This is a genomic window from Pseudomonas sp. RC3H12 (genome assembly GCF_018596375.1).
In the GTDB taxonomy this organism is placed as follows: domain Bacteria; phylum Pseudomonadota; class Gammaproteobacteria; order Pseudomonadales; family Pseudomonadaceae; genus Aquipseudomonas.
Genome location: NZ_CP075595.1, coordinates 2,950,001 through 3,063,985, shown reverse-complemented (window position 1 = coordinate 3,063,985; position 113,985 = coordinate 2,950,001). Strand labels below are relative to the sequence as shown.

The following is a 113,985-nucleotide window of genomic DNA, read 5'->3' as shown; positions in this document are numbered from 1 at the left end:
ATCGACGAGTACCGCAACGCCCTGGACAACGGCCTGCACGTCGTCAAGAGCCTGGTCAAGGAGCCGAACCGCGAGCTGTTCGTCGACTGGCGCCCCTACCTGGGCCATGCCTGGACCGCGCGTCACGACACCCGCTTCGACCTCAAGACCCTGCAGGAACTGTCGGCCAAGCTGCTGGAGCTGCCAGAGGGCTTCGTCGTCCAGCGTCAGGTCGCGAAGATCTACGAAGACCGCCAGAAGATGCAAGCCGGCGGCTTGCCGATCAACTGGGGTTACGCCGAGACCATGGCCTACGCCACCCTGCAGTTCGAGGGTCACCCGATCCGCATGACCGGCCAGGACATCGGCCGTGGCACCTTCTCGCACCGTCACGCGGTGCTGCACAACCAGAAGGACGCCAGCACCTACGTTCCGCTGAAGAACCTGTTCCCGGGCCAGCCGCGCTTCGACCTGTACGACTCCTTCCTTTCGGAAGAAGCGGTACTGGCTTTCGAATACGGCTACTCGACCACCACGCCGAACGCGCTGGTGATCTGGGAAGCCCAGTTCGGCGACTTCGCCAACGGCGCGCAAGTGGTGATCGACCAGTTCATCACCAGCGGCGAGCACAAGTGGGGCCGTCTGTGCGGTCTGACCATGCTGCTGCCACACGGTTATGAAGGGCAGGGCCCGGAGCACTCCTCCGCGCGTCTGGAGCGTTACCTGCAGCTGTGCGCCGAGCACAACATCCAGGTGTGCGTGCCGACCACTCCAGCACAGATCTACCACCTGCTGCGTCGCCAGGTCATCCGCCCGCTGCGCAAGCCGTTGGTCGTGCTGACGCCGAAGTCGCTGCTGCGCCACAAGCTGGCCATCTCGACCCTGGAAGACCTGGCCGAAGGCTCGTTCCAGACCGTGATCCCGGAAATCGATACCCTCGATCCGGCCAAGGTCGAACGCCTGGTCCTGTGCGGCGGCAAGGTCTACTACGACCTGCTGGAAAAACGCCGTGCCGAAGGCCGTGAAGACATCGCCATCGTGCGTATCGAACAGCTGTATCCGTTCCCTGAGGACGACCTGGTCGAAATCCTGGCGCCTTACACCAACCTCAAGCATGCAGTGTGGTGTCAGGAAGAGCCGATGAACCAGGGCGCCTGGTACAGCAGCCAGCACCACATGCGCCGTATCCTGGGCCGCCACAACAAGGCACTGGTCCTGGAATACGCCGGCCGCGACGCGTCCGCCGCGCCAGCCTGTGGTTACGCATCGAAGCACGCCGAACAGCAGGAAAAACTGCTGCAAGACGCGTTCACTGTCTAACGCCTTCGCGCACCTGAAACCGAATTTAAGGAAACACAGATAATGGCTATCGAGATCAAAGCCCCAACCTTCCCGGAATCGGTTGCCGATGGCACCGTTGCCACCTGGCACAAGCAGCCGGGCGACGCCGTCAAGCGTGACGAGCTGATCGTCGACATCGAAACCGACAAAGTCGTGCTGGAAGTCCTGGCCACCGCCGACGGCGTGCTGGGTGCCATCGTCAAGGGCGAGGGCGATACCGTCCTGTCCGACGAAGTGCTGGGCTCGATCGTGGAAGGCGGCGCTGCCGCCGCTGCTCCAGCTGCCGCCCCGGCCGCTGCCGCTCCAGCCGCTGCTGTCGCCGCCGACGCTGGCGAAGACGACCCGGTTGCCGCACCTGCCGCGCGCAAGCTGGCTGAAGAGAACGGTATCGACCTGGCTACCGTTGCCGGCACCGGCAAGGGCGGTCGCATCACCAAGGAAGACGTCGTCGCCGCCGTCGCCAACAAAAAGTCGGCCCCGGCTCCAGCTGCCAAGCCGGCCGCTGCCGCCGCCGCTGCTCCGGTCGTCGTCGCCGCTGGCGACCGTACCGAGAAGCGTGTGCCGATGACCCGCCTGCGCGCCAAGATCGCCGAGCGTCTGGTCGAAGCCCAGTCGAACATGGCGATGCTGACCACCTTCAACGAAGTCGACATGACCGAAGTCATGGCCCTGCGTTCGAAGTACAAGGACCTGTTCGAGAAGACCCACAACGGCGTGCGCCTGGGCTTCATGTCGTTCTTCGTCAAGGCCGCCACCGAGGCGCTGAAGCGCTTCCCGGCGGTCAACGCCTCGATCGACGGCAACGACATCGTCTACCACGGTTATGCAGACGTTGGCGTCGCTGTTTCCAGCGACCGTGGCCTGGTGGTACCGGTACTGCGCAATGCCGAGTCGATGAGCCTGGCGGAAATCGAGAACGGCATCGCTACCTTCGGCAAGAAGGCCCGTGACGGCAAGCTGGCCATCGAAGAAATGACTGGCGGTACCTTCACCATCACCAACGGTGGTACCTTCGGCTCGATGATGTCGACCCCGATCGTCAACCCGCCGCAGGCCGCGATCCTGGGCATGCACAACATCATCCAGCGCCCGATGGCCATCAATGGCCAAGTGGTGATCCGCCCAATGATGTACCTGGCGCTGTCCTACGACCACCGCCTGATCGACGGCAAGGAAGCGGTAACCTTCCTGGTGACCATCAAGAACCTGCTGGAAGATCCGTCTCGCCTGCTGCTGGACATCTAATCAACTAGCTGCGCGCCGCCGGCCCCGTTCTTCAAGAGACGGGGCCGTGCGGTACGCGGCTTGTAGCTTGTAGCTGATAAGGAATCTTTTATGACCCAGAAATTCGACGTAGTGGTGATTGGTGCAGGTCCTGGCGGCTATGTTGCCGCCATCAAGGCTGCCCAACTCGGTCTGAAGACTGCCTGTATCGAGAAGTACACCGACGCCGAGGGCAAGCTGGCCCTGGGCGGCACCTGCCTGAACGTAGGTTGCATTCCTTCCAAGGCGCTGCTGGACAGCTCCTGGAAGTACAAGGAAGCCAAAGAGAGCTTCAACGTCCACGGTATCTCCACGGGTGAAGTGAAGATGGACGTCGCCGCGATGGTTGGCCGCAAGGCCGGCATCGTCAAGAACCTGACCGGCGGTGTTGCCACCCTGTTCAAGGCCAACGGCGTCACTTCGATCCAGGGCCATGGCAAGCTGCTGGCTGGCAAGAAAGTCGAAGTCACCAAGGCTGACGGCACCACCGAAGTCATCGAAGCCGATAACGTGATCCTGGCTTCCGGCTCGCGTCCGATCGACATTCCACCGGCTCCGGTCGACCAGAACGTCATCGTCGATTCCACCGGCGCCCTGGAATTCCAGGCTGTACCGAAGCGCCTGGGCGTCATCGGTGCCGGCGTGATCGGCCTGGAACTGGGCTCGGTCTGGGCTCGCCTGGGTGCCGAAGTCACCGTCCTGGAAGCCCTGGACACCTTCCTGATGGCTGCCGACACTGCCGTGTCGAAAGAAGCCCAGAAGACTCTGACCAAGCAAGGCCTGGACATCAAGCTGGGCGCTCGCGTCACCGGCTCGAAAGTCAACGGCAACGAAGTCGAAGTCACCTACACCAACGCCGAAGGCGAGCAGAAGATCACCTTCGACAAGCTGATCGTCGCGGTCGGCCGTCGTCCGGTGACCACTGACCTGCTGGCTGCCGACAGCGGTGTGACCATCGACGAGCGTGGCTACATCTTCGTCGATGACCACTGCGCTACCAGCGTTCCGGGCGTATTCGCCATCGGTGACGTGGTGCGTGGCATGATGCTGGCGCACAAGGCCTCGGAAGAGGGCATCATGGTCGTCGAGCGCATCAAGGGCCACAAAGCCCAGATGAACTACGACCTGATCCCGTCGGTCATCTACACCCACCCGGAAATCGCGTGGGTCGGCAAGACCGAACAAGCCTTGAAGGCCGAGGGTGTTGAGGTTAACGTAGGCACCTTCCCGTTCGCGGCCAGCGGCCGTGCGATGGCAGCCAACGATACCGGTGGTTTCGTCAAGGTCATCGCCGACGCCAAGACCGACCGCGTCCTGGGTGTTCACGTGATTGGCCCATCGGCTGCCGAACTGGTACAGCAGGGCGCGATCGCAATGGAATTCGGCACCAGTGCCGAGGATCTGGGCATGATGGTCTTCAGCCATCCGACCCTGTCCGAAGCGTTGCATGAAGCAGCGCTGGCGGTGAATGGCGGTGCCATTCACGTCGCCAACCGTAAGAAGCGTTAATTATAAGAAACCACGGCGGTCTGCCCGTCGTGGGTCTTGCGTGCAAGACTCACCGCGGAACGTCCGCCGGACCGGATCACATGGGAAAACCCGGGGTCAACGGTCACAGGTGGTGCGGCGCCAGTAATGGCGCAGCGCCGAAGCGCAGTACCTAACGAAGACGGTAAAAAGCATGAATCTTCACGAGTATCAGGGTAAGCAGCTGTTCGCTGAATACGGCCTGCCAGTTTCCAAGGGTTTCGCAGTCGACACCCCTGAAGCTGCAGCAGAAGCCTGCGACAAGATCGGCGGTTCCGAGTGGGTTGTAAAAGCCCAGGTCCACGCTGGTGGTCGCGGTAAAGCGGGCGGCGTCAAGCTGGTTCGCAGCAAGGAAGACGCCAAGGCGTTCGCTGCCCAGTGGCTTGGCAAGAACCTGGTTACCTACCAGACCGACGCCAATGGTCAGCCAGTTTCCAAGATCCTGGTCGAATCCTGCACTGACATCGCCAAAGAGCTGTACCTGGGCGCTGTAGTCGATCGTTCGAGCCGCCGCATCGTGTTCATGGCTTCCACCGAAGGTGGCGTGGACATCGAGAAAGTCGCTCACGACACTCCTGAGAAGATCCTCAAGGCCACCATCGATCCGCTGGTCGGCGCTCAGCCGTTCCAGGGTCGCGAGCTGGCGTTCCAGCTGGGCCTGGAAGGCAAGCAAGTTCAGCAGTTCGCCAAGATCTTCGTAGGCCTGGCCAAGCTGTTCAAGGATCACGATCTGGCCCTGCTGGAAGTGAACCCGCTGGTGATCAAGGCCGATGGCGACCTGCACTGCCTCGATGCCAAGATCAACATCGACGCCAACGCCATGTACCGTCAGCCTAAGCTGAAGACCTTCCACGACCCGTCGCAGGACGACGCCCGTGAAGCCCACGCCGCCAAGTTCGAACTGAACTACGTTGCCCTCGAAGGCAACATCGGCTGCATGGTCAACGGTGCCGGCCTGGCCATGGGTACCATGGACATCGTCAACCTGCACGGCGGCAAGCCTGCCAACTTCCTCGACGTTGGCGGCGGTGCTACCAAAGAGCGCGTTACCGAAGCGTTCAAGATCATCCTGTCCGACAGCAATGTCGCGGCCGTACTGGTCAACATCTTCGGCGGCATCGTTCGCTGCGACATGATTGCCGAAGGCATCATCGGTGCAGTGAAAGAAGTCGGCGTCAAGGTTCCGGTCGTCGTTCGCCTCGAAGGCAACAACGCCGAACTGGGCGCTAAAGTACTGGCAGAAAGCGGTTTGAACATCATTGCGGCAACCAGCCTGACCGACGCTGCTCAACAAGTTGTCAAAGCTGCGGAGGGCAAGTAATGAGCGTCCTGATCAATAAAGACACCAAAGTCATCTGCCAGGGCTTCACCGGCTCGCAGGGTACTTTCCACTCCGAACAAGCCATCGCCTACGGCACCAAGATGGTCGGCGGCGTCACCCCGGGCAAGGGTGGCACCACCCACCTGGGCCTGCCGGTGTTCAACACCGTGAAAGAAGCCGTAGAAGCTACCGGCGCTGACGCGTCGGTGATCTACGTACCGGCTCCTTTCTGCAAGGACTCGATCCTGGAAGCCGCCTTCGGTGGCATCAAGCTGATCGTCTGCATCACCGAGGGTATCCCTACCCTCGACATGCTGGACGCCAAGGTCAAGTGTGACGAGCTGGGCGTGACCCTGATCGGCCCGAACTGCCCAGGCGTGATCACTCCGGGCGAGTGCAAGATCGGCATCATGCCGGGTCACATCCACCTGCCAGGCAAGGTCGGTATCGTTTCGCGTTCCGGCACCCTGACCTACGAAGCTGTCAAGCAGACCACCGACGCCGGTTTCGGCCAGTCGACCTGCGTCGGCATCGGCGGTGACCCGATCCCGGGCTCCAACTTCATCGACATCCTGAAGCTGTTCCAGGAAGATCCGAAGACCGAAGCGATCGTCATGATCGGTGAGATCGGCGGTTCCGCTGAAGAAGAAGCCGCGGCCTACATCAAGGCCAACGTGACCAAGCCTGTCGTTTCCTACATCGCCGGTGTTACCGCACCTGCGGGCAAGCGCATGGGCCACGCTGGCGCCATCATTTCCGGTGGCAAGGGTACTGCGGACGAGAAGTTCGCCGCCCTGCAGGACGCTGGTGTGAAAACCGTGCGTTCCCTGGCTGACATCGGCAAGGCCCTGGCCGAGCTGACTGGCTGGGAAGTCAAGAAGTAAGTAACACGCAATACCCCCCACGCGCACAAAGGCCACCTTCGGGTGGCCTTTGTCGTTGATGGGGATCGCTTGGAAGCTGGGCTGTACACCTGAGGAAATTTCGGTGGTCGCTATCAGGGTTTTCACCCAGACATTCGTTTGAATACGCAATAAATTGTCGCCGAACACGTTCAACCAGACGACAAACACATACGCACATCGGACAAGCAGCACTGTGCCAGTGCGTTTGCCTGGCAAAACAGGTAGGCTACGCGTTCACTCTGTGCCCGTACCCCAAAAGGGAACGACACGCTAAACGGGTCTGGCTCACCAAGCCGGGCAGCATTTCCCTTCATCCTATGGGAAATCCCCTCCGACTCCCGATTTCAGCAGTGTGGTATTTCCTTAAATGAAAGTGTTAAAAGGCCAGGATATCCTGGCGCTTGGCTTTATGACGTTTGCGCTTTTCGTAGGCGCCGGCAACATCATCTTCCCGCCTATCGTCGGCCTGCAGTCTGGCCCGAACGTATGGATGGCCGCACTCGGCTTCCTGGTCACCGCCGTGGGCCTGCCGGTCATCACCGTGATCGCCCTGGCCAAGGTCGGTGGCGGCATGGACGCCCTGAGCAGCCCGATCGGCAAGTTCTTCGGCGGCCTGCTGGCGGCGGTGTGCTACCTCTCGGTCGGCCCGCTGTTCGCAACCCCACGCACCGCGACCGTGTCGTTCGAAGTAGGCGTGGCGCCGCTGACCGGTGAAAGCCCGCTGGCACTGCTCATCTACAGCGTGGTGTACTTCGCCGTGGTCCTGGCCGTGTCGATGTACCCGGGCAAGTTGCTCGACACCGTGGGGCGTTTCCTCGCGCCCTTGAAGATCATCGCCCTGGCTGTGCTGGGCATCGCGGCGTTCGCATTGCCGGCCGGCACGATCGGTGAGGCCCAGCCTGCCTACGCCGCCGCCGCGTTCTCCAAAGGTTTCTCCGATGGTTACCTGACCATGGACACGCTGGGGGCACTGGTCTTCGGTATCGTCATCGTCAATGCCATCCGTTCGCGTGGCGTCGAGTCGCCGAAGCTGATCACTCGCTATGCCATCATTGCGGGCCTGATTGCCGGCCTGGGTCTGGTCCTGGTGTATGTCAGCCTGTTCCGCCTCGGTGCGGGCAGCCATGACATCGCAGCCGATGCCACCAACGGTGCGATGGTATTGCATGCCTATGTGCAGCACACCTTCGGGTCGCTGGGCAGTGGTTTCCTGGCCGTACTGATCGCACTGGCCTGCCTGGTCACCGCCGTGGGGCTGACCTGCGCCTGTGCCGAATACTTCAGCCAGATCCTGCCGCTGTCGTACCGTGCCCTGGTGGTGATCCTGGCTGGTTTCTCGCTGGTGATCTCCAACCTGGGCCTGACCAAGCTGATCATGTTCTCGATCCCGGTGCTGACGGCGATCTACCCGCCATGCATCGTGGTCGTGGGCCTGAGCTTCGTGAAGGACCTGTGGAACTCCCCAACCCGCATCCTGGCCCCGGTCATGCTGGTGTCGCTGGTGTTCGGCGTTGTCGACGCCATCAAGGGCAGCAGCTTCGCCCACGTACTGCCTGACGCCCTGGCTCACCTGCCGTTCAGCAACGAAGGTATGGCCTGGCTGGTGCCATCGGTGGTCACCCTGGCTGTCGCCGTGGTCTGCGACCGCATGCTGGGCAAGCCGCGCGAGGCGCTGGCCTGATGGATTGAAGCCTGATGGACGGGGCGCTGGCCAAAAGCCGAAGGGCCCCCGTCAAAGGTGGATATCGAAACCCCGCTGCCGAAAGGCGCGGGGTTTTTTGTGGCCTGGACCGACGCTATCGCCGATGCGACTTGCCCCACGATTTTTACTGGATGGCGTGTCTTTTAACGAATCCGGGCGTCGAAAGCCGGTCTGTTTCTCTTTAAAGGGATTCCTGCATGACCTTCATCCAAAGCAACCTGGGCAACCTCCTGGCCGTCTGCTGGTTCGCCATCTGCTGGGGCGGCTACACCCGCTATGCCACCTGGAAGGGGCGCGATACTGCGTGCCTGGCCAGCGTGTTGCACCTTTACCGCGAGGATTGGATGCGCCGCATGCTGCTGCGCGACAACCGCATCGCTGATGCCAGCGTGATAGGCAACCTGGAGCGCAACGCATCGTTCTTCGCCTCCAGCACCCTGATCATTCTTGCCGGTATCCTCACCGTGCTCGGTGCGTCCGACCGCGCATTGTCGCTGTTGGCCGACCTGCCGCTGGTGCAGCAGGCGTCCCAAGGCATGTCGGAAATCAAGCTGCTGTGCCTGGCGACGGTGTTCGTCTATGCGTTCTTCACTTTCAGCTGGTGCATGCGTCAATACAACTTCGCCGCAGTGTTGGTGGGCTCGGCGCCGATGATAGGCGAACGTCAGGTCAACGAACTCGAGCGCAAGGCTTTCGCCTCCCGGGCGGCGCGGGTACTGTCGCTGGCCGCCAACCAGTTCAACCTGGGGTTGCGCTCGTATTACTTCGGCATGGCCATGTTGAGCTGGTTCATCAGCCCCTGGCTGTTCATGGCCATGAGCGTGGGCGTGGTGTTCATCCTGTATCGCCGTGAGTTCCACTCCCATGTACTGGAAGTGATGGTGTTCACGCCCACCGAAAGTGCACCGGTAGAGGCGAGTAGAGACTCTTCCGATAGTGCAGGCTGAAGCCTTTCAGCTTTAAATGACAGACATAAAAAAACCCGACAGTGTCGGGTTTTTTTATGTAGCGAGATTACTGCTTGGCAGGCTCGGCAGGTGCAGTGGCCGGCGCTGGAGTGGAAGGCGCGGCTTCCTCGGCGGCCTTCTGCTGCGCTTCGGCCTGATCTTTGGCGGCTTCGGCGTTTTCCTTGGCGGCGTCGTTCATCTTATCCTGAGCTTCGCCCATCTTCTCTTGGGCTTGCTCGGCATGTTGCTGTGCGTCCTGGGCTTTGTCTTCGCTCGCTTTATCGCAAGCAGCCAGGCCCATGGCAGCGGCCAGCATCAGAGCAAAAGCAAAAGGTTTACGCATGGGGTGTTTCTCCTGGGTGGAATAACTTTGTATGTTCCTTCGAGTACGCCCCTGGCGAATAAGTTCAACGCAGGTTACAGATATATAACTGCCCAGCCTATATAGACTTTTTACCCATTTTATGCGGCGGCGGACAATGAACGAGACTCCATTGATGGCGATGGCCGAGCGCTTTCTGTCGGCATTGAAACATTGCCAGGTATTACAGATGCGGGTGCAGCATGCCGACGCCGATGGCATGACCCTGGTGCTGCCCTGGTCGCCGGCCATTGTCGGCAATCCGCAGAATGGCGCGGTGCATGGGGGTGTGCTGACCACGCTGATGGACACCACCTGCGGCATGGCCACGCTCTGCGCGCTGCCCAGCTTCGAAGTGTGCCCGACTCTGGACCTGCGCATCGACTACATGCACCCGGCCGAGGCGGGCAAGGACATCTATGGCCATGCCCAGTGCTACCGGGTGACCCGCGATGTCATCTTCACCCGGGGGACGGCCTACCAGGATGACCCTTCGCAACCGATCTGCCAGGTGGTCGGCACCTTCATGCGCCTGGGGCAGGACGTCAAGGGCGGCATCCGCTTCGGTAACAGCCTCATGGAGCGGCGCACGTGATCCCCACCGATATCCGCCAACAGCTGAACCAGGCCCACGCCCGGGGTGATTACCAGCCCTTGCTGGCGTTGATCCCCTATGCCGGATTGATCGGTATCGAATGCGAGCGCCAGGGCGAAGACCTGCTGTTCCGTCTGCCGGCCAATCCGGACAATATCGGCAACCCGTTGCTGCCGGCGATCCATGGCGGCGTGATCGCCGGGTTCATGGAGCTGTCTGCGGCGCTCTACCTGCTGATCTACAGCGAAAGCGCGAGCATTCCGAAGATCATCGATTTCTCCATCGATTATCTGCGTGCCGGCCTTTACCGCGATACCTACGCCCAGTGCCAGCTGTGGCGCCAGGGGCGGCGGGTGACCAACGTCGCCATTACCGCCTGGCAGGGCGATCGCGACACCCCGATCGCCACGGCGCGCGCGCATTTCAAGATTGAACCCGAAAAGCCCTTGAAATAGTCAGGGCTGCCCCCATCTGCTGGACATCCGCCATCAAAAAACGGCCCGCTGGCCGCCAGGCGTCACCAACCAACAGATTGGAGTTTTGAAGACCATGAGTGTGGAGACTCAAAAAGAAACCCTGGGCTTTCAGACCGAGGTAAAGCAACTGCTGCACCTCATGATCCATTCCCTGTATTCGAACAAGGAGATCTTCCTGCGCGAGCTGATCTCCAACGCCTCCGACGCCGCCGACAAGCTGCGCTTCGAGGCCCTGGCCAAGCCTGAGCTGCTCGAAGGCGACGCCGACCTGAAGATTCGCGTCAGCTTCGACAAGGCCGCCAACACCGTGACCCTCGAGGACAACGGCATCGGCATGAGCCGCGAAGACGTGATCGCGCACCTGGGTACCATCGCCAAGTCCGGCACCGCCGACTTCATGAAGAACCTCACTGGCGACCAGAAAAAGGACTCGCACCTGATCGGTCAGTTCGGCGTGGGCTTCTACTCCGCGTTCATCGTCGCCGACAAGGTCGACGTGTTCAGCCGTCGCGCCGGCCTGCCGGCCGCCGAGGGCGTGCACTGGTCGTCGAAAGGCGAGGGCGAGTTCGAAGTCGCCACCGTCGACAAGCCGCAGCGCGGTACCCGCATCGTCCTGCACCTGAAGAAGGGTGAGGATGAATTCGCCGATGGCTGGCGCCTGCGCAACGTGGTCAAGAAGTACTCCGACCACATCGCCCTGCCGATCGAGCTGCCCAAGGAGCAGGGCGAGGCTGCCGAAGGCGAGGAAAAACCGGCGCAGGAATGGGAAACCGTCAACCGCGCCAGCGCCCTGTGGACCCGTTCGCGCACCGAGGTGAAGGACGAGGAGTACCAGGAGTTCTACAAGCACATCGGCCATGACTTCGAGAACCCGCTGGCCTGGAGCCACAACAAGGTCGAAGGCAAGCTGGAGTACAACTCGCTGCTGTACGTGCCGGCCCGCGCGCCGTTCGACCTGTACCAGCGCGAAGCGCCACGCGGCCTGAAGCTGTACGTGCAGCGCGTGTTCATCATGGACCAGGCAGAGTCGTTCCTGCCGCTGTACCTGCGCTTCATCAAGGGCGTGGTCGACTCCAACGACCTGTCGCTGAACGTTTCCCGCGAGATCCTGCAGAAAGACCCGATCATCGACTCGATGAAGACCGCGCTGACCAAGCGCGTGCTGGACATGCTGGAGAAACTGGCGAAGAACGAGCCCGAGCAGTACAAGGGCTTCTGGAAGAACTTCGGCCAGGTGTTGAAGGAAGGCCCGGCAGAAGACTTCGCCAACAAGGAGAAGATCGCCAGCCTGCTGCGCTTCGCCTCCACCCATGACGACAGCGGCGAGCAGAGCGTCGCCCTGGCCGACTACCTGGCCCGCGCCAAGGAAGGCCAGGACAAGATCTACTTCCTGACCGGCGAATCCTACGCTCAGGTCAAGAACAGCCCGCACCTGGAAGTCTTCCGCAAGAAAGGCATCGAAGTGCTGCTGCTGACCGACCGCATCGACGAGTGGCTGATGAGCTACCTCAACGAGTTCGACGGAAAGGCCTTCGTCGACGTCGCCCGCGGCGACCTGGACCTGGGCAAGCTGGACTCCGAAGAGGACAAGAAGGCCCAGGAAGAAGTCGCCAAGGACAAGGAAGGCCTGGTCGAGCGTCTCAAGGGCGCGCTGGGTGACAGCGTTGCCGAGGTGCGTGTCTCGCACCGCCTGACCGACTCGCCGGCGATCCTCGCCATCGGCGAACAGGACCTGGGCCTGCAGATGCGCCAGATCCTCGAGGCCAGCGGGCAGAAGGTGCCGGAGTCCAAGCCGATCTTCGAGTTCAACCCGAGCCACCCGCTGATCGAGAAGCTCGATGGCGAGCAGAGCGAAGACCGCTTCGCCGAGCTTTCGCACATCCTGTTCGACCAGGCGGCCCTGGCGGCCGGTGACAGCTTGAAGGATCCGGCGGCCTACGTGCGTCGCCTGAACAAGCTGCTGGTCGAGCTGTCGGCTTGACCTGAGGCAAGAAAAGCCCGCTTCGGCGGGCTTTTTCATGTCTGCCGTTCCCACGAATACATCTATCCTGTCCTGACCCGTGAACGCCCAAGGAGAGCTGAATGAGCAAGGTCATCGTCGAGTCGTTGGTCTATCACCTGTCAGGCAAGGCTTACGAAAGCCGCCTGGTCTACGCCCCGGGCGCGCTGCCGCAGCCGGGCCTGGTGATGGCGCCGAACTGGATGGGTATCGGCGAGGGCGCCGAACGTATCGCCAAGGAAGTGGCCGAGCAAGGCTATGTGGTGCTGATTGCCGACTTGTATGGCCAGTCGGTGCGGCCGTCCAATGCTGACGAAGCCGGTACGGCGATGATGCCGCTGAAGAACGACCGCGCCGAACTGCGCAAGCGCATGCAGGAAGCGCTGGCGCAGTTGGTGGGGCAATCGAAGGCTTTGTTGGAGCCTGGCAAGGTGGCCACCTTCGGCTTCTGCTTCGGCGGCTGCTGTGCCCTGGAGCTTGCCCGCACCGGCGCCGATCTGAAGGCAGCGGTGTCGTTCCACGGCACGCTGGATACTCCGAACCCCGAGGATGCCAAGCGCATCAAGGGTTCGGTGCTGGTGCTGCATGGTGCCTCCGATCCACTGGTGCCACGGGAGCAGTTGCCAGCCTTCGAAGAAGAGATGAATGCTGCCAAGGTTGACTGGCAGTTGCTCAGCTATGGCGGAGCAGTGCACTCGTTCACCGACTCGAACGCCAATGTGCCGGGCAAGATGCAGTATGACCGACGCACCTCGGAGCGGGCCTTCCGCTCGATGCATAACTTGCTCAAGGAAGTGTTCGCAGGCTGAAAGTTCAGGGGGCTGCCGCAAAGCGGCCCCCGTCAGCGCGGCAGTTCGATCCGCCCGTTTTCTCCCGCCACTGCCGGCCAATCCCCTGCTGCCCAGCGCGCCCGTGCCGCCTCTATCAATTCCGGGTCACTGGCCACGAAGTTCCAGTTCATCCGCCGCGGCCCATCCAGCGGCGCGCCGCCGATCAGCACCAGCTGGCTCGCTTCCTCGGCATACAGCACCACCTCTTCGCCCTCGGGCAGCACGATCAGGCTGCATGGCTCGACTTCCTCGTCATCCAGCATCAACTCGCCTTCGAGCAGATACAGTGCGCGCTGTGCGTGTTCCGTCGGCACGATCAGGGTGGTGGCCGCCTGCATGTGCACATGAGCGTAGAGCGTGGGGGAGAGCACCGGTACCGGTGAGGCCAGGCAGAAACCTGTGCCGGCGATCATGCGGATCCGCACGCCGAGGCTGTCACTGGCCGGCAGGCTGTCGGCCGGATGATGGCTGTAGCTTGCCGGGCCCTGCTCATCGGACTTCGGCGAGGCCAGCCAGACCTGCAGCCCATGCAGGCGCGAGCCGCGCTCGAACACCTCGGCCGGCGTGCGCTCGACATGCGCCACGCCCGCTCCGGCGGTCATCCAGCTGACGTCTCCCGGGCGCACGCGCTGGTCCGAGCCGAGGCTGTCCTTGTGCTGGATTTCACCCTCGATCAGGTAGGTGAGGGTGGAAAGGCCAATATGCGGGTGCTGGCGAATGTCCATGCCATGACCCGGTGCATAGTCGGTTTCCAACATATGGTCGAAGAACACGAAAGGCCCTACGCTGCGGCACTGCGCCGAGGGCAGCGGACGCAGGATCGGCTGGCCCTCGACCGATTCGGCGCGTGGGCGGATGACCAGGGGGCTGCTCATGGCGACACTCCTTGAGGGATGCCTGCAAGCATAGCGTTTTGCCGTCCGTGGCTGAACCGTCGCGCGCGCTGCCCGGTCTACTCTTGCGGTACTGGCAAAGGAGCCTGAGATGATTGCCCGCACATTGGCCTGCCTGCTGTTGAGCGCAAGCCTGCTCGACACTGCGCAAGCCCGCGACTACCGCTACAGCGACGCCCATCTGCACTACGTGGATTTCTTCCAGGAAACCGAGGGCATGCCGGCTTTGCTCAAGGCCATGGACGAGGCCGGGGTGGAACAGTCGATGATCTCCGGCATTCCGGTGGCGAAGAAATGGCACGAGGACGAGCCCAAGCGTCCGCGCTACTACGCAGGCGATGATGCCGATGCCTACTGGTACAGCGCCACCGACCTGTACGTCGCCGCCGCGCTGGAGAAACTGCCTGCCGAGCAGCGCAGGCGCTTTCATCCGTTCCTTACCGGCTTCAACCCGGTGGACAAGAATGCGGTCAACCATATCGAGCGCATGCTCGAGCTTTATCCGGGGCTGTGGCAGGGCATCGGCGAGGTGTTCACCCGTCATGACGATCTCACCGCCCTGACCAGCGGCGATACGCCGCGGGCCAACAACGAGGCCATGACCCGTGTCTACCACCTCGCGGCCGAGCGCGACCTCCCTGTGCTGCTGCATTCGAACATCACCTCCAAGCGCGAGCGCAACCCGCTGTACCTGGCGGAAATCGAAGAACCGTTGCGCAACCATCCGCATACCCGCTTCATCTGGGCTCATGCTGGCAGCAGCATGGAGATTCACCGGCATCAGGAACGCATGGACTTTCTCCTGCCGGTGCTCACACGATTGCTAGAGGATTATCCCAACCTATACGTGGACCTGTCCTGGAGCGTGCTCGAGCCCTACCTGCTGGATGAGCAGGGCGTGCCACGCAAGGCCTGGGTCGAGTTGGTCCAACGCTTTCCCGAGCGCTTCATGCTCGGTTCCGATGTGGTGGGGCGCTTCGGCAGCATCGGCGAACAGATGCACGCTTTCGATCCCTTCCTCGATGCGTTGCCAGAAGCGGTGGCAGAGCGGGTGAGCCGCAGGAATTTTGTCGATTTGCTGCCAAAAAGCGCGAAATAACGAGTTTCATGCGCAGATAGCGATTTGATATCGCCTTTTCGTCTTACGCAATTTCCAGGCGGCCCGATACCTTTTTTAAGCAACGGAATATCACGCTTGGGAGGGATCCTGGAAATGAGCCTGAGACGCTTGAATATCGCGCCGCGCGCCGGCCTTGGCTTTGGCATCATGGCGCTGCTGGTAGTGGCGCTGGGCGGCTTCGCGCTGCAACAGATGACCAACATGCGCCAGCAGTCCGAGCAGGTCGACAACAACTGGTTGCCGAGCGTGATCTCGGTGGGCCGTATGACCCAGGACATGCTGCGCATCCGCGCCCTGACGCTGCGCCTGCTGGTCAACACCGACCCGGCCGCCCAGCAGCAGAACCGTGCCCGCATCGACGAGGTCAAGGGTGGCCTGAGCAAGGCTCAGAGTCACTACGATGCCTTGATCGTGCTTCCTGAGGAGCGAACGTTGTTCGACCGCTACCAGGGCCTCGAGCGTCAATACATGACCTTGCAGGGGCAGGTGGTGCAACTGGCAACCGATGGGCATGTCCAGGCAGCGGCGGCGCTGGTCAACGGTGAGATGAACCAGTTGGCCGACCAGATGACGGCGACCCTCAACGAGCTGATCGAACTGAACAATCATCAGGCCAACTCAGCCACCGACCTGGCCGAGGCCGTGTACAACGGCGCGAAGGTATGGGTCGGCGTGTTGCTGGTGATCGCCCTGAGCCTCACCGTGGTGCTCGCCCTGGCCTTGACCCGTAGCATCGTGCGGCCGCTCGGCCAGTCGCTGAAGGTCGCCGAGACGGTTGCCACCGGCGACCTGACCCCGCAGATCACCGTGCAGGGGGATGACGAGCCGGCGCGCCTGCTGGCGGCGCTCAAGAGTATGCAACTGAGCTTGCGCGAGACCATCGGGCGGATCTCCGACTCGGCCAGCCAGCTGGCTTCGGCCTCCGAAGAGCTGAGTGCGGTCACTGAGGATGCCACCCGTGGCCTGCAGCAACAGAGCATGGAAATCGAGCAGGCCGCTACGGCGGTCAATCAGATGACGGCGGCGGTGGAGGAGGTGGCGAGCAACGCGGTGGCCACCTCCGAGGCCTCGCGCGAGTCCGACCAGATCGCTCGGCGCGGGCGCGAACAGGTGCGAGCCACGGTTACCGCCATCGAGGCGTTGGCCACTGGCGTGGCAGGCAATGCCGAGGAGGTCGGACAATTGGCCCAGCAGGTACACGACATCAGCAAGGTGCTGGATGTGATCGGCTCGATCGCCGAGCAGACCAACCTGCTGGCGCTCAACGCGGCCATCGAGGCGGCGCGGGCCGGCGAGGCCGGGCGCGGGTTCGCCGTGGTCGCCGACGAGGTGCGGGCGCTTGCCCACCGTACGCAGAGTTCGACCCAGGAGATCGAGCAGATGATCGTGGCCATCCGCAGCGGTGCCGAGCGGGCCGTGCAGGGCATGCAGCATAGCGATGCCCAGGCCCGTTCGACCCTCGACGGTGCCCATGCCGCAGGCCAGGCGCTGGAGGCGATCGCCGCGGCCATCGGCCAGATCAACGAGCGCAACCTGGTGATCGCCAGTGCCTCGGAGCAGCAGGCCCAGGTGGCGCGCGAGGTGGACCGCAACCTGACCACCATCCGCGACCTGGCGCATCAGTCGTCGGCGGGGGCCGAGGAGACGTCTGCAGCGAGCCAGGCCCTGTCGCGGCTGGCGGTGGACCTCAATACCCTGGTGCAGCGCTTCTCGGTGTAAGCCCCCCCCGCGGGGCACAAACAAAAACGCCCCGACCTAAGTCGGGGCGTTCTCGTTCAGCGTGTCAGCCGATCACTTGCCTTCCCAGCGCTTGAGCACCAGGGTGGCGTTGGTGCCGCCGAAGCCGAAGCTGTTGCTCATCACGGTGGTGAGCTTGGCGTCTTCGGTCTTGCGCACGATCGGCAGGTCCGCGACTTCCGGATCCAGCTCGTCGATGTTGGCCGAGCCGGCGATGAAGTTGTTTTCCATCATCAGCAGGCAGTAGATCGCCTCGTGCACGCCTGCGGCGCCCAGCGAGTGACCGGACAGGCTCTTGGTCGAGCTGATCTTCGGTGCCTTGTCGCCGAACACTTCACGCACACCCTTCATCTCGGCGACGTCGCCGACCGGGGTAGAGGTGCCGTGGGTGTTCAGGTAGTCGATCGGGGTGTCGACGGTGGACAGTGCCTGCTGCATGCAGCGGATTGCGCCTTCGCCGCTTGGGGCGACCATGTCGTAGCCGTCCGAAGTTGCGCCGTAGCCGACGATCTCGGCGTAGATCTTGGCGCCACGGGCCAGGGCGTGCTCAAGTTCTTCGACCACGACCATGCCGCCGCCGCCGGCGATGACGAAACCGTCACGGTCGGCGTCGTAGGCGCGCGAGGCCAGCTCGGGGGTTTCGTTGCGCTTGGTCGACAAGGCACCCATGGCATCGAACAGGAACGACTGGCTCCAGTGCTCCTCTTCACCGCCGCCGGCGAAGACGATGTCCTGCTTGCCCCACTGGATCTGCTCCATGGCGGTGCCGATGCAGTGTGCGGAGGTGGCGCAGGCCGACGAGATCGAGTAGTTGATGCCCTTGATCTTGAACGGGGTGGCCAGGCACGCCGACACGGTGCTGCCCATGGTGCGGGTGACGCGGTAGGGGCCGACGCGCTTGACGCCTTTTTCGCGCAGGGTGTCCAGGGCTTCCATCTGGTTCAGGGTGGAAGCGCCGCCGGAGCCGGCAACCAGGCCGGTGCGCGGGCTGGAGATCTGCTCTTCGCTCAGGCCGGAATCCTTGATCGCGTCCTGCATCGCCAGGTAGGCGTAGGCCGCGGCATGGCCGACGAAGCGGTAGACCTTGCGGTCGATCAGCTCTTCGAGGTTCAGGTCGATGGAACCGGAAACCTGGCTACGCAGCCCCATTTCCTTATATTCCGGGTTGTAACGGATACCCGGACGGCTGTTGCGCAGGTTTTCGGTGACGGTCTCTTTGTCATTGCCCAGGCACGAAACGATGCCCAGACCAGTGATAACGACGCGGCGCATGCGAATAACCCTTAGAAATTGTCAGTGGAGGTGAACACGCCGACCCGCAGGCCTTCGGCGGTGTAGATCTCGCGCCCGTCGACGCTGACCGAGCCATCGGCGATGGCCATGTTCAGCTTGCCCTTGAGGACGCGCTTGATGTGAATGTTGTAGGTGACTTTCTTGGCGGTGGGTAGTACCTGGCCGAAGAATTTCACTTCGCCCGAACCCAGCGCACGGCCACGGCCAGGCAGGCCCTGCCAACCGAGGAAGAAGCCGACCAGTTGCCACATGGCATCGAGGCCCAGGCAGCCTGGCATCACCGGGTCGCCTTCGAAGTGGCAGGCGAAGAACCACAGGTCCGGATTGATATCCAGCTCGGCGACCAATTCACCTTTGCCGAACTTGCCGCCTTCCTCGCTGATATGAGTGATGCGATCGACCATCAGCATGTTCGGGGCGGGCAGTTGCGCATTACCGGGGCCGAACAGCTCACCGCGACTGCAGCGCAGCAGGTCTTCCCGAGTAAAGGCGTGTTGTTTGGTCATGCGAGCTCCTCAATAACCCCCTGCGGCAGGGGACGAATCTTCCCGGCCGGCCCGAAGCGCGTTGCATTCGAGGCGGCAGCCTACAGGTAGACTATTGCGTTGTGGTGAAAGTCACAGCGCACCTGGCAAAAGAAGTACAGGTGTGCACTGAAATGTTATTTTCCGGCCCTGGGGCGGTCCTGTCCAGTCTTTAAGACTGCCGCACTTTAGCATTTATCGCCAGTCGCAACTGCCTGACCGGGCAACCAGCGGCGCAGGATGCGCTGCAGGTCGGTACGTTTGAACGGCTTGCTCAGGTAATCGTTCATTCCGGCGGCCAGGCAGCGTTCGCGGTCGCCCTGCAGCGCGCTGGCGGTCAGGGCGATGATTGGCAGTCCTTCGCCGTGGGGCAGCAGGCGGATGCGACGGGTAGCCTCGTATCCGTCCACCTGGGGCAGGCGGCAATCCATCAGCACCGCGGCGAACCGTTGCTGGTCGACCAGATCGATCGCCTGGGCGCCGTCCATGGCCAGGCTGACCTCAAAGCCCAGGCTGCGCAGCATGGCCTCGATGACGCTCTGGTTGACCGGGTTGTCCTCCACCAGCAGGATCCGCCCGCCGCCTGCAGCCGCAGGGCTCTGCGCTGGCGCGGCCCCGGTCAGGGCGTTGGCGGCGCCAGCCAGTGCCAGCGGCATTTCCAGGGTGAAGGTCGAGCCCAGCCCTTCACGGCTTTCGCCGCGCAGCTGGCCACCCATGCGTTCGGCCAGGGTGCGGGCGATCGACAGACCCAGGCCGGTGCCGCCGTAGCGGCGGGAGATGGTGTTGTCGGCCTGCTGGAAGGCCACGAACATCATCTCCAGGCGGTTGCTGTCGATGCCGATGCCGGTGTCGCGCACGGTGCAGGTCAGCCAGATCAACTGGCGGTCGAGCACTTGCCAGCGCGCCTCGATCGCCACTTCGCCACGCTCGGTGAATTTCAGCGCGTTGCCCACCAGGTTGAGCAGGATCTGGCGGATCCGCGTCGGGTCGCCCACCACCAGCAGTTGGTTCATGCCGGGGGCCAGTTGCAGGCGAAGGTCGAGGTTGCGCTGCTGGGCGGTGTGCAGGAATGACTGCACGCTGCTGGTGATCAGGTCGCCGAGGTTGAAATCGATGTGCTCAAGCTCGAGGGTGGTGCGTTCGATCCGCGAGAAATCGAGGATGTCGTTGATCACCTTGAGCAGGTGCCCTGTGGATTCGCTGGCCACCGCGGTGTATTCGGCCTGCTCGCCGGTCAGTTCGGTGGTTTCCAGCAACTGCAGCATGCCCAGCACACCGTTCATGGGGGTGCGCAGCTCGTGGCTCATCATCGCCAGGAAGTCCGACTTGGCGCGGTTGGCCTGCTCGGCCTCTTCGCGAGCCTGGATCAGTTGGCCCATGGCCTGTTGTTGTTCATGAGCGGCCTGGTCGAGAGCGCTGGCCAGGTTGTTGATGTGCTGGGCCAGGTGGCCCAGCTCGCTGTCGTCGACCACCGGCAGGGGCGCGTTGAAGTCGCCCTGCTGGATGGCGCGGACCGCATGGCCCATTTCGCTGATCGGCCTGGAGAGGCTGGTGGCCAGGCGCCGGGCGAGCAGGAAAGTGAAGAGCAGGGCGAACAATGCGAGGATTGCGGCCTTGATCACGATCTCCTGTTGGCGCTGGCTGAAGGCATCGTCGGACATGCCGACGATCACCCGCCCCAGGTAGTCGTCGCCGATGTTTGGCGGCGGGGTCTTGCCTTGCAGGAAGTCGTTGTCCAGGCGGATCTGCTGCAGGCGGATCGGTGCCTGGAACACCTCGACCCGCTGGGCGCGGCTGAGGCTTTCATCGGGCTGCTCGACGTACACCAGGATATGGTTGCGGCTGTCCTGCACCTCGAGAAAGCGCACGTGGGGAATGCTCAAGGTGGCGCGCATCAGGCTCTCGAGCACCTCGTTGTTGCCCGAGATCACCCCGTACTCGGACGCCGGTGCCAGCTGGTTGGCGATCAGTTGCCCGGTGTGGTTAAGCTCCTGGCGCAAGTCCTGGATGCGTACGAAGGTAAAGAAGCTGATCAGCAGCAGGGTCAGCAACAGGGCGGGGCCCAGGCTGATGATCTGGGTGCGGGTGTGGATGTCCCAGCTCAGGCGCTTGCTCATGGGGTGGGGGCTCCTTCGGCAAGGGCCAGGGCGGCGGCGTCCGGGTCGATCGCTTCCAGGCCCAGGGCGCGGGCCACTTGCTGGTTGCCGCTGACACCAAAGTGCGTGGGGTAGAGGCTGCGCGGCCAGCGCGCCGGTGGCTGGTCGAGCAACTGCTCGAGCACCGCCAGCCAATCGTCCTGGTCGCTGTAGGTGCTGGCCAGGGCGCCGGCGCGGACGAAGCCGACGTTCGGGCCGATCAGCGCCATCTGCCGGCCATAGCTGCTGAGCAGCACGTTCTTGGCCGACTTGGAGTTGTACAGCTCGGGGTCGTCCAGCCCCAGCAGCACATCACTGTTGTTCAGCAACTGCTGCAAGGGGCGGCTGTCGCGCACGTCGGGCCAGTCCTGGGCGACGATCTCCAGGCCCAGCGGGCGGGCTGCCTGGCGCAGCTCGTCGAGCAGGAAGCGGCTGTGTTCGCCATACAGCACGCCGATGCGCCGCGCCTGCGGTAGCAGGTAGCGGGCCAGGCGCAGTTGCCGGGCCAGGGGCGGGTCGCTCCACAGCAAGGTGAGGTAGGCGGGGCGCGACACGCCCAGGCGTTGTTCGGCCTGGACCCGGCTGATGCGCAGCGCCAGTGCCGATGGCCCGGTTGCCTCCGTCAGGCGCCATTCCAGGGCCGGGATGTCGAGCAGCACCAGGCGGGTGTCGGCCTTGAGCTTGCCCGGACCAGGTAACTGTTCGACGGTCTGGAACCGTACCTGGTCGTGGGGCCTGCGCTTTTCCAGGGCTGCGACGAAGCTGCGGATGCCGGGCTGGTCTTCGCCGCCGACCAGCAGGATCTCGCTGGCCGACAGCGATCCCAAGGGCCACAGGCACAACAGCAGCAGGCGCAGCAGGCGCACCATCAGAACTCCAGCTCCGCGCTGACGCTCAGGCGGTGGCGGCTGTCATAGCGGTTCTGCTCGAGGGTGACCGGTTCGTCATCCAGGCGCTGCTGCCACAGCGCGGCCAGTTCCAGGTTGCTGCCGTGGATCTTGAAGCGCTTGGCCACGCGCAGGTCGACCCGCTCGTAGCGGTACTGGTTGAGGGCATCGTCGCCGTAATAGAAGAGGGCGCTGGACCAGCCCTCGCCCCAGTCGCGCAACCAGCCGGCCGAGCCGCTGTTGCGCGCACTCAGGCGGCGATCGGCCGGGTTGCTGGCCCAGGCGTCGACATAGGCATAGGTTAGACGCAGGCGGTCGCGCTGGGTGGCGCGCCAGTCGAACTGCGCCTCGCTGCCGCTGAAACGGGCCTTGTTGGCGTTGCTGGCGATGAACTGGTTGTTCTTCAACGGCTCGCTGATCATGCCGGTGATTTCGTCGTAGAACAGTTTCACGTCGACGTTCAGGTCGATGTCGCTGAAGGCGCCGTTGTAGCCGAGTTCTCGCGAACGCATGCGTTCCTGGTCGAGGTTGCCGGGGCCGCGGGTCTTGACGAAATATTCGCCGTTCTGCAGCCCGTACAGATTGGGCGAGAGGTTCTTGACCGTGTAGCTCCAGTTGACATTGTTCTCGAACATGTCCGGCGAGCGAATGGCCTCGGAATACACCGCGCGCAAACCATGGCGAGGGGTGATCAGGTAGTTCACCGCCACACGCGGGGTCAGCGAGTTGCCCGACAGCTGCGAGTGTTCGTACATGGCGCCGCCCTGGAGGATCCAGTGCTCGTCGGCGCGCCATTCGAGCTGGCCGAACAGGCGCCAGGTCTGGTCGTCGATGCTGCCGTTGAAATAGGTCTGCGAATCGGCGCGGTCGTAGCGGTAGTTCATGCCGCTGACCAGGCGCAGGCTGTCGGTGAGGCTCAGGGTGTCCTGGATTTCCAGGTCATAGCGGGTTTCGCGGGTGCTCTGGTCGACGTCGCCGCAGATCGTGTTGCGGCCACCGCTGGCCCACTGGTTCTGCACCTGGCCCATCAGCGAGCCGAGCACGGGATCGCTGGTGCTGGGCAGGTTGCCGGTGTACAGGTTGCGCGCGACCTTCTCGGCGAAGTTCGGGTCGAGCTGCCACAGGCGTGTCAGTTCGGGGCTGAAAGCAATTGCCGCATCGCAGGCGCGCCACACCTGCTGGCGGTCGAAATGCTGCGCCGAGCCCTGCACATACAGGCTGTGCTCGGGGTTGAGGTCGAGGTTCCAGCGCACGGAGCCGGCGTAGTCCTTGGCGTTGACATCGGCGTTGTCGCCAGCGCGGTAGTTGCCGAACACCGGCTGGTAGGTGTAGGGGCGCTGGTTGCTGCCTTCCTTGGCCGCCAGTTGCCATTCCAGGGTCTGGTCAGGCGCCAGGGTATGCACGGCATTGATGTTGATGCGATTGGCGCGGCGGCTGTCGCGGTAGTCGCGGCCGAACTGGTCCTGGTCGAAGCCGTCGTCCTGCTGGCCGGAGAGCGACAGGCGCAGGTCGCCGCTGTCCCAGCCGAAGCCCTGGCTTGCGTAGTAATCGTTGATGCCGTCCTGGCCGCGGGTCAGCTTGACCCGCGTGCCGTGGCTGTCGGCCGGGTTGCGGGTGAGGATGTTGACCACCGCCATCAGCGCGTTGGCGCCGTAGCTGACGGTGTTCGGGCCGCGGAACACCTCGATGCGCTCGATATCCTCGATGGCCACGGGGATGTCGCTCCAGTCCACCGTGGCCAGGCCGGCGCGGTACACCGAGCGGCCATCGATCAGCACCTGCATGCGCCGGGCGTCGCTGACGTTGCTGCCGTGGTAGTTGACCGTCGGCTGGTTGCCGGCGCCGTAGCCGATCATCATGCCCGGTACCAGGCGCAGCAGCTCGGGGATGTCGCGGGCACCGCTGGCACGGATCAGCTCGTTGTCGAGCACGGTCATGCTGCCCGGAACCGCCGCCGGGGATTGTTTCAGGCGCGTGGCGGTCAGAACCTGCGGCAGATCCTGATTGTCGATGAACAGGTCATCGGCCACGGCCGGGCCGCCGAGCAGGGCAGTCAGCAACAGCAGGCGGGGGTACGGGGGCGTGCCAGGGAACACGAAACGGCCTTGTTTCAGAAATGAATCAGGCATGTTAACCGACCGTGCGGCTTTTGCCAGTGACCGCGACACCATGACAGGCCCGCCCTGCGAATGGGCGGGTACTGCCACTGGCTCTGGCGCATGCGCGCCGTATAATGCGCACGTCGCCACTTACTTTATTGGTTAACGGATTGGATATGACTGAACAGCAACCTGTTGCAGTTCTTGGAGGCGGCAGCTTCGGCACCGCCGTGGCGAACCTCTTGGCACAGAACGGCCATCCGGTGCGGCAGTGGATGCGCGACCCGGCGCAAGCCGAGGCAATGCGCGTCGACCGCGAGAATCCGCGTTACCTCAAGGGCATCCGCCTGCATGACGGCGTCGAACCGGTCAACGACTTGCTCGCCACCCTGCAGGGCAGCGCGTTGATCTTCGTCGCCTTGCCCTCCAGCGCCTTGCGCAGCGTGCTGGCGCCCCACGCCGAATTGTTGCGTGGCAAGGGCCTGGTCAGCCTGACCAAGGGCATCGAGGCGAACACCTTCAAGCTGATGAGCCAGATCCTCGAAGAGATCGCCCCCCAGGCACGCATCGGCGTGCTGTCAGGCCCCAACCTGGCCCGCGAGATTGCCGAGCATGCGTTGACCGCCACCGTGGTCGCCAGCGAGGACGAAGCGCTGTGCCAGCAGGTGCAGGCCGTGCTGCATGGCCGCACGTTCCGTGTCTACGCCAGCAGCGATCGCTTCGGCGTCGAACTGGGCGGCGCGTTGAAGAACGTCTACGCCATCATCGCCGGCATGGCCGTGGCCCTGGGGATGGGCGAGAACACCAAGAGCATGCTGATTACCCGGGCCCTGGCCGAGATGACCCGCTTCGCCGTGAGCCAGGGCGCCAACCCCATGACCTTCCTCGGCCTGGCCGGGGTTGGCGACCTGATCGTCACCTGTTCCTCGCCCAAGAGCCGCAACTACCAGGTCGGCCATGCGCTAGGCCAGGGCCTGAGCCTCGAGCAGGCGGTCAGCCGCCTGGGCGAGGTGGCCGAAGGCGTCAACACCCTCAAGGTGCTCAAGGCCAAGGCCCAGGAAGTGGGCGTATACATGCCGCTGGTGGCGGGGCTGCACGCGATCCTGTTCGAAGGCCGCACGCTCAACCAGGTGATCGAGCACCTGATGCGCGCCGAGCCGAAGACCGATGTCGATTTCATTTCCACCAGCGGTTTCAACTGAGGGAGAAACGTATGAACGATACCCCGGAGCGCGCCCAGCGCGAGTCGATCATCCTGCGCGTGCTGTGGATGCTGGTGTTCCTGGTGGCCTGGCAACTGGCCGAGCTGCTGCTTGGCGGCCTGGTGCTGGTGCAACTGATCTACCGCCTGATCTACGGCGCGCCCAGCGCCAGCCTGATGAACTTCGGTGACAGCCTGAGCCAGTACCTGGCACAGATCGGCCGTTTCGGCACTTTCCATAGCGACCAGAAACCCTGGCCGTTCGCCGACTGGCCGACCCCGCGCACCCCGGAAGGCGAAGCGCCCCACGCCGTCGCCCCGGCGCCACACCCGGTGCGTGACGAGGAGCCCAAGCTGTGAAGCTCTGGGTGCTGCGTCACGGCGAGGCCGAGCCAAGGGCCAACAGCGACGCCGAGCGGCGCCTGACAGCGCACGGTCGCGAGCAGGTGCTGCGCAGTGCCGCGCACCTGTTGGGCCAGCCGTTGCAGGCAATCATCGCCAGCCCCTATGTGCGTGCCCAGCAGACCGCCGCCCTGGTGCACGGCGCCCTCGGTTTTTCTGAGCCGGTGTGTACCGTGCCGTGGCTGACGCCAGAGAGCGACGTGCAGCAGGTGATCGGCGAGATCGAGCGCCTGGGGCTCGAGCATGTCCTGCTGGTCAGCCACCAACCCCTGGTGGGCAACCTGGTTGGTCAGCTTGAGCACGGCCATGGCCAGCAACCTGCACCGTTGAGCACGGCCAGCTTGGCCGAGCTGGAGGGCGACTGGCCACTGGCCGGCCTGATGACCCTGCGCAGCCTCAACCACGCTGGCTGACACCTGGCAACTGGCATTTATGCCAGTTGCCGTTCGGGTGGTGCGGGCCTTAGCGTGGCGGCGTGCATGATCGCAACGCCGCGCAAGGAATCATGGATGAGCAGGCAACGCCTGGAGCTGGTGCGCTCCGTCAATCCCCAGAGCGTGATCGACAAGCTGGACAGCCCCGCTGCGCTGGACTTCGCCGAGTACTGCCTGTTGCGCGACTGTGCCGATGCCAAGCTTGACCAGCTGCTGCGCCGCTTCGAAGGCCAGTACGAGCTCGAGCAACTGCGCCAGTCCGGCATCCGCATGGCGCACCTGCTGCAATCCAGTTGCCTGGCGCTGCGCCGGCTGGTGGAAACCCAGCAGGACTGCCAGCTGGCCCGCGAAGCCCTCGAGTGGCAACTGGCCTACATGCGTGCCTGCCTGCACCGTTCGATGGCCAGCTTCTAGTCGCGATGACCTGATCGTCACTGGCGATGACCGTTCAGGACGTTGCCGCCAGCCGATCGCTTGCCGACAATGGGCCATCCATCCCCGTGCAGAGCAGGCGGCCATGTCGCAGCAGATCTTCTTCGCCCACGCCAACGGCTTCCCTTCGGCCACCTACGGCAAGCTGTTTGCCGCGCTGGCGCCGGATTACCAGGTGCATCACCTGGAACAGCACGCCCACGATCCGCGCTTTCCGGTCAACGACAACTGGCAGAACCTGGTGGACGAGCTGCTGCATCACCTTGAGCAGCAGGATGCGCCGGTCTGGGGCGTCGGCCACTCCCTCGGCGGCGTGCTGCACCTGCATGCGGCGCTGCGTTGCCCGGAGTTCTACCGCGGGGTGGTGATGCTCGATTCTCCGGTGCTGACCCGCGCCGACGAATGGCTGATCCAGGCCGCCAAGCGCCTGGGCTTCATCGACCGCATCACTCCGGCCGGGCGTACCCTGGGCCGGCGCGAGGCCTTTCCCGACCGCGACAGTGCCCGCCGTTACTTTACCGGCAAGACCCTGTTCCGCCACTTCGACCCGGAGTGCCTGGAAGCCTACCTGGAGCATGGCCTGGCGCAGGACGAGGACGGTCTGCGCCTGCGCTTCGACCCGGCCACCGAAATCAGCATCTACCGCAGCATTCCGCATGTAAGCCCAGCCAGGCCTCGCCAGTTGCAGGTGCCCTTGGCGATGGTGCGTGGCGCCCAGAGCCGGGTGATCCGCAAACACCACGCCCTGGCCGTGCGCGGCATGGCCATGGGCGAGTATCACAGCCTGCCGGGCGGGCACATGTTCCCGCTGGAGCGGCCCACCGACACCGCCAGCCTGATCAAGGGCCTGTTCGAGCGCTGGAGCCAGGCATGAGCGCCCAGGTCGAGGAGATCCGCCTGACACTTGGCCATATCGAGCTGGCCGCGCACCTGTTCGGCCCGGCCGACGGCCTGCCGGTGATCGCCCTGCATGGCTGGCTGGACAACGCCAACAGCTTCGCCCGTCTGGCGCCGCAACTGAAGGGGCTGCGCATCGTCGCCCTGGACCTGGCCGGGCATGGCTACTCCGAGCATCGCCCGGTCGGTGCCGGCTATGCCCTGGCCGACTACGCCCACGACGTGTTGCGGGTTGCCGAGCAACTGGGCTGGGAGCGCTTCGGCCTGCTCGGCCATTCGCTCGGCGCGATCATCTCGGTGCAGTTGGCCGGTGCCTTGCCCGAGCGGGTCAGTCAGCTGGCGTTGATCGACGGGGTGATCCCACCGACGCTCAGCGAACAGGACGCTGCCGAGCGCCTGGGGCTGGCCTTGCAGGCGCAGCTGCGCCTGGAGGGCAAGCGCAAGTCGGTGTACCCGACCCTGGAGGAGGGCGTCGAGGCGCGTATGAAGGGCATGGTCGCGGTCAGTCGCGAAGCCGCCGAGCTGCTGGCCCAGCGCGGCCTGATGCCGGTGCCCGGCGGTTACAGCTGGCGCAGCGACAGCCGCCTTACCTTGCCTTCACCAACCCGACTGAACCAGGACCAGGCCATGGCCTTCGTCAAGCGTATCGCCTGCCCGGCCTGCCTGGTGGTGGCCGCCGACGGCATGCTGGCGCGCCACACGGATTTGCTGGAGCAGCTACCCTTCGAGCAGGTGATCCTGCCGGGCGGGCACCATCTGCACCTGAACGACGCCGAGGGCGCGGCCCTTGTCGCAGACTGTTTCAATCGCTTCTTTGGCATTCCTTGACTTGCACCGGACAAGTGTCGAGGCTTGGCGGGTTGAAAGGGAGACAACCATGTACATGCCAGACATCCACGCACCTTGCCCCGCCACCTGCGAGGGCGGTCGATGAGCGCACCTGTTTTCGTTCGCGGCGCCGTCGCCGCCTGCCTCGCCATCGCCAGCCCCTTGCTCTGGGCCGGCAGCCTGCCGGTACCACCCGACGCCAAGGTGGTTGACCAACGCCCGGCAGTGGAGCAGGAGCGTGTCTACCCCATGGGTCCGCTGCGCAAGATCAGCGGCCGGCTACGGGTCGAGGACAAAGTCGAAAGTCGCGGCCAGGTGAGTTCCGTGACCTACGAGCTACCGGTCGAGCGCAGCGCCCGCGAAGCCTTCACCAGCGCCCGCGAGGCGTTGCAGCAGGACGGTGGCTACCCGTTGTTCTGGTGCCAGGGCCGCGATTGCGGCGAGGCCAGCCTGTGGGCCAACGACGTGTTCGCCAACGCCCGCCTCAATGGTGGTGACGAACAGCAGGCATTCATCCTGTTGCGCCGCTCCGCCGAAGAAGCCGACACCCTGGTGGCGCTGTACAGCGTGACGCGCGGCAACCGCCGCGCCTACCTGCATGTCGAGGAGTTCGTCGCCGGCAACCCGCTGGGCGAGCTGCTGCCCACCGCCGCCACGGTGCTGCGCGAACTGCGCGACACCGGCAAGCTCGACTACCCTGACCTGGCCGAGCCCCAGGTCGCCTGGGCGACGCTGCTGGCCCGCAGCCTGAACCTCGACAGCACCCTGCGCGCCAGCCTCAGTGGCAAGGGCGCCGAAGCCTGGCGCGAGCAACTGGTCAAGGCCGGCGTGCGCAGCGCCCGGCTGGAGGTGGGCGATGCTCTGACCGAAGGCCTGCACCTGGAACTGATCCGTTGAGTGAGGGCCACCATGGCCAACAATGACCGCCTGTTGATCCAGATCCTGCTGCTCACCTTGCTGGGCGCCGCGCTGTGGGTGATGGCGCCGTTCATCTCGGCGCTGCTGTGGGGCGCCATCCTGGCCTTCGCCAGCTGGCCGCTGATGCGCCTGTTGACCCGCGTGCTGGGCGGCCGGGAAACCCTTGCCGCAAGTCTGCTGACCACGGTGTGGATCCTGCTGGTGGCCATGCCGCTGGTGTGGCTGGGTTTCAACCTGGCCGACCATGTGCGTGATGCCACCGCGTTCATTCGCGATGTGCAGGTCGATGGCCTGCCGGACGCGCCCGCCTGGGTGGCTGGTATCCCATTCGTGGGCGAGCGCCTGATTGGCTGGTGGGAGTCCTTCGACCAGCAGGGCGCGGCCTTGCTCGCCTCGGCAAAGCCATACCTGGGGCAGGTCGGCAACTGGTTGCTGGCCCGCAGCGCGCAGATCGGCGGCGGGGTGCTCGAGCTGACCCTGAGCCTGGTGTTCGTGTTCTTCTTCTACCGCGACGGGCCACGCCTGGCGGCGTTCGTGCACCGCCTGCTGCAACGGCTGGTGGGCGAGCGCGCCGAGTACTACGTCGACCTGGTCGCCGGCACCGTGCAGCGGGTGGTCAATGGTGTGATCGGTACTGCGGCGGCTCAGGCCCTGCTGGCGCTGATCGGCTTCCTGATCGCCGGCGTGCCGGGGGCCATTGTGCTGGGCCTGGTGACTTTCATGCTCAGCCTGATTCCCATGGGCCCACCACTGGCATGGATACCGGCCACCGCCTGGCTGGTCTGGAAGGGCGACTACGGCATGGCGGTGTTCCTGGGCATCTGGGGCACCTTCATCATCAGCGGCGTGGATAACGTGCTCAAGCCATACCTGATCAGCCGCGGCGGTAACCTGCCGCTGGTCATCGTGCTGCTCGGGGTGTTCGGCGGCCTGATCGCGTTCGGCTTCATCGGGCTGTTCATCGGGCCGACCTTGCTGGCGGTGGGGTACAGCCTGCTGCTGGACTGGAGTCGCAATACCGCGCAGCACACGCCGCAGCGCTGATCTCCATCGCGGGCTTGCCCCGCGATACATCAGCGATCTTTACGCTTTCTTTATGTCCTGACCCGACCCCCCATCTCGCCCCTTTACGCCCCTCCCTCGGACAATTTCCCCAAAGCGGCCTTCACGCCGCAACTAGGGGAGATTGCACATGTACATGCTCGACGGGCTGTCACTGCTTCTGGCGGTGGCGTTGGCGGTTTACCTGCTGGTGGCGCTGCTGCGCGCCGATCGCGGCTAAGGGGCGACCATGCACAGTTACGATTACCTGTTGCTGCTGGCGTTCTTCGCCATCGTGCTGCTGCCGGCGCCCTGGCTTGGGCGCTTCTACTTCAAGGTCATGGAGGGCCAGCGTACCTGGCTATCGCCGCTCCTGGGCCCGGTGGAGCGGGGCTGTTACCGTGTGGCCGGCGTGCGCGCCGACCAGGAGCAGAGCTGGAAGCAGTACACCCTGGCCCTGCTGGCCTTCAACCTGGCCGGTTTTTTGATGGTGTTCGGCGTCCTGCAACTGCAGGGCAGCCTGCCGCTCAACCCGCAGCACTTGCCGGGCCAGGAATGGTCGCTGGCGTTCAACACCGCGGTCAGCTTCATGACCAACACCAACTGGCAGGCCTACAGCGGTGAAGCCTCGGTCAGCTACCTGAGCCAGATGATCGGCCTTACCGTGCAGAACTTCGTCAGCGCCGCCACGGGCCTTGCCGTGCTGGTCGCCCTGTGCCGGGGCATCGCCCGCCGTTCGGCCAGCACCCTGGGCAACTTCTGGGTCGACCTGACCCGCGCCACCCTCTACGGCCTGCTGCCGCTTTGCCTGGTGCTGGCGCTGCTGCTGGTCTGGCAAGGCGTGCCGCAGACCTTTGCCGACTACGTCCACGCCCTGACCCTGCAAGGCACCGACCAGACCATCCCGCTGGGCCCAGCCGCCAGCCAGATCGCCATCAAGCAGTTGGGCACCAACGGTGGTGGTTTCTTCGGCGTCAACTCGGCGCACCCGTTCGAGAACCCCACGGCCTGGAGCAACCTGTTCGAAGTGGCTTCGATCATCCTGATCCCGGTGGCTCTGGTATTCACCTTTGGCCACTACGTGAAGGACCTGCGCCAGAGCCGCGCGATCATCGCCTGCATGCTCGCGCTGTTCCTGATCGGCGGCAGCACCGCGCTGTGGTCGGAACACCAGCCCAACCCGGCCCTGGAAAGCGCCCAGGTGCAGCAGAGCGCGCCACTCGAAGGCAAGGAGAGCCGTTTCGGCACTACCGGCTCCGTACTGTGGACGGTGACCACCACCTCGGCCTCCAACGGTTCGGTCAACGCCATGCACGACAGCCTCAACCCGCTGACCGGCATGGTGGCGATGGTCAACATGATGCTTGGCGAAGTGATTTTTGGCGGTGTCGGCGCGGGCCTCTACGGCATGCTGCTGTTCGTGCTGATCGCCGTGTTCCTGGCCGGCCTGATGATCGGCCGCACCCCGGAATACCTGGGCAAGAAGCTGCAGGCCCGTGAAGTACAGCTGTTGGTGGCGACCCTGCTGGTGATGCCGGTGGGCGTGCTGGTGCTCGGCGCCATCGCCGCCAGCCTGCCAGGGCCTGCCGGCGCGGTGACCAACCCCGGTGCCCACGGCTTCAGCCAACTGTTGTACGCCTACACCTCGGGTACCGCCAACAATGGCTCGGCCTTCGCCGGCTTCGGCGCCAACACGCCGTTCCACAACGTGATGATCGGCCTGGCCATGCTAATCGGCCGCTTCGGCTACATCCTGCCGGTGCTGGCCCTGGCCGGCAGCCTGGCCGCCAAGAAGAGCGCGCCGCAAGGCCTGAACAGCTTCCCCACCCACGGCCCGTTGTTCACCACGCTGCTGCTGGTGACCATCCTGCTGGTCGGTGGCCTGACCTTCCTGCCGACCCTGGCCCTGGGGCCGATTGCCGAACACCTGAGCCTGGGTTTCTGAGGAACACACCATGAACATGCCCATTCCCGAAGTGAAGGCGCGTCATAGCGCCAAGGACCAGACCCGTTTCGCCGCCCTGTGGCGCCCGGCGCTGGTGCAGGCCTTCGTCAAGCTCGACCCGCGCCAGCTCAAACGCGCCCCGGTGATGCTGGTGGTGGCCCTCACTGCCATGCTGACCACCGTGCTTTGCTTCGCCCCTGAAAGTGGCGTGAGCACTTCAGTGGCCGTGCAGATCACCGTATGGCTATGGTTCACCGTGCTGTTCGCCAACTTCGCCGAAGCCCTTGCCGAAGGCCGTGGCAAGGCCCGCGCCGACAGCCTCAAGGCTGGCAGCCAGGGGCTGGCCGCCAAGCGCCGCAAGAGTGACGGTACGTTCGAGACCGTCGCCGCCACCCAGTTGCGCAAGGACGACGTAGTGCGCGTTGTGGCCGGTGAGCTGATCCCCGGCGACGGCGAGGTGCTCGAAGGCATCGCCGCGGTCAACGAGGCGGCCATCACCGGCGAGTCCGCGCCGGTGATCCGCGAGTCCGGCGGCGACCGTTCGGCCGTTACCGGCAACACCCGCCTGGTCTCAGACTGGCTGCTGATCCGCATCACCAGCAACCCCGGCGAGTCGACCCTGGACCGCATGATCGCCCTGGTCGAAGGCGCCAAGCGGCAGAAGACCCCCAACGAGATCGCCCTCGACATCCTGCTGATCGGCCTGACGCTGATTTTCCTGATCGTGGTGGTGACCCTGCAGCCGTTCGCCCGTTTCGCCGGTGGCGAGTTGCCGCTGATCTTCCTCGCCGCGCTGCTGGTGACGTTGATCCCCACCACCATCGGCGGCCTGTTGTCGGCCATCGGCATTGCCGGCATGGATCGCCTGGTGCGTCTGAACGTGATCGCCCGCTCCGGCCGCGCCGTTGAAGCGGCAGGCGACGTGCACACGCTGATGCTCGACAAGACCGGTACCATCACCTTCGGCAACCGTCGCTGCAGCGCACTGCACGCAGCCTCCGGCGTGACCGCCAAGGAGCTGGGGGAGGGCGCCTTGCTCGCCTCGCTGGCCGATGACACTGCCGAAGGCAAGTCGATCGTCGAGTACCTGCGCCAGTTGCACGACTTCGCGGAACCGGCGAGCAACCAGTACGAAGCCATCGCCTTCAGCGCCGAGACGCGCCTGTCGGGTATCGACTTCCAGCAGCGCCGCTACCGCAAGGGCGCCGTCGACGCGGTACTGGCCTTCTGCGGCCTGCAACGCCTGGAGCTGCCCACCGCGCTGGCCCGTGAAGTGGAGCGCATCGCCCAGAGCGGCGGCACCCCGCTGCTGGTGTGCGTCGACAAGCACCTGCTCGGCGTGATCCACCTCAAGGACGTGGTCAAGCCCGGTATCCGCGAGCGCTTCGCCGAACTGCGCAAGCTCGGCATCCGCACCGTGATGGTCACCGGCGACAACCCGCTGACCGCCGCCGCCATTGCTGCCGAGGCGGGTGTCGATGACGTGCTCGCCGAGGCCACTCCGGAGAAGAAGCTGGCGCGGATCCGCCAGGAGCAGAACGACGGCCGCCTGGTGGCCATGTGCGGTGACGGTGCCAACGACGCCCCAGCCCTGGCCCAGGCCGACGTGGGCATGGCCATGAACGATGGCACCCAGGCGGCCCGCGAGGCCGCCAACATGGTCGACCTGGACAGCGACCCGACCAAGCTGCTGGACGTGGTACAGGTGGGCAAGGAGCTGCTGGTCACCCGTGGCGCGCTGACCACCTTCTCCATTGCCAACGACGTGGCCAAGTACTTCGCCATCCTGCCGGCGCTGTTCGCCGCCATCTACCCACAGTTGGGCGTGCTCAACCTGATGCACCTGGCCAGCCCGCAAAGCGCGATCCTCTCGGCCATTGTGTTCAACGCGCTGATCATCATCGTGCTGATCCCCCTGGCGCTGCGCGGGGTGCGGGTGCAGGCCGCCAGCGCCGCCCATTTGCTGCGGCGCAACCTGCTGATCTACGGCCTGGGCGGCATTGTCGTGCCGTTCGCCGGGATCAAGCTGATCGACATGCTGCTCACTGCGTTGCACCTGGTCTGAGGAGACTGACATGACCGCTTATGTACGCCCGGCCCTGAGCCTGATCCTGCTGATGACCCTGGTCACCGGCGCGCTGTATCCCCTGGCGGTGACCGGCATTGCCCAGGTCGCTTTCCCTGAACAGGCCAACGGTAGCCTGGTGCGTGATGACCGCGGCCAGGTGCGTGGTTCGGCGCTGATCGCCCAGGAATTCAAGGGCGACGGTTGGTTCCAGTCGCGCCCTTCGGCGGGCGTCTATGCCACAGTAGCCAGTGGCGCGAGCAACCTGGCGCCGAGCAACCCGGCGCTGGCCGAACGGGTCAAGACTGACGCCTCCCAGCAGTACCAGGCGCAGCAGGGGCCGGTGCCCCAGGCGCTGCTGACCACCTCCGGCAGCGGGCTGGACCCGCACCTGCCGCCCGAGGCGGTCGCCTACCAGCTGCCGCGTGTGGCGGCGGCGCGGCAGGTCTCTGAGGAGCGCTTGCAAGTGCTGGTGAATGACGCCACCCTGCGCCCATTGGTCGGGCCGCCGGTGGTGAATGTGCTGGCGTTGAACCAGGCGCTTGAACGCCTTGCTCCGAGCCACTGAAACCGGGGCCGCTTTGCGGCGATGGCCTGCGCAGCAGGCCCTCATTCGTTACATTTTGAAGGATGAAGCATGAGCAACCCCACCCGCGCCGACGCGCTGTTGGCCGGCCTGCCCCGGGAAGGCCGCGGCAGGCTCAAGGTGTTTCTCGGCGCCGCGCCCGGGGTCGGCAAGACCTTTTCCATGCTCCAGGCCGCCCACGCCCAGCAACGCCAGGGCGTACGCGTGGTGGCCGGAGTGGTCGAGACCCACGGTCGCGCCGAGACCGAGGCCTTGCTCGGCGGGCTGACCCAACACCCCCTGCTGCGCAGCGAATACCGCGGCGTGATCCTCGAGGAAATGGACCTCGACGGCCTGCTCAAGGCCGCGCCACCGCTGGTGCTGGTCGACGAACTGGCGCACACCAACGCCCCCGGCAGCCGCCACGCCAAGCGCTGGCAGGACGTGCAGGAACTGCTCGCCGCCGGCATCGACGTATACACCACGGTCAACGTCCAGCACCTGGAAAGCCTCAACGACAAGGTCCGCGACATCACCGGCGTGCAGGTGCGCGAGACGCTGCCCGACTGGGTGTTGCAGGAAGCCTTCGAACTGGTGCTGATCGACCTGCCGCCGCGTGAACTGCTCGAGCGCCTGCGCGAGGGCAAGGTTTACGTACCCGAACAGGCACGGGCGGCCATCGAGGCCTATTTCTCCCAGACCAACCTCACCGCCCTGCGCGAACTGGCCATGCAGACCGCCGCCGCCCAGGTGGACGCGGACCTGGCCAGCGGCTATCGCCAGCGCGGTCAGGAAGCCCCGGCCCTGCGCGGCCGGCTGCTGGTGGGCATCGATGGCGACGAGCAGGCCGAACGCTTGGTGCGCCATGCCTGTCGCGTCGCCCAGCGTCGCCATCTGCCATGGAGCGTGGTCCATGTCGACAACGGCCGCCTGCGTGACGAGACGGCCCGCCATCGCTTGCAGGCCGCTCAGCAACTGGCCGAGCGCCTCGGCGGCGAAGTGGTGCTGCTGCGCGCCGGCGAAGTGGCGCGCACGCTGATCCAGCACGCCGCCGAGCGCCGCGCCAGCCTGGTGCTGGTGGGCCAGTCCCGTGACCTGTTGCGTCGGCGCCTGTTCGGCGCCGGCGTGGCGGCGCGCCTGCTGCGTGAGAGCCACGGCCTGGAGATCAACGTGCTCGACCGCGACGCCCAGCCGCCAGCGGCGCGTACGGCGGTAAAGCGTGTATGGGTGTGGCGCCACTACCTGCTCGCGCTACTCGCCACCGCGCTGGCGGCGGGCTTGTCCTGGGCGGTGTCGAGCGTGCTGGCGCTGCCCAACATCTCCCTGGTGTTCCTCGCCGCCGTGCTGCTGGTGGCAGTGCGCAGCAGCCTGGGGCCGGCCCTGGCGTGCGCGGCGCTGTCGTTCCTCACCTACGATTTCCTGTTCATCCCGCCGAATTTCTCCTTCGCCATCCAGCGCGAAGAGGACGTGCTGACCCTGGTGTTCTTCCTGCTGATGGCCGCGCTCACCGGCAACCTCGCCGCTCGCCAGCGTCGCCAACTGCAGGCCTTGCGCGAAACCCAGGCGCAGACCAACCAGTTGCTCGACCTGTCGCGCCGCCTGACCGTTGCCACCGACCGCCAAGCGGTGTTCAGTGCTGCCGGCCAGCATATGGATGGCTGGCAGGGCGTGCAGGTGTGTCTGCTCGAACGCAGTGCCGAGGGCCTGCTGCAGGTGGCCAGCGGTGGCGCTCCCGCCTTCACCGACAATGAACGCGCCGCCGCCGAATGGGCCTGGCAACATGGCCAGGCCGCGGGCTTCGGCAGTGACACATTGCCCCACGGCCGCTGGTGGTGGTGGCCGCTGGCCGTGGAGGAACAGCCCCTGGCACTGCTCGGCATACGCCCACGCGACGGCGAGCCCTTGAGCGACCAGCGCCGTCGGCTGTTGATGGCCCTGGCGCAACCCCTGGCCCAGGCCCTGGCCCGTGCCCGCCTGGGCGAGCAACTGGAAGCCGCCCGTCTGCACGGCGAAACCGAGCAACTGCGCAGCGCCTTGCTCGCCTCGGTGTCCCACGACCTGCGCACGCCGCTGACGTCGATGCGCGGCAGTATCGACAGCCTGCTGGCGCTGGGCGACGCCATCCCCCCGGATGACCGCCGCGAACTGCTCGAAGGCACCCGAAACGAAGCCGAGCGTCTGGACCGCTACATCCAGAACCTGCTGGACATGACCCGCCTGGGCCATGGCACGCTCAAGCTGGCCCGCGACTGGGTTGCCCCGGCCGATATCGTCGGCAGCGCCCTCAATCGCCTGCGCGTGGTGCTGGCCCCCCTGCGCGTGCACACCGACGTCCCGCCCGAACTGCCGCTGCTGTTCGTGCACGCGGCGTTGATCGAGCAGGCGCTGATCAACGTGCTGGAAAACGCCGCGCGTTTCTCTCCAACGCAAGGCCGCCTGGAACTTCAGGTCTCGGTGCGCGATGAGCAACTGTGCTTCGCCGTGGCCGATGAAGGCCCCGGCATCCCCCAGGATGAACGCGAGAAGATCTTCGACATGTTCTACACCGCCGCCCGCGGCGATCGGGGCGGGCAGGGCACCGGCCTGGGCCTGGCGATCTGCCAGGGCATGATCGGTGCCCATGGCGGGCGGATCCTGGTCGACGACGGCATCGATGGTCACGGCACCCGCATCACTCTATGCTTGCCGCTGCCGACCCAACCCGATACTGAAAGTGAAGCCCCATGAGCCAAGCCGCCACCCTGCTGGTGATCGACGACGAGCCGCAAATCCGTAAGTTCCTGCGCATCAGCCTGGCGTCCCAGGGCTACAAGGTGATCGAGGCCGGCACCGGCAGCGATGGCCTGGCCCAGGCCGCCTTGAACAAGCCCGACCTGGTGGTACTCGACCTCGGCCTGCCGGACATGGACGGCCAGCAGGTGCTGCGCGAGCTGCGTGAATGGAGCACGGTGCCGGTGATGGTGCTGTCGGTGCGTGCCAGCGAAGTGCAGAAGGTCGATGCCCTCGACGGCGGGGCCAACGACTACGTGACCAAGCCGTTCGGTATTCAGGAATTCCTCGCCCGGGTGCGGGCATTGCTGCGCCAGGCGCCCCAGGTGGGCAACCTCGCCTCGGCGGCGAGTTTCGGGCCGCTGGTGGTGGACTTCGCCTTTCGCAAGGTTACCCTGGATGGCATAGAGATAGCCTTGACGCGCAAGGAGTACGCGCTGCTGGCGCAGTTGGCCGGGCACCCCGGGCGGGTGATCACCCAGCAGCAATTGCTCAAGGACATCTGGGGGCCGACCCATGTCGACGACACCCACTACCTGCGCATAGTGGTGGGGCACCTGCGCCAGAAACTGGGCGACGACCCCACCGCGCCGCGGTTCATCGTCACCGAGGCGGGCGTGGGATACCGGCTGGTGGCGCCGTCCGACCCGTGAACAGGCCGGGCGATGGGATCATGATTGGGCAACTGCCGATAGTTCTTTTTCCGTTACTACCCGATTGCGCCCCTGCGCCTTGGCTTGATAGAGCAACCGGTCCGATCTTTCCAGCGTGTCCGACATCGATTCGCCGGCTCTCCACAGGGCAACCCCCAGCGATATCGTGATATGCCCGACGGTATCGAGTTCCGCGGCTTCGATCACGGTTCGAAGCCGCTCGGCAACCTCCGCGCCAGTAGCAATTGAACCGTTGGGCAGCAGCAGCAGGAATCCCTCGCCGCCCACCCTGCAGACCAAATCGTCTGGGCGCGAGGCCTGCCTCATCAACTGGGCCACGGTGCGCAGGGCTTCATCGCCGACGGCATGGCCGTAGGTATCGTTGACCCGTTTGAAATGGTCGATGTCCACTGCGATCGCAGCGAAGGTTTTCAGTGTTTGCTGCCACAACACCAAGGTTTCTTCCATCGCCCGGCGATTCGCCAGTCCGGTCAACGGGTCACTGTGTGCCTGTTGATTGAGCCGCCCGATCTTTTCTTGCAGAAGGTTGGCCCCCAGCAGCAGAGCGCGGCGGATCTGCCAGCTTTCAAAATAATCCGCAGGTACCGCGAGGATGCGCTCGTAGCTTTCAGGTGCATCCAGACGCTTGGCGCTCTCCGCCAGACGAGAGAGCGGGACGGAAATTTTCACGCCCAGCCACCAGATCAACAGCAGGCCGAACACACCGAGTGGGACGATGCCTTTGGCAACTTTGATCGTCGTCGCCTCCAGCGTTGCCTCAATGTTCGACAGCGGCCGCTGTGAAATCACGCTCCAACGGCTGCTGGGGATACTGGCGAACCCGGCGAGCATCTCGTTGCCACTGCTGTTTATCGCTCGCATCGAGCCGTGACTGTGCTGGAGCGCCGCCTCGACGATAGGGTCGGTTGCCAGGATCGTACCGATGCGCTCCGGGTCAGGGTGGTACAGCACTTGCCGATGGCTGTCGACCAAATAGACATGCGCGCCATCTTCGCGGATGTTCAGGTCCATGAGCGCCTGCAACGTGTTTTTCTGCTCCAGGCGGATGCTCCCGCCCACAAGCCCAAGGTATTCACCATTGCGGCTGAAAATGGGATGGGAAACGAACACGACCAGGTTGCCGGCAAGGGACTTGAATGCGTCGCTGATCATCGGCTCTCGCCTCGTCAGCGGCGAGCGACGTTGCAGCACCTGGCCGTCCAGTTGCAGGCTGCTGGGGGCCGAAGCAATGATTTTTCCTTCGGCGTTGGCTATCAGTACCGAGTTGAAGCTGTGGTCCTGGCTCAGGAGGCGGTGCGCCTCATCGTGCAGGGCAGATGGGTCTGTGAAGGTGCGACCGATGACGGTGGATGCAAAACCCAGGCGATCGAGCTCGGAGCTCAATACCCCCTCCACACTGGTAGCGATTCGGGCAGCATAGGCTTCGTTGGTCTGGAGGGCGTTCTCCACCAGCTCGGCTTTCTGGGTGGTGAACATCACCACGAACGTATTGGCCAGGGTTGCGATGGCACAGATCAGCGCGAATGCCAGCAGCAGCGTGCGCAGGGTGAGTTTGGGGCGTGGCCGTGTGGGCATGTGGCGCATCCGGATGCTGAAGGCATGCGATTTGGTGAAGTAGCGTCGCCGTGGGGTTGGAAACGCGCTCCTTGCGCCTTGTGGCGTATCCTTTGTGGCCTTCTGCATCAAAACGCGATAGTTCGGGCTGAGTATCTCACATCTGTTTTTGAGCCACCATTTTGACATTTATTCGACGGCGCATCGCCTTTCGGCGACCCGCCGCGAACAATCGCTTGCCCTTGCCGGCTAGTCCATTCGCTCGAGCTGCAACAATTCCTCTACCGTCTGCCTGCGGCGAATCATGCGCAATTCACCCTGATCGAGCAGGAACTCAGGCAACAATGGCCGGCTGTTGTAGTTCGACGACATGGACGCGCCATACGCCCCCGCATCGTGAATCACCAGCAGGTCACCGACCTTGGCCTGGGGCAGGTCCTGGGGGGTCAGCTCTTCGTCGTTCTGGGTGAACACATCTCCCGACTCGCACAGCGGCCCCGCCACCACGGTCGGTTGCAGCGGGCGGCTCACTGGTCGGCCCACGGCATCGAACAGGCTCATGCGGTGGTAGGCGCCGTACATGGCTGGGCGCATCAGGTCGTTGAAACCGGCGTCGACCAGGATGTAGTGGCGCTCGCCCATCTGCTTGACTGCGCGCACCTCGGCCACCAGGTAGCCGGACTCGGCCACCAGGAAGCGCCCCGGCTCGATCTCCATGCGCACGGAGTGGCCGAGCATCGCCTCGATTTCCGAGCGGGCCACCGCCCAGGTGTGGGCGTAGCGCTGCAGGTCCACCGGTTGGTCGCCGTCGCGGTAGGGGGTGGACAGGCCGCCACCGATGGAGAAGGCCTCGATATCCATGCCCAGGCGGCCGATCAGCCCGACCATGGCTCCGGCCACCTGTTCCAGATGTGCGTAGTCCACCCCCGAGCCGATGTGCATGTGCACGCCCACCAGGTGCAGGCCGTGCTGCTTCACGCAGGCCAGCGCCTCGGGCAATTGCTCATGCCAGATGCCGTGCTTGCTGTTCTCGCCGCCGGTGTTGGTCTTGCGGCTGTGGCCATGACCGAAGCCGGGGTTGATGCGCAGCCACACCCGGTGGCCGGGGGAGCGCTCGCCGAGCTGGCGGAGCATGTCGATGGAGCCGGCGTTGACCTCGATACCGGTCTCCACCACCCGCGCCAGGGTCGGCTGGTCCAGCACGTCGCAAGTCAGCACCACGCCAGCCGGCTCGCCGCCCACCGATGCGCCAGCGGCGAAGGCGCGTTCCATTTCCCCCAGGGACACCGCGTCGAGCACCAGGCCGCGTTCGCGGATCAGGCGCAGCACGTGCAGGTTGGGGTTGGCCTTCTGCGCGAAGCGCACGGTGTCGAAGTGCTGCTTGAGCTGGTCGATGCGCTGATGGATGGTCTGGGCGTCGTAGGCCCACAGCGGCGAGCCGTGCTGGCGGACGGCATCGGCCAGGAGGGTGGTGGTCATGGTGGCGTTCCTTGTTTTGGATACGCCGATGGTGAGGCAGTTTTGGTGATTCAGAAAAATAGCTATTGTTCTGAAGGCAATTCATATCTGATATGTAGCAACCCCTCCAGATTTCTGGTTACGCACAGGTCTTGTTGCAGCCATGCGACTTTCCATTCGTCATATCGAAGTTTTCCGCGCCATCATGGCCGCCGGCAGTGTCACTGGCGCCGCGCGCCTGCTGTTCACCTCACAGCCCACGGTCAGCCGCGAGCTGGCGCGCATGGAGCAGGTCACCGGCCTGAGTTTGTTCGAGCGCGAAGGCGGGCGCCTGGTGCCCAGTGCCCAGGCCTTGTTGCTGATCGAGGAAGTCGAGCGTGCCTTCGTCGGCCTCGAGCGCATCGACCGCTTCGCCCAGGCCATCCGCAATTTCGAGCAGGGCCGGCTGGCCGTCACCTGCCTGCCGTTGTTCTCGCAAACCCTGCTGCCGAAGGCCTGCAAGGCGTTTCACCAGCATCATCCTGGGGTCAGCCTGAGCATCACCGCCCAGGAGTCGCCGTTGTTGGAGGAGTCGCTGGTCGCCCAGCAGCACGACCTCGGCCTGACCGAGACCGCGCAAGTGCCGCGGGGTGCGGTCGGCGAGCTGTTGTTCAACGCCGACATGGTCTGCGTGCTGCCCGCGCAGCACCCCTTGCTGGCCAAGCCGGTACTCCAGTTGCAGGACTTCCATGAGGTCGATTTCATCAACCTTGCCAGCTTGGACAGCTACCGCCAGCAACTCGACCGGCATTTCCGCGAGGCCGGCGTGAACCGGCGCACGATCATCGAGACCACCAGCGCCGCCTCGGTGTGCGCCATGGTCCGCCAGGGGCTGGGGGTGGCGATCATCAACCCGCTGAGCGGGCTGGAAGCGGGGCAGGCTGGGCTGGCGATCCGCCGCCTGAGCCTGTCGGTGCCGTACCAGGTGATGCTGATCCGGCCAGAGCTGCGGCCGGCGTCAGTGGTGCTGGAGCCGTTCTGCCAGGCGCTGCGGGTGCAGGCCAGGGCAATGGAGGCGGCCTTGGCGCAAGGCGCCTGAGCGGTCGGGCGACCGATTGGAACGTTCTCAGCCACGCCAGGGTCAACCCCATCAGCAGTGATCGAAAATGCTCCACAGCATGAGGAATCGCCATGAGTACGCTGACGATCGAAGGCTGGTTCAAAGCTGAGGGTGATCGCAGGTCCACCCCGGTGGGCGATATCCACTTCGACATCCAGGGTGTGAACCACCGCAAGTTGGAGCAGGCCGAGGAGCGCCTGCAACAGAGCCACGAGCCCGAGGCGATGGTGGATGTCGATATGGAGAGCCTGAACCTGGTGTTGCCCGAGGGCTACGGCCCGTTGTCGGACTGCCGCCTGCGCGTCTATCTGAGCGACGACGAGCGTGGCCAGTTTCACCTGGTCGGGCATCGGGCCAGCGATGGCAGCCTGATCTACACCAATGCGGTGTTGATCGCTCAGCTGAGCTGAGTATCGGCTGCGCGGTCGCCGGTTACCAGGCGTGCCGCCACTGACGTTGCCACTTCGATGAAAGCCCGCGCCGCCGCGCTCTGGTAGGCGCCCCTGCGCTGCATCAACACCGCAGTGCGCTGCAGGCGCAGTGGGTCCAGGGCAATGGCGGCCAGGTCGTCATGGGCCAGGGCGATGGTGGCGGGCAGCAGGGTCGACAGTGTCGTACGGCGCACCACTTCGATCACTGCGCCAATGGCGTTGGCCTCCATCCGCACCCGTGGGCGTATACCGTGCTGGCGGAAATAGCGCTCGATCTGCTCGCGCGTGGCGAACTCGGCGCTGAGCAGTATCAGCGACTCGTCGTTGAGCGCCTGCGGGCCAATGCTGCGGGCAGTGGCCAGCGGATGTGCGCGACCGACCACCAACGCCAGGGTTTCCACCAGCAGCGGGCGGCTGTCGATGTCCTGGCTGTGGACCTCATCGAAAGCGATGCCGACATCCAGCTCATCGGCCTGTAACAGCTCCTCCATGCGCTCTTGGGCGATTTCGCGCAGGTTCAGGGTGATGTTGGGGTAACGCGCATGGAAGGCCTCGACCAGCGGGCCGATCAGGTAGCTGGTGAAGGTCGGCGTTACCGCCACCCGCAGCGATCCTCGGCTCAGGTCGCCCACGTCATGGATGGCGCGCCTGGCCTCCAGCAGTTCCTGTTCCGCCCGCTTGGCATAGCGCAGGTAGACCTCCCCGGCATCGGTCAGCCGCGTGCTGCGCCCGGAACGGTCGAACAACTGCGCGCCAAGGCTTTCCTCCAGTTGCCTGACCTGTTGTGACAGCGCAGGCTGGGAGACATGCAGCGCCGCTGCGGCGCGGGTGAAACTGTGGTGTTGCGCCACTGCGAGAAAGTACTGGAGGTGCCGGGCAAGCATGACTGTTTCCATAAGATAATCTGATGCGCTTCATCATAAATGAGACTTTTACCTTATGTAATGCGCTGCGTAACCTTTGCCTCAACACACCGCGACATTGAGGCAAGCAGCCATGAAAGACATCATCGACGGTTTTCTGAAGTTCCAGCGCGACGCCTTCCCCGAGCGGGTCAAGCTGTTCAAGGACCTGGCCACCCAGCAAAGCCCCCGGGCGCTGTTCATCTCCTGCTCCGACAGCCGCCTGGTGCCCGAGCTGGTCACCCAGCGCGAGCCGGGCGACCTGTTCGTCATCCGCAACGCCGGCAACATCGTGCCTTCCTACGGCCCTGAGCCCGGCGGCGTATCGGCCTCGGTCGAATATGCCGTCGCCGCCCTGCAAGTGGCCGACATCGTCATCTGCGGCCACTCCGACTGCGGCGCCATGACCGCCATCGCCACCTGCAAGTGCCTGGACCACATGCCTGCCGTGGCCGGCTGGCTGCGCTATGCCGACTCCGCCCGGGTGGTCAACGAGGCGCGCCAGCATCACAGCCCGCAAGCCAAGGTCGAGGCCATGGTGCGCGAGAACGTGATCGCCCAGCTGGCCAACATCCAGACCCACCCCTCGGTGCGCCTGGCCCTGGAAGAGGGCCGCGTGCGCCTGCATGGCTGGATCTACGACATCGAAAGCGGCCGCATCGATGCCTTCGATGGGCGCACCGGCCAGTTCGTGGCCCTGGCGCAGAACCCTGACGTCAACGCCGTTTCCCACCCCTCCAGGCACGTTGCCTGAACCTCTTTCAAACCCAAGGAGATACACCATGATCCAGTCGCAAATCAGCCAGAACGCCCGCCTTGCCCTGAGCGAAGTCATCCTCCTGGCCAAGGCCCGCAAGGACCTGTCGTTCGCCCAGATCACCGACGGCACCGGGCTGTCCGAAGCCTTCGTCACTGCCGCGCTGCTGGGCCAGCACCCGCTGCCGGCCAGCGCTGCCCAGGTGGTGGGTGACAAGCTCGGCCTGGACGCCGATGGCATCGCCCTGCTGCAGACCGTGCCACTGCGCGGCAGCATCCAAGGCGGCGTGCCGACCGACCCGACCATCTACCGCTTCTACGAGATGCTGCAGGTGTACGGCACCACCCTCAAGGCACTGGTCCACGAGAAGTTCGGCGACGGCATCATCAGCGCCATCAACTTCAAGCTCGACGTGAAGAAGGTTGACGACCCGGAAGGTGGTTCCCGCGCGGTGATCACCCTGGATGGCAAGTACCTGCCGACCAAACCGTTCTGATTCGCCCTTAGGGGAATGGCCCGACCGCAGCAAGACGGCCGGGCCATTTCCACGCTCGCTAATGATCCCCTATCAGGAGTGACGGCATGGACCTGATCTTCAGAAATGTCCGCATCGACGACGCAAAACCCTTGATGGATGTGGCCGTGCGCAATGGCAAGATCACTGATATCGCCCAGACGATCACGGCAACGGCAAACCAGGAAATCCAGGGCAACGGCAATGTCCTGGTCCCCGGCTTCGTCGAAGCCCACCTGCACCTGGAAAAAGCCAACGTCATGCAGCGCAAGGCCAACCGCTCCGGCACCTTGAAGGAAGCGATCGCCGTCACCGCCGCGCTCAAGCCCACCCTGACCCGCGACGATATTCGCGAGCGTTCTGTGCAGGTGTTGCGCGCCCTGGTGCAGGCCGGCACCACCCATGTGCGCGCCCACGCCGAGTTCGATCCGGCCCAGGGTTTTACCGGCCTGGACGTGGTCCTGGAGCTGCGCGAAACCTTGCGTGATGTTATCGATATCCAGGTGGTGGCGTTTCCCCAGGAAGGCATCCTGAAACTGCCCGGCATGAAAGCGATGATGGTCGATGCCATGGAGAGGGGCGCCGATGTGGTCGGCGGCATTCCCTACAACGACGTATCGCCCCTGGAGCACATCGATTTCGTCTTCGACCTGGCCCAGCGCTACGGCAAGGACATCGACCTGCACCAGGACTTCGCCGACGACGCCGAGCACATGACCATCGAGTACGTCGCCCGCCGGACCCTCGCCGCGGGCTACCAAGGGCGCGTCAGTGTCGGCCACCTGACCAGCCTGGCGGCCGTGGAGCCAGCGCGCCAGGCGCGCATCATCGCGCTGCTGCGCGAAGCCGGCATCAGCGTGATGTGCCTGCCTGCCACCGACCTGCACCTGGGCGCCCGCGGCGACAGCCACAATGTGCGCCGCACCTTGACGCCGGTGCGGGCGTTGCGCGATGGCGGGGTGAACGTGTGCCTGGCCACCAACAACATCCGCAATGCCTTCACCCCCTACGGTACCGGCGACCTGCTGCACATCGCGCAACTGGCCATTCCCGCCTGCCACCTGGGCGGGGCGGACGACCAGGCCACGGTGCTGCCGATGCTCACCAGCAACCCGGCCAAGGCCCTGGGGTTGCAGAACCATGGCCTGGCGGTGGGCAACGACGCGGACCTGGTGCTGATGGATACCCACCGTGTCAGCGATGTGATCCTCGACCTGCCGGCGCGGCTGATGGTGCTCAAGCGCGGCAGGGTGGTGGCGACGGCCGAGCATCGCCGCTCGGTGGTGTTCTGAGCGGTTGTTACGGTAACTGCGTCAGGTGGGGTTGCAGCGTGTTGTCAGCCCTGAGCCGCCACGGCAGCTTGATCGTTGAAGCCCTGCTCCAGTTCGATCCCGTATTGAAACATCGCCATGTCCATGATCCGCGCGGTGGGGTATTGCAGCCCAAGGCGTCCGGTGCGCAGGGGCAGGGCAGGGACGGCGAGTTCCTCGACCAGTTCCGCCAATGCCGCCAGGCCTTTGCCACTGGCATTGGTGATTGAGGAGCGGCGGGGGAACAGATCGCGGCATGCCGCAATATAGAAGCGGTCGAGCGCTGGGCACTCACCCCAGACGCCCATCAGAATCTTGGTCTTGAGGGTGTTCGTCCAGGAGACGTTGGTCGCCAGGGACTCCATGGAGCCCAGCACGGAATCCAGCAATTTCTGATGGCGGGCCCGGTTGCTGTTGTCAGGTCCGAAGTCCTCCAGCGAGAGATCAAGCAACTCGGCACCCTGACCTTCGAAGAGCAGTTTGGCCAAGGCCTTCATCAGGTCCAGATTGCTGTTCTGCAGGAGCCCCGAGGAACCTCGGAACATCCCCCAGTTCGCCAGGTAGAAACCGATGTGCAGCGCGGTCGTCTCTAGCTGTGTCTTGGATGTCAGGTCGGACCAGTGGGTACGGGAATCGTCCCAGATGTACTCGTACAGGAACTCCCAGGCCTTGAGCCTTGGGTAAAGATTGCCTGGCGCCGGCTGGATGTTGCCGTAGTAGGTCTTGGCGTAGTGATGCACATCGAAAGTCATGGGGCAACGTCCTGTCGAGATGGGGGTGGCATTCTAGTGGCGCATGATCCGCCAGTCGACCATGACGGATGTTCTGCCAACCCGTGTTCATAGGTCGTGCTCATGATCCGCCACGTGTCGCTGTCGGTGGGTAGCAGGTGCTCGATCCGCAGCGAAGCCGCCGCTTTCGCAAGGGAATGTCTCACTAAGGGTTTGGCTATCGCCCCGTATCAACGCGATCGATGTTGGCAGACGCGCCGCGTTCTCTCCCTCTAGTTTGCGCAGGGCGTGCTGGAACCCCGAACAACAATAACGAGGGACCCCGACCATGCCCACCGCCCCCCAAGCGTCCAACGCCTGGCGCATCCTGTTCCTGCTGTTCCTGGCCAACCTGTTCAATTTCTTCGACCGTACCATCCCCGCCATCGTCATCGAGCCGATCCGCCTGGAGTGGCATCTGAGCGACTTCCAGATCGGCATCATCGGCACCGCCTTCACCCTGGTCTACGCCATCGCCGGCCTGCCGCTGGCACGTATCGCCGACACCGGTTCACGCAGCAAGCTCATGGGTTGGGGCCTGCTGGTGTGGAGCGGGCTGACGGCGGTCAACGGCATGGTCGGCAGTTTCTGGAGCTTCCTGCTGGTGCGCATGGGCGTGGGCATCGGCGAGGCCAGCTACGCGCCCGCCGCCAACTCGCTGATCGGCGACCTGTTCCCCGCCGGGCGGCGGGCAAGGGCGATGGGCATCTTCATGCTCGGCTTGCCGTTGGGCCTGTTGCTGGCGTTCTTCAGCATCGGCGCGATGGTCGAGGCCTTCGGCAGCTGGCGCGCACCGTTCTTCATTGCCGCCGTGCCTGGCGTGCTGCTGGCGCTGTTCATCTTCATGATCCGCGAGCCTGCACGCGGTGCGGCGGAGTCTGTGGCCATCGCCCAGACCCCGCTCGACCGCCCGCTGCGCCGGGTGCTCAGCGTGCCCACCTTCGCCTGGCTGGTGTTGGCGGGGCTGACCTTCAATTTCGCCACCTATGCCTGCAACTCATTCATGGTGCCGATGCTGCAGCGTTACTTTGCGCTAACGCTGCACGACGCCGCAGTGGCCACCGGGCTGATCGTCGGCCTCAGCGGCCTGGTGGGCCTGACCCTCGGCGGCTGGGTGGCCGACAAGGTGCACCAGCGCTTCGCCAATGGCCGCCTGGTGTTTGCCGCGTTGAGCATGCTGGTAGCCAGCCTGTGCACCGCCTGGGCGCTGAATGCCGGGCGCATCGAGCTGGGGGTGTTCGTGGCGGTCTTTGGTATTGGCTGGCTGTTCTCGTACAACTTCTACACCTGCGTGTACACCGCCATCCAGGATGTGGTGCAACCGCGCTTGCGGGCCACGGCCATGGCACTGTTCTTCGCCGGGCTGTACCTGCTGGGCGGCGGGCTAGGGCCGGTGGTGGTCGGCGGGCTGTCGGACCACTTCGCCGTGGCGGCCATGACGGCGGCGGGTGAGGGCCTGATGAGCGAGGCGCTCAAGGCACAGGGGCTGCATGATGCGATGTACTTGATCCCCGTGGCGCTGATGTTGACCATGTTGTTCCTGCTGGCGGCTTCGAGGTGTTTCAGCCGGGATGCGCAGCGGATGCGCGAGGGCATGGTGCTGGAGGGCGGGGCGGTGGCGGGGCAGGCGGCACAGGCTTGAGTCCGTGCTTACCGGCCTGGACGCTAGCACTTGCTGGCATGTCCGCTGGCTTTCTCGCAGACTACCCTTCTTTGCGCAAGAGCAGGGGAGCAGCAGTCAATGCGCGTTGTGGTGGATACCCGGACAGACGAAATACTTAGACTGGAGCATTTGTTGGAGGGGGGAAACTATACGCTCTGGTTGAACAGTTACGGTCCCTTTCCCCTGGACAGGTCACTCGAGGCGCAGTTGCGTCATTCGGTGGGCAAAGGTTGTACCGTTGGTGGTGATTCATCGACCTGTGCAAGCGCCGCTCGCGGCGAAGTCATCGAGTCCCTGCTGCACTCAGGGGACGGCGGCTACGGGCCGTTGGAGCTACCTGCCAAGCGTTCGGAAGTGCTCAGGTTGGCAGAGGTGCTGCTCCGCCAGGTTCATCTTGACCGGGCCGACATTATCCGCAGGTTCTGGCTTGTCGAGGGGCACCCGGCATATCCCGTGTGGTGGGATTTTGCCTTCGACATTCAAGCCCAGGGGCAGCGCTGGATACTGATGGGCAGCGCGAGTGATTAAGCGGATCGCTTGGGTTATCAGTAATTGCTTGTAGTCGAGAAGGTTGGCACTGAGGTCATCGAGACCTGGCGCCGCGAATATTACTCAAATCTCGGCGTTGCGGATCACCCGTTGATACGCCGCCGTCATGGCTTGCCATGTTTCGCTGTCGGCGGGCACCAGGTGCTCGATACGCAGCGACGCCACCGTGATGTCCTGCGGCATGCCGAAGGTGGTGAAGGTGGACAGGAAGCGCAGCTCACCCTCGGCAGTGCGCACCCGGGTCAGCACCACTGGAGACATCGGCGTATCCGCCGCCAACGCGGGGGGCACGGGCAAGTCTTGCAGTAGTCTGGCCAGGTCAGGATTGCTCACAGCCTCCCTGGCCGCCCGCTGCCAGGCAATCGCCCGTATCTCGTCTGCATTGACCAGATGATCCCCCAGCCCGCCCGGGCGCAGCAGTGTGTCCAGCAGGTTGAGGCCCGAGGTGCTGGTGGTCGCTACGCTGGCCATTGCGAACAACAGTCCGGCACTGGCATTGGCCGCCGTGATGTCCCAGTTGCTGGCGATGACGATGGCCGGTGCGGGGTTGTTGGCCTGCAGGATGTGCTCCACGGCGTCGTGCACCATCTTCATGGCCGGGGCGTCCGCTGCAGAGGCCATGTAGCGCGGTGCATAGCCAGCCGCGAGGAACACTTCGTTGCAGTGCTCGAGCGGCACCTGCAGCGCGCTGAGCAGGGCATGCAGGGTGCCGGGGCTGGCCTTGGCGCGGCCGGTTTCCACGCAGCTCAGGTGGCGTTGCGAAACACCGGCGAGCAACGCCAGGTCGAGCTGGCTGAGCCCGGCCTGGCGCCGCAGGCGGCGCAGATGTGCGCCCGCATTGGTGGCGGTGGGCGGGTGCGGGGTATGGAAGGGAAGAGGGCTCATGCTGCGACTCTGGCTGTCCTTGGCTGAAGCGTCCATGACCTGTGAGGTCATTGAGGCAGGGCGACTGTATCACTACTGTGCGGGGGTGAATCACTCAAGGAGAGGACGATGCGCGTTGAGAAGTTTGCCTTGCCGGTGCTGCTGGCGTTTGTGCTGTATACCGGCTGGACGATGCTGCAGGCGCGGCAGTCGCTGCTTGCCTTTGGCCTTGAGTTGCTATCACGGCCCGATACGGCCCAGGTGGTGATCGACCTGTATCTGATGGCGGCGCTGGCCTGTGTGTGGATGGTCAACGATCACCGCAGCCGCTGCGGGTCGCTGCTCGGTGTGTTGCCCTACCTGTTGTTGACTGTGGTGTTCGTTTCGATGGGGCCGCTGTTGTACATCGTAGTCAAGGGCTTAGTGCACAGGTGTCAAGCATGAGCGGCGCCCTGGCGGCTTTTGCTGGTTGCGTGGTGGTGCTGTGCTGCAAGATGCTGGCGATCTCCTGTTACCAGGGCTATCACCGGCTGCGCCACCTTGCGTTCATCAACCCGGAAGATGCAGCGGTGTTCGGGCGCTCGGCACAGCCCGCAGATTTGCCTGCAGTGACACGGGCCATGCAGGCCTGGCGCAACGATCTGGAGAACATCCCGATGTTCATTGCGCTCGCTGGGCTGGCGGTTGCACTGCAGGCGCCCGTCACCCTCACCTTGTGGTTGAGTGGCGTGTTTACCGCAGCCAGGGTGTTGCATACGGTGACTTACCTGGCGGGCATCCAGCCGTGGCGGACGGTGAGCTATGGCTTGGGTGTGCTGTGCCTGGTCGGGCTGGCGGGGTTGGTAGTCCAGCGGGTGCTGGTGGCGCAGTTACCTGGGTGATGGGCCATGCCTCGCAATGCCCCGTACAGGGTCTGGTATCACCCGATCAGTTGAACCCGGCCATGAACTTCGCCATATCGCTTTTGACGTTGTGTGCATTAGCCATGACTTCTTCGAACAACGTCTTCATCAACTCGTAATCCTGCTCTCGGTCAGTCACGGAGAACGGTGTGGAGCCAGTGCTTCCATTGAGCCGAAACCAGAACGTGCTGATTTCCCGGTCGGGGTCGAAGTCGGATGAAATGATGAGCGTGATTCCCTCGTGGGAGGCCACGTAAGAGGCGCCTTCACCCACGCTCCATTGCAAGCTGCCGATGCGAGTGTGCTGAAGGACGAACGCCATGAACTTTTCGAATTGAACGGGGATCATGCTGGCTCACCTATGTATTCATTTTTTGAAGCCGAATGCGTCAAGAGCTCATCCTGCATTCGTTTGAGTGTATCGATGGTCAACCTGTAGGGGTTTTGGCCCGCACCCGAAGCGGGGTATTGAGGTGCCGCATAAGTCGGGTTCGCCTGTGCCCTGTTTGCTCTGGACTGCACCACATGCTCATAGCTGTTGAGGATATCCAGGTTTTCACGGTAGCGCTCGGGGGTATGCTGCTTCGAGAATAAGGCAATGTAGCCTTGCTTGATGCGTGAGATGAAAATCACTGAAACAGCTTTCTTGCTGTTCAGGTCGCTGAGCGCCGCATTGATGATTTCAATGCAGGCCTGGACGTCGTGGTGCTCCATCTGGCGTTTGAGCCGGTTGTGAGCGACTTCGGCGGCGTGGGCCATCTGGCGTGTGACCGAACCAGTGCGCATGATCTCGAAGATTGCCACGATCAGGCCGAACAGGGTGATCCAGAAGCCCAGGAAGCCCAGGGTGTTGACAGGGTCTTTGATCAGGGAAGGGTAATTGATACCAGACAGGATCGCACCCACCAGCAGGAGCAGGAATATGAACACATACACCCATCGACTCAAAGGTTTTCCTATCATGGCAAACGTCCGTTAGTTGCAGTGTGCCTGGATTGTGCAAACGTTAATTCTAGCTTCGCAGTACCTCATACTCCAGCAGCCATGCCGACCCAAGCTGTCGGCTGTTTCCTGTGGTTTGAACGCCTTGAGTAGAAAACCCCATCCCGCCAGGACGCGTGTCAAAGCGGGCCAGGGCCCTCGCGCAGCGACAATGGCCGTGGTAGTTTGCGCCGCCTGCTAATAAGGACGCATGCCCTGGATTATCGAGTGACAAGGAACGTCGAGGCGGGCGATATCCCGTCGCCTTTCAGAAAACTGGCCATACGGCTGCTGGGTGTGTTCGTGGTCCTTCCGGTGGTGGTGGTCGCGGGATACGGCGGCATGGCTGCCTTGCTCATCCTCACCGCGATGACCCACGAGAACTGGGGTGAGCGCTGGGTCGATCAACTGGCCCGCCTGGGGTTGGCCCTGCTGGTGGTGGTGGGCTTGTTCGGTGTGAGGACTGGGGTAAGGCTCTATCGCCACTTCATCCTCAGCACCCAGCCACCGCCCTGGGCCCGCGCGGCCTGGCGGGGGCTGGCCAGCGCAAGCCTGGCGAACCTGCTGATCATGTACTGGATACCGGGGCCGATGTTGCTCATGGGGTGGCCCTTGATCGGCAGCGCGGCGTTCGCCCTGCTGTTGCTGCAAAGCGCCAGGCGGGCAGGCCGTAGTACAGGAAACATCTGACGATGCCAATGTCAGGCCTGGCTGATCGCATCATGCCTGTCCTTGTAGGCAATCAGATCGGGGAACGCGATACTCCGTTCACCTTCGGCGCAGGTATGAGGCATTGCCCCTTCATCCAGCAGTTTCGCCAGATACTCGCAAGAAACGTTGAGCGCGTGTGCCGCTTCCGAAGCGGTCAGCATGGACTTTTCCATGACAATGGTGCGTTCTGCACCATGGAATTCATCACGAAGCTTCCGATACCCCAGCCGCGCGTAGAAGCCTTGGGCTGTGATGGATGAAGGAACGCGCAATGCTGTGACACCAGCCCTGATCGCCGCTGTGTGGATGGCCTTCATCAGCAGCCTGCCGATACCTGCTCCATGATGGATCGGCGCGACAAACACTGTCCTGACGACCTCACCATCGAGACTTGCCGTCCCCAGCAGATCGTTCTGCTTGACCGCCACGAACACCAACCGGCTATCGAGCAAGGCACTGACCGCCGCAGGTGAAAAGCTCTGCTCTACCTGGGCAATCACCTCTGCCGGGTAATCCTGTGAGTTGGATTCGTGCAGCGCCGCGATCACGAGGCGGCTAATGGCTTGTGCGTCTTCGCGCTTAGCGCGACGGATATGACATTCCATGGACGTATCCCGAACTGATGTCCCCAAAGCCTAACCCGTGTCGAGCGGCCTTGTACTGCGAAGGGGCCGCAAAGCGGCCCCATGCACCTGTGAAGTCAGTGCTTCATCCCCAGCTCCGCATCATCCATCAGCGCCTTGGCCAGCGCGCTCAGGTAATACGATGCCCAGATCAGCTGAGGTTTTTCCTCCATGATCCCGGTGATGGTCAGGTCGCACACGCAGCCCATCAACTCCGAAGCCTGTTCCCGTGCGTGCTGGCAAGGGATGCCGGGTTCGATGCAGAACAGCGGGTCGGTATGCCCTTCACCCTGGTAGAACCGGGTCTTGCCCACGGTGGTGTGGGGCGTGGTGTCGTCTGTGCTCATTGCTCAATCTCCCTGAAATGATCGGTGCCTGGGCGAGCTCTCACAGTTAGATCCGCTATCAGCTACACAGCATCTGCCGCGCAGCCATGCCGATCCCCTGTGGGAGCAACTGTCTTGAGGGGATTTTTTTAGAAAGATCCTTTCAGACATAGCTTCGCCAGCGACTCCCTCCAGATGGAGTCGCTGGCGAAGCCCGCTATCAGTAACTACCTCTGAGAAATGTCAGGCTGCGGGCGCCTGGGTTTTATGGTCCTTCCATGGCGTACCGTCCCTCAGCATGGCATTCAGCCGCACCAGCAACACGCGCATGCAAGCCACCACGGCTACTTTGGGGCGCTTACCACGCGCTACCAGTGCGTCATACCGGGTCTTGAACTCAGGGACGTGCCTGATCATCACCCAAGCCGCCATGTAGATAACGCCACGAACTTTGTAGCGCCCGCCCTCGATCTTGCGTGGGCCGCTCTTGCTCCCACTGTCCTTGTTGTAGGGCGCCAGCCCCACCAGGGCGGTGATCTTCCGTCCGCTCAGCGTGCCCAGCTCGGGCAAGTAGGCCATCAGCTTGGCAGTCGTAATCAGGCCTACGCCTTTGACTGATGCCAAGTGCTTGGCTTTCTCGCTGTTCAGCGCCTTTGAGGCCTGCGCAAGGTGTTTGTCCAATGCCTTGATCTGAGCGTTGAGAGACGCAATGTGCTCAGTGAAGAAGGTGATTGCTACAGGGGAAGTCGCTTGCTTGATTCGACGTCTGTCATCGTCGCGATGCTCAACGATCTGATCCCGTAGCTTGACCAGCTCGCTCAGCTCATCACGTGCCTGACTGGGCTCGATCTTTGATGGGGATGCAAGATGCTGAGCAAACTTGGCCAGCATCAAGGCATCGATCCTGTCGGTTTTGGCCAGTTGACCTATTGCTTGGGCATAGTCATGAGAGCGTTTGGGGTTGACGCGGACCACATCCAAATCAGCGATGCGTAACGCCTTGAAAACCGCTTTCTCATAGCCCCCCGTAGCCTCGAGCACGATCCGCTCGACCTCAAGCTCGTTCAAGCAGGCAATCAGCTGGGCAATCCCCTCAGGGTCATTCCTCAGCTGGAATGGCTTGGAAAGTTCAGGCCAGAACCCCACGTCCAGGGTCGCTTTCGAAACATCGATACCAACGAAACAGGAAATCATGGCCAAGCCCTCTTACACTGGGAAGTGAGAGCGCTCTGACCTATCCCACGCTTGTGATTTCGAGCTCGCACCTCATCCAACTGTTCGGGCTTCAGGTCAGAGTGAGGGGTGGATGGCGACTATGCTCCCACACGTGCTCTAGGGCACCGCCGGCTTGCAGTCTGCCATCCACCGCTCTCACCCCTTCAGTCTAAGAGCCTTTCAAGACACAAGCCGGCTTGCCGGCGATGAGGCCAGCCCAGGCAATCCATGGTTAACGCCTTAGTGCAACGTCCGAGGCTCCACCTGCGGCATCTGCACCTGAATCAACGCTGATTCGAGCAGCACCCGCAGCGCCTCCATTTCATGCATCGCGGCCATGACCAGAATCGATACGGGCGACTTGGGATGCAGCAGAACAGCCTGATGCGCCACGGTCTGCGCGCACAGGGCGTACTCCGTGGCCTGGATGATGGTGTCTTCGAGAGAGTGGTGGTTGTGGGGTGGATCGGGGACGATCTTTAGCATCTTCTTATTCCTTCTGGGGACTGCCACCTTTCTGCTGTCAAACAGAAGGGTGGCAGCTGTACGTGGGTTGACAGACCGGCGGAATAAGCAAAGTTCCGGCGCACGCAAGCGTGCCCGCACGTACAGCTACCATTGAGGGCTAGCCGTATGCTTAATACCGTTGCGACCTGTCAAAGTCGATCGCTGATTTCAGCGACTTAGCGAGACTAGATTCATGCCGAAGCAGCCGCAACGGAAATGTGACTATAGGAGGATATTTGGGAAATGGACTACAAGGAAGTGGTTAAGTCTGATTTCTAGGCTAGTAACACATCCACCTGTTTCAGGGTTCGAGAAAAGCTACTAGAGGTCTTCTGAGGGGCTTGACTGTTGGGTGAGCAGTAGTGGCATACTGCAATTGCATTCGATAAAGTTTGATTTTTAGAGACGTTAGGGATACTACCTGAACTTATTGGGATGGGCGCAATGAAAGGGAAGATTCTGGGCGATATTCGAGCTGAAAACGACTCCGCGATGCTGGAGTCATCGTTTTGGCAGACAACGGATTATAAATCTTTATTGGAGTCCTCCGATCGCTGTGTGGTAGTCGGGCGGCGCGGGACAGGTAAAAGTGCATTAGTACATATGCTTTCTAAGCACTGGCATAGTAAGCCTAGAACGCATACTATATTAGTTACTCCAATTGAAGAGCAAATTATTGGGCTTAGAGATGTAGTTGCTCTATTTGGTGAGAATTTTCTGCACGTTAAAGCTGGTAGTAAGTTGGCTTGGCGGTATGCTCTCTATATGGAGGTTTTGTCAGAAATATCTAGTCACTACAAGCTTAAGACAAGTTTTGATAGGCGTGGTGTCGAAAGGCATTTAGAGGAATGGGGTGAGAAAAGAAATAATATTAGCGGTAAGATCAGGAAAAAATTGCTGCGAGTGCTTGGCGAGAGTAAGGAGATGTCAACCGGCACTCGGATAGCAGAGTTGTCTGATGCATTTGAGTTGGATTTTTTAGAAGATAGGATTAGAAATACCCTTGATGCGTCTAAACATCAATTTGTTATTTTTGCGGATAGGCTAGACGAAGGCTATACGCCTGACGATATTGGTGTTGCAATAGTAGACGGGTTTGTGCAAGCCGCTATTGATATAAAAAATACATTTGGTGAGCGCCTTTTGGCATTTGCTTTTATTCGAGATAACATTCATCGTGCTATTTCGAAAATGGATCCTGATTTTACAAGAAATATAGAAGGCCAAGTACTCAGATTGCATTGGGATGAATATAATCTCTTTAATTTGGTTTGTAATCGGATACGCGCGGCCTTTGACTCTAAAGTTGAAAATAATACCAGGGTGTGGAATGCGCACACTGCAAATGAGCTCCAGTCTACAACAGGTTTCAGGGAGGCGCTAAAGCTTACTTTGTATCGACCGCGAGATATTCTTGTTCTTCTCAATGATGCATTTTTGAGAGCGAATCTCCAGGCTCGGGATAGGATTGTTATAGAGGATATTAAGGCAACTGCAAATACAATTTCGCAAAATCGCTTAAATGATTTGCATAAAGAGTATGAAAATATATTCCCTGCTTTAGATGTTTTTACATCTTTATTTGCAGGTGGGGCGGCTAGTTATACCGTGAATGAAGCTTCTGGACTGATTGAGTCTGTGCTTGATGGTGCGCATGCTAAAGGGAAAATCAGGCAGCAAGACATACTGCTTCTAGATGGAGCTATTCAGGTTATACAAAGGCTTTATAGTATTGGTTTTTTAGGTCTCTATAATACTCAGTCTTCGTCGTATGTTTTCTGTCATGATGGAAAGGAGCCCGACCGGGAGTTCCTGGGTGGCTCAAAACTATTACTTCATCCTTGCTATTGGCTAGCTTTGAGCGTACACGAGGCAGCTATGTCTCAGCAGGCTGCAGAAGATATTCATGACGAGTATGATATAGAAGTTAGCTCTGTGTCTGAGGAGCAAAGAAAGCAACGTATTGGGGCATTGCTCAATGAATTGAATGAGATTCCGGAGGGGGCTGCCGGGGCAGTTGATTTCGAGGCTTGGGTCTTGAAGGCGGTAAAAATATTGTTTGCTACAAATCTTGCAAATATTGAGCTTCACCCAAATAAAAATGGCCTTCAGCAGAGGGATATTGTTGCTACTAATTTATCGGAAGCTTCCGTCTGGTCAAGGATTTTAAATGACTACAAAACCAGGCAGGTTATTTTCGAGATAAAAAATTACAAGGATTTAACTTCTAGCGATTATAGGCAGGTAGTGGGTTATCTTTACAAGGAGTATGGGCAGTTGGCATTTGTTGTTTGTAGAGATCATACGGATAACCTCGAAAAGCATAAAGAGCTTCAGTGGGTGAAAGAGGTTTATGATAATCATAACAAGCTAATTATCAAGCTTTCCGTAAAGTTTCTTGAGCGCCATTTATCAAAAATGCGCAGCCCGCAGAAACATGACGAGGCCAATAAGCAACTGAGTAAATTAATAGATCTTTATATTCGGAGTTACCTAACCAGTAAGTGTAGGTGAGGCGCTTTCTAGTAATCGACTAGCGGACCTGTCGCCTTTGGGGTTTGTTGGTGTAGCGGTGGTGTCGGAAGTCAAAGTGGATACATGATTTATATGGGCAAGTGAGCTTGTGCAGGGCTCACTTGTATCCAGTATGTGTTTAGTAAGTTATGCTTTAAATTGCGTCTGATTAGCAAGGATTTAACCATTGGTAAGGTTTAGAAACGCCGCCTCCAACAACTGCCTCGTATACCCATGCCGCGGCTCATGAAATATAGCCCCCGCATCCCCCTGTTCCACCACCTGCCCATGCTTGATCACCATCAACTGATGACTCAACGCCTTGACCACCGCCAGGTCATGGCTGATAAACAGATAAGTCAGGTTGTACTTAACCTGCAAATTCCGCAAAAGCTCCACCACCTGCCGCTGCACCGTCCGATCCAGGGCCGAGGTCGGCTCATCCAGCAGAATCAACGCCGGCTTCAATACCAACGCCCGCGCAATCGCAATCCGCTGCCGCTGCCCGCCGGAAAACTCATGGGGATACCGATGCCGCGTCCGCGGATCCAGCCCCACTTCCTCCAACGCCGCAATAATCGCCGCTTCCTGCTCAGCCGGCGTGCCGATCTTGTGAATCCGTAGCCCCTCGCCAACGATATCCGCCACGCACATGCGCGGGCTCAGGCTGCCAAAGGGGTCTTGGAACACCACCTGCATCTCCCGCCGCAGCGGCCGCACTTCCTTCTGGTTCAGCCCCTCAAGATTCTGCCCATGGAAGCGAATCCCGCCCTCGCTGGAAATCAATCGCAAGATGGCCAGCCCCAAGGTGGACTTGCCCGAGCCACTCTCGCCAACGATGCCCAGCGTCTGCCCCTGGGGCAGGCTGAAGTTCACCCCGTCCACGGCCTTCACATGGTCCACGGTGCGGCGCAGCAGCCCCTTCTTGATTGGGAACCACACCTTCAAGTCCTTCACCTCCAGCAATGGCGCGCCTTCGGCATTCGCAGCCGGTGCGCCACTGGGCTCGGCGTTGATCAGCATCTGTGTATACGGATGCTGAGGCTTGCTGAACAGCGTGGCGCAGTCGGCCTGCTCGACGATCTTGCCGCACTGCATCACGCACACGCGGTGGGCGATGCGGCGTACCAGGTTGAGGTCGTGGCTGATCAGCAGCAGGGCCATGCCCAAGCGCGCCTGCAACGACTTGAGCAGGTCGAGGATCTTCAACTGCACGGTCACGTCGAGCGCCGTGGTGGGCTCGTCGGCAATCAGCAGCTCGGGTTCGTTGGCCAGGGCCATGGCGATCATCACCCGTTGGCGCTGGCCACCGGACAGCTCGTGGGGCAGGGCTTTCAGGCGCTTCTGCGGCTCGGGAATGCCGACCAGTTCCAGCAGCTCCAGGGTGCGCGCCGTGGCGGCCTTGCCGGTGAGGCCCTTGTGCAGCAAGAGGATCTCGTTGATCTGCTTCTCGATGCTGTGCAGCGGATTCAGCGAGGTCATCGGCTCCTGGAAAATCATCGCGATGCGGTTGCCGCGAATGCGCTGCATGGGCTTTTCGCCCAGGTGCAGCAGGTCCTTGCCTTGGTAATGGATGGTGCCAGAAGGATGCCGCGCCAGCGGGTAGGGCAGCAGGCGCAGGATCGAGTGGGCGGTCACCGACTTGCCCGAGCCGCTTTCGCCGACCAGGGCCAGGGTCTCGCCCTTGCGGATGTCGAAGCTGATGCCGTCGACCACGCGGTTGACCTGCTCGCCAGTGACGAACTCCACCGCCAGGTCGCGGACTTCGATCAGGGTGTCTTGGCTCATGTCATTTCCTCGGGTCGAAGGCGTCGCGGGCGGATTCACCGATGAATACCAGCAGGCTCAGCATCACCGCCAGCACGGCAAAGGCGCTGATGCCCAGCCATGGGGCTTGCAGGTTGGACTTGCCCTGGGCCACCAGCTCGCCCAGCGAGGGGGAGCCGGCGGGCAGGCCGAAGCCGAGGAAGTCCAGGGCGGTGAGGGTGCCGATGGCGCCGGTGAGGATGAACGGCATGAAGGTCATGGTCGAGATCATCGCATTGGGCAGGATATGCCGGTACATGATCGCGCCGTTGCGCATGCCCAGGGCGCGGGCGGCGCGCACGTATTCCAGGTTGCGCCCGCGCAGGAACTCGGCGCGCACCACGTCCACCAGGCTCATCCACGAGAACAGCAGCATGATGCCCAGCAACCACCAGAAGTTGGGCTGCACGAAACTGGCGAGGATGATCAGCAGGTACAGCACCGGCAGGCCGGACCAGATCTCCAAGAAGCGCTGGCCGGCGAGGTCCACCCAGCCGCCATAGAAGCCCTGCAGGGCGCCGGCGATCACGCCGATGATCGAGCTGGCGATGGTCAGCGTCAGGGCGAATAGCACCGAGATGCGGAAGCCGTAGATCACCCGGGCCAGCACGTCGCGGCCCTGGTCGTCGGTGCCCAGCAGGTTGTCGGTGGAGGGCGGCGCGGGGGCGGGCACTTTCAGGTCGTAGTTGATGCTCTGGTAGCTGTAGGGGATCGGCGCCCACAGCACGAAGGCGTCTTTCTTGGCCAGCAACTCGCGGATGTACGGGCTCTTGTAGTTGGCCTCCAGCGGGAACTCGCCGCCGAAGGTGGTCTCCGGGTAGCGCTTGAAGGCCGGGAAGTACCATTCGCCGTCGTAGCGCACGGCGATGGGCTTGTCGTTGGCGATGAACTCGGCGCCCAGGCTGAGCACGAACAGCACCAGGAAGATCCACAGCGACCACCAGCCGCGGCGGTTGGCCTTGAAGCGCTCGAAGCGCCGGCGATTGAGGGGAGAGAGGGCCATGTCAGTGCTCCCGGCTGGCGAAGTCGATGCGCGGATCGACCAGGGTGTAGGTGAGGTCGCCGATCAGCTTCACCACCAAACCGAGCAGGGTGAAGATGAACAAGGTGCCGAACACCACCGGGTAGTCGCGGTTGATCGCCGCTTCGAAACTCATCAGGCCCAGGCCGTCGAGGCTGAAGATCACCTCGATCAGCAGGGACCCTGTGAAGAAGATGCCGATGAACGCCGAGGGGAAGCCGGCGATCACCAGCAGCATGGCGTTGCGGAACACATGGCCGTAGAGCACGCGGGTGCGGCTCAGGCCCTTGGCCTTGGCGGTGACCACGTACTGCTTGTTGATCTCGTCGAGGAAGCTGTTCTTGGTCAACAGGGTCATGGTGGCGAAGTTGCCGATCACCAGGGCGGTGATGGGCAGCACCAGGTGCCAGAAGTAGTCGAGCACCTTGCCGGTGGCGCTGAGCTCGTCGAAGTTGTTGGAGGTGAGCCCGCGCAGCGGGAACCAGTCGAAGTAGCTGCCGCCGGCGAACAGCACGATCAGCAGGATGGCGAACAGGAACGCCGGGATGGCGTAGCCGACGATGATCGCCGAGCTGGTCCACACGTCGAAGTGGCTGCCGTGGCGCACGGCCTTGGCGATCCCCAGCGGGATCGACACCAGGTACATGATCAGCGTGCTCCATAGCCCCAGCGAGATGGACACGGGCATCTTCTCGGCGATCAGGTCGATGACCTTGGCGTCGCGGAAGAAGCTGTTGCCGAAGTCCAGCTGGGCGTAGTTCTTGACCATGATCCACAGCCGTTCGGGCGCGGATTTGTCGAAGCCGTACATGCGCTCGATCTCGGCGATCAGCGCCGGGTCCAAGCCTTGTGCGCCACGGTAGTTGGAGCCGGCCACCGAGACTTCGGCGCCGCCGCCGGCGATGCGGCTGGTGGCGCCGTCGAAGCCTTCGAGCTTGGCGATCATCTGCTCCACCGGGCCGCCAGGGGCAGCCTGGACGATGATGAAGTTGATGATGAGGATGCCGAACAGGGTGGGGATGATCAGCAGCAGGCGCCGCAGGATATAAGCCAGCATGTCAGTTGGCCTCATCCGGTGTGGCGGCTTCGCTTACCACGGGCGTGACGTCGGGCTTGATCCACCAGGTGTCGATGCCGATGTCGTACTTGGGCGATACGGCGGGGTGGCCGATATGGTTCCAGTAGGCCACGCGCCAGGTCTTGATATGCCAGTTGGGGATCACGTAGTAACCCCATTGCAGCACGCGGTCCAGGGCGCGGCAGTGCTCGATCAGGCTCTGCCGGGAGTCGGCGTTGATCAACTGCTCCACCAGCTGGTCGATGCCAGGGTCGCGCAGGCCGATGAAGTTGCGGCTGCCGGGGTTGTCGGCGGCGGCGCTGTTCCAGTACTCGCGCTGCTCGTTGCCGGGCGAGTTGGATTGTGCGAAGCCGCCGACGATCATGTCGTAGTCACGTGAGCGCAGGCGAGTGATGTACTGCGACACGTCCACGCGGCGGATCTCGAGGTTGATGCCAAGGTCCGCGAGGTTGCGCTTGAACGGCAGCAGCACGCGCTCGAACTGGGTCTGGGCCAGCAGGAACTCGATGGTCATCGGCTTGCCGTCTTTATCGACCATCTTGTCGTCGACGACCTTCCAGCCGGCCTCCTGCAGCAGCTTGTACGCCTGGCGCTGCTGGTCGCGGATCATGCCGCTGCCGTCGGTGACCGGGTTGTGGAAGGCGCCGTTGAACACCTCGTCCGGCACCTTGCCGCGCAGCGGCTCGAGGATCTTCAGCTCGGCGGGGCTGGGCAGGCCGCTGGCGGCCATTTCGGAGTTCTCGAAGTAGCTGCCGGTGCGGGTGTAGGCGCCGTTGAACAGCTGCTTGTTGGTCCATTCGAAGTCCAGCAGCAGGCTGATGGCGTGGCGCACGCGGATGTCCTGGAACATCGGCTTGCGCAGGTTGAAGATGAAGCCCTGCATGCCGACGGGGTTGCCGTTGGGCAGCTCTTCCTTGATCAGCCGGCCATCGCGCACGGCGGGCACGTCGTAGGCGGTGGCCCAGTTCTTCGCGCTCACCTCCAGGCCGTAGTCGAACTGGCCGGCCTTGAGCGCTTCGAGGGCGACGGTGTTGTCGCGGTAGGAGTCGAAGGTCATCACGTCGAAATTGTAGAAGCCGCGGTTGATCGGCAGGTCCTTGGCCCAGTAGTCCTTGACCCGCTCGTAACGGATCGAGCGGCCGGCCTTCACCTCGGCGACCTTGTACGGGCCGCTGCCGAGCGGGATCTCCAGGTTGCCGCGGTCGAAGTCGCGGCCTTGGTACCAGTGCTTGGGCAGCACCGGCAGCTGGCCGAGGATCAGCGGCAGCTCGCGGTTGTTGTTGTGCTTGAACTTGAACAGCACCTTGAGCGGGGCTTCGGCGACCACTTCGGCGACGTCGGCGTAGTACTGGCGGTACAGCGGCGCGCCGTCCTTGATCAGGGCGTTGAAGGTGAATACCACGTCCTCGGCGCGCATCGGGTGGCCGTCGTGGAAGCGTGCCTCGGGGCGCAGGTAGAAGCGCACCCAGCTGTTGTCGGGGGCCTTTTCGATCTTGCCGGCCACCAGGCCGTACTCGGTGAAGGGTTCGTCCAGGCTCTGGCGCATCAGGGTGTCGTAGATGGCGCCGACGTTGTCGGCGGGCACGCCCTTGTTGATGAACGGGTTGAGGCTGTCGAAGCCGCCGAAGCTGGACTGGCGAAAGGTGCCGCCCTTCGGTGCGTCGGGGTTGACGTACTCGAAGTGCTTGAAGTTGGCCGGGTATTTCGGTGCCTCGTCGTACAGGGTCAGGGCGTGTTGCGGGGCGGCCACGGCCGGGAGCGTGAGGCAGGTCAGCAGCAGGCTCGCGGCCAGGCGGCGCAGGGTCAGCGTCATTTGGCTTTCTCCGAAGGCTTCTTGATCCACCAGCTGTTCAGCCCGAGGGTGTAGGGCGGCGTGGTGACGAAGGCGAACCGGTTGCGGTAGGCCAGGCGGTGATTGTCGAGGTACCAGTTGGGGATCATGTAGTACTGCCATGAGAGCACGCGGTCCAGGGCGCGCGCGGCGGCAATCTGGTCATCGCGGCTGCGGGCGGCGAGCAAGGTGTCGAGCAGGTGGTCGACCACCGGGTCCTTCACGCCAGCATAGTTCTTGCTGCCCTTGGTGGCGGCCTGGCTTGAGTGGAAATACAGCCACTGCTCGAGGCCCGGGCTCAGGGTCTGGTTCAGGGTCATCAGGATCATGTCGAAATCGAACTGGTCGAGCCGTTGTTTGTACTGGGCGCGGTCCACGGTGCGCAAGCGCGCATCGATGCCGATGCTGGCCAGATTTTCGACATAAGGTTGCAGGATGCGTTCGAGGTTGGGGTTCACCAGCAGCAGCTCCAGCCTGAACGGTTGGCCTTTGCTGTCCACCAGGCGCTGGCCGTTGAGCTTCCAGCCGGCCTGGGCGAACAGGGCCAGGGCCTGGCGCAGGGCGGGGCGGCTGATGCCGCTGCCGTCGGTGTGGCTGACCTGGTAGGGCTCGGTGAACAGCTTGTCCGGCAACTGGTCGCGGAATGGCTTGAGCAGCAGCCATTCCTTGCCGGTGGGTAGGCCGCTGGCGGTGAAGTCGCTGTTCGGGTAATAGCTGGTCGAGCGGCGGTAGGCGCTGCTGAACAGGGCGCGGTTGGTCCACTCGAAGTCGAGCATCAGGCCTAGCGCCTGGCGCACCCGTGGGTCGCTGAACGCGGCGCGGCGGCTGTTCATGAACAGGCCTTGGGTCTGGGTGGGGATCTTGTGCGGAATCTGCGCCTTGATCACCTCGCCACGGCGTACGGCGGGGAAGTTGTAGCCGTTGGCCCAGTTCTTCGCCTGGTGCTCGATGTAGATGTCGAATTCACCGGCCTTGAACGCCTCGAAGGCCACGGTGGCGTCGCGGTAGAACTCGTATTCGACGCGCTTGAAGTTGTATTTGCCGCGGTTAACCGCCAGGTCCTTGCCCCAGTAGTTGTTCACCCGTTCGAACACCAGGCGCCGGCCCGGCTGCACCTCGGTGATACGGTACGGGCCGCTACCCAGTGGTGGTTCGAAGGTGGTGGCCTTGAAATCGCGTTTCGCCCAGTAGTGCTTGGGCAGCACCGGCATCTCGCCCAGGCGCAGGATCAGCAGCGGGTTGCCGGCGCGCTTGAACACGAAGCGGATGCGCAGCGGGCCGAGGATATCGACCCGGGCCACCTCCTGCAGGTTGGTGCGGTAGATCGGGTGGCCGTCCTTGAGCAGGGTGCGGTAGGAAAACGCCACGTCCTGCGCGGTGATCGGTACACCATCATGGAAGCGCGCCTCGGGGCGCAGGTTGAACACCACCCAGCTGCGGTCCTCGCTGTACTCGACCGAGCGGGCGATCAGGCCGTAGCTGGAGGTGGGTTCGTCGCCGGACGGGTCGTACATGCCGGTGCCGACCATCAGCGGCTCGTTCAGCTCGTTGATACCGTACTGCAGGAAGTTGGGCGTGGTGACCGGGCTCGAGCCCTTGAAGGTGTAAGGGTTGAGCGTGTCGAAGGTGCCGAAGGCCATGGCCCGCAACGTGCCGCCTTTAGGGGCTTGCGGGTTGACCCAGTCGAAGTGGGTGAAGCTGGCCGGGTACTTGAGCGTGCCGAACTGCGCGTATCCGTGGCTTTCGCTCACCATCGCGACGGCGGGGAAGCTCAAGGCCAGGCTGAGTGACAGCAGGAGGGGACGTATCAAGTCGGCATCCGATCCAGAGGGCGTTGGGCTTGGTTCGGGGTACAGTAACAGCTTGTCTGGAATGGAAAAAGGGTAGGGCGCGGGGCTTTGCTTCAGCCTTCAAAGCATCGTGGGGCCAGCCCGCTCCCACGCCGATCGTGACTGGCGTGGGAGGGGGGCTGGCCCCGCTATCGAGGTATCAGCGCGCGAGGTAGACGGTCAGGGTCTGGCCTGGCTTGAGCGCATGCCCGGTGCGTGGGTTCCAGCGCTTGAGGTGCTTCATCTCGACGTTGAAACGCTTGGCCACCAGGTAGTACGAGTCGCCCTTGCGCACCTTGTACTGGGTGGAGCGCTGCTTGGCGTCGGCCACGCGGTTGGCTGCCGCGCTCGGCGCGCTGCCGCCACGCAGGGCCAGGACCTGGCCTACCTTGAGGCTGTTGCCGCGGATGCGGTTCCAGCTTTGCAGCTGCTTGACCGACACCCGGTTGGCCTTGGCGATGCTGCCCAGGTTGTCGCCACGCTTGACCCGGTAGCTGCGCGCCGCGGGTGCCTTGGCCTCGGCCAGGGCGGCCTGGAACACGGCCTTGTTCGGTTGCAGGCTGACCAGTTCCTCGGGCTTGAGGTTGGACATGCGGTCGCTGAGTAGTTGTGCCTTGGCAGTCGGCACCAGCAGTTGCTGGGGGCCGTCCACGGTCATGCGCTTCTTGAAGGCAGGGTTGAGTTGGATCAGTTCGTCTTCGTCGATGTCGGCGAAGGCGGCCACGCGGGACAGGTCGAGGCGGTCGTTGATGGCGACGGCTTCGAAGTACGGCTCGTTGGCAATCGGGTTCAGGTTGACCCCGTAGGCGGCCGGGGTGTTGACCACCTGCGACAGGGCCAGCAGCTTGGGCACGTAGTCGCGGGTTTCCTGCGGCAGCGGCAGGTTCCAGTAGTCGGTCGGCAGGCCCAGGCGCTCGTTGCGCTCGATGGCGCGGCTGACCGTGCCTTCACCGGCGTTGTAGGCCGCCAGGGCCAGCAGCCAGTCGCCGTTGAACATGTCGTGCAGGCGGTTCAGGTAGTCCAGCGCGGCGTTGGTCGAGGCGGTGACGTCGCGACGGCCATCGTAGAAGTTGGTCTGGCGCAGGTTGAAGTGGCGCCCGGTGGACGGGATGAACTGCCACATGCCGGCGGCGTGCGCGCGGGAGTAGGCCATTGGGTTGTAGGCGCTCTCGATGGCCGGCAGCAGGGCCAGCTCCAGCGGCATGTCGCGTTCTTCGAGGCGCTCGACGATGTAGTGCAGGTAGAGGCTGCCGCGCTCGCCGGCGTTCTCGAGGAACGACGGGTTGCTGGCGAACCACAGGCGCTGCTGTTCGATGCGCGGGTTGACGTCCATGCCGTCCTGCAGGGCGAAGCCCTGGCGCATGCGCTCCCAGACGTCCTGCGGCGGTGCCTGTTCTTTTGGCTTGACCACCAGCGGCGCCGGTTTGTGCTTGATCCGCGCCTGGTAGTTGTGCGCGCGAACGCTGTCGGCTTCGTCGAGCTGACGGGTGCTCTGGCAGCCGACCAGGGTGGCGGCCAGCGCCAGTGCACTGATCTGGGCCAGTCGCGTCAGGGCGACCGAATGAGAGGTTCTGCGGCTACGGGAAGACATCGGCTGGGACGGTTATCCGGGCGAAAAAGTTGGGCGATTCTAGAAACCGCTCCCCGCCGGGTCAACCATCGGGCCTATGATGCGATATATCTTGGGGTTATCAGAACACGTCCTTCCAAGACCTCAAGGCAGCAAAAACAGTGGCTTGGCTGGGGTTGGAATGTCCCTTCCATTCGTCTGCTTTTTGTTTAACGAATGTTTCAGCGGTGCGCAAAAACGGGTTGGTCAGGCGCTCCAGGCCAATGTTGGAGGGCAAGGTGATGCGATTGTCGGCGCGCAACCGGGTAACGTCCTCGAACCGTTGGCGAATGTGTTCATTGTCGGGTTCCACGGCACGGGCGAAGCGCAGGTTGCTCAGGGTGTATTCGTGGGCGCAGTACACTTCGGTGGCGGCGGGCAGGGCGGCCAGGCGTTGCAGCGAATGGTGCATCTGCTCGGGCGTGCCTTCGAACAAGCGGCCGCAGCCGGCGGCGAACAGGGTATCGCCACTGAACAGTAGCGGTGTGGGCGATTGCGCAGTGTAATAGGCGATGTGCCCCAGGGTGTGGCCGGGCACGGCCAGGACCTCGAAGGCCAGGCCCAGCACCTCGATGCGGGCGCCGTCTTCCAGGGCGATATCGCGGCCCGGGATAGGTTCGCTGGCCGGGCCGTACACCTGGGCGCCGGTGGCCTGTTTCAAGGCTTCGACGCCGCCGACGTGGTCATGGTGGTGGTGGGTGACGAGGATTGCCTGCAATGCCCAGTCCGGATGCTGCTCCAGCCACGCGCGCACCGGCCCGGCGTCACCGGGGTCGACCACTGCGCAGCGGCGATTGGCAGTATCCTGTAACAACCAGATGTAGTTGTCGTTGAAAGCGGGTAGGGCATCGATCTGTATCATGTGCGGATCCGTATCGCCAAGCCTGGACATTGAGGGCATCTTAGCCGCGATGGCGCGAGCGGAGAACCTTCGAGGGAGAAAGCAATGACCGACCAAGCCTTCGCCCAGGCCGACCCCGACTGGGTCGAGCTGATCCGCCTAGCCCGCGACTGGTTCGATGGGCCTCTTGGGCAGTTGATGCTCAAGGAGGAGGAAAAGTTGCTCGAAGAAGAGCTGCGGCGCTTCTTCGGTGGCTACCTTGTGCACTACGGCCCCTGCGCCGAACCTCCGCCCAATGCCCCGCAGGTGCAGCGCAACGTGCGCCTGGGCGCGCCGCTGCCGGGGGTGGAGATCGTCTGCGAAGAGCAGGCCTGGCCGTTGTCGGAGCACGCCGCCGATGTGGTGGTGCTGCAGCATGGCCTGGACTTCAGCCTATCTCCCCACGGGCTGCTGCGTGAGGCCGCCAGTTCCGTGCGCCCGGGGGGGCACCTGCTGATCATCGGGATCAACCCCTGGAGCAGTTGGGGCGTGCGCCATTTCTTCAGCCACGGGGCCTTGCGCAAGGCCCGTTGCATCTCGCCGTCGCGGGTTGGCGACTGGCTCAACCTGCTGGGCTTCGCGCTGGAGAAACGCCGCTTCGGGTGTTATCGTCCGCCGCTTGCCTCGCCGGCCTGGCAACAGCGCCTGGCTGGCTGGGAGCGCGTGGCCGGGGGCTGGCAAACTGCCGGCGGCGGTGTCTACCTGCTGGTGGCGCGCAAGATGGTGGTGGGCCTGCGGCCGCTGCGCCTGGAGCGCCGCGAGCCGATGGGCAAGCTGCTGCCGCTGCCGCTGGCCAAGGTCAACCGCAGCGCCACCCATCCCGAATCCGAAAAGCACTGAACATGAGTGGTACATGAGCGATAGCGTCGAGATCTACACCGATGGTGCCTGCAAGGGCAACCCTGGCCCGGGCGGCTGGGGTGTGCTGATTGTCTACAAGGGCGTCGAGAAGGAATTGTGGGGCGGCGAGCGCGAGACCACCAACAACCGCATGGAGCTGATGGCGGCGATCGAGGGCCTCAAGGCGCTCAAGCGCGAGTGCGAGGTGCTGCTGACCACCGACTCGCAATACGTCATGAAGGGCATCAACGAGTGGATGGTCAACTGGAAGAAGCGCGGTTGGAAGACCGCGGCCAAGGAGCCGGTGAAGAACGCCGACCTGTGGGTGCAGCTCGATGAGCAGGTCAACCGGCACAAGGTGACCTGGAAGTGGGTCCGTGGACATATCGGCCATCCGGGCAACGAGCGGGCCGACCAACTGGCCAATCGTGGGGTTGATGAGGTTCGCGCGCAACGTTGATTGTGTTGCGGGCAATCGCGGGGCAAGCCCGCTCCCACGAGATGAGTGCTGGCTGCGTGGGAGCGGGCTTGCCCCGCGATGACCGCAAAACGGCCCCGATTTCGTTATACTCCCACCCCCGAATTCAAGCACCGCCAGTTGGAGTCCCCGCGTGGAGCAGCAGCAAGACAAACGGTTCGTCATCCTCGACACCGAGACCACCGGCATGCCGGTGGCCGAAGGCCACCGCATCATCGAGATCGGTTGCGTCGAGGTCGTGGGCCGGCGCCTGACCGGGCGGCACTTCCATGTCTACCTGCAGCCCGACCGCGAGAGTGACGAGGGCGCGATCAACGTCCACGGCATCACCGACGCTTTCCTGGTCGGCAAACCGCGTTTCGGCGATGTGGCCGAGGAGTTCTTCGAGTTCATCCAGGGCGCCACCCTGGTCATCCACAACGCGGCGTTCGACGTCGGCTTCATCAACAACGAGTTCGCCCTGATCGGCCAGCAGGATCGTGCCGATATCTCGCAGCATTGCCCGATCCTCGACACCTTGATGATGGCGCGCTCGCGCCACCCGGGGCAGCGCAACAGCCTCGATGCCCTGTGCAAACGCTACGGCATCGACAACTCCGGCCGTGAGCTGCACGGCGCACTGCTCGACTCGGAACTGCTGGCAGACGTCTACCTGGCGATGACCGGTGGCCAGACCAGCCTGTCGCTGGCGGGCGAGGGGGCGGGCGACGAGGAAGGGCAGGGCGGTACCGGCAGCGAGATCCGTCGTATCGTTGGGCGTGCGCCGGGGCGGGTGATCCTGGCCAGCGAGGAAGAGCTCGAGGCCCATGCCGAGCGGCTGGCGGCCATCGCCAAGTCGGCGGGTGGGCCGTCGATGTGGCAGGCATTGACCGAGCCAGCCGCCAGCTGACTCGAAGGCAGGACCGGCCCATCGCTGGCAAGCCAGCTCCCACAGGGACCGCATCCAGCGCTGCACCTTGTGAGCCGGCCTGGCGATGACAGCATCACACTCGACTACCCTGAGGGAAATTACCCGCAGAGGTAGCCGCCCGATGTACAAGGACCTGCAGTTCCCGATCCTCATCGTCCACCGGGCCATCAAGGCCGACAGCGTCGCCGGCGAGCGGGTGCGCGGCATTGCCGATGAACTGGCGCGTGACGGCTTCGCCATCCTTGCCGCCGCCGACCAGGCCGAAGCGCGGCTGGTGGCTGCCACTCATCATGGCCTGGCCTGCATGCTGATCGCCGCCGAGGGCGTCGGCGACAACAGCCACCTGCTGCAGAACATGGCCGAGCTGATTCGCCTGGCGCGGCTGCGGGCGCCCAACCTGCCGATCTTCGCCCTGGGCGAGCAGGTCACTCTGGAGAATGCCCCGGCCGAGGCCATGGGCGAGCTGAACCAGTTGCGCGGCATCCTCTACCTGTTCGAAGACACCGTGCCGTTTCTCGCCCGCCAGGTGGCGCGGGCCGCGCACAACTACCTCGACGGCCTGCTGCCGCCGTTCTTCAAGGCCCTGGTGCAGCACACCGCGCAATCCAACTACTCCTGGCACACACCGGGCCACGGCGGTGGCGTGGCCTACCGCAAGAGCCCGGTGGGGCAGGCCTTCCATCAGTTCTTCGGTGAAAACACCCTGCGCTCGGACCTGTCGGTCTCGGTGCCGGAACTGGGCTCGCTGCTCGACCACACTGGCCCACTGGCCGCCGCCGAGGCGCGGGCGGCACGCAACTTCGGCGCCGACCATACCTTCTTCGTCATCAATGGCACCTCCACCGCCAACAAGATCGTCTGGCACGCCATGGTCGGGCGCGGTGACCTGGTGCTGGTGGACCGCAACTGCCACAAGTCGGTGGTGCATGCGATCATCATGACTGGCGCCATTCCTATCTACCTGTGCCCGGAACGCAACGAACTGGGCATCATCGGGCCGATCCCGCTCAGTGAGTTCAGCCCGGCGTCTATCCAGGCGAAGATCCAGGCCCATCCGTTGACCCAGGGAAAGCCTGCAAAGATCAAGCTGGCCGTGGTCACCAACTCCACCTACGACGGCCTGTGCTACCACGCCGGGATGATCAAGCAGGCACTGGGCGCCAGCGTCGAGGTGCTGCACTTCGACGAGGCCTGGTTCGCCTACGCTGCCTTCCATGAATTCTTCGCCGGCCGTTACGCCATGGGCACGCCGCGTGCCGACGATGGGCCGCTGCTATTCAGCACCCATTCCACCCACAAGCTGCTGGCGGCCTTCAGCCAGGCCTCGATGATCCATGTGCAGGACGGTGCCAGCCGCCAGTTGGACCGTGACCGTTTCAACGAAGCGTTCATGATGCATATCTCCACCTCGCCGCAATACAGCATTCTCGCTTCGCTGGACGTGGCCTCGGCGATGATGGAAGGCCCGGCGGGGCGTTCGCTGCTGCAGGAGATGTTCGACGAGGCCCTGAGCTTTCGCCGGGCGCTGGCCAACCTGCGCGAGCACCTCGCCGCCGATGACTGGTGGTTCAGCATCTGGCAGCCGCCGACGGCGCAGGCCGGCGAGCTGCAGGCGGCGGACTGGCTGCTGCAACCGGGGGCGGAGTGGCATGGCTTTGGCGGGTTGGGCGACGACTATGTCTTGCTCGACCCGCTCAAGGTCACCCTGGTGATGCCGGGCGCCGCTGGCGCAGCGGAGGGCCATGGAATTCCCGCGGCAGTGGTGGGCAAGTTTCTCTGGGAGCGCGGGCTGGTGGTGGAAAAGACCGGCCTGTACAGCTTCCTGGTGCTGTTCTCGATGGGGATCACCAAGGGCAAGTGGAGCACGCTGCTCACCGAGCTGCTGGAATTCAAGCGCCACTACGACGCCAATACCGCCCTGGCCGACTGCCTGCCCAGCGTGATGGTGGAGCAGCCGTCACGCTACCAGGGGCTGGGGCTGCGCGACCTGTGCCAGCAACTGCACGGTTTCTACCGTGGCAATGCCACATCCAGGCAGCTCAAGCAGCTGTTCACCCGTTTGCCCGAGGTGGCGATGACTCCGGCCGAGGCCTATGACCGGATGGTGCGCGGGGAGGTGGAGGCGGTGCCTATCGAGCATCTGCTGGGCCGGGTCGCGGCGGTGATGCTGGTGCCCTATCCACCAGGGATCCCGTTGATCATGCCGGGCGAGCGCTTCACCGAGGCGACCCGCTCGATCCTGGTCTACCTGGACTGCGCCCGGGCCTTCGACCAAGGCTTCCCGGGCTTCGTCGCCGACGTGCACGGCCTGCAACGGGCAGGACAGTTGTACACGGTGGACTGCGTCAAGGAATGCGAATGATCTCGACGCCGGTCTGGGCCAGCTCGAAGCGGTCGTCGCCCAGGTGGTTGACGCGGTCGCCGATAGCCAGGCGATAGCTGGTGACCGGCGCGCCGAGGGTGCTGCCGTCGGCCTGCAGGGTGGATTCCTGGAACTCGTGGACGGGGTAGATACGGCCTTCGGCGTCGCGGGCGTGGAACTGGCCGACCATTACTGCTGCCATTTAGGTGGAAACCTCTAAATCGTGTAAGAAATGTCTGTAGGCATAGACCAGTGAATCGCCCGGGAAGTTTTCAGCCGAATGGAAAAAAAACCGGGAGCCGAGGAATGGTCATCTATAACTAACAGGTCCCATTCCCAGAGCAGAGGTTGCAAAACGCCATGAGCCAGGTCTATTCGGTAGCGGTCGTCGTCGGCAGCTTGCGCAAGGACTCCTACAACCGCAAGGTGGCCCGCGCGCTGTCTGAGCTGGCACCGTCCAGCCTTGCCCTGCGAATCGTCGAGATCGGCGACCTGCCGTTGTACAACGAGGATGTCGAGGCCGAGGGCGCTCCCGAGGCGTGGAAGCATTTTCGCGATGAGATCCGCCGCAGCGACGCGGTGTTGTTCGTCACCCCGGAGTACAACCGTTCGGTGCCGGGGGGGTTGAAAAATGCCATTGATGTAGGATCGCGTCCCTATGGGCAGAGCGTGTGGGCTGGCAAGCCGGCGGCGGTGGCCAGCGTGTCGCCGGGGGCGATCGGCGGGTTTGGTGCCAATCATGCCGTGCGCCAGTCGCTGGTGTTCCTCGACATGCCGTGCATGCAGATGCCCGAGGCTTACCTCGGTGGGGCGGCAACGTTGTTCGATGACAGTGGCAAGTTGAGCGACAAGACCCGGCCGTTCCTGCAGGGGTTCATCGACAAGTTTGCCTCGTGGGTGAAGCTTAACCGGGCGGTCTGATCCCCAGACGGCATCGCGGGGCGAGCCCGCTCCACGCCAGCCTGGGCCAAGCGGCGTGTGAGCGGGCTTGCCCCGCGATGATTCTCTACTTCATGCGCTCTGCGGCATCTCCCCCTTGGCCAACCGCCGGTTGATATCGGCGATCACCTCGGGCAGCTCGTTGATGGTGTCGATCAGGTAGTGCGGGCGCGACCCTGCAAACATCGCGTGAATACGCTTGCGCTCGCTCTCCAGCTTTTCCGCACTCAAGGCCTGGTAACCTTCCCAGGTCAGCCCCAGGGCATTGCCCGAGCACACCAGCGCCACGGTCCACATCCCGGCGCGGCGGCCTTCGAGAATCCCCGGTACGGTGTCGTCGACCTTCACGCAGGCGGCCACATCGTCGATGCCCAGGGCAATCACGTTGGCCAGCGCCTGGGCGGGCCACGGGCGACCGTTCGGTGTCTCGTCGGTGGCCACCACGTGGTCGGCCACATAGCCGTTCTGCGCTGCCAGCTCGACCACCTTGTCCATCACCACCTTCGGGTAGCCCGAGCATGAGCCGATCTTCAAGCCGTCCTTGCGCAGGCCGGTAAGGGTGTCCAGCGCGCCGGGGATCAGCGCCGAGTGCAAGGCGATCTTCTCGATCTGCAGCGGCATGAAGCGTTCGTAGATGGCGGTGACGTCATCATCGCTCGGCGTGCGGCCGAACACCTTGCGATAGCGCTCGGCGATCTCGGGCACGTCGCACAGGGTACGGATATGGTCCCATTTGCCCATGCCCATCGGCCCACGGGCCTCTTCGATGGACACCTGAACGTCGAACTCGGCGAAAGCCTCGACGAAGATCTGCGTGGGGGCGAAGGAGCCGAAGTCGACCACGGTGCCGGCCCAGTCGAGGATGGCGGCTTGCAGCTGGGTAGGGTTGCTGTAGTTCATGTGCGCAGTTTCCTTGAATTGGGTAGGCAGAGGTCAGATGTCCAGTACTTCCATTTCCCGCAGCACCTCGGCCACGGCGTTCACGGCGGCCTGCATGCCCTCGGCGCCGACCACGCCGATGCAACCGACACGGAAGGTCTCGACCTGGGTCAGTTTGCCGGGGTAGAGGATGAAGCCCTTGGCCTTGACCCGCTCGTAGAAGTCCTTGAACTGGTAGCGCGCATCGTTCGGCGCGTGGAAGGTGACGATGATTGGTGCCTGGATTTCGGCGGGCAGGAAACTCTGCAGGCCGATTTTTGCCATGCCGTCGAGCAGGGTCTGGCAGTTGTCGGCGTAGCGCTGGTGGCGGGCGGGCAGGCCACCCTCTTCGTTATATTGCTGCAGCGCCTCGTGCAGGGCGGCAACCACATGTGTCGGCGGGGTGAAGCGCCACTGGCCGGTCTTGGCCATGTAGGCGTGCTGGTCGTGCAGGTCCATGGCCAGCGAATGGGCGTTGCCTTCGGCGGCGGCCAGGGCGGCTTTTTCGGCGAAGACGAAGCCCATGCCCGGCACGCCTTCCAGGCACTTGCCGGAGGCGGCGATCAGCGCTTCGAAGGGGATCTGTCGGGCATCGATCGGCAACGCGCCGAACGAGCTCATGGCGTCGATGATCAGGCGTTTGCCGTGGCGCTGGACCACCTGGGCGATCTCGGCCAGCGGGTTGAGGATGCCGGTACTGGTTTCGCAGTGGATCAGCGCCACGTGGGTCACGGCGGGGTCGGCGGCGAGCAGGCGGTCGACGTCGGCGGCGGTGGTCGGCTGGTCCTCGGCGGTCTCGAAGGTGCTGTAGGCGCGGCCCAGTACCTTGCAGATCTTTGCCAGGCGCTGGCCATAGGCGCCGTTGATCAGCACCAGCACCTTGCCGTCGCGCGGCACCAGGGTGCCGATGGCCGCTTCCACGGCGAAGGTGCCGCTGCCTTGCAGCGGTACGCAGTGGTGGCTGGCGGCGCCGTCGATGATCGCCAGCAACTGCTCGCACACGCTGGCGGTCAGCTGGTTGAAGTCGCGGTCCCAGGAGCCCCAGTCCACAAGCATGGCCTGGCGGGTGCGCAGCGATGTGGTCAAAGGACCGGGGGTCAGCAGGATGGGGGCGTTGCTCATTCCGTGGTTCCTCACTTGCGGTGGGCTGGAAACTAGTGGGGTTAGGTTGCAATTCGCCGAGTCATCAATCAAATTGTTTGTAGATATGCCAGCCATAAGTCAGGCCGATAGATATGAACCTGTTCCAGCTCCGTGCCTTCGATGCCGTCGCCCGCGAGGGCAGCTTCACCCGTGCCGCCGAGCGCCTGTTCATCAGCCAGCCGGCGGTGACCGGGCACGTGAAGGCGCTGGAGGAGCACTACCAGATCACTCTGCTGCGGCGCACCGCCCGGCGGGTCGAGCTGACCGAGGAGGGCACGCGCCTGGCGGCCATCACTCGGGCCATGTTCGGTCTGGCCGAGGAGGCCCAGGCCATGCTCGAGGCCAACCGACAGTTGCTCACCGGACGGCTGGAGATCGCCGCCGATGGTCCGCACCGGGTCATGCCGATGCTGGCGCAACTGCGCGAGCGTTACCCGGGGATCACCGTCAACCTGCGGCTGGGCAATGCCCAGGAAACCTTGGCCGCATTACTGACCGAACATGCCGATGTGGCGGTGCTGACCGAAATCGAGCCACGCAAGGGGCTGCACCTGCAAAGCCTGTGCGAATCCCGCCTGTGTGCCTTGCTGCCGGTAGGGCATGCCTGGGCCACGGCCACCGACGACTTGCCGCTGGCCGAGCTGGACAAGCAGATCATGGTGCTGCGCGAACCCAGCTCGACCACCCGGCGCACCTTTGACAAGGCCTGCGCCGAGGCCGCGGTGCAGCCGCGGGTACTGCTGGAGCTGGGCAGCCGCGAGGCGGTGACCGAGGCCGTGGCGGCAGAGCTGGGTATCGGTGTGGTGTCGTCCACCGAGGTGGCGCATGACCCGCGGGTGGTGGCGCGGCCGTTGAGTGGCGCCGGGCTGGTCAACCAGCATATGGTCGGTTGCCTGGAGCGGCGCCGCGAGCTGCGCCTGATCCAGGCGTTTCTGGGCCTGGCGGCCGGCCTCTGATGGCTGTTTTCAACGGTGCGGCCTAAGATGGCCGGCAATGTGACGACAGGACGGTCGATGAGCGAGAAAGACACCATCTCCATGCAACTGGTGCGCGAGGCGCTGTTGCAGACGTGCCCGGCGGGTCCCGATACGGCATTGCTGGCGCGTGCCGGTATCGATGCCGGCCAGCTTGACCTGCCCGAGGCGCGTGTCGGCGCCGAGGCCTATGCCCGACTCTGGCGCCTGCTGGCGCGTCGCTGCAACGATGAGTTCTTCTCCATGGATTCGCGCGGCCTGCGCAGTGGTAGCCTGGCGTTCCTGTGCCGGGCGAGCATGGCACAGCCGACCCTGGCCGCTGGTATAGAGACCGCGCTGGCGTTCCTTGGCCTGATGCTCGAGGACCTGCAGCCAAGCCTGGTGCGCCAGCAGGGCCTGGCCGAAATCGTCATCAACGAGCCGCGTGACGTGCCACGCCGTGCGTTCACCTATTTCACCTTCTGGATGATCGTGCACGGTGTGGCCTGCTGGCTCGCCGGGCGCCGCATCCCGATCCTGGCCATCGAGTTGCGTTGTGCCGAGCCGCCATTCTGCGACGACTATCGGGTGATGTTCTCGGAAAACCTGCAGTTCGACCGGCCGCGCACGCGCATGATCCTCGCCGCCGATTGCCTGGACCTGCCATTGCGCCGCCACCCGGAGGAGTTGCAGCGGTTCCTCGCCGAAGCACCGGGCAACATCCTGGTCAAGTACCGCGACCCGGCAAGCCTGGCCCGGCGCCTGCGCGGCGACCTGCGTGGGCGGGACCCGGCCAGCTGGCCGGATGCCGAGGGCTTGGCCAGCGGCCTGTGCATGTCGGTATCGACCTTGCGCCGTCGCCTTGCCGAGGAGGGGCAGACCTACCAGGGGCTCAAGGATAGTGTTCGCCGCGAACTGGCCATCGCCTGGCTGGCCGACCCGGCCGTCGGGCTGGGCGATATCGCCGAGCGCCTCGGCTTCGCTGATAGCAGTTCGTTCTACAAGGCGTTTCGCAAGTGGTTTGGTTGCAACCCTGGCCAATACCGCTCGGTGGCGTTGGGGCAGGAAGGTTCCGGGGCCGTGGTTCCCGCTGCCCAACCCTGAGCGCTGTGATCAAAGTCTGGGCCTCCCTAACTTCTGATGGATGTCCAGCATGACCTCACCGATAGCCGCTTCGAAGGAAGGGGCCCATGCCACCAAACTGGCACATGCCACTGACGACTTCATCGCCGAGCACTTGCCCGGCTGGCTCAAGGAGGCTGGGACAAGTGGGATCGATCGGCTGCGTGGCAGTGCCCGGACGCATGGCGAAACCCAGGTGCAGCTCTCCGAGGTGTTGGACAAGCTCGAACCACTGGATCTGTTTTTCAAGCGCAAGCTGCAGGCAGAGGTGATCTCGCCACTGAAACTGACTGTGGGGGTGTCGGGGTTGCACTGGCGTGAAGGCCGTGGCAGGTTCGTACCGCCACAAGACCCGCTGGATATGCCAGGGGTCGATGTTCAATACCCTCTGGAAACCGTTGAGCAGCGGCTGATGCGCAATTTTGAGGCCAATGCCCACTTTTTCGAAGGCACAGGGCTGGTTTCGAAAGAGGGGACGCTGGTCTTCGATGATACCGACCGCCTCGTCGAACGCTGCCGCCAGGCCGATATCGGCAGGCAGTACCAGCAGCATCTGAGCGGGGTCTTCACACCGGCAGTGCGCGGTCGACTAGCCCGGGACAAGCGCCATGGGCTGGCGCTGGCCCTCGATATCGCAGTGCTGAAACAGCAAGTGCGGCCCGTGGATGAAGCACTGTGGCGCTTGATGCTGGACGACAGGCCGCTGATGCACCTCGAGGGAACGACGGTCCGGGTCTGTCGGCTTACGGTGATGGGGTTTGCAGTAACCGACGGCCTTGTGCTCGAGGTATCGGGTTCATGGCTGCCTGGGGGGTTGCCAGGGCAAGTCGAACCGATACAGGCGTTGTTGCTTTACCTTCCTGCAACGTCTTTACCGATCCAGCGCTTCGACTCTTGGGCAAGCTTGGGCATCGCGTTGGGGCGAGCACTGCGCAACGAGCATTACCGCCAACGTTTCATCCATCGGCTGGCTGTCGCCGACCGTGCCATCTTTCTATCGACGCTGAGCCAGCGCCTGGCCGATGCCCACACCGACCTGGAACCGGCCGGCAGCACGATGACCACCGATGTGTTCGAGCAGATGGCGCTTGACCTGGAGTCGCGTATCAAGGGCGATGCCCGGCAACTGCTGGTGCCCACTGCCGATGCCGATCACGCCGCCAGCAGCGCCCGCTTCAAGGCTTTGCAAGGCGTGGGCCTTTCTGTACTCAATTTGGCGGGGATGTTCGTGCCCGTGGTCGGTGCCTTGCTGACGACCCAGATGGTGGCGCAGATCGTTGGCGAGGTGTTCGACGGTGTGGGCGACTGGGCCCGGGGGCATGATCATGAAGCCCTCGTGCACCTGCTTGGGGTTGCTGAAACGGTCGCGGTCGCGGCGGCCCTGGGGGTTGCGCTGCACTCGGTGCCGCGTGCGTTCGAGCGCAGCGCGCTGGTCGATACGATGGTGCCAGTGCACAGCGACGGGCAGGCAATGCTGGGTACGGCTCAATTGGGCGATTATCGGGACCCGCAGGGGCCGCCTGCGAGCGCAACACGTCAGGCCAATGGCTTGCTGTGGAGTGATGGCCGGTTCTGGTGGACGGACCGACATGTCAACTTTGAAGTGCGTAGATCGGATGGGCAATGGTACTTGCGCCACCCGACGCGGGAATCAGGCGCGCATCCCCGCTTGCTGTACAACGGTGAGCGGGGCTGGCGTCTTGCCAGCCAGCGACCGCTGGAATGGCAAGGCGCCCAGTATCTGCTGGGATACCTGTGGCCAGAGGCGGTGTCCATGGCGCCGGCCAGGGTCGCGCAGGTGCTCAAGGTCGCGGGAGTGGATGAGCCCCAATTAAGACGTTTGCTGGTTGAAAATCGGGCGTTACCGGTGCAATTGCGTGACACTCTCGAGCGGTTCTCTGTCGGTGCCCGTATCGAGGCCTTTATTGTACGGGCAGGTGCTGGTAGCGCCATCGACGAAGATGAGGCATTGCTTCAAGCGTGCCGTGAGCTGCTCGCTATCGGGTCTTTGGATGCGCATGCGCAACTGGACGCCATCGTCGAGCACGCCGCGCAGTTAAGGGAGGCGTTGCTGGACCGCCTTTCGCTAGCGTACCTGACTGAAGATTCGCTGCAATCCTTGATCCAGCGGGATTTTCCCGGCCTGCCGGACGCCTATGCCTTGCACTTGCTGGCACAGGCCAATGACGAACAGCGCGTGGTGATGACCCAGTCGGCGCGCATTCCGCTGGCGCTTGCTGAGCAGGCTCGGCTGTTGTTGCAGACTGCCCGGCTCACGCGTATTCGCGAAGCCCTGTATCTGCCGGGCAGCTATCGTGACGAGAGCGTCGAGTTGGTATTTGCATTACTGCGCCGTCATGCTGGTTGGCCGGTTTCGTCGAATCTGTTGCTGCGCCGTTCGGCACATGGCGGGCCAGTTCTGTCTCGACTTTACCCTGGCGACGAGGCCATCGTGCTGGTGCGCAAGACGGGCGGTTTTGAACTCTACACGGAGGATGGGCGGGCTCTGGGCCGCCAGCCGCAGGCGCCAGCGGACCTGTGCGAAACGCTCGTGGCATGCCTGCCGACACAATGGGGTTTTGCCCAGCGCTGGCAAGGTCCAGAGGCAGCGCAGAGGATACGTGAAGACTTGCAGGCTTGGTTGCCGAGCGACCGTGAAGCGTTGGTCAGGCTCATGGGGATCCGTGAGATCAAGCCGTTCTTCAACCCGATGGTGCGGGTGGACGACGGGCTTCTCGGCTATCCGTTGAGCGGTCGGGGCGTGGCCCGAGGGCATTCCGAGCGATGGTTGCGTGATGAAATTCGTGCCTTGTACCCAAGCTTCGATGATGCGTCGGTCCAGACATACCTGGAGCAGATTCTCGACCTGCCTGGCTCACCGTTTACCCGTTTGCTCGAACAACGCCGGGCCTATCATGCCCTGGTCGATGCGATGGACAGTTGGGTTGCCCAGGAAACGGACGCTCACCTCGCACAGGTTCGACGCCTGATCGCCAGCCAGTTGCGACGTTGCTGGCGCAGGGAAGGCGAGCGATTGCTGGACATCAATGGTGACCCTGCCGGGATGCGATTGTCGTTGGTTGGCCTGCATGTAGGGGCGCTGCCGTTGTTGCCTGTCGGTGTGGAGTTCGTCCATGTGACTGACCTGATTCTCGTTGGTTTGCAGCTAAGCGAGATGCCGGTGGGGTTCCTGCGGGCGTTTTCCAGCGTCCGCTGGTTGAACCTGGGTAACAATCGTCTTGGCCAGATTCCGTCGGAGCTCACCCACATGCCTCGACTCAGGACCGTGCGTCTGCCCCGCAACCGTATTCGGCTGGATAGTGGCGGTGAGCAAGTGCTTGGGGGACTTGCCCGTCTGCACACGCTTGACCTGAGCGGCAACCGGCTACGCCAGGTGAATCTTGCCTTTGCGTCTTTTGTGCATCTGCGCGAAGTCGGTCTGCGCGATACCGGCTTGCTTGAGTGGCCGGCCGGGCTGCAGCACTGTCCATTGCTGCAGCATGCGGACCTGCGCGACAACCAAATCACCAGCTTGCCGGAATTTGTCTTCGCCTCGCCTTGGGCCTATCGGCAATGCCTGGCACTGGCAGGCAATCCGCTGGCCGCGAGGGACTTCCGGCGACTGGCTGAGCCGCGTGAGCCCGTGGCTGTCTTCGCGGCGTCACTGCAAGGTGCGCAGCCTTGGCATCAGGGATTGGAAGCTGGTGCATTGACGCGGCAGAGGGTGCAATGGGCTAGCCTGCAGGCCGAAACCGGTAGCAATGATCTGTTCGCCTTGCTCGATGAGCTCACCGGCACCCGCGAATACCAGCGGGTACCGCAGGACCTGCGCAGGCGTGTCGGGGTATTGCTGGATGCGCTTTGGCAAGACAGCGGTTTGCGTGAGGATGTCTTCACACTGGCCAGTGATCCGCGTTCGTGTGTCGACAGTGTGATTTCGTGCTTCAGCGCACTTGAAGTGCGGGTACTGGTGTTTCGCACATTGCGGGGTTTGGCTCCAGGCGAGGGAGAGGGCGTGCGTTTAGGTTTGGCGGGTCGGTTGTATCGTCTGGACCGTGTCGAACACCAGGCGCGCCTGCACATGCAGAGACTCGCGCATGGCTTGGCGGAGGGTGAGGGGGGCGTCGACGAGGTCGAGGTTAGTCTCGCCTACCGTATTGGTCTGGCACAGGTGCTGAATCTGCCTGGACAGCCGCAGACCATGCAGTTCTTCAACCGTGCCCAGATAAGCCAGGCCGACCTCGACAATGCCAGGGGCGCGATACTCGTGGAGGAAAGAGGTGCTGGACTGGCGCTATTTACAAGCCAGCGCGATTTTTGGCTCGACTACCTCAGGCAAGCGCATGAGGGGCTGTTCGAACAGGCAGAGCAGCCGTTTTGGGCTCAGGAGGAGCAACTCTACGACAGGCGCCAGACGTTGAGCGATAGGGCTTATCTGGAGCACAGCACCCAGCTTTCTGGTGAACGCCAGCAGACGGTTGCGGCGTTGGCTCTGCGTTTGACGCAACAGGCGTTGGCGGCTCACCCGGGCCACTTTGGCTGAACCAACCCTTTGACTGCCTGGTACTTTTCCCCCTGCCGTGGCCAGGGATGCGACGTCATCGTGATGCCTCATTACTTCGGAGACTTCACGGATGAGCCAGAACCACCCGCCTGCCGAGGCCATGCAGGCAAAGATCGGCAATGCGACCGATGACTTTATCGCAAGCCGTCTGCCGACTTGGCTGGCCAGGGCATCACGCGGGCAGATCAGGACGTTACGGGCAAGTTTCGCCAGGCACAGGAGCAGCCAGGAAAAGTTGCGCAAAGCGACGCTGGACCTGATTCCCCCCCAGGCGTTTGCAAAGAAGAGATTCGAAACCCTGTTGCCCGACGGCCTCAGTGTGGACCAGTTGCTGTGGCGTGAAGTGGTACTGCGCAACATCACACGGTTTGCGAACTTGCAGACACCGCAGATGGAGGTGGGCGAGCGTGTGCAACCGGCCTTGCTGAGGTTGATGCAGAACTTTCACGAGGGCGCGAACTATTGGGCCGGTACTGGCCTGGTCAACGCCAAGAACAATGTGCTGGTTTACCAGCAAACGGACAAGCTGGTGCGCGACGTGCGTGAACTGGATGTCGGCAATCAGTATCAGGCGTTGCTGGCAAGCGTGCTCGTAGCCGCGCGTGCAGAGCTCGTCCAGGACAAGCGCGACGGCCTTGCGCTGGCCACCGAGATCGCGGCCTTGAAGGGCCAGGTGACGGCCTATGAGCAGATCGTGCTGCGAGCACTGGCCAAGGGCGAAGAGGCCTATGGCAGCAATCTACGCGCTCAGGTTGGTGTGCTGAAGATACTCGACCAGGTCATCTTCGACGCGTTGGTCGTCTACTTGCACACGGTCGACGGCAAGGAAGCGGGGGTCATCCTGTACTTGCCCAGCGACCCGCAGCGGGCGTTGCGAAGCTTCGCGTCGCGCCAGGCACTGAGCGACGCCCTGGCAGGGCAATTACGTCAGACGGCTTACCGCCAGTACTTCGGCAGCCTGGTCAGCCTTGGTGCGCGCGCGGCATTTCTCTCGAGACTGGAACTGCGCCTGCGGGATGAACGAACGGACCTGCAGCTCGATAGCCATACGCCAGATGGCGACACCTTCGAGGTGGTGGTCCAGCAGCAGATCGAGCGCGTCAAGGCGGATGCGTTGTTGTTGCTGGTACCGACCGCGCAAGCCGACCAGCAGGCGGCCAGAGCCCGGCTCGACACTTGGAAGGCCGTCGGGCTTGGGTTGTTCAATCTGGCGGGGCTGTTCATTCCGGAGGTCGGTGCCATCCTGCTCGGGCAGTTCGTGGTGCAAACCTTGGCGGAGGTCTACGAGGGGGCGATGGACTGGCACCATGGTCATCAGCACGAAGCGTTGAATCATATGCTCGGGGTTGCCGAGAATGTGGCGGTCGGTGCGGCGATCGGCGTGGGCGTTGGCCTGGTGCGCAGTGTGTTTGTCGATGAGCTGGTGCCGGTCAGCACGGAGAATGGACTCCGACTGTGGCATGACGATTTGCAGGCCTATGCCGTGCTGCGGGATGAGGAAGCGTTGCAGGGTGATGGCCTGTATGGCGACGGTGAGCAGCGGCTGATGCGCGATGGCGATCGCTACTACCAGATACACAGAGCCAGGCCAGATGGCCCGTGGCGTCTGCGCCATCCCGCGCGCGAGGGCGCCTATGGCCCGGTTGTCGAGCACAATGGCGAGCGTGGCTGGAGGCTGCGGCAGGCACATCCTTTGCTGTGCCAGGACAACAGCATCATGCTCAACAGCCTTTGGCAGCCGGTGAAGCCATTCGACGCGGCGCAGGCGGAGCAGATACTGCGGTGCTCCGGCCTCGACCAGGAGGCGTTGCGCGGCCTGCTGGTGGAAGGGCGGCGGGTACCTTTCAATCTGCGCGACACCTTGCAGCGTTTCGAGGCACATGCGCGCATCGAGGCATTCTTCGAGCATCTGGGCGGCGATGCATTGTCGCCCGAGGAAGGGGCATTGCTGCAATGGTGCGAGGCACGATTGGGCAAGCTGGGGCAGGGCATGGCATTGCGTTCGGCATTGATGCTCGAGGCACCGGTCCTACGTGGCGAGATGTTGACGTACCTGACCCAGGCGCGAGCCTCCGACGATCCGCTACTGGCTTTGCTCAGACGAGATTTCCCAGGGTTGCCCGAGCTGTACGCGCAAGCAGCCGTGAGCGATGCCAGCGATGCGCAGCGCTCGCTGGCAACCAGCGAGCAGCGGCTGCCGTTGGGGCTGGCTGTCCGGGCACGGACCTTATTGCGTCTGAGCCGGCTCAATCGCGCAGTCGAAGGGCTCTACCTGCCGGAGGCTTATCATGACACCTGCGGTGAGCTGCTGTTGGAGTCCTTGCGTACCCTGCCTACATGGCCGCACAGCGTTAACGTGCAATTGCGTGAAGGCTCCGCCACGGGGCGGATCATCGCGCAGATATTTCCCGATGCGAGCGCATCGAGGGATTTCAGTCTGGTGTTCAAGCGGGGGCGGTTCTCACTCTACGGTTCTCTGGGCGAAATGCTGCCTCTGGTCAACGCTCAGGCCGCTGATATTTTCGATGCGCTCTCGGCGGTGCTGACAGCGGATCACTTGCAGGCAATGGGGATTGCCGACGGCCAAACCCGCGAGCCATTGCGCAAGTATCTGCTCGGGCGATTGCCCTCTTCGCATGAAGACCTCGCCCAACTGCTGGGATTACCGCCCAGCGCGGGCTGGATCAACCCTGGCCACCGTCTGCCGGATGGTCGTGTGGGATATCCACTCAGTGGGCGGCCTGGTGGTGGAAGTCCTCCCCGGCAGCGAATGCTTACCCGGTTGCGCGGTATATACCCGGGGCTTGATGACCAGCAACTCGAGCAGGAACTGGAGCGGCTGCTGCGGCTTGACGGTCCGGTCTTCCAACACCTGGCGAACCTTGAGGACGACGCAGAGCAGTTGGAGATGTACCTGAACCGGTGGGTCAGCGCCGAGCTCAACCCCGCCCGGCAAAGCGTGCGCGAGCGCTTCTCGATGAGCCTGCGGCGCGCCTGGCGCTTGCAAGGCGAGCCCATTGCGGCCGTGGGTGCGGTGCCTGCTGGACAGCGCTTGAACCTCATCAACCTGCAGGTAAGCACGGTCCCGCCGCTACCGCCGCAGGTGGACTTTTCCCGCGTGACCGCGATGACCTTGGCTGACGGAAGCCTGACGCATGTTAACACGGAGTTCCTGCGCTGCTTTACCGCCTTGCGAGAGTTGAACATCAGCAGTAACCAGCTCCTGCAAGTGCCGCAGGGGCTCGCCTCCCTGGTCGGGTTACGCCGCTTGCGCCTGGCGCACAACAACATTCGTCTGGACCGCACCACCCTTGATGCACTCAATGGGTTGCCCCAATTGACGCATCTGGACCTGAGCTACAACCCGTTGGGAGCCTACCACTTCCGCTACGATCAGTTGTCGCACCTGGTTGACCTGAACCTGCGTCGCACTCGCCTGGTCGAGTGGCCATCGCAGATGGAGCTTTGCCAAAGGCTCGAGCGTGTGGATCTGCGAGACAACGATCTGGTTACGGTACCTGCACCGATACTGGCAATGCCCAACGTCCGGCGCCGAGCCTTTCTGGTGACGGGCAATAACCTGAGAATGCGCGATCTTCAGGGGTTGTACGCCTTGGACCTGATTCAGGAACACCACCATCTACCACAACCGTTGAGGGTGATCGATCCGATACTGACGCGCCAGGCCTGGATCGCCTCTGAAATTGAGGCAGACAGCAGCGCCAAGGCAATGCAATGGGACACGCTCCAGGGTTTACCGGGTAGCGATGGTCTGTTCATGCTACTCGGCCATCTGCGCCATACGGCCGATTACACCAATGCCCGAGAGGTGCTGAACCGGCGCGTCTGGCGGTTGCTTGGCGCACTGGCGCAGAGCGGCGGGCTGCGGAAGACGGTGTATGCCTTGGCGGCGCTGCCGCTGAGTTGCGAGAACAGCATTGCCGATCGGTTCAGCGAGCTGCTGATTCAGCAAGTCGTGAATAGAGCGGAGCATAATTCCTTGCATGAGCGTGGCGATGAACTGCTGGCATTGGGGCGTGGCCTGTTCCGCCTGGAGCAGGTCGAGCTGTTTGCCCGCCAGGACATCCTGGCGCGAATCACCGAGGGTGAGGATGTCGATCAGATCGCAACCGGGCTATGCTACCGTGTGCAATTGCGCGAGAGGCTGGGTTTGCCTGAACAACCCCACTCGATGTTGTTCGCCGAGGCCGCGGCGGTCGATGCCGCCCAGCTTGAAGCGGCGTTCAGGGCGGTACAGGTTGCCGAGGCGGCCGGTGGCCTTGCCGAGAGCCTCAGTCAGCGCCAGTTCTGGCAGCATTATCTGCGCGAGCGTCATCAACAGGTGTTCGACGCCCTCGAGCAGGTGTATGCCGACCGTCGTGCGCTGTTACTTGGCCGCCAGGTGCAGTTGCCGCCGGCGCAGTACAGCCAGTTAGTGGAAAGCCTGGAAATTGACAGGGCCTCGGACGAGCATGCGCAGATGCTGCAACTGACCCGTGAGTTTGTCATGGGGCGCGAGCGTGGGCGGGGCTGAGCCAGGCCAAACCGGTCATCCAGATTGACAGCTTTGGCCATTGCCGCGTGAAGTACGTGGCGCGAACATCGTCGGACCGATGGTTCAACTCCAAAAACAAGAAACCAGGAGTCCGACAATGCGCGATTATGCCGAGGCTGCTCGCTCGTTCGACCATGCCCGGGCCGCCGATGCGGCGCTGCATGGCAACTTCGAGGCCCTCAACGCCTGTGTCGAATGCTGCGACCGGCACACCGGCGGCGACCAGCCCGCCCTGATCTGGGAAGACCGTGACGGTAACAGTGGGCGTTACAGTTTCGACCAGTTGCAGGGTATGGCGAGCCGCCTGGCCAATGTGCTCAAAGACCAAGGGGTCCAGGCCGGCGACCGGGTCGCCGGGCTGATGCCGCGCACGCCCGAGTTGCTGGTAACCATCCTCGCCACCTGGCGCCTAGGTGCGGTCTACCAGCCGCTGTTCACTGCATTTGGCCCCAAGGCCATCGAGCACCGCCTCGAGCAGTCCCATGCCAAGGTAGTGATCACCGATTGCAACAACCGGCCCAAGCTCGATGACGTGGCGGATTGCCCGTTCATCATCACGGTCGGGGCAGGCAATGGCGAGCTGGATTTCCACCAGGCGCTGGAGGCTGCGAGCAGCGTCTGCGAGCCCGTGATGCGCCGCGGCGACGATCCGTTCCTGCTGATGTTCACCTCCGGCACCACGGGCCCGGCGAAGCCGCTGGAAGTGCCACTGCGGGCCATCGTCGCCTTTCAGGGCTACATGCGCGATGCCATTGGCTTGCGTCCCGAGGACAACTTCTGGAACCTGGCCGACCCGGGCTGGGCCTACGGCTTGTACTACGCGGTCACCGGACCGCTGTCACTGGGCCATGCCACCACTTTCTACGATGGACCGTTCAGCGTGGAGAGTTGCGCACGGGTCATCGACAAGCTCGGCATCACCAACCTGGCCGGTTCACCCACGGCCTACCGCTTGCTGATCGCTGCAGGCAGCACCTTCTCGGCGCCGATCAAGGGCCGCCTGCGGGTGGTCAGCAGCGCTGGCGAGCCACTGAACCCCGAAGTGATCCGCTGGTTCGCCGGCGAACTGGGGGTGACCATCCACGACCACTACGGCCAGACCGAGCTGGGCATGGTGTTGTGCAACCATCATGAACTCGAGCACCCGGTGCACATGGGGTCGGCCGGCTTCGCCATCCCTGGCCACCGCATCGTGGTGCTCGATGAGCAGGGCAACGAACTGCCCGCCGGCCAGCCCGGCATCCTCGCGGTGGACCGCGAGCAGTCGCCGCTGTGCTGGTTTGCCGGCTACCACGGGCTGCCGACCAAGGCGTTCGTCGGCAAGTACTACCTCAGTGGCGACACGGTCGAACTGAACCCGGACGGCAGCATCAGCTTCGTCGGCCGCAGCGACGATGTGATCACCACTTCCGGCTACCGGGTCGGGCCGTTCGACGTGGAGAGCGCGCTGATCGAACACCCGGCGGTGGTCGAGGCGGCGGTGATCGGCAAGCCCGACCCGGAGCGCACCGAGCTGATCAAGGCCTTCGTGGTGCTCGGCCAGGGCTATCAAGGGAGTGCCGAGCTGGAGGAAACCCTGCGCCAACACGTGCGCCAGCGCTTGTACGCCCACGCCTACCCGCGTGAAATCGAATTCGTCGGCGAGCTGCCCAAGACCCCAAGCGGCAAGCTGCAACGCTTCATCCTGCGCAATCAGGAAATCGCCCGACAACAAGCCGCGCAGCCGATCGCTGCGGGCGTCTGAAGGAAAATCACCATGCAAATCCAGAACAGACACTTCATCGTCAGCGGCGCGGCCTCGGGCCTGGGCGCCGCCACCGCGCAGATGCTCATCGAGGCCGGCGCCGAGGTCATGCTGGTCGACCTGAATGCTGCGGCAGTTGAGGCCAAGGCCGCCGAGCTGGGCACAAATGCCCGATTCGCGGTGGCCGACATCAGTGACGAACAGGCGGCCAAGGCGGCCGTCGCTGCCGCCGTCAGCGCCTTCGGCAGCCTGCATGGTCTGGTCAACTGCGCCGGCATCGTCGGTGCCGAGAAGGTCCTGGGCAAGAACGGCCCGCACGCCCTGGGTAGCTTCGCCAAGGTTATCAACGTCAATCTGATCGGCAGCTTCAATCTGCTGCGCCTGGCTGCCGCGGCCATGGCAGAGGGGCAGTCGGACGAGGGCGGTGAGCGTGGCGTGATCATCAACACGGCCTCCATCGCCGCCTACGATGGGCAGATCGGCCAGGCGGCCTATGCCGCCTCCAAGGGCGCCATCGCCAGCCTGACCTTACCGGCCGCCCGTGAGCTGGCGCGTTTTGGCATCCGTGTGATGACCATCGCCCCAGGCATTTTCGAAACCCCGATGATGGCCGGCATGACCGAGGAAGTGCGAGCTTCGCTGGCTGCCGGGGTGCCGTTCCCGCCGCGCCTGGGCCGCCCGCAGGAATACGCGGCACTGGCCCGCCATATCATCGAGAACAGCATGCTCAACGGCGAGGTGATCCGCCTCGACGGCGCGCTGCGCATGGCTGCCAAGTAAGGAGCAAAGAACATGACCCTCGCCAATGATCCGATCGTTATCGTCAGCGCCGTGCGCACGCCCATGGGTGGCCTGCAGGGCGACCTCAAGAGTCTGACCGCCGCGCAGCTGGGCAGCGCGGCGATCCGTGCCGCCGTCGAGCGCGCCGGCATCGATGCCGCCAGCGTCCAGGAAGTATTGTTCGGCTGCGTGCTGCCGGCTGGCCAGGGCCAGGCTCCGGCACGCCAGGCGGCACTCGGCGCCGGGCTCGACAAGCACACCACCTGCACCACGCTGAACAAGATGTGCGGCTCGGGCATGCAGGCGGCGATCCTGGCCCATGACCAGTTGCTCGCCGGCAGCGCCGACGTCATCGTCGCCGGTGGCATGGAGAGCATGACCAACGCCCCGTACCTGCTGGACAAGGCCCGCGGCGGCTACCGCATGGGGCACGGCAAGATCATCGACCACATGTTCATGGATGGCTTGGAAGATGCCTACGACAAGGGTCGGCTGATGGGCACTTTCGCCGAGGACTGTGCGCAGAACGGTGCATTCAGCCGCGAGGCCCAGGACAACTTCGCCATCGCTTCGCTGACCCGGGCGCAGGACGCCATCAAGAATGGTCGCTTCGCTGCCGAGATCGTCCCGGTGGAAGTCACCGAGGGTAGGGAAAAGCGCGTCATCAAGGATGATGAACAGCCGCCGAAAGCGCGCCTGGACAAGATCCCGCAGCTCAAGCCGGCGTTCCGTGAAGGCGGTACCGTCACTGCGGCCAACTCCAGTTCCATCTCCGACGGTGCTGCGGCGCTGGTGCTGATGCGTCGCTCCGAAGCCGAGAAGCGTGGCCTGAAACCTCTGGCGGTGATCCATGGTCATGCGGCTTTCGCCGACACCCCGGCGCTGTTTCCGACAGCCCCCATAGGTGCCATCGACAAGCTGCTGGAACGCACCGGTTGGAGCCTTTCCGAGGTCGACCTGTTCGAGATCAACGAGGCCTTCGCCGTGGTCACCCTGGCGGCGATGAAACACCTCGACCTGCCCCACGACAAGGTCAACATCCATGGCGGCGCCTGCGCCCTGGGCCACCCGATCGGCGCCTCGGGCGCGCGTATCCTGGTGACCCTGCTGTCGGCCCTGCGCCAGAACAACCTGCGTCGTGGCGTGGCGGCCATCTGCATAGGCGGTGGCGAAGCGACGGCCATGGCCGTCGAATGCCTGTACTGAGGTGAATCATGCTGGTAACTGACGAGCAACAACAGATCGCTGACGCAGTGCGGGCGTTTGCCCAGGAGCGGCTGAAGCCGTTCGCCGAGCAGTGGGACAAGGAACACCGCTTCCCCAAGGAGGCCATTGAGGAAATGGCCGAGCTTGGCCTGTTCGGCATGCTGGTGCCGGAGCAGTACGGTGGCAGCGAAACAGGATATGTGGCCTACGCCATGGCTCTGGAAGAGATCGCCGCCGGCGACGGCGCCTGCTCGACCATCATGAGTGTGCACAACTCGGTGGGTTGCGTGCCGATCCTCAAGTTCGGCAGCGAGGCGCAGAAGCAGCAGTTCCTCGCGCCGCTGGCCAGCGGTTCGATGCTCGGCGCGTTCGCCCTGACCGAGCCCCAGGCCGGCTCCGATGCCAGCAGCCTGAAGACCCGCGCTCGCCTGGACGGCGACCATTACGTACTCAATGGCAGCAAGCAGTTCATCACCTCCGGACAGAATGCCGGGGTGGTGATTGTCTTCGCCGTCACCGACCCGGATGCCGGCAAGCGCGGTATCACGGCCTTCATCGTGCCCACCGATGCACCGGGTTACCAGGTGGCGCGGGTCGAGGACAAGCTCGGCCAGCATGCTTCCGACACCTGCCAGATCATCTTCGACAACGTGCGCGTGCCGGTGGCCAACCGCCTCGGTGAGGAAGGGCAGGGCTACAAGATCGCCCTGGCCAACCTCGAAGGCGGACGGATCGGCATCGCCTCGCAGTCGGTGGGCATGGCCCGCGCCGCCTTCGAAGTGGCCCGCGACTACGCCAACGAACGCCAGACCTTCGGCAAGCCGCTGATCGAACATCAGGCCGTGGCTTTCCGCCTGGCCGACATGGCGACGAAAATCGCCGTGGCGCGCCAGATGGTGCTGCACGCCGCCGCGTTGCGCGACGCCGGGCGCCCGGCGCTGGTGGAAGCCTCGATGGCCAAGCTTTTCGCCTCGGAAATGGCCGAAAAGGTCTGTTCGGATGCCTTGCAGACGCTTGGCGGTTATGGCTATCTGAGCGACTTCCCGCTGGAGCGCATCTACCGCGACGTGCGGGTCTGCCAGATCTACGAAGGCACCAGCGACATTCAGCGCATGGTCATTGCGCGCAATCTTTGAAGGAGCAGACTGCATGGCATTCGAAACCATCCTGTTGGACATCCACGGCAAGGTCGGCCTGATCACCCTCAACCGTCCGCAGGCGCTCAACGCGCTGAACGCGCAGATCGTCGGCGAGATCAACCAGGCCCTGGACCAGCTCGAGCGTGACCCGAACATCGGCTGCGTGGTGCTCACCGGTTCCGCCAAGGCCTTCGCCGCAGGCGCCGACATCAAGGAAATGGCCGAGCTGCAATACCCGCAGATCTACGTCGACGACCTGTTCAGCGATGCCGACCGGATTGCCAACCGGCGCAAGCCCATCATTGCCGCGGTATCGGGCTTCGCCCTGGGGGGCGGCTGCGAGCTGGCGATGATGTGCGATTTCATCCTCGCCGCCGACAATGCCAAGTTCGGCCAGCCGGAAATCAACTTGGGCGTGTTGCCGGGCATGGGCGGTACCCAGCGCCTGACCCGCGCGGTGGGCAAGGCCAAGGCCATGGAACTGTGCCTGACCGGGCGCCTGATGGGCGCCGAGGAAGCAGAGCGCGCTGGCCTAGTGGCGCGCATCGTGCCGCAGGCTGAGTTGGTGGAGGAGGCGCTGAAAGTGGCAGCGACTATTGCGGCCAAGTCGATCCCGGTGAGCATGATGGTCAAGGAGAGCGTCAATCGCGCCTTCGAAGTGACCTTGAGCGAAGGCGTGCGCTTCGAACGCCGGGTATTCCATGCCGCGTTTGCCACCGAAGACCAGAAAGAGGGCATGGCAGCCTTCATCGCCAAGCGCGAAGCACAGTTCAAGGACCGTTGACGTGACGGGCGCGGCATTCGCCGCGCCCGTCGGATCATAGGTTGAAGAAGTACCGTGCAGCGGCTGAAGCGGTGATCGGGGCGCGGTACACTTCCACCACTGTGCCGCTTACGTCGACGTAGCGATGCCCCGGCATATGGCGTTGCGCGGCGAGTTTGAGGTGCCCTGCGGTGAAGTCGGCTTTTGCAGCGTTCATCGCCCGATAATGAAAGTGCGCATACCACAACACCTGCCCGTCATGGCTGATACCATATTCGTCGAGGAAGTCCGCTGGCCTGCCCTTGACGCTGGCCAGGCGGGTACGGCTGCCGACCCTGCTGATCTGCACATGCTTACCCTCGACCAGGAACATTACTTCACCCATGCGCGGTTTCTGCGCCATGGCGGTCGCCACGCGCAGCTGCGTTGCCTGCCCTTGCAGCTCGTCGGCCAGCCTGCGCAGGGCACGCGCCACCTGCTCGGCATCCTTGCCGCCCAGCGCCTCATCGGTCTCGTTGTCCTCGGTCAGGCGGGCTTCGATGGCATCGGCACGGGCTTGCAAGCGTTCCTGCTGGTGGCGCACGCTCTCCTCTAGTTCAACCGGCAGGTAGCGGCTCGAAACCGCTTGCAGCCTTGCCACCTCATCGCGGGCAGATTTCATCAGCCTGTCGCTGCCGTTGAGCAGGCGCTTGAGGCTTTGCCCGGCGCGCTGGGTGGCTGCCTGGGCAGGTTGGAGCTCGACCCATTCGCCCTGTTTGAGGTGGTAGGTGCGGGTGATGGTCTTGTTGTCCGGGCCTGGAATGTCAACGGTGTTTGCGTCATCCGCTCGGGGCTCGGCCAGCAGCAGGCCGTGTTCTGTGGTGTCGATCAGCCCCGGTACTTTCTTGCGCAGTTGTTGCAGCGTGCTGATCGACGGGTAGTCAGGCAGTTCGGCGAGCTCCTGCTTGATGCGTGAGAGGATCCAGTCAACCTGTTCTTGTAGTTGGCGCATCGTCCGTTGCGCGGCATCTGCGCTGATCTGCTCGGCAAAGTGCCCCAGTTGACGGGCCGCGGCCTGGAACTGTTCGAGGATGCTGCGCAACAATCGGACTGCGACTTCCTCGTCGGCGTCAACCAACCTGAACAGTTTGGCGCGCTGGGCGATGCCCAGCTCGACGTTGCTCCAGAAACGGTCTCGCCAGAACGGCGCGTCGCCGCTGAGCCCGTGTACCAGCGTCATGCGGTTGACCAGCGCTTCGAGCCGCAGGAAGCGCAAGATCAGGTCGCGCTCTGCCGTGGCGGGCATGGTCGCAGCGAGCTTGCTCCATTGCAGTATCTCGGGTTGCTGCGGGCTCGCCAGCTTGTTCAGGGTGTCCTGGTTCTGGCGCAGGCGGGTGTTGTTGTCGATCATCTGCTCGATCAGCGGTGCCAGCGTGTCCAAGCGACTGGCAGCGATTCTCGCGTCGCTGGCAGAGAGGTCCATGCCCTGCTGTTGTTGCCTGGCAAGCTGCAGCAGTTGCTCGCGCACCGGCTGGTAGCGCATGTGCAGGATCTTGCGCTGCAAGCGCTGACAGAAACTGTCCTGATAGACCGCGAAGGCGTGGACCTTCTTGAAATCCTTGAGCGGTTCCAAGCTATTGCGGGTTTTCAGCCGCTCGATGTGCGTGGTCCAAAAGTCGGAAAGCGCCTGCAACTTCTCTTGGCAGGTCTGCAAGGTGGTGTCGTCCTGGGTCGCGGCGGCGATTTTCTCGACGGTGGTCTGCTGCTTGATCTTCTCGGATATGGTGTCCTTGTCCGCCTTTATCTGCTCATTGACTGTGCGCAGGGCACTTTCCTTGTCCAGTTGCATCCTGCGTATCCGCCCTGCCAATGGCATGCCCCCCTTGAGTGCCAGGCGCAGGTCCAGTTGCCAGCGACCCACCTCGTCGCGGCGTAACCACGGGCCATGCTCATGGTCTGGGCCGACGATACGCATCTGGTTGCGGGGCATGCCGAGCTCGACTTCGTACACTTTGCCGCCCAGTTGCGTGTAGAGCTTGCTGTCGTGCAGGTACAGGCCGCGCAGCGCGCCGCTGGGGACCGGAGTGCCGAGCGAGCTGGCGGCGACGGCGGCTTGTAACGCATTCAGCGAATCGCGCTGGGCGTTGGTCAGCGTTTGCGTGGGGCGCGCCCAAGCGAAATCGAGGTGGCTGTCGGCAGGCTGCCTGACCTTCGGTGGCTCGGGCACGAAGGATTCGGGTTCAGTGAGGTGGGCGGCGATAGCAGAGAACGGCGCCGTTTCACCTTGCTCCTGGCGCAGCCTGAACAACGAATGAGTGAACAGCAGCATGGAGATGTTGATCAACAGGTTGACGATGGAGAGGCGATACCTGCTCGGCTCGCGTTCGGCATCCGCGTCCACGTACTCGGCCAGCGCCACCTCCATCTGCGCCAGCCACGCCACTTTGCCCAGCGTGCCACCGGCGAGTGGCAGCAGGGTGTTGAACAGCAGCAATCCCAATTCCTTCCAGCGCGCCCAGCGGGTTTGCGCGGTGGTTGCTGCATGTTCTTCGAAGTGCTGCAGTGATTCGTTCACGCAAGCCAGGTAGAGCGCCGCACCAGGGTCGGCGACGGGGGCTTCCCTCGCCAGCTCCACCGGCGCCGGTGTGCCCCATGGCAGCGCATTGGTGTCCTCGAGTACCACGAACAGATGAGGCTCCAGAAAGCCGCCATGGGCATAGAATCGTCGGTTCTCGGGCGCCAGGCGTTGCAGCAGGTCATCCTGCAGCTTGCCGGGGCTGCTGATGGCGACGAACAGCGCCAGCCGATCGCTGAACTGCAGAAGTGTGTCCTCATGCAGCGGACGGTACAACAGGCAGGTCTCGGCGCCGGCGGACAGCGGTTCGATCAGCCAGGTGTTGCAGGGGTGATCCACCGATGCTCCAGGCGACTTGATGAAACCCAGCGGGCGCATGATCCAGCGTCGGGCTTCGTCATCTTCGGCCGTCCAGAACACTTGGGCGATACGGCTGGCAGCTTGCTGGTCCGGCAGTTTGCCACGTAGATAAAGCTCCTGTGCCAACGCGGGCAGCTGGCTGCGCAATTGAGTGGTGAGCAGGCGCTGACGAGCCACGCGCCCGTTCGGATCGTCCAGCAGCTTGCGGCGCAGCATGGCAGGGTAGCTTGCACCGATGTCCAGCTCGCTGACCACGCTGCGCAGGTAGCTCTCGGTCATCCATTCGGGCAAGGGGCTCGGGTCAGTCGAACGCAGTTCGACCCGGCCCGGTCGGAGCAGGCCGAGGTTGCCGATTGCCAGCTGGGCCAGTGTGTACTCGACCGGCGTCACCTCGCCAGTGGTAAAGACCCCGCCTTGGGCAGGCGCGGCGACGCCGGTGGTCTGGTAGTTGCAAACCCTGACATGCTTGGGATCGACACTGTCATCGGGGTGATCAGCCGCGAAGCGTGCAGCCAGTTGCCGGTTGGCAAAGCCTTGTGCGTTGTCGACGCCATCCAGCCAGAACTGGCCTTGGTTGTCCTGACACCCTTGGGCGACATCGAGGAGCAGCGTGCTGAAGTGTATCAGCGAGCGGCTCTGGGCATTGCGCAGCCAGTTTGGCAGATGCTGCAACAAACTCTGGCGTTTAGTGGCCTCGACTTCGCTGCACAGGGAGATCATGGAGGTCAGCCGGTCCAGGTCCAGGTTCATGTTGAGGGCATCGAGCCTGGTTCGATACTGCCCCGCACGGTGGGTGATGACCCGCAACTGCTGATCGAGCAGGCCCAGTGCCTGGGTTTCGAAGTGCCCTTGGCTCGATAGGCTGATGCTGACCTGGCGTGGGGCGTGGTGGGGCGCGGCGGGCCAGTAGCGGCCAATCGCCTCGAGCATGTCCTGACGGGACTTGAAACTGTACAGCTTGCCGGCCAACGTGAAGAGCAAGGTCAGATCGCGTGTGGGATCACCATCGGCGTGTTCGATGAGCAAGGCGCTGGCAAGGTCGATATCGAGCGTCCCATCGGCAGAGAAATCCACGCCAAGATGGGAAACCTTCAGACCTGCCGTGTTACTCCACCTGTCCAGTCCTTGCGCGAATGGCTGGTCATGCACCAAGGTGGCGACTGCCAGGGCGAAACCGGGAAGGCTCCCCGCGCTACGGTGAGCGTCGACAGCGGTTTGCAACTGAGCACGCAGGAACGCTGCATACCATTGCCAGGGTGTCTGCCCGCTGTTATCGAAGGCGCTCCAGTAGGCAGTCAGCGATTGTTCATAGGCCTCGAGCAGAAACGGCCCGGCCTCGTCGATCAGCAACTCGACCGGATGCAGGTCGATGTCCACCTGCCAGGCCGGATCCCCATCCACGTGGGTGGTGACGAAGTTTTCGCCATCGCTCAGGTTCATGGTCTTTTTTGCGCAGTAGCGCTCTACGAGCACGTGCGACAAGGGGCGCACCCAGGTGTCACCCGTGCGTGGATGGCGGCTTGCCAAATACAGCGCGAGCGGGTCATAGGGGTTGTCTGGCAAGTGCCGCTGCCATTGCTGGCGCAGGATCTGATCAGCGGCGTCGAGTAGTACCGGGCGATCACTGAAGCGTAGGGCGACCTTGCAATCCAGGTTGCTGGAGCGGGCTATACGGTGGTGCAGGTTGTCGGTCATGGTCCTGGCCTGGTGTTTGAAAGAGGCACATCAGGCGATTTTTCGTGCTTGCCGGGGCTTTAGCCGACTACTACCCAGTCCGCGGATAGCTGCGCAGAACCAGCGGTGGTGACTGCGTCCCGAGGTGTGGGACGTTGGGCGGGGCTGACAGCACCGTGTTTGTTGCGGCATATTGCACTGAGACGCCCGACAGACGCGCAAACCCGGCAAACCACGACGCCAATTAGCGGATTCCTGGCCATTTCGGTCAAATCCCCCGTCATTTCTGTTGCCCACTGCCGCGCGGCACCTTAGACTTCCGCCCCCTGTAAAAGAGTGCCGGTTGGCGCTTGAAGAATTCCGCCACCGACGTGCCACCGTCTGTGGCACCCGAATCGCCCATATGCACATTTTTTCATAGAGAAATCGATGACCAAGGAACAGTTGCTGGCCATGTCGGCCGATGACTACATGAACGCCGAGCAGCTCGCGTATTTCACCGCGCTGCTGCAGGCGATGAAAGTCGAAACTCACGAGCGCATCGAACTCAGCCGCACCGCCATCGAAAGCCTGGATACCCCGTCGGATCCCGCTGACGTGGCGTCGGTCGAGGAAGAACGCACCTGGTTGGTCAATGCCATCGACCGCGACCAGCGTCTGCTGCCGCAACTGGAGATGGCGCTGGACCGCATCACCGACGAAAGCTTCGGCTGGTGCGACGACAGCGGCGAGCCGATCGGCCTGAAGCGCCTGCTGATCAGCCCGACCACCAAGTACTGCATCGAAGCCCAGGAGCGTCACGAACAGCTCGACCGCCACCAGCGGCAGGTCTGATCCAACGCCTTGTGCAAGGCCCCGCGGAGCGATCCCTGGGGCCTTCGTGTTTTCTTGCCTTGCATCAAGCGTGGCCGCCGCCATCCAGGCGCCACGTGTCGGCGAGCACGGACGTGGCGTCGCGGTGGCCGATGAGCTAGGTACCGGGTCGAACAAACCGGTGTGCAGCTTGCACAGATTACGGGGCTGGCAGCACGTGTCGAAGGCCAGATCCGCGCAATTGGATTGAGCGGATTTGTTGCCGGAATTGCAATACAGCTGTACCTGGCGGCGCTTTTTCCCAGGCAGGGCAGGCCGTATCATGCGTGCATCGTTAGGTTGCTAATTAAATTCCGGAGGGAATGATGAATAGCCAAGTCGATGTCGCCGTCATGATCGGGACTGGCGTGCCGCGCTCAATGCAGGCCCTGGGCAACCGTGTGTGTTGGGTGGTACTGGTCGATGGCGAGCGTCGCGGCACAGCATTCGCCAGCCGCGCCGAAGCCTTGGAATGCCGGGATGCCTGGCTGGCCCTGCTGGACAGCTGCAACGCGGCCTGAGGCGTTCAGCGCTCGAATTGTCGGGCCAGTGCGCAAGCCTGCTCGTGGCACTGGCGAAAACCCCTGACCCGGCCCGTATCGCGTTCGGCGATGTGGTAGAAGGCGACACCGGCGGGAATGACGATATAGCGAGGCATATCATGGCCGGAAATGTTACGTGCCTCTCGACGGGTTTCAGTGTTTTCGTGCATATTCGCTCTCCTGTAATGCGCGACTGAAGGCCAGCATTCCTTTCTGGCGAAAGAACTGGTGCTGCTTGTCGCATCCTTTCCGGCATTTGCGCTGTCGGACATTACGTTTCCCTTTGCGGAATCGAGCCGAAGCTTACTTCGCATCGCCGGGCGGTGGCTGGGTGAACTGCTTCCTGGTTGCCCTTGCGCCGTTGCGCGTGGACGCTTTGTCGCTTGTTTCCACGGTCCTGCGGACCTTGACTAAAAAGTGCCTGTCACCTGACGCAACTTGTGTCCGTGGCGTGGCCGTTGCAATCGATGTGAGGAGCCCTTCATTGGCAGTCAGTACACTGGATACCCATGCGTTGTTCGCCCTGGGCGACTTGCGCGCACAGCTGGTCAAGCTGTTCCACGGGCGTTTCATCTATGTCACCGAGCAGAACCCGGAAGGCCTGTACATGGCCGAAATCGACACCGAAGACGCCATGGTGGTCGACGACAAGCAGCGCCTCGAATTGAAGGTGGGTGACCACTTCCGTGCCGCGGTGTTGCCCAGCCGTGAGGGTGGCAAGCTGGAGTTGCGCTTTCGCGAGATCAAGCTGAACGTCTATGGCCAGGGCGACTACGCCTTCGTCTCGGTACCGGAAGGCGACGGTATCGTGTTTCGCGACGGGCATGGCGTGATGCTGGTGTTCGCTGCCCAGCAACAGGTGCAGGAAGGCCTGGGCAAACTGCTCAAGGCGGTGACCGGCAAGGTCGCCAAATGGCGCAAGGGCGAGTTGACCACCTTCAAGGCCAGCGAATGATCGACGAGCCCACCGCGGGCTCGCGGGCCGACTTTCACCGCCTGCACCAGGCACGTGCGGTGGAGGAGGCCGAGCGCCTGCTTGCGCGCCGAGAGGCGCTGCACGGCGGCTGGCTGGCCTGGGTCGCCGGCGAACTCTATCGGATGAGCCCGCCGCCTTTTGCCGCCATGGTACGCCGCGAGTTGCAGCGCTTGAGCCAAGCATGAGCCTCAGTTGCCGCGATCGCGCCCGCTGCTGACTTCCTCAGGTACGTTTTCACCCGAGGTGCGTTTGCGAAACAGCGCGGCCCTGGCCAACAGCAGCGTGGTCACCGGCACGGTGATCGACAGCAGGATCGGGATCAGCCACGCATGCAGCACCGGGCTCTGCTTGAGCACCGAGAAGTACAGGATCGAGGCCGCCGCCACGCACCACGCACCGATGGTCGAAGCCAGCGCGGGCGGGTGCATGCGCTGGAAGAAGTCTTTCAGACGAACCAGCCCGATGGCACCGATCAGCGCGAACAGGCTGCCCAGCAGCAGCAGCGTGGATACCAGCAGTTCCAGCCAGAACGGCAGTTCGATAGCTTCGTTCATTCGATCACCTCGCCACGCAGCAGGAATTTGGCCAGGGCGAACGAGCCGACGAAGCCGAACAGGGCGATCAGCAGCGCGCCCTCGAAGTAGGTGTCACTGGCGTAGCGAATACCCAGCACCAGCATCATCAGCATGCCCAGGATGTACAGGTAGTCCAGTGCCAGCACCCGGTCCTGGGCGGACGGCCCGCGGAACACCCGAATCAGCGCCAGGCCCATGGCGATGGCGAAGATGAACAGGCTGGTGAGGACGGCATAGGCGAGCAGGCCGCTCATTCGAAGATCTCCCTCAGCGGGCGTTCATAGGTGTGCTTGAAGTGTTCGATGAAGGCCGTTTCGTCTTCAAGGTCGAACACGTGCAGCAGCAGTACGCTGCGATCCAGCGCCAGTTCCGACCAGACGGTGCCGGGCACCACCGTAGTGATCATCGACAATGCTGCCAGGCCATGGGCATCGCGCAGATCCAGCGGGATGTGCACGAACGCCGAGCGCGGTGGGGTACTGCCCGCGCGCAGGACGCCACGGGCCACCAGCAGGTTGGAATGGATCACGTCGAGGCCTACCCGGCCAATCAGCTTGGCGATTGCCCAGGGGCGGCGCACGTGGGCGTGTTGCGGGCGCAGCGGGGCCATCAGGATCGGCGCGAGGACGCCCAGCACGGCACCCAGCAGCAGGTTACCTGGGCTGACAGAGAGGTTGAGCAGCAGCCACAGTACGAACAGTGCGACGGACAGCAGCGGCGCAGGGAACAGTCGGCTCATGGCTGCGCCTCCGCGCTGAGGGTGGTCGGGCCGGGCAGTGGCCGGGTGGCCATCACCGCCTTGACGTAGGCCTCCGGCGTGCTCAGGCTCGCGGCGGTGTCCTGGGTGTAGCGCAGCAGCGGCTCAGCTTTGAGACTGAGGAAGATGCACAGGCCCAGGAGAATGACGATAGGCACGCATTCATAGCGACGCAGCACCGGCGAGGGGCGTTCCTCGGGCTTCCAGAAGCGCTGGATGCCCACCCGGCCGAAGGCGATCAGCGAGGCCATGCCGGACAGCACCAACAGGGTGACCAGGGTCCAGCCCGCGACGCCCAGCGGTTGCTCCGGGCTGACACCCATGCCTTGCGGGTTGAACAACGCGCTGATCAGGTTCAGCTTGCCGATGAAGCCCGACAGGGGAGGCATGCCGATGATGAGCAGGGCGCAGGCGATGAAGGCAAGGCCGAGGAAGGCCATGGTCCAGGGAATGATCTGGCCGATCACCACCTGCTGCTCATCGTCGAGGTTGATGCCTTTGGGTGGGTGCAGCGACTCCAGCGGCGAAGGCATTGCGCCTTCTTCATCTTCCAGCGGCGCCTCGTTGGCCGAGCGCGAACGCTCCACCAGCTCGGCCAGCAGGAACAGCGCGCACAGGGCCAAGGTGGAACTGGCCAGGTAGAACAGCGCGGCGCCGGTGAGGATCGGCTGGCCGAAACCGACGGCGGCCAGCAGCGTGCCGGCGGATACCAGGATGCTGAGGGCCGCCAGGCGCTCCAGACGCTGCGCCGCGAGGATCGACATGGCCGCCACGGCAAGGGTCGCCAGGCCGCCATACACCAGCCAGTCCCCGCCGAAGAACGCCGAGGCGCCGGCCTGGCCGGAGAACAGCAGCGTCCACAGGCGCAGGATGGCGTACAACCCGACCTTGGTCATGATCGCGAACAGCGCGGCTACCGGCGCACTGGCCGACGAATACGCCGGTACCAGCCAGAAGTTCAACGGCCAGACCCCGGCCTTGGCCAGGAAGGCGACCGCCAGGATCGCCGCGCCGGCATGCAGCAGGCCGCGATCGGCTTCCGGCACCAGCGGCACTTTTAATGCCAGGTCGGCCATGTTCAGGGTGCCGGTCACGCCGTAGAGCATGGCCGCGCCCACCAGGAACAGCGACGAGGCGAACAGGTTGATGGCGATGTAGTGCAGCCCGGCCTTGACCCGTGCCCGCCCCGAGCCATGCAGCAGCAGGCCGTAGGAGGCCGCCAGCAGCACCTCGAAGAACACGAACAGGTTGAACAGGTCGGCCGTGAGGAAGGCGCCGTACAGGCCCATCAGCTGGATCTGGAACAGCGCGTGGAAGCTGGCGCCGGCACCATCCCAGCGGGCCCGGGCGAACAGCAGGGCGCTCAGGCCGATGATGCCGGTCAGCGTCAGCAGGAGCGCCGACAGGTGGTCGAGCACCAGGGCGATGCCGAACGGCGCCGGCCAGTTACCTGGCAGGTAGACGCCGATGGACTCGGCCTGGCCTTGGGTGCGCACCCACATCAGCAGGGTCACGGCGATGCCCAGGCCGAGGGCGGTGGACAACAGGTTCAGGCGCGCCTTCAGCCAGCGGTGCTTCTCACCAATCAGCAGCATCAGCGCCGCGGTGAGCAGCGGCAGCAGGATCGGCGCAATGATCAGTTGGTTCATCCCGCTCATTCGTCACGCTCCCGGCCATCGACGTGGTCGGTGCCGGTCAGGCCGCGCGAAGCCAGCAGCACCACCAGGAACAACGCGGTCATGGCGAAGCTGATGACAATGGCCGTCAGCACCAGCGCCTGGGGTAGCGGGTCGGTGTAGTGCAGCAAATCGTGGGGCACGCCGTCCTTGATGATAGGCTCCTTGCCGATGAACAGGCTGCCCATGCTGAAGATGAACAGGTTGACGCCGTAGGACAGCAGGCACAGGCCCATGATCACCTGGTAGGTACGCGGGCGCAGGATCAGCCAGACCCCCGAGGCGGCGAGGACACCGATGGCGACTGCTATGACTTCTTCCATCAGGCGGCTCCTGCTTGGCTGGACTTGGCGGGGCGGTAGGCACGCACCGACTGGTGGGCCAGCGCGGTGAGGATCAGCAGGGTCGAGCCGACCACCACGGTGTACACGCCGATGTCGAAGAACAGCGCGCTGGCCACATGCACGTCACCCAGCAGCGGCAGGTGCAGGTGGGCGGTGTGGGTGGTGAGGAACGGGTAGCCGAGCAGCATCGCGCCGGCGCCGGTAAGGGTGGCGCAGAGCAGGCCGGTGCCCATCCAGCGCAGCGGGCGCAGGCTCATCTGCGCCTCGACCCACTGGGTACCGGCGACCATGTACTGCAGGATGAATGCCACCGACATCACCAGGCCCGCGACGAAACCGCCGCCGGGCTGATTGTGGCCACGCATGAACAGGTACATTGACACCAGCAGGGCGATCGGCAGCAGCAGGCGCACCAGGGCGGCCGGCACCATCATGAAGCCCAACGCGGTGTCGGTGGCGTGGCGCGGGTTGACCAGGTCGGTGACCACGTCCGGTGCCAGCTGCCGCTGCTGAGCCGGCAACTGCATGCTCTCCTTGGGCGGGCGGAAACGGCGCAGCAGGGCGAACACGGTCAGCGCCACGGCCACCAGCACGGTGACTTCACCGAGGGTATCGAAGCCACGGAAGTCCACTAGCATCACATTGACCACGTTGGTGCCCCCGCCCTCCGGCAGCGCGCGGCTGAGGAAGAACGAGGAAATGTCGTTGGGCGTGGGGCGGGTGAGCATGGCGTAGGACAGCAGGGCCATGCCGCCGCCGACCAGCACCGCCAGCAGCAGGTCGCGCAAGCGACGCAGACGGGCGCGGTCCTGGCTGCCGGGCAGCGGCGAGACGCCTTCGATACGCCGTGGCAGCCAGCGCAGGCCGAGAAGGATCAGCACGGTGGTCACCACTTCGACTGCCAGCTGGGTCAGGGCCAGGTCGGGCGCGGAGAACCAGACGAAGGTGATGCAGGTCATCAAGCCGCAGACGCCGACCATGATCAGCGCCGCGAGACGGTGGTACTTGGCCTGGTAGGCGGCGCCGATGGCGCAGGCAATGGCGATCAGCCACAGCGCGACGAACACCCCGGAGCCGGGGATCTTCGGCCGCTCGCCCCAGCTCAGGCCGCTGTACAGCAGTGGCGTCAAGCCGGCGATGAAGGCCGCCAGCACCAGCATGAACAACTGCGTCTGCAGGCGGCGGGTGGTCAACAGGCGCTCGAGATGCCGTGCCAGCAGCATCAAGCGGACCAGGCCATGCTCGAACAGGCGCTTGCCATTGAAGCGCTCGATCAGTGGCGGGTGGGGGAAGCGACCGCGTTGCAGCTGCTTGCGCAGCAGCAGGTAGAGAACGATACCGCCGCTCATGGCGATCAGGCTCATGATCAATGGCGCATTCCAGCCGTGCCAGATGGCCAGGCTGTACTCCGGCAGGGTGCCGCCTACCACCGGCAGGGCGGCGGCGGCCAACAGCGGGCCGACCGATTGTGCCGGGAAGATGCCGACCACCAGGCAGGTGAGCACCAGCAGTTCGACCGGCGCGCGCATCCAGCGGGGTGGCTCGTGGGGCGTATGCGGCAGGTCTTCGGCCGTGGGCCCGAAGAACACGTCGACGGTGAAGCGCAGCGCATAGGCCACGCTGAAGGTCCCGGCGAGGGTGGCAATCACCGGCAAGGCGGCTTCGACCCAGGCGGTGGAGGTAATGAACACGGTTTCGGCGAAGAACATCTCCTTGGACAGGAAGCCGTTCATCAGCGGCACCCCGGCCATCGACGCGCTGGCGACCATGGCCAGGGTGGCGGTGAACGGCACCAGGCGGAACAGGCCGCTGAGGCGGCGGATGTCGCGGGTGCCGCTCTCGTGGTCGATGATCCCCGCAGCCATGAACAGCGAGGCCTTGAAGGTGGCGTGGTTGAGAATGTGGAACACCGCGGCGACCGCTGCCAGGGGGCTGTTCAGGCCCAGTAGCAGGGTGATCAGGCCCAGGTGGCTGATGGTCGAGTAGGCCAGCAGGCCCTTGAGGTCGTTCTGGAACATCGCGGCGAAGGCGCCGAGCAACAGGGTGGCGGCACCGGCGCCGCCGACGATCCAGAACCACTCCTCGCTGCCCGACAACACGGGCCACAGCCGGGCGAGCAGAAACACCCCGGCCTTGACCATGGTCGCCGAGTGCAGATAAGCCGATACGGGAGTGGGCGCCGCCATGGCATGGGGCAGCCAGAACTGGAAGGGGAATTGCGCGCTCTTGGTCAGGGCGCCGATCAGGATCAGGGGCAGCAGCACCGGGTACAGCGCATGCTGGCGGATGATGTCGCCGGCAGCCAGGACCTTGTCCAGGTCATAGCTGCCGACCACATGGCCGAGCAGCAGGGCCCCGACCAGCAGGCACAAGCCGCCGGCCCCTGTCACCATCAACGCCATGTAGGCGCCGCGGCGGGCGTCGGCGCGGTGGTGCCAGTAGCCGATCAGCAGGAACGAGAACAAGCTGGTCAGTTCCCAGAAGAACACCAGCTGGAGCAGGTTGCCGGAAATCACCAGGCCGAGCATGGCGCCCATGAATGCCAGGAAGAAGGCGAAGAATCGCGGCACCGGGTCCTGCGGCGACATGTAGTAGCGCGCATACAGCGCCACCAGGCTGCCGATACCCAGCACCAGCAGGCTGAACAGCCAGGCGAATCCGTCCATGCGCAGGACCAGGTTCAGGCCCAGGCTGGGCAGCCACAGGAATTCCTCGCGAATCACCCCGCCATCGGCCACCTGAGGGTACAGCAACGCCACCTGGACGGTGCCGACCAGGGCCACGAGCCCGGCGAGAATGGACTCGGCGTTGCGTGCGTTGTGCGGCAGGACAGCCGCCAGGCAACTGCCCACGAAGGGCAGAAGCAATAGCACAATCAATGACATAGCGTTCTGTTCTGAGAAGTTTGCCAAGGATCATACGTGCCGGGGGGGGGATCACCAACACGCAAGCAGTTGCAGGATCGTACAAAGGTGCTGTGAAAAGCTGTTTTTTTATAACAGTTTTTTACAAAGCATAGCGGGTGACAGCGTTGCCGTGGGGCTGCGTTGCAGCCCCGAGGAAGTGCAGGAGGGTTACAATCCCGTCTCGCGCTGACGCGTGTGATCGTCCGGCAACGCCTCTGCCTCATCCTGGCGACGAACCTTCAGTTCGCTCACCACCACCGCCAGCACGATCAGCACCCCGCCGATCAACGCCACGCCAGGCAAACGCTCGCCGGCAATCCGCCCGACAATACCTGCCCACACCGGCTCGCCGGCATAGATCAGCGTGGCGCGGGTCGGCGAGACCGACTTCTGCGCCCAGTTCATCGCCACCTGGATCACCGCGCTCATGGCGCCCAGGCCCACCGCGCTGGCCAGCAGCAGCCAGGAGAAGTCGGGGAGCTGCTCCTGGGTCGGCACGATCATCAGGAACGACAGCGCCGAGGCGGTGGCCAACTGCACCACGGTGACCCGACGCACATCCACCTTGCCCGCGTAGCGGCTGATTAGGATGATCTCGCCGGCGATTGCCACGGCGCTGACCAGCGTCACCAGCTCGCCTTCGCTGAAGTGCAGCGCGCCGCCCTCGGGGCCGGCCAGCAGCATCAGCCCGGCGAAGGCCAGGCCGATGCCCAGGCTCGGCATCAGGCCTGGGCGGCGGCCCAGCACCAGCCATTGCAGCAAGGGCACGAAGGGCACATAGAGCGCGGTGATGAATGCCGACTGGCTGCTGCTGATGGTCTGCAGGCCCATGGTCTGCAAGCCGTAGCCGAGCATGATCGACACGCCGATCAGGACCCCTGCCTTGAGTTCGGTGGCGGTCAGTCCTGCCAGCGAGCGGGCCGACACCAGGCCGACGAACAGCGCGGCGGCAGCGAAGCGCAGGCCGACGAAGAACATCGGGCCACTGACGGTCATGACGTTGTGCACGATAAGGAAGGTGCCGCCCCAGAGCATGGTGATGAACACCAGCACCAGTTCGGCCTTGCTCAGGCGGAAGGTGACGGCGGGCTTGCTGGGGGAGGCCTGGCTCATGGTCTTGCGCACTCGGAAGGGGCGGCGCACAATTCGCCGCAAAGTGGGCAGTATACTGCGCACCCCCTACCAGTGAGCAATATAGTGCACAAAGATTCCGAGCACCGGGCTTCGGTGCTGCTGCATGTCAGCCAGAATGTTCGCCGCCTGCGCGGTGACGCCCGCCTGAGCCAGGCCGCCCTGGCCGAACGCTCCGGGGTCAGCCGGCGCATGCTGGTGGCCATCGAGGCCGGCGAGAAGAATGTCAGCCTCACCACCCTGGACCTGATCGCCGAAGCGCTCGGGGTGGCGTTCAGCACCCTGATCCAGGCCCCCGACCGCCGCGATCCCAGCCGTATCGACGAGCTGGCCTGGGCCGGCGTGCACCCTGCCAGCCGCGCCGTGCTGCTGGGCAGCAGCCCGGCCCGGCGCGAGGTCGAGCTGTGGGAATGGACCCTCGCCCCTGGCGAGTGCTACGCCAGCGAGGCAGATGCCGCTGGGTGGAGCGAGCAGATCTATGTGACCGAAGGCCGCCTGACGCTGGTCATCGAAGGCGGCGAGCAGCAGTTGGGCAAGGGCGAGTTCTTCGTCTTCCCCAGCGATTGCCGCTACGCCTATCGCAACGATGGCGAGGAGGCGGTGCGTTTCGTGCGTAATGTGGTGATCTGAGGGGTGGAACGGGTGCTGAAGACATCGGCATAGGCGAACGCCAACGCGGTCATCGGTCTTCAGCGCCTGATCCTCAATCCTGGCTCGGTGGGTGGGGGCCGGGGCCTTCATCGGCCAGGCGATCATGGTGGTTGCGCAGCGGGCACTCTTTCAGCGACATGCAGCCACAGCCGATGCAGCCATCGAGCTGGTCGCGCAACATCACCAGCTCGTCGATACGCCGGCTCAGGTCGTCGCGCCAGCGTGCCGAGAGGCGCTGCCAGTCGTCGGCGGTGGGCGTGTGGTCGCAGGGCAGGGTATCCAGGGCGTTGGCGATGTCGGCCAGGGGGATGCCCAGGCGCTGGGCCATCTTGATTACCGCCACTCGGCGCAGCACGGCCCGTGGGTAGCGCCGCTGATTGCCGGCGTTGCGGGTGCTGTGGATCAGGCCCTTGGTCTCGTAGAAGTGCAGGGCGGTCACGGCCACGCCGCTACGGGCGGCCAGCTGGCCGACGCTGAGCAGGCGTTCCTGGGAGGAAGGTGGTTTCATCGTCAACAAAATCCTTGACCTTGAGTTAGCTGGAGGTTTTACCCTCCACGACCATCTGCTGCAAGAGCCCGAAACGAGGAGAAGCAACATGACGGCCAACACCCATTCCCTGTGGTTCACCCAGATGATCGAGTACGACGTGCCACCGCTGCGCCAGGATGCGCTGGCCGAGGCGCTGGTGGTGCGCAGCGAGCACCTGGCGCAACGCTGCGACGGCTTGCTGAGCGTCAGCATCCAGGTTAGTGACGACGGCCGGCGGGTGCTTCAGCTCCTGCGCTGGCAATCGCGCCAGGCGTGGGCGGCAGCCGCGGGAAGCTTCATCGAGGAGCCGTTCCTCGACCTGCTGGGCGAGCATCAGGCGCGGGGGGTGAATTTCGCCGCCTACCAGACCCTTCGCAGCCTTGTGCGCGGCGCCGATGGTGGCCTGCACTGCCAGTTGGGCAGCGCTCAGGCGTACCAAGGCGCATAGTGCGGGTAGCGGTCCAGGCGGGCACCAATGACCATCTCGCTGATCCAGGACGTGAGTATCGCGCTGTAGGCCTTCTGGCTTTCTTCGCTGGACAGGGCATGGTCGGCGCCGTCTACCAGGCGGTGGGTCATGGAATGGGCACTGACGAACGCCGAGCGGTAACTCATCAACGTGCTGTGAGGTACGTAGTCGTCCTGCTCGGACTCCACCAGCAGTACATCGCCGCCAAATTCGGCGCAGGCTGCCAGGGCACGGTTGTCGGCCGGGCCAAGGCTGAGCTGGCGGTAGGCGTTGAGGCGCTGGCGGTCGAGGGCCTGCTTGGGCGCGTTCCATTCGTCGTCCCAGTAGAGGGCGGGCACCCTGAGCGCCAGCCATTTGACCGGCCGGCGCGGGGTAAGCAAGGTGGCCAGGTAGCCACCGTAGCTACTGCCGATCACGGCAATGGCCGCGGGGTTCACCGAAGGGTGGTTGGCGAGCCGGTCGTAGGCGGCCAGCAGGTCGGCGAGGTTCTGCTCGCGGGTGACGCTCAGGCGCTGGCTTTCGGTCTTTTCATGGCCGCGCAGGTCGAAGGTCATGCAGACGCAACCTAGCCCGGTGATCTGCCGGGCACGGGCCAGGTCGCGCTGCTGGCTGCCGCCCCAGCCATGGACGAAGAGAATCCCTGGCATGCGGCTGCCGGGGCTGACCAGGGTGCCGGCAATGCTTTCCCCTTCGACTTGCAGTTCCACGGTTTCACTCTCGATGGTCATGGTCGCGTATCCGTGCATATTTGCTGAGTTGTCCAAGTTCACTGTCATGCCCCTGATAGAACAGCGTGGCATCGGCGGGTAGTCGCGCCTGGCCGAACACCTCGTGGGTCGATGCGCATAGCCGCTTCAGGGCCGGGTCGCCGGCGAACGTCGACAGCGCCAGGACCTCGGCCGGGCTGGCGCCCCCGATGCGCCACGACTGTTCGAGCACGCCGCTGCGCAGGTGGCCTTGGCGGTCGTTGCCCCGGGCGATGTCGTAGTTGCGGCGCGAAGCGATGAAGCCAGGGAAGTAGCGTTCGGCGGCCTGTTCGTAGGCCATGGCCTGATTGATGGCCAGGCGCAGATGATCGTCCAGCGGCAGTTGCAGCAGTTGCAGGTAGTCGCCCCGCACCACCACCAGGTCGGAGCCGCCGTAGACCTCGGTCCCTGCGTGGTCGCGGGTTAAGTGCTGGGTGCCGTGGTAACTGAGGGTGAGCCCGGCCACGCGCACCTGGCCGACGCTGAAGGTCTCGACCGCGTCCAGGTCCTCTTCCAGCACCAGGCCCCATAGCCCCAGGGCCTCGTCGTCCATTGCCTGCAGTAGCGGTTCCAGGGCCTGGGAATCGTTGATCACCTGCTGGCCTCTGCCTGCACAAGCCAGTACCGGCTTGACACGCACCGGGCCGTCGCGCAGCAGCAGCTCGGCGGCGCGGCGCGCGTCTGCCTTGGAGAACACCGTGTAGCCGCGCAGCAGGGCGTCGCTGGCCAGTTGGGCGAAGGCATCCGTCCAGCCGGGTGGAAAGCTGGCATCGGCTGGCAGGGGATGGGAAATCGCCTTGGTGGCCATGTGTGGATGGCTGACCGCACCGCCGAATAGGTCCTCTTCGCCATGGATGCCGAGTGCCATCTGGCGCGTCGGGTCGACCAGGGTGTCGCTCGGCACGTAGTAACAGCGGGCATCGGTGCTGGGTACGGGCGCTGACTCGACCCGATCGATGCCCAGCAGGTGTGCCAGGTACTGGGCGATTTTCAGGTGCGTCGCCTGCTCATGGTCCGGCGTGTGCGCCCGGGTGTCGAGGAGCACGACCGCGGTTTTCGGTGCGCGGGAGTGGGGCATGGCCAACCTCGCGTTCGCAGGGTGTGTAAGGGGTGTGAAGGCGCGTAGGCTGTTTAGTTCAGGAGGAAGGATCGACGGTCGGCAGGGCACTTGGGGCAATGCATGCCTTGTTACGGTCGTGGTGATTGCGGGCGCCCGCCAGCTGTTTCATTATCAACGGCTTGGACCCGTCGACACCTATCCGCAGGAGTGCGCATGAACAGTCAGTCCCCGCTTCACGAACCCGTACCGGCGCGCCTTGCCCGCGTGCGCGAGGCCATGGCCCGGGAGGGCGTGGCTGCCTTGCTGGTGCCTTCGGCCGACCCGCATTTGTCCGAGTACTTGCCTGGCTATTGGCAGGGACGGCAATGGTTGTCCGGCTTCGAGGGGTCGGTGGGCACGTTGGTGGTCACGGCGGATTTCGCTGGGCTCTGGGCTGACAGTCGCTATTGGGAACAAGCGAACAAGGAACTGGCCGGCAGTGGCATCGAGCTGATGAAGCTGCGGCCCGGCCAGCCAGGCGCGTTGGAGTGGTTGGGTGCGGAGGTCGATGGTACCGTTGCGGTGGACGGCGCGGTCATGGCAGTGGCCGCAGCCCGCCAGCTAAGCGAGCGTCTGCAGGCACGGGGCGCAAAGTTGCGTACGGACATCGATCTGCTGGCCGGGGTCTGGAGCGAGCGGCCATTGTTGCCGGGCAATCCGGTCTACCAGCACCTGCCGCCCCATGCGACCGTCAATCGTGCGCAAAAGCTTGCCGAGCTGCGGGGCACCCTGCAGGAAAAAGGCGCCGACTGGCATTTTATTGCCACGCTCGACGATATCGCCTGGCTGTTCAACCTGCGTGGCAGCGACGTTTCCTACAACCCTGTGTTCGTCTCTTTCGCGTTGGTCAGCCAGGACAAGGCGTACCTGTTCGTTGGGCGTGACAAGGTCGATGGGCACCTGCGCGATGTATTGGCGGCCGATGGTATCGAGGTCCGTGACTACGCAGCGGTCGGCGACGCGTTGTCGGCGATTCCGGCCACGGCCAGCCTGCTGGTGGATCCGGCGCGGGTCACCCGTGGGTTGCTGGATCACCTGCATGGGCAGGTTCGGCTGGTCGAGGGCATCAATCCGACGACCTTGAGCAAGTCGCGCAAGGGTGAAGGGGATCTCGCCCATATCCGCCAGGCCATGGAGCAGGACGGCGCGGCATTGTGCGAGTTCTTTGCCTGGTTCGAAGCGAACCAAGGGACCCAGCACATCACAGAGCTGACCATTGATGAGCGGTTGAGCGCGGCCCGTGCCCGCCGTCCGGGCTTTGTATCGCTGAGCTTTTCCACCATCGCGGCCTATAACGCCAATGGCGCCATGCCGCACTACCGCGCCACCGAGCAGTCCCATGCCGTGATCGAAGGCAACGGCCTGCTGTTGATCGATTCGGGTGGCCAATACCTGGGCGGAACAACCGATATCACGCGGATGGTGCCGATCGGCGAGCCCAGCCGCGAACAGCAGGCGGATTGCTCGCGGGTGCTCAAGGGCATGATCGCGCTGTCCAGGGCCAGGTTCCCGCGTGGGATCCTCTCGCCGCTGCTCGATGCCATCGCCCGGGCGCCGATCTGGGCTGACCAGGTCGATTACGGGCATGGCACCGGCCACGGTGTCGGCTATTTCATGAATGTGCATGAAGGTCCGCAGGTAATTGCCTACCAGGCAGCCGCCACGCCGCAGACGGCCATGCAACCGGGGATGATCAGCTCCATCGAGCCGGGGACCTACCGACCAGGGCAGTGGGGGGTGCGCATCGAAAACCTGGTAGTCAACCGCGAGGTCGGTACCAGCGAGTTTGGCGAGTTCCTGGCGTTCGAGACCTTGACCCTGTGCCCGATCGACACGCGCTGCCTGTTGGTCGAGGCGCTGGGCAGCGAGGATATTGCCTGGTTGAACAGCTATCACCAGACGGTGCGCGAGCGGCTTGCCCCTTTGCTGGAAGGTGAAGCGCTTGCGTGGCTGGAGCGGCGGACCGCGCCTCTCTGAACGTGAAAAGGGCAGCCATTGGCTGCCCTTCATGCATCTGTTACTTGCAAATCACGATCATGCTGCGGCTGGTGTATCCGGCAGGGTTGATGCCGAAAACGTAATCGCCAGGCTCTTCGTCGGAGTCACCGGAGCGGGCGATGACCTTGTAGCCCTTGCTGCTACAGGAGCTGGCGGCCTTGCTGTAGCACTTCTCCCACGACGAGGAGAGTCCCGAGCAATTGATATGCAGGCCTTTCTTCCCTCGTTTCACCTCGGTATTGGCTGTCGCGGCACATCCAGCGATGACCAGGATGCCCAGGATGAGCAAAATACGTTTCATTCCTGTCCTTATACGGCCCGACTACATTAACGGACCTGACGTTTGCGCGTTTCCTCTTCCTTGATGATCCCCGGCGTCCATGTACCGCTCAGTAGATAGCGTCAAGATTATGATCTGGTGACAGCTTAATCAGCCACGCCGGGCGGTACAAGGCTACAGGTTGGCTAAATGAAAATATTTCTCAAATCAGTCGGCAGCCACGGGTGGCGCCGCTTCCCGTTTCATGGAAAGGGTAGCGCCCACCGAGGCGGTGATGATGGCGAGAATGGCCAGCCACTGCCAGAGCGTGAGCTGCTCGCCCAGGAACAGTAACCCGGACAATGCGCCAAAGGCTGGTTCGATGCTCATCAGGGTGCCGAAGGTGCGTGCGGGCATGCGGGTCAGGGCCACCATTTCCAGGCTGTAGGGGAGCGCCGTGGACAGGATCGCCACGCCCAGGGCTACGGGCAGCAGGGCAGGGGTGAGCAGCGCGGTGCCGGCATGGGCGATACCGATGGGGGCGACGAACAAGGCAGCGATCACTACGCCCAGTGCGGCGGTCTGGATGCCGTTCTCGGCACCGGCTTTCTGCCCGTAGAGGATATACAGCGCCCAGCACACACCGGCCCCTACGGCGTAAGCGGCGCCGATCGGGTCGAGCCCGCCACCGGTCTGGCCTACGGGGATCAGCAGCAACAGCCCGGCGACTGCCAGGGCGATCCACAGGAAGTCCAGCGCTCGTCGCGAGGCCCACAGCGCCACCGCGAGTGGCCCAGTGAACTCGAGTGCCACGGCGATGCCGAGAGGCACGCTGCGCAGGGACATATAGAAGAGGAAGTTCATGCCACCCAGGGCCATGCCGTAGATGATCACGCTGCGCAGGGTGCTGGCGTCCAGGCGCGCGCGCCAGGGCCTCAATATAAGCAGCATGATGATGCTGGCGAAGATGAGGCGCAGCGCTGTGGTGCCTTGGGCTCCGACAATGGGGAACATGCTCTTGGCCAGCGAGGCTCCGGACTGGATGGAAGCCATGGCGATCAGCAGCAGGCCGATAGGGAACAGCGTGGTGGCCAGGCTGCGGTGCGGGGTATTCATGTTGGGGTCCGTTGTTGTGCGCGCAAGGGTGCGCAATATAGTGCGCAGCAGGGTGTGGATTGGCAAGGTCGGGTGTGGTTTCAGTAAACGAGGTTCAGAATGATTGAACGCCTGGCAGCCTTCCTGCGGTCCAGCATCATAATCCTGTAATAAAAGGTTGACGGAGTTTCAGATCCCCTTATAATGCGCCCCACTTCCGACGTAGTCGAAACGCAAAACCTCTTGTTAATCAATAAGTTGAGTGTTTCAGGTAGTATCGGAAGTGCTTCGGTCATCTGATCGGCAGCGGTGAAAAAGGCAGTTGACAGCAGGTTGTAACGCTGTATGATTCGCCTCCCGCTACGAGAGATCGCAGCGAGTCAAGTGTTTGAAGTTGAACGGGTTTCTCGCAAAATACTTCAAAATAAACGCTTGACGCGAAATGAGGAAAGCGTAGAATGCGCGCCTCGGTTGAGGCGAAAAGCGCTTAGCCAAACGCTCTTTAACAAATTGAATCAAGCAATTCGTGTGGGTGCTTGTGAGTACGGACTGATAGTCGCCAAGATT

100 protein-coding genes and 1 pseudogene (1 of these 101 running past the window's edge) are annotated in these 113,985 nt (G+C 63.5%); 59 read left to right on the top strand and 42 right to left on the bottom strand.

Features of this window, described 5'->3' with window-relative positions:
* The 7 genes from KHO27_RS13950 to KHO27_RS13920 all read left to right on the top strand — a co-directional run.
* Nucleotides 1-1,299 carry the 3' end of a 2-oxoglutarate dehydrogenase E1 component gene (locus KHO27_RS13950; protein ID WP_102684706.1) on the top strand. It extends 1,533 nt beyond the left edge of the window, so the window shows 1,299 of its 2,832 coding nt (coding positions 1,534-2,832); its start codon lies beyond the left edge, outside the window; the stop codon is at nt 1,297-1,299.
* 42 nt (nt 1,300-1,341) lie between these two features.
* Nucleotides 1,342-2,565, top strand: coding sequence for a 2-oxoglutarate dehydrogenase complex dihydrolipoyllysine-residue succinyltransferase (odhB, locus tag KHO27_RS13945; RefSeq protein WP_110704457.1), 1,224 nt, complete (start codon nt 1,342-1,344; stop codon nt 2,563-2,565).
* A gap of 90 nt (nt 2,566-2,655) precedes the next feature.
* Nucleotides 2,656-4,092: a dihydrolipoyl dehydrogenase gene (gene lpdA, locus KHO27_RS13940; protein WP_214500384.1), complete on the top strand. Its 1,437-nt coding sequence runs from the start codon at nt 2,656-2,658 to the stop codon at nt 4,090-4,092.
* Between the two features lie 172 nt (nt 4,093-4,264).
* The gene (gene sucC, locus KHO27_RS13935; RefSeq protein ID WP_023629628.1) at nt 4,265-5,431 is read left to right on the top strand and encodes an ADP-forming succinate--CoA ligase subunit beta; all 1,167 of its coding nucleotides are present in this window, start codon (nt 4,265-4,267) and stop codon (nt 5,429-5,431) included.
* The gene (sucD, locus tag KHO27_RS13930) at nt 5,431-6,315 is read left to right on the top strand and encodes a succinate--CoA ligase subunit alpha (RefSeq protein ID WP_004376004.1); all 885 of its coding nucleotides are present in this window, start codon (nt 5,431-5,433) and stop codon (nt 6,313-6,315) included. The genes sucC and sucD overlap by 1 nt, the downstream gene beginning before the upstream one ends.
* A 388-nt stretch (nt 6,316-6,703) precedes the next feature.
* A complete protein-coding gene (gene brnQ / locus KHO27_RS13925) occupies nt 6,704-8,017 on the top strand; it encodes a branched-chain amino acid transport system II carrier protein (protein ID WP_046854768.1) in 1,314 nt (437 codons plus the stop codon).
* Nucleotides 8,018-8,235: 218 nt separating this feature from the next.
* Nucleotides 8,236-8,985: a DUF599 domain-containing protein gene (locus KHO27_RS13920; protein ID WP_110704455.1), complete on the top strand. Its 750-nt coding sequence runs from the start codon at nt 8,236-8,238 to the stop codon at nt 8,983-8,985.
* A 67-nt stretch (nt 8,986-9,052) separates the two neighbouring features.
* Here KHO27_RS13920 and KHO27_RS13915 read toward each other — a convergent pair whose 3' ends face one another.
* On the bottom strand, nt 9,053-9,328 hold the full coding sequence (locus tag KHO27_RS13915; RefSeq protein ID WP_046854770.1) for a hypothetical protein: 276 nt from the start codon (nt 9,326-9,328) through the stop codon (nt 9,053-9,055).
* Between the two features lie 136 nt (nt 9,329-9,464).
* Here KHO27_RS13915 and KHO27_RS13910 point away from each other — a divergent pair, with 136 nt between their 5' ends.
* The 4 genes from KHO27_RS13910 (at nt 9,465) to KHO27_RS13895 (ending at nt 13,225) form a co-directional block, all read left to right on the top strand.
* On the top strand, nt 9,465-9,941 hold the full coding sequence (locus KHO27_RS13910; protein WP_214500383.1) for a PaaI family thioesterase: 477 nt from the start codon (nt 9,465-9,467) through the stop codon (nt 9,939-9,941).
* The gene (locus tag KHO27_RS13905; protein WP_110704451.1) at nt 9,938-10,396 is read left to right on the top strand and encodes a PaaI family thioesterase; all 459 of its coding nucleotides are present in this window, start codon (nt 9,938-9,940) and stop codon (nt 10,394-10,396) included. Before KHO27_RS13910 ends, KHO27_RS13905 begins: the two co-directional genes overlap by 4 nt.
* Before the next feature lie 94 nt (nt 10,397-10,490).
* On the top strand, nt 10,491-12,398 hold the full coding sequence (gene htpG, locus KHO27_RS13900) for a molecular chaperone HtpG (protein WP_110704449.1): 1,908 nt from the start codon (nt 10,491-10,493) through the stop codon (nt 12,396-12,398).
* Between the two features lie 101 nt (nt 12,399-12,499).
* Nucleotides 12,500-13,225 carry a dienelactone hydrolase family protein gene (locus KHO27_RS13895; RefSeq protein ID WP_110704447.1) on the top strand — a complete coding sequence of 242 codons (726 nt, stop codon included), beginning with the start codon at nt 12,500-12,502 and terminating at the stop codon, nt 13,223-13,225.
* Nucleotides 13,226-13,257: 32 nt separating this feature from the next.
* Here KHO27_RS13895 and KHO27_RS13890 read toward each other — a convergent pair whose 3' ends face one another.
* The gene (locus KHO27_RS13890; RefSeq protein WP_214500382.1) at nt 13,258-14,121 is read right to left on the bottom strand and encodes a pirin family protein; all 864 of its coding nucleotides are present in this window, start codon (nt 14,119-14,121) and stop codon (nt 13,258-13,260) included.
* A 109-nt stretch (nt 14,122-14,230) separates the two neighbouring features.
* On the opposite strand from KHO27_RS13890, the gene KHO27_RS13885 reads away from it, so the two are divergent.
* The gene (locus KHO27_RS13885; protein WP_111533204.1) at nt 14,231-15,238 is read left to right on the top strand and encodes an amidohydrolase family protein; all 1,008 of its coding nucleotides are present in this window, start codon (nt 14,231-14,233) and stop codon (nt 15,236-15,238) included.
* Nucleotides 15,239-15,352: 114 nt separating this feature from the next.
* Nucleotides 15,353-16,978 carry a methyl-accepting chemotaxis protein gene (locus KHO27_RS13880; RefSeq protein ID WP_110704441.1) on the top strand — a complete coding sequence of 542 codons (1,626 nt, stop codon included), beginning with the start codon at nt 15,353-15,355 and terminating at the stop codon, nt 16,976-16,978.
* A 72-nt stretch (nt 16,979-17,050) separates the two neighbouring features.
* On the opposite strand, the gene fabB is transcribed toward KHO27_RS13880, so the two are convergent.
* The 5 genes from fabB to KHO27_RS13855 form a co-directional block, all read right to left on the bottom strand.
* Nucleotides 17,051-18,268 carry a beta-ketoacyl-ACP synthase I gene (gene fabB, locus KHO27_RS13875; protein ID WP_046854777.1) on the bottom strand — a complete coding sequence of 406 codons (1,218 nt, stop codon included), beginning with the start codon at nt 18,266-18,268 and terminating at the stop codon, nt 17,051-17,053.
* A gap of 11 nt (nt 18,269-18,279) precedes the next feature.
* Nucleotides 18,280-18,795 (bottom strand): 3-hydroxyacyl-[acyl-carrier-protein] dehydratase FabA, encoded by a 516-nt coding sequence (gene fabA / locus KHO27_RS13870; protein WP_102684717.1) that lies wholly within the window; start codon nt 18,793-18,795, stop codon nt 18,280-18,282.
* 206 nt (nt 18,796-19,001) lie between these two features.
* Nucleotides 19,002-20,930, bottom strand: a complete 1,929-nt coding sequence (locus tag KHO27_RS13865; protein ID WP_214500381.1) for a response regulator — start codon at nt 20,928-20,930, stop codon at nt 19,002-19,004.
* Nucleotides 20,927-21,817 (bottom strand): ABC transporter substrate-binding protein, encoded by an 891-nt coding sequence (locus KHO27_RS13860; RefSeq protein ID WP_214500380.1) that lies wholly within the window; start codon nt 21,815-21,817, stop codon nt 20,927-20,929. Before KHO27_RS13860 ends, KHO27_RS13865 begins: the two co-directional genes overlap by 4 nt.
* The gene (locus tag KHO27_RS13855; RefSeq protein ID WP_178082054.1) at nt 21,817-23,964 is read right to left on the bottom strand and encodes a TonB-dependent receptor plug domain-containing protein; all 2,148 of its coding nucleotides are present in this window, start codon (nt 23,962-23,964) and stop codon (nt 21,817-21,819) included. Before KHO27_RS13855 ends, KHO27_RS13860 begins: the two co-directional genes overlap by 1 nt.
* 146 nt (nt 23,965-24,110) lie before the next feature.
* Between KHO27_RS13855 and KHO27_RS13850 the strand changes: the two genes are divergently transcribed.
* The 14 genes from KHO27_RS13850 (at nt 24,111) to KHO27_RS13785 (ending at nt 38,084) form a co-directional block, all read left to right on the top strand.
* Nucleotides 24,111-25,136 carry an NAD(P)H-dependent glycerol-3-phosphate dehydrogenase gene (locus KHO27_RS13850; protein WP_038706499.1) on the top strand — a complete coding sequence of 342 codons (1,026 nt, stop codon included), beginning with the start codon at nt 24,111-24,113 and terminating at the stop codon, nt 25,134-25,136.
* An 11-nt stretch (nt 25,137-25,147) separates the two neighbouring features.
* On the top strand, nt 25,148-25,495 hold the full coding sequence (locus KHO27_RS13845; RefSeq protein ID WP_038706498.1) for a DUF4389 domain-containing protein: 348 nt from the start codon (nt 25,148-25,150) through the stop codon (nt 25,493-25,495).
* Complete coding sequence (sixA, locus tag KHO27_RS13840) at nt 25,492-25,950, top strand: phosphohistidine phosphatase SixA (protein WP_111533206.1); 459 nt, start codon at nt 25,492-25,494, stop codon at nt 25,948-25,950. Before KHO27_RS13845 ends, sixA begins: the two co-directional genes overlap by 4 nt.
* Before the next feature lie 96 nt (nt 25,951-26,046).
* Complete coding sequence (locus KHO27_RS13835) at nt 26,047-26,385, top strand: hypothetical protein (RefSeq protein ID WP_102684721.1); 339 nt, start codon at nt 26,047-26,049, stop codon at nt 26,383-26,385.
* Nucleotides 26,386-26,488: 103 nt separating this feature from the next.
* Nucleotides 26,489-27,277 carry an alpha/beta fold hydrolase gene (locus tag KHO27_RS13830; protein WP_111533207.1) on the top strand — a complete coding sequence of 263 codons (789 nt, stop codon included), beginning with the start codon at nt 26,489-26,491 and terminating at the stop codon, nt 27,275-27,277.
* A complete protein-coding gene (locus tag KHO27_RS13825) occupies nt 27,274-28,128 on the top strand; it encodes an alpha/beta hydrolase (RefSeq protein ID WP_110704429.1) in 855 nt (284 codons plus the stop codon). Before KHO27_RS13830 ends, KHO27_RS13825 begins: the two co-directional genes overlap by 4 nt.
* Before the next feature lie 102 nt (nt 28,129-28,230).
* Nucleotides 28,231-29,025 carry a DUF4892 domain-containing protein gene (locus KHO27_RS13820; RefSeq protein ID WP_214500379.1) on the top strand — a complete coding sequence of 265 codons (795 nt, stop codon included), beginning with the start codon at nt 28,231-28,233 and terminating at the stop codon, nt 29,023-29,025.
* Between the two features lie 12 nt (nt 29,026-29,037).
* Nucleotides 29,038-30,090 carry an AI-2E family transporter gene (locus KHO27_RS13815; protein ID WP_111533208.1) on the top strand — a complete coding sequence of 351 codons (1,053 nt, stop codon included), beginning with the start codon at nt 29,038-29,040 and terminating at the stop codon, nt 30,088-30,090.
* A 148-nt stretch (nt 30,091-30,238) separates the two neighbouring features.
* Nucleotides 30,239-30,328, top strand: coding sequence for a K(+)-transporting ATPase subunit F (gene kdpF / locus KHO27_RS13810; RefSeq protein ID WP_011534724.1), 90 nt, complete (start codon nt 30,239-30,241; stop codon nt 30,326-30,328).
* 9 nt (nt 30,329-30,337) lie between these two features.
* Nucleotides 30,338-32,032, top strand: a complete 1,695-nt coding sequence (gene kdpA, locus KHO27_RS13805; protein ID WP_110703474.1) for a potassium-transporting ATPase subunit KdpA — start codon at nt 30,338-30,340, stop codon at nt 32,030-32,032.
* Between the two features lie 10 nt (nt 32,033-32,042).
* Nucleotides 32,043-34,097, top strand: coding sequence for a potassium-transporting ATPase subunit KdpB (kdpB, locus tag KHO27_RS13800; RefSeq protein WP_214500378.1), 2,055 nt, complete (start codon nt 32,043-32,045; stop codon nt 34,095-34,097).
* A 10-nt stretch (nt 34,098-34,107) separates the two neighbouring features.
* The gene (gene kdpC / locus KHO27_RS13795; protein ID WP_214500377.1) at nt 34,108-34,665 is read left to right on the top strand and encodes a potassium-transporting ATPase subunit KdpC; all 558 of its coding nucleotides are present in this window, start codon (nt 34,108-34,110) and stop codon (nt 34,663-34,665) included.
* Nucleotides 34,666-34,734: 69 nt separating this feature from the next.
* A complete protein-coding gene (locus KHO27_RS13790; protein ID WP_110703483.1) occupies nt 34,735-37,389 on the top strand; it encodes a DUF4118 domain-containing protein in 2,655 nt (884 codons plus the stop codon).
* Nucleotides 37,386-38,084, top strand: coding sequence for a response regulator (locus KHO27_RS13785; protein ID WP_110703485.1), 699 nt, complete (start codon nt 37,386-37,388; stop codon nt 38,082-38,084). The genes KHO27_RS13790 and KHO27_RS13785 overlap by 4 nt, the downstream gene beginning before the upstream one ends.
* An 18-nt stretch (nt 38,085-38,102) precedes the next feature.
* Here the strand turns inward: KHO27_RS13785 and KHO27_RS13780 are convergent, their stop codons facing one another.
* Both KHO27_RS13780 and lysA read right to left on the bottom strand, forming a co-directional pair.
* Nucleotides 38,103-39,680 carry a diguanylate cyclase gene (locus tag KHO27_RS13780; RefSeq protein ID WP_214500376.1) on the bottom strand — a complete coding sequence of 526 codons (1,578 nt, stop codon included), beginning with the start codon at nt 39,678-39,680 and terminating at the stop codon, nt 38,103-38,105.
* A 228-nt stretch (nt 39,681-39,908) separates the two neighbouring features.
* A complete protein-coding gene (gene lysA / locus KHO27_RS13775) occupies nt 39,909-41,138 on the bottom strand; it encodes a diaminopimelate decarboxylase (RefSeq protein WP_139669759.1) in 1,230 nt (409 codons plus the stop codon).
* Nucleotides 41,139-41,280: 142 nt separating this feature from the next.
* Here lysA and KHO27_RS13770 point away from each other — a divergent pair, with 142 nt between their 5' ends.
* The gene (locus tag KHO27_RS13770; RefSeq protein ID WP_198755283.1) at nt 41,281-42,195 is read left to right on the top strand and encodes a LysR family transcriptional regulator; all 915 of its coding nucleotides are present in this window, start codon (nt 41,281-41,283) and stop codon (nt 42,193-42,195) included.
* A 92-nt stretch (nt 42,196-42,287) separates the two neighbouring features.
* Nucleotides 42,288-42,626, top strand: a complete 339-nt coding sequence (locus KHO27_RS13765; RefSeq protein WP_198755284.1) for a hypothetical protein — start codon at nt 42,288-42,290, stop codon at nt 42,624-42,626.
* Here the strand turns inward: KHO27_RS13765 and cynR are convergent.
* Entirely contained in the window at nt 42,614-43,531 is a 918-nt protein-coding gene (cynR, locus tag KHO27_RS13760) for a transcriptional regulator CynR (RefSeq protein WP_214500375.1), read from the bottom strand. The two genes, KHO27_RS13765 and cynR, sit on opposite strands and share 13 nt — an antisense overlap.
* Before the next feature lie 112 nt (nt 43,532-43,643).
* Between cynR and KHO27_RS13755 the strand changes: the two genes are divergently transcribed.
* The 3 genes from KHO27_RS13755 to KHO27_RS13745 all read left to right on the top strand — a co-directional run bounded on the left by KHO27_RS13755 (nt 43,644) and on the right by KHO27_RS13745 (nt 46,112).
* Complete coding sequence (locus KHO27_RS13755) at nt 43,644-44,303, top strand: carbonic anhydrase (RefSeq protein ID WP_046854796.1); 660 nt, start codon at nt 43,644-43,646, stop codon at nt 44,301-44,303.
* A gap of 28 nt (nt 44,304-44,331) precedes the next feature.
* Complete coding sequence (gene cynS, locus KHO27_RS13750; protein ID WP_038706489.1) at nt 44,332-44,802, top strand: cyanase; 471 nt, start codon at nt 44,332-44,334, stop codon at nt 44,800-44,802.
* A gap of 86 nt (nt 44,803-44,888) precedes the next feature.
* Nucleotides 44,889-46,112, top strand: a complete 1,224-nt coding sequence (locus KHO27_RS13745; protein WP_214500374.1) for an amidohydrolase family protein — start codon at nt 44,889-44,891, stop codon at nt 46,110-46,112.
* A gap of 44 nt (nt 46,113-46,156) precedes the next feature.
* Here the strand turns inward: KHO27_RS13745 and KHO27_RS13740 are convergent, their stop codons facing one another.
* On the bottom strand, nt 46,157-46,882 hold the full coding sequence (locus KHO27_RS13740) for a hypothetical protein (RefSeq protein ID WP_110703499.1): 726 nt from the start codon (nt 46,880-46,882) through the stop codon (nt 46,157-46,159).
* Between the two features lie 307 nt (nt 46,883-47,189).
* On the opposite strand from KHO27_RS13740, the gene KHO27_RS13735 reads away from it, so the two are divergent.
* Both KHO27_RS13735 and KHO27_RS13730 read left to right on the top strand, forming a co-directional pair.
* On the top strand, nt 47,190-48,542 hold the full coding sequence (locus KHO27_RS13735) for a spinster family MFS transporter (RefSeq protein WP_110703501.1): 1,353 nt from the start codon (nt 47,190-47,192) through the stop codon (nt 48,540-48,542).
* Between the two features lie 99 nt (nt 48,543-48,641).
* Nucleotides 48,642-49,091: a hypothetical protein gene (locus KHO27_RS13730; RefSeq protein ID WP_214500373.1), complete on the top strand. Its 450-nt coding sequence runs from the start codon at nt 48,642-48,644 to the stop codon at nt 49,089-49,091.
* A gap of 84 nt (nt 49,092-49,175) precedes the next feature.
* On the opposite strand, the gene KHO27_RS13725 is transcribed toward KHO27_RS13730, so the two are convergent.
* Nucleotides 49,176-49,997: a helix-turn-helix domain-containing protein gene (locus KHO27_RS13725; RefSeq protein ID WP_250888365.1), complete on the bottom strand. Its 822-nt coding sequence runs from the start codon at nt 49,995-49,997 to the stop codon at nt 49,176-49,178.
* Between the two features lie 108 nt (nt 49,998-50,105).
* On the opposite strand from KHO27_RS13725, the gene KHO27_RS13720 reads away from it, so the two are divergent.
* Nucleotides 50,106-50,420: a DUF2834 domain-containing protein gene (locus KHO27_RS13720; RefSeq protein WP_110703505.1), complete on the top strand. Its 315-nt coding sequence runs from the start codon at nt 50,106-50,108 to the stop codon at nt 50,418-50,420.
* The gene (locus KHO27_RS13715) at nt 50,417-50,857 is read left to right on the top strand and encodes an MAPEG family protein (protein WP_110703507.1); all 441 of its coding nucleotides are present in this window, start codon (nt 50,417-50,419) and stop codon (nt 50,855-50,857) included. The genes KHO27_RS13720 and KHO27_RS13715 overlap by 4 nt, the downstream gene beginning before the upstream one ends.
* A gap of 46 nt (nt 50,858-50,903) precedes the next feature.
* Here the strand turns inward: KHO27_RS13715 and KHO27_RS13710 are convergent, their stop codons facing one another.
* Nucleotides 50,904-51,227: a hypothetical protein gene (locus KHO27_RS13710; RefSeq protein ID WP_110703509.1), complete on the bottom strand. Its 324-nt coding sequence runs from the start codon at nt 51,225-51,227 to the stop codon at nt 50,904-50,906.
* Nucleotides 51,224-51,841: an ABC transporter permease gene (locus KHO27_RS13705; RefSeq protein ID WP_146230439.1), complete on the bottom strand. Its 618-nt coding sequence runs from the start codon at nt 51,839-51,841 to the stop codon at nt 51,224-51,226. The genes KHO27_RS13710 and KHO27_RS13705 overlap by 4 nt, the downstream gene beginning before the upstream one ends.
* Nucleotides 51,842-52,087: 246 nt before the next feature.
* Here KHO27_RS13705 and KHO27_RS13700 point away from each other — a divergent pair, with 246 nt between their 5' ends.
* A complete protein-coding gene (locus KHO27_RS13700) occupies nt 52,088-52,549 on the top strand; it encodes a hypothetical protein (protein ID WP_214500371.1) in 462 nt (153 codons plus the stop codon).
* A gap of 179 nt (nt 52,550-52,728) precedes the next feature.
* Here the strand turns inward: KHO27_RS13700 and KHO27_RS13695 are convergent.
* From KHO27_RS13695 to KHO27_RS13680, 4 genes and pseudogenes are all read right to left on the bottom strand, one after another.
* Nucleotides 52,729-53,175, bottom strand: a pseudogene (locus tag KHO27_RS13695) (GNAT family N-acetyltransferase); the annotation flags it as partial.
* Nucleotides 53,176-53,270: 95 nt separating this feature from the next.
* Entirely contained in the window at nt 53,271-53,540 is a 270-nt protein-coding gene (locus KHO27_RS13690) for a DUF3077 domain-containing protein (RefSeq protein WP_046854813.1), read from the bottom strand.
* Between the two features lie 222 nt (nt 53,541-53,762).
* Nucleotides 53,763-54,713: an IS110 family transposase gene (locus tag KHO27_RS13685; RefSeq protein ID WP_111533460.1), complete on the bottom strand. Its 951-nt coding sequence runs from the start codon at nt 54,711-54,713 to the stop codon at nt 53,763-53,765.
* Nucleotides 54,714-54,974: 261 nt separating this feature from the next.
* A complete protein-coding gene (locus tag KHO27_RS13680; RefSeq protein ID WP_011534689.1) occupies nt 54,975-55,220 on the bottom strand; it encodes a hypothetical protein in 246 nt (81 codons plus the stop codon).
* Nucleotides 55,221-55,685: 465 nt separating this feature from the next.
* On the opposite strand from KHO27_RS13680, the gene KHO27_RS13675 reads away from it, so the two are divergent.
* Nucleotides 55,686-57,755, top strand: a complete 2,070-nt coding sequence (locus KHO27_RS13675) for a P-loop ATPase, Sll1717 family (RefSeq protein ID WP_214500369.1) — start codon at nt 55,686-55,688, stop codon at nt 57,753-57,755.
* Nucleotides 57,756-57,935: 180 nt separating this feature from the next.
* Here the strand turns inward: KHO27_RS13675 and KHO27_RS13670 are convergent, their stop codons facing one another.
* The 7 genes from KHO27_RS13670 to gloB all read right to left on the bottom strand — a co-directional run bounded on the left by KHO27_RS13670 (nt 57,936) and on the right by gloB (nt 67,791).
* Nucleotides 57,936-59,543: an ABC transporter ATP-binding protein gene (locus tag KHO27_RS13670; protein ID WP_214500368.1), complete on the bottom strand. Its 1,608-nt coding sequence runs from the start codon at nt 59,541-59,543 to the stop codon at nt 57,936-57,938.
* A gap of 1 nt (nt 59,544) precedes the next feature.
* On the bottom strand, nt 59,545-60,564 hold the full coding sequence (locus KHO27_RS13665) for an ABC transporter permease (RefSeq protein ID WP_102683696.1): 1,020 nt from the start codon (nt 60,562-60,564) through the stop codon (nt 59,545-59,547).
* A 1-nt stretch (nt 60,565) separates the two neighbouring features.
* On the bottom strand, nt 60,566-61,639 hold the full coding sequence (locus tag KHO27_RS13660) for a microcin C ABC transporter permease YejB (protein WP_214500367.1): 1,074 nt from the start codon (nt 61,637-61,639) through the stop codon (nt 60,566-60,568).
* A gap of 1 nt (nt 61,640) precedes the next feature.
* Entirely contained in the window at nt 61,641-63,473 is a 1,833-nt protein-coding gene (locus KHO27_RS13655) for an extracellular solute-binding protein (RefSeq protein WP_214500366.1), read from the bottom strand.
* Nucleotides 63,470-65,302, bottom strand: a complete 1,833-nt coding sequence (locus KHO27_RS13650) for an extracellular solute-binding protein (protein WP_214500365.1) — start codon at nt 65,300-65,302, stop codon at nt 63,470-63,472. The genes KHO27_RS13655 and KHO27_RS13650 overlap by 4 nt, the downstream gene beginning before the upstream one ends.
* A gap of 178 nt (nt 65,303-65,480) precedes the next feature.
* Nucleotides 65,481-66,911: a lytic transglycosylase domain-containing protein gene (locus KHO27_RS13645; RefSeq protein WP_110703521.1), complete on the bottom strand. Its 1,431-nt coding sequence runs from the start codon at nt 66,909-66,911 to the stop codon at nt 65,481-65,483.
* A 100-nt stretch (nt 66,912-67,011) separates the two neighbouring features.
* Nucleotides 67,012-67,791: a hydroxyacylglutathione hydrolase gene (gene gloB, locus KHO27_RS13640; protein ID WP_214500364.1), complete on the bottom strand. Its 780-nt coding sequence runs from the start codon at nt 67,789-67,791 to the stop codon at nt 67,012-67,014.
* An 84-nt stretch (nt 67,792-67,875) separates the two neighbouring features.
* On the opposite strand from gloB, the gene KHO27_RS13635 reads away from it, so the two are divergent.
* The 4 genes from KHO27_RS13635 (at nt 67,876) to KHO27_RS13620 (ending at nt 72,399) form a co-directional block, all read left to right on the top strand.
* Nucleotides 67,876-68,649 (top strand): methyltransferase domain-containing protein, encoded by a 774-nt coding sequence (locus KHO27_RS13635; protein ID WP_038706475.1) that lies wholly within the window; start codon nt 67,876-67,878, stop codon nt 68,647-68,649.
* A 13-nt stretch (nt 68,650-68,662) separates the two neighbouring features.
* Nucleotides 68,663-69,109: a ribonuclease HI gene (rnhA, locus tag KHO27_RS13630; protein WP_023629443.1), complete on the top strand. Its 447-nt coding sequence runs from the start codon at nt 68,663-68,665 to the stop codon at nt 69,107-69,109.
* A gap of 151 nt (nt 69,110-69,260) precedes the next feature.
* Nucleotides 69,261-70,016, top strand: coding sequence for a DNA polymerase III subunit epsilon (gene dnaQ, locus KHO27_RS13625; protein ID WP_102683692.1), 756 nt, complete (start codon nt 69,261-69,263; stop codon nt 70,014-70,016).
* A gap of 142 nt (nt 70,017-70,158) precedes the next feature.
* The gene (locus tag KHO27_RS13620; protein ID WP_110703525.1) at nt 70,159-72,399 is read left to right on the top strand and encodes an Orn/Lys/Arg family decarboxylase; all 2,241 of its coding nucleotides are present in this window, start codon (nt 70,159-70,161) and stop codon (nt 72,397-72,399) included.
* On the opposite strand, the gene KHO27_RS13615 is transcribed toward KHO27_RS13620, so the two are convergent.
* Nucleotides 72,383-72,601: a hypothetical protein gene (locus KHO27_RS13615; protein WP_028690532.1), complete on the bottom strand. Its 219-nt coding sequence runs from the start codon at nt 72,599-72,601 to the stop codon at nt 72,383-72,385. The genes KHO27_RS13620 and KHO27_RS13615 overlap by 17 nt on opposite strands.
* A gap of 158 nt (nt 72,602-72,759) precedes the next feature.
* On the opposite strand from KHO27_RS13615, the gene KHO27_RS13610 reads away from it, so the two are divergent.
* Complete coding sequence (locus tag KHO27_RS13610; protein ID WP_110703527.1) at nt 72,760-73,320, top strand: NADPH-dependent FMN reductase; 561 nt, start codon at nt 72,760-72,762, stop codon at nt 73,318-73,320.
* Nucleotides 73,321-73,410: 90 nt separating this feature from the next.
* On the opposite strand, the gene phnX is transcribed toward KHO27_RS13610, so the two are convergent.
* Both phnX and KHO27_RS13600 read right to left on the bottom strand, forming a co-directional pair.
* Nucleotides 73,411-74,238 carry a phosphonoacetaldehyde hydrolase gene (gene phnX / locus KHO27_RS13605; RefSeq protein WP_110703529.1) on the bottom strand — a complete coding sequence of 276 codons (828 nt, stop codon included), beginning with the start codon at nt 74,236-74,238 and terminating at the stop codon, nt 73,411-73,413.
* A gap of 33 nt (nt 74,239-74,271) precedes the next feature.
* Nucleotides 74,272-75,378 carry a 2-aminoethylphosphonate--pyruvate transaminase gene (locus KHO27_RS13600; protein ID WP_110703531.1) on the bottom strand — a complete coding sequence of 369 codons (1,107 nt, stop codon included), beginning with the start codon at nt 75,376-75,378 and terminating at the stop codon, nt 74,272-74,274.
* Between the two features lie 113 nt (nt 75,379-75,491).
* On the opposite strand from KHO27_RS13600, the gene KHO27_RS13595 reads away from it, so the two are divergent.
* The 9 genes from KHO27_RS13595 to KHO27_RS13555 all read left to right on the top strand — a co-directional run bounded on the left by KHO27_RS13595 (nt 75,492) and on the right by KHO27_RS13555 (nt 92,246).
* Nucleotides 75,492-76,355, top strand: coding sequence for a LysR substrate-binding domain-containing protein (locus KHO27_RS13595; protein WP_110703533.1), 864 nt, complete (start codon nt 75,492-75,494; stop codon nt 76,353-76,355).
* Nucleotides 76,356-76,412: 57 nt separating this feature from the next.
* On the top strand, nt 76,413-77,456 hold the full coding sequence (locus KHO27_RS13590) for an AraC family transcriptional regulator (protein WP_110703535.1): 1,044 nt from the start codon (nt 76,413-76,415) through the stop codon (nt 77,454-77,456).
* Between the two features lie 49 nt (nt 77,457-77,505).
* On the top strand, nt 77,506-82,017 hold the full coding sequence (locus KHO27_RS13585) for an NEL-type E3 ubiquitin ligase domain-containing protein (RefSeq protein ID WP_214500363.1): 4,512 nt from the start codon (nt 77,506-77,508) through the stop codon (nt 82,015-82,017).
* Between the two features lie 91 nt (nt 82,018-82,108).
* On the top strand, nt 82,109-86,572 hold the full coding sequence (locus KHO27_RS13580; protein WP_214500362.1) for an NEL-type E3 ubiquitin ligase domain-containing protein: 4,464 nt from the start codon (nt 82,109-82,111) through the stop codon (nt 86,570-86,572).
* 118 nt (nt 86,573-86,690) lie between these two features.
* Nucleotides 86,691-88,337 carry an AMP-binding protein gene (locus KHO27_RS13575; protein WP_110703541.1) on the top strand — a complete coding sequence of 549 codons (1,647 nt, stop codon included), beginning with the start codon at nt 86,691-86,693 and terminating at the stop codon, nt 88,335-88,337.
* Nucleotides 88,338-88,349: 12 nt separating this feature from the next.
* On the top strand, nt 88,350-89,117 hold the full coding sequence (locus KHO27_RS13570) for an SDR family NAD(P)-dependent oxidoreductase (protein ID WP_110703543.1): 768 nt from the start codon (nt 88,350-88,352) through the stop codon (nt 89,115-89,117).
* A 12-nt stretch (nt 89,118-89,129) separates the two neighbouring features.
* Nucleotides 89,130-90,323: an acetyl-CoA C-acyltransferase gene (locus KHO27_RS13565; RefSeq protein WP_110703545.1), complete on the top strand. Its 1,194-nt coding sequence runs from the start codon at nt 89,130-89,132 to the stop codon at nt 90,321-90,323.
* An 8-nt stretch (nt 90,324-90,331) separates the two neighbouring features.
* Nucleotides 90,332-91,459 carry an acyl-CoA dehydrogenase gene (locus KHO27_RS13560; RefSeq protein ID WP_110703547.1) on the top strand — a complete coding sequence of 376 codons (1,128 nt, stop codon included), beginning with the start codon at nt 90,332-90,334 and terminating at the stop codon, nt 91,457-91,459.
* 13 nt (nt 91,460-91,472) lie between these two features.
* Nucleotides 91,473-92,246, top strand: coding sequence for an enoyl-CoA hydratase (locus KHO27_RS13555; RefSeq protein WP_102683680.1), 774 nt, complete (start codon nt 91,473-91,475; stop codon nt 92,244-92,246).
* Nucleotides 92,247-92,280: 34 nt separating this feature from the next.
* Here the strand turns inward: KHO27_RS13555 and KHO27_RS13550 are convergent, their stop codons facing one another.
* Nucleotides 92,281-96,834 carry a coiled-coil domain-containing protein gene (locus tag KHO27_RS13550; protein ID WP_214500361.1) on the bottom strand — a complete coding sequence of 1,518 codons (4,554 nt, stop codon included), beginning with the start codon at nt 96,832-96,834 and terminating at the stop codon, nt 92,281-92,283.
* Nucleotides 96,835-97,242: 408 nt separating this feature from the next.
* Here KHO27_RS13550 and KHO27_RS13545 point away from each other — a divergent pair, with 408 nt between their 5' ends.
* Nucleotides 97,243-97,647 (top strand): TraR/DksA family transcriptional regulator, encoded by a 405-nt coding sequence (locus tag KHO27_RS13545; protein ID WP_110703552.1) that lies wholly within the window; start codon nt 97,243-97,245, stop codon nt 97,645-97,647.
* A 344-nt stretch (nt 97,648-97,991) separates the two neighbouring features.
* Complete coding sequence (locus tag KHO27_RS13540; protein ID WP_102683678.1) at nt 97,992-98,186, top strand: hypothetical protein; 195 nt, start codon at nt 97,992-97,994, stop codon at nt 98,184-98,186.
* A gap of 5 nt (nt 98,187-98,191) precedes the next feature.
* Here the strand turns inward: KHO27_RS13540 and KHO27_RS13535 are convergent, their stop codons facing one another.
* The gene (locus tag KHO27_RS13535; RefSeq protein WP_110703556.1) at nt 98,192-98,377 is read right to left on the bottom strand and encodes a hypothetical protein; all 186 of its coding nucleotides are present in this window, start codon (nt 98,375-98,377) and stop codon (nt 98,192-98,194) included.
* Between the two features lie 314 nt (nt 98,378-98,691).
* Between KHO27_RS13535 and KHO27_RS13530 the strand changes: the two genes are divergently transcribed.
* Together KHO27_RS13530 and KHO27_RS13525 are read left to right on the top strand one after the other, a co-directional pair.
* A complete protein-coding gene (locus KHO27_RS13530) occupies nt 98,692-99,162 on the top strand; it encodes a hypothetical protein (RefSeq protein WP_046854840.1) in 471 nt (156 codons plus the stop codon).
* A complete protein-coding gene (locus tag KHO27_RS13525) occupies nt 99,159-99,368 on the top strand; it encodes a hypothetical protein (RefSeq protein WP_102683675.1) in 210 nt (69 codons plus the stop codon). The genes KHO27_RS13530 and KHO27_RS13525 overlap by 4 nt, the downstream gene beginning before the upstream one ends.
* A gap of 3 nt (nt 99,369-99,371) precedes the next feature.
* Here the strand turns inward: KHO27_RS13525 and KHO27_RS13520 are convergent, their stop codons facing one another.
* The 7 genes from KHO27_RS13520 to KHO27_RS13490 form a co-directional block, all read right to left on the bottom strand.
* Nucleotides 99,372-99,737, bottom strand: coding sequence for a Na+/H+ antiporter subunit G (locus KHO27_RS13520; RefSeq protein WP_046854842.1), 366 nt, complete (start codon nt 99,735-99,737; stop codon nt 99,372-99,374).
* On the bottom strand, nt 99,734-100,012 hold the full coding sequence (locus KHO27_RS13515) for a K+/H+ antiporter subunit F (protein WP_046854843.1): 279 nt from the start codon (nt 100,010-100,012) through the stop codon (nt 99,734-99,736). The genes KHO27_RS13520 and KHO27_RS13515 overlap by 4 nt, the downstream gene beginning before the upstream one ends.
* Nucleotides 100,009-100,497, bottom strand: a complete 489-nt coding sequence (locus KHO27_RS13510) for a Na+/H+ antiporter subunit E (RefSeq protein ID WP_102683673.1) — start codon at nt 100,495-100,497, stop codon at nt 100,009-100,011. The genes KHO27_RS13515 and KHO27_RS13510 overlap by 4 nt, the downstream gene beginning before the upstream one ends.
* On the bottom strand, nt 100,494-102,173 hold the full coding sequence (locus KHO27_RS13505; RefSeq protein WP_110703558.1) for a monovalent cation/H+ antiporter subunit D: 1,680 nt from the start codon (nt 102,171-102,173) through the stop codon (nt 100,494-100,496). The genes KHO27_RS13510 and KHO27_RS13505 overlap by 4 nt, the downstream gene beginning before the upstream one ends.
* Complete coding sequence (locus tag KHO27_RS13500; protein WP_023632557.1) at nt 102,170-102,514, bottom strand: Na+/H+ antiporter subunit C; 345 nt, start codon at nt 102,512-102,514, stop codon at nt 102,170-102,172. Before KHO27_RS13500 ends, KHO27_RS13505 begins: the two co-directional genes overlap by 4 nt.
* Complete coding sequence (locus KHO27_RS13495) at nt 102,514-105,420, bottom strand: monovalent cation/H+ antiporter subunit A (RefSeq protein ID WP_110703560.1); 2,907 nt, start codon at nt 105,418-105,420, stop codon at nt 102,514-102,516. Before KHO27_RS13495 ends, KHO27_RS13500 begins: the two co-directional genes overlap by 1 nt.
* 189 nt (nt 105,421-105,609) lie before the next feature.
* Nucleotides 105,610-106,554: a DMT family transporter gene (locus tag KHO27_RS13490; RefSeq protein WP_110703561.1), complete on the bottom strand. Its 945-nt coding sequence runs from the start codon at nt 106,552-106,554 to the stop codon at nt 105,610-105,612.
* A gap of 84 nt (nt 106,555-106,638) precedes the next feature.
* Between KHO27_RS13490 and KHO27_RS13485 the strand changes: the two genes are divergently transcribed.
* Nucleotides 106,639-107,202 (top strand): helix-turn-helix domain-containing protein, encoded by a 564-nt coding sequence (locus KHO27_RS13485; protein ID WP_214500360.1) that lies wholly within the window; start codon nt 106,639-106,641, stop codon nt 107,200-107,202.
* Between the two features lie 73 nt (nt 107,203-107,275).
* On the opposite strand, the gene soxR is transcribed toward KHO27_RS13485, so the two are convergent.
* Nucleotides 107,276-107,731 carry a redox-sensitive transcriptional activator SoxR gene (soxR, locus tag KHO27_RS13480; protein WP_110703565.1) on the bottom strand — a complete coding sequence of 152 codons (456 nt, stop codon included), beginning with the start codon at nt 107,729-107,731 and terminating at the stop codon, nt 107,276-107,278.
* An 88-nt stretch (nt 107,732-107,819) separates the two neighbouring features.
* On the opposite strand from soxR, the gene KHO27_RS13475 reads away from it, so the two are divergent.
* Nucleotides 107,820-108,200 carry an antibiotic biosynthesis monooxygenase gene (locus KHO27_RS13475; RefSeq protein WP_110703567.1) on the top strand — a complete coding sequence of 127 codons (381 nt, stop codon included), beginning with the start codon at nt 107,820-107,822 and terminating at the stop codon, nt 108,198-108,200.
* Here KHO27_RS13475 and KHO27_RS13470 read toward each other — a convergent pair.
* Both KHO27_RS13470 and KHO27_RS13465 read right to left on the bottom strand, forming a co-directional pair.
* Nucleotides 108,179-108,949: an alpha/beta hydrolase family protein gene (locus KHO27_RS13470; RefSeq protein WP_110703569.1), complete on the bottom strand. Its 771-nt coding sequence runs from the start codon at nt 108,947-108,949 to the stop codon at nt 108,179-108,181. The two genes, KHO27_RS13475 and KHO27_RS13470, sit on opposite strands and share 22 nt — an antisense overlap.
* Nucleotides 108,933-110,045, bottom strand: coding sequence for a DUF3182 family protein (locus KHO27_RS13465; protein WP_371926925.1), 1,113 nt, complete (start codon nt 110,043-110,045; stop codon nt 108,933-108,935). Before KHO27_RS13465 ends, KHO27_RS13470 begins: the two co-directional genes overlap by 17 nt.
* Before the next feature lie 195 nt (nt 110,046-110,240).
* Here KHO27_RS13465 and KHO27_RS13460 point away from each other — a divergent pair, with 195 nt between their 5' ends.
* Nucleotides 110,241-112,043, top strand: coding sequence for an aminopeptidase P family protein (locus KHO27_RS13460; RefSeq protein WP_110703573.1), 1,803 nt, complete (start codon nt 110,241-110,243; stop codon nt 112,041-112,043).
* 40 nt (nt 112,044-112,083) lie between these two features.
* On the opposite strand, the gene KHO27_RS13455 is transcribed toward KHO27_RS13460, so the two are convergent.
* Nucleotides 112,084-112,365: a hypothetical protein gene (locus KHO27_RS13455; RefSeq protein WP_110703575.1), complete on the bottom strand. Its 282-nt coding sequence runs from the start codon at nt 112,363-112,365 to the stop codon at nt 112,084-112,086.
* 186 nt (nt 112,366-112,551) lie between these two features.
* Nucleotides 112,552-113,439, bottom strand: coding sequence for a threonine/homoserine exporter RhtA (gene rhtA / locus KHO27_RS13450; protein ID WP_110703577.1), 888 nt, complete (start codon nt 113,437-113,439; stop codon nt 112,552-112,554).
* Nucleotides 113,440-113,985: the final 546 nt, after the last annotated feature.

Coding starts and splice junctions, on each gene's coding strand:
- KHO27_RS13675 (WP_214500369.1), top strand. CDS start 55,686: ATGAAAGGGAAGATTCTGGGCGATATTCGAGCTGAAAACGACTCCGCG.
- KHO27_RS13500 (WP_023632557.1), bottom strand. CDS start 102,514: ATGGAAGAAGTCATAGCAGTCGCCATCGGTGTCCTCGCCGCCTCGGGG.
- lpdA (WP_214500384.1), top strand. CDS start 2,656: ATGACCCAGAAATTCGACGTAGTGGTGATTGGTGCAGGTCCTGGCGGC.
- KHO27_RS13825 (WP_110704429.1), top strand. CDS start 27,274: ATGAGCGCCCAGGTCGAGGAGATCCGCCTGACACTTGGCCATATCGAG.
- KHO27_RS13730 (WP_214500373.1), top strand. CDS start 48,642: ATGCGCGTTGTGGTGGATACCCGGACAGACGAAATACTTAGACTGGAG.
- KHO27_RS13880 (WP_110704441.1), top strand. CDS start 15,353: ATGAGCCTGAGACGCTTGAATATCGCGCCGCGCGCCGGCCTTGGCTTT.
- KHO27_RS13585 (WP_214500363.1), top strand. CDS start 77,506: ATGACCTCACCGATAGCCGCTTCGAAGGAAGGGGCCCATGCCACCAAA.
- KHO27_RS13845 (WP_038706498.1), top strand. CDS start 25,148: ATGAACGATACCCCGGAGCGCGCCCAGCGCGAGTCGATCATCCTGCGC.
- KHO27_RS13620 (WP_110703525.1), top strand. CDS start 70,159: ATGTACAAGGACCTGCAGTTCCCGATCCTCATCGTCCACCGGGCCATC.
- gloB (WP_214500364.1), bottom strand. CDS start 67,791: ATGATACAGATCGATGCCCTACCCGCTTTCAACGACAACTACATCTGG.
- KHO27_RS13915 (WP_046854770.1), bottom strand. CDS start 9,328: ATGCGTAAACCTTTTGCTTTTGCTCTGATGCTGGCCGCTGCCATGGGC.
- fabB (WP_046854777.1), bottom strand. CDS start 18,268: ATGCGCCGCGTCGTTATCACTGGTCTGGGCATCGTTTCGTGCCTGGGC.
- cynR (WP_214500375.1), bottom strand. CDS start 43,531: ATGCTTGCCCGGCACCTCCAGTACTTTCTCGCAGTGGCGCAACACCAC.
- KHO27_RS13890 (WP_214500382.1), bottom strand. CDS start 14,121: ATGAGCAGCCCCCTGGTCATCCGCCCACGCGCCGAATCGGTCGAGGGC.
- kdpC (WP_214500377.1), top strand. CDS start 34,108: ATGACCGCTTATGTACGCCCGGCCCTGAGCCTGATCCTGCTGATGACC.
- KHO27_RS13455 (WP_110703575.1), bottom strand. CDS start 112,365: ATGAAACGTATTTTGCTCATCCTGGGCATCCTGGTCATCGCTGGATGT.
- KHO27_RS13740 (WP_110703499.1), bottom strand. CDS start 46,882: ATGACTTTCGATGTGCATCACTACGCCAAGACCTACTACGGCAACATC.
- KHO27_RS13705 (WP_146230439.1), bottom strand. CDS start 51,841: ATGATAGGAAAACCTTTGAGTCGATGGGTGTATGTGTTCATATTCCTG.
- KHO27_RS13850 (WP_038706499.1), top strand. CDS start 24,111: ATGACTGAACAGCAACCTGTTGCAGTTCTTGGAGGCGGCAGCTTCGGC.
- KHO27_RS13660 (WP_214500367.1), bottom strand. CDS start 61,639: ATGCTGGCTTATATCCTGCGGCGCCTGCTGCTGATCATCCCCACCCTG.
- KHO27_RS13510 (WP_102683673.1), bottom strand. CDS start 100,497: ATGAGCCGACTGTTCCCTGCGCCGCTGCTGTCCGTCGCACTGTTCGTA.
- KHO27_RS13735 (WP_110703501.1), top strand. CDS start 47,190: ATGCCCACCGCCCCCCAAGCGTCCAACGCCTGGCGCATCCTGTTCCTG.
- KHO27_RS13820 (WP_214500379.1), top strand. CDS start 28,231: ATGAGCGCACCTGTTTTCGTTCGCGGCGCCGTCGCCGCCTGCCTCGCC.
- KHO27_RS13855 (WP_178082054.1), bottom strand. CDS start 23,964: ATGCCTGATTCATTTCTGAAACAAGGCCGTTTCGTGTTCCCTGGCACG.
- KHO27_RS13655 (WP_214500366.1), bottom strand. CDS start 63,473: ATGACGCTGACCCTGCGCCGCCTGGCCGCGAGCCTGCTGCTGACCTGC.
- KHO27_RS13680 (WP_011534689.1), bottom strand. CDS start 55,220: ATGCTAAAGATCGTCCCCGATCCACCCCACAACCACCACTCTCTCGAA.
- brnQ (WP_046854768.1), top strand. CDS start 6,704: ATGAAAGTGTTAAAAGGCCAGGATATCCTGGCGCTTGGCTTTATGACG.
- KHO27_RS13535 (WP_110703556.1), bottom strand. CDS start 98,377: ATGCACGAAAACACTGAAACCCGTCGAGAGGCACGTAACATTTCCGGC.
- odhB (WP_110704457.1), top strand. CDS start 1,342: ATGGCTATCGAGATCAAAGCCCCAACCTTCCCGGAATCGGTTGCCGAT.
- KHO27_RS13505 (WP_110703558.1), bottom strand. CDS start 102,173: ATGAGCGGGATGAACCAACTGATCATTGCGCCGATCCTGCTGCCGCTG.
- KHO27_RS13610 (WP_110703527.1), top strand. CDS start 72,760: ATGAGCCAGGTCTATTCGGTAGCGGTCGTCGTCGGCAGCTTGCGCAAG.
- rhtA (WP_110703577.1), bottom strand. CDS start 113,439: ATGAATACCCCGCACCGCAGCCTGGCCACCACGCTGTTCCCTATCGGC.
- KHO27_RS13520 (WP_046854842.1), bottom strand. CDS start 99,737: ATGAACGAAGCTATCGAACTGCCGTTCTGGCTGGAACTGCTGGTATCC.
- KHO27_RS13785 (WP_110703485.1), top strand. CDS start 37,386: ATGAGCCAAGCCGCCACCCTGCTGGTGATCGACGACGAGCCGCAAATC.
- KHO27_RS13690 (WP_046854813.1), bottom strand. CDS start 53,540: ATGAGCACAGACGACACCACGCCCCACACCACCGTGGGCAAGACCCGG.
- KHO27_RS13565 (WP_110703545.1), top strand. CDS start 89,130: ATGACCCTCGCCAATGATCCGATCGTTATCGTCAGCGCCGTGCGCACG.
- KHO27_RS13590 (WP_110703535.1), top strand. CDS start 76,413: ATGAGCGAGAAAGACACCATCTCCATGCAACTGGTGCGCGAGGCGCTG.
- KHO27_RS13770 (WP_198755283.1), top strand. CDS start 41,281: ATGCGACTTTCCATTCGTCATATCGAAGTTTTCCGCGCCATCATGGCC.
- KHO27_RS13885 (WP_111533204.1), top strand. CDS start 14,231: ATGATTGCCCGCACATTGGCCTGCCTGCTGTTGAGCGCAAGCCTGCTC.
- KHO27_RS13540 (WP_102683678.1), top strand. CDS start 97,992: ATGAATAGCCAAGTCGATGTCGCCGTCATGATCGGGACTGGCGTGCCG.
- KHO27_RS13615 (WP_028690532.1), bottom strand. CDS start 72,601: ATGGCAGCAGTAATGGTCGGCCAGTTCCACGCCCGCGACGCCGAAGGC.
- KHO27_RS13550 (WP_214500361.1), bottom strand. CDS start 96,834: ATGACCGACAACCTGCACCACCGTATAGCCCGCTCCAGCAACCTGGAT.
- KHO27_RS13460 (WP_110703573.1), top strand. CDS start 110,241: ATGAACAGTCAGTCCCCGCTTCACGAACCCGTACCGGCGCGCCTTGCC.
- KHO27_RS13525 (WP_102683675.1), top strand. CDS start 99,159: ATGATCGACGAGCCCACCGCGGGCTCGCGGGCCGACTTTCACCGCCTG.
- sucC (WP_023629628.1), top strand. CDS start 4,265: ATGAATCTTCACGAGTATCAGGGTAAGCAGCTGTTCGCTGAATACGGC.
- KHO27_RS13645 (WP_110703521.1), bottom strand. CDS start 66,911: ATGTCTTCCCGTAGCCGCAGAACCTCTCATTCGGTCGCCCTGACGCGA.
- KHO27_RS13515 (WP_046854843.1), bottom strand. CDS start 100,012: ATGAGCGGCCTGCTCGCCTATGCCGTCCTCACCAGCCTGTTCATCTTC.
- phnX (WP_110703529.1), bottom strand. CDS start 74,238: ATGAACTACAGCAACCCTACCCAGCTGCAAGCCGCCATCCTCGACTGG.
- KHO27_RS13790 (WP_110703483.1), top strand. CDS start 34,735: ATGAGCAACCCCACCCGCGCCGACGCGCTGTTGGCCGGCCTGCCCCGG.
- sucD (WP_004376004.1), top strand. CDS start 5,431: ATGAGCGTCCTGATCAATAAAGACACCAAAGTCATCTGCCAGGGCTTC.
- KHO27_RS13765 (WP_198755284.1), top strand. CDS start 42,288: ATGAGTACGCTGACGATCGAAGGCTGGTTCAAAGCTGAGGGTGATCGC.
- KHO27_RS13635 (WP_038706475.1), top strand. CDS start 67,876: ATGACCGACCAAGCCTTCGCCCAGGCCGACCCCGACTGGGTCGAGCTG.
- KHO27_RS13920 (WP_110704455.1), top strand. CDS start 8,236: ATGACCTTCATCCAAAGCAACCTGGGCAACCTCCTGGCCGTCTGCTGG.
- KHO27_RS13670 (WP_214500368.1), bottom strand. CDS start 59,543: ATGAGCCAAGACACCCTGATCGAAGTCCGCGACCTGGCGGTGGAGTTC.
- KHO27_RS13600 (WP_110703531.1), bottom strand. CDS start 75,378: ATGAGCAACGCCCCCATCCTGCTGACCCCCGGTCCTTTGACCACATCG.
- KHO27_RS13755 (WP_046854796.1), top strand. CDS start 43,644: ATGAAAGACATCATCGACGGTTTTCTGAAGTTCCAGCGCGACGCCTTC.
- kdpF (WP_011534724.1), top strand. CDS start 30,239: ATGTACATGCTCGACGGGCTGTCACTGCTTCTGGCGGTGGCGTTGGCG.
- rnhA (WP_023629443.1), top strand. CDS start 68,663: ATGAGCGATAGCGTCGAGATCTACACCGATGGTGCCTGCAAGGGCAAC.
- KHO27_RS13725 (WP_250888365.1), bottom strand. CDS start 49,997: ATGAGCCCTCTTCCCTTCCATACCCCGCACCCGCCCACCGCCACCAAT.
- htpG (WP_110704449.1), top strand. CDS start 10,491: ATGAGTGTGGAGACTCAAAAAGAAACCCTGGGCTTTCAGACCGAGGTA.
- KHO27_RS13715 (WP_110703507.1), top strand. CDS start 50,417: ATGAGCGGCGCCCTGGCGGCTTTTGCTGGTTGCGTGGTGGTGCTGTGC.
- KHO27_RS13895 (WP_110704447.1), top strand. CDS start 12,500: ATGAGCAAGGTCATCGTCGAGTCGTTGGTCTATCACCTGTCAGGCAAG.
- KHO27_RS13830 (WP_111533207.1), top strand. CDS start 26,489: ATGTCGCAGCAGATCTTCTTCGCCCACGCCAACGGCTTCCCTTCGGCC.
- KHO27_RS13475 (WP_110703567.1), top strand. CDS start 107,820: ATGACGGCCAACACCCATTCCCTGTGGTTCACCCAGATGATCGAGTAC.
- KHO27_RS13815 (WP_111533208.1), top strand. CDS start 29,038: ATGGCCAACAATGACCGCCTGTTGATCCAGATCCTGCTGCTCACCTTG.
- KHO27_RS13720 (WP_110703505.1), top strand. CDS start 50,106: ATGCGCGTTGAGAAGTTTGCCTTGCCGGTGCTGCTGGCGTTTGTGCTG.
- KHO27_RS13560 (WP_110703547.1), top strand. CDS start 90,332: ATGCTGGTAACTGACGAGCAACAACAGATCGCTGACGCAGTGCGGGCG.
- KHO27_RS13665 (WP_102683696.1), bottom strand. CDS start 60,564: ATGGCCCTCTCTCCCCTCAATCGCCGGCGCTTCGAGCGCTTCAAGGCC.
- KHO27_RS13570 (WP_110703543.1), top strand. CDS start 88,350: ATGCAAATCCAGAACAGACACTTCATCGTCAGCGGCGCGGCCTCGGGC.
- KHO27_RS13555 (WP_102683680.1), top strand. CDS start 91,473: ATGGCATTCGAAACCATCCTGTTGGACATCCACGGCAAGGTCGGCCTG.
- KHO27_RS13685 (WP_111533460.1), bottom strand. CDS start 54,713: ATGATTTCCTGTTTCGTTGGTATCGATGTTTCGAAAGCGACCCTGGAC.
- KHO27_RS13465 (WP_371926925.1), bottom strand. CDS start 110,045: ATGCCCCACTCCCGCGCACCGAAAACCGCGGTCGTGCTCCTCGACACC.
- KHO27_RS13575 (WP_110703541.1), top strand. CDS start 86,691: ATGCGCGATTATGCCGAGGCTGCTCGCTCGTTCGACCATGCCCGGGCC.
- KHO27_RS13745 (WP_214500374.1), top strand. CDS start 44,889: ATGGACCTGATCTTCAGAAATGTCCGCATCGACGACGCAAAACCCTTG.
- KHO27_RS13470 (WP_110703569.1), bottom strand. CDS start 108,949: ATGACCATCGAGAGTGAAACCGTGGAACTGCAAGTCGAAGGGGAAAGC.
- KHO27_RS13545 (WP_110703552.1), top strand. CDS start 97,243: ATGACCAAGGAACAGTTGCTGGCCATGTCGGCCGATGACTACATGAAC.
- lysA (WP_139669759.1), bottom strand. CDS start 41,138: ATGACCACCACCCTCCTGGCCGATGCCGTCCGCCAGCACGGCTCGCCG.
- kdpB (WP_214500378.1), top strand. CDS start 32,043: ATGAACATGCCCATTCCCGAAGTGAAGGCGCGTCATAGCGCCAAGGAC.
- KHO27_RS13495 (WP_110703560.1), bottom strand. CDS start 105,420: ATGTCATTGATTGTGCTATTGCTTCTGCCCTTCGTGGGCAGTTGCCTG.
- kdpA (WP_110703474.1), top strand. CDS start 30,338: ATGCACAGTTACGATTACCTGTTGCTGCTGGCGTTCTTCGCCATCGTG.
- KHO27_RS13835 (WP_102684721.1), top strand. CDS start 26,047: ATGAGCAGGCAACGCCTGGAGCTGGTGCGCTCCGTCAATCCCCAGAGC.
- KHO27_RS13865 (WP_214500381.1), bottom strand. CDS start 20,930: ATGAGCAAGCGCCTGAGCTGGGACATCCACACCCGCACCCAGATCATC.
- fabA (WP_102684717.1), bottom strand. CDS start 18,795: ATGACCAAACAACACGCCTTTACTCGGGAAGACCTGCTGCGCTGCAGT.
- KHO27_RS13910 (WP_214500383.1), top strand. CDS start 9,465: ATGAACGAGACTCCATTGATGGCGATGGCCGAGCGCTTTCTGTCGGCA.
- KHO27_RS13860 (WP_214500380.1), bottom strand. CDS start 21,817: ATGGTGCGCCTGCTGCGCCTGCTGCTGTTGTGCCTGTGGCCCTTGGGA.
- KHO27_RS13580 (WP_214500362.1), top strand. CDS start 82,109: ATGAGCCAGAACCACCCGCCTGCCGAGGCCATGCAGGCAAAGATCGGC.
- KHO27_RS13710 (WP_110703509.1), bottom strand. CDS start 51,227: ATGATCCCCGTTCAATTCGAAAAGTTCATGGCGTTCGTCCTTCAGCAC.
- KHO27_RS13490 (WP_110703561.1), bottom strand. CDS start 106,554: ATGAGCCAGGCCTCCCCCAGCAAGCCCGCCGTCACCTTCCGCCTGAGC.
- KHO27_RS13780 (WP_214500376.1), bottom strand. CDS start 39,680: ATGCCCACACGGCCACGCCCCAAACTCACCCTGCGCACGCTGCTGCTG.
- soxR (WP_110703565.1), bottom strand. CDS start 107,731: ATGAAACCACCTTCCTCCCAGGAACGCCTGCTCAGCGTCGGCCAGCTG.
- cynS (WP_038706489.1), top strand. CDS start 44,332: ATGATCCAGTCGCAAATCAGCCAGAACGCCCGCCTTGCCCTGAGCGAA.
- KHO27_RS13595 (WP_110703533.1), top strand. CDS start 75,492: ATGAACCTGTTCCAGCTCCGTGCCTTCGATGCCGTCGCCCGCGAGGGC.